Source organism: Lysinibacillus sp. NPDC098008 (genome assembly GCF_044760715.1).
GTDB lineage: Bacteria > Bacillota > Bacilli > Bacillales_A > Planococcaceae > Lysinibacillus.
This window is the reverse complement of the sequence record NZ_JBIWBA010000018.1, coordinates 1-87,909: the sequence shown is the minus strand read 5'-3', so window position 1 is coordinate 87,909 and position 87,909 is coordinate 1. Positions and strand designations below refer to the sequence as shown.

The window sequence follows — 87,909 nt, the reverse complement described above, 5'->3', positions numbered from 1 at the left end:
TTTTTTCATTTTTTTAGTGAAAAAGAGAATCCCACAGGAAAGGCGATAAATCGCCTTTCCTGTGGGATTTTGTATTTGGGTGTGAATAATTAGGGATATTGATTGTTTCAAGCACTGTTTCCACATGGTCTATTTTTTTAATTTCTTGTATTTGATCGTCTGTTAGTTGTGTAGTATCACCGTACACTTGAATTTTTGTTACGGTTTCATTTGAAAGAATTTCATTGCGTAATGATTCCTGTAAGCCAAAGCCAACTGATGCTAAAACAATTAAAAAGGCACAGCCCATTGTTGCAGCTAATATCGTCATAAAAACACGTAATTTATTTTTCTTAATATGTTGCGTCACAAAATCTAATTGATCCTTAAATAACATAATTAAGCCTCCTCCTTTACAAGTTCCCCATCATACATACGGAAGCGGCTATGTGCAATTGTCGCAACCTCTTCATCATGGGTAATAATAATGAAAGTTAGCCCTAATTCTCGATTTAAGCTTTGAATAAGCAGCAAAATATCTTGCTCTGTTTCAGAATCCAGACTTCCTGTTGGCTCATCTGCCAGCAGTATTGGCGGATTTGTAATAAGGGCACGCGCAATACTTACTCGTTGCTGCTGACCTCCTGATAGCTCATTTGGATAATGGTCTGCAACCTCTGTTAAGCCAACCTTGTCCATTAATTTCTTAACCTTTTCTTTCCGTATAGCTTTGCGTAAGCCTTGTAATTTTAATGGAAGCTCGATATTTTCAAAAGCCGTTAAGCCCGGCATCAATTGAAAGTTTTGAAAAATAAAGCCAAATTGGCGTAAGCGAAACGCAGCACTTTCTGTTTCATTAAGATAGGCCGTTTCTTTCCCATTTACTTTAATTGACCCTTGCTCAGCCTTCATAAAGCCAGCTAAAGTTTGTAATAACGTAGATTTCCCAGAGCCGCTTTTCCCTACAATGGCTACAATTTCTCCTTTTTGAACCTCAAAGTTTACACCCTTTAATACAGGAACTTGTTTTTCCTTGCCTTTTTTACCAATTAAAAATGTATGTTGTAAGTTTTCAACTTGAATCATTTGTCAATAACCGCTCCTTTCTTATTTCATTTTCCATTGTAGAAAATAAATCTTAATAAAGAAGGAGGATAAAAATGAAGATATTCTTAAGAATAGTAAGGACATTTTCCTTCCTTTACATTATCTCTACGATTCTACATACAATATCTGTAGCTACAATGCTTATCATCGTTATTTTGTGAACAAGTTATATTACAGAAATGTAAATTTTCATGTCGAATATAAAATTTTTATGTAGAAATCCTAAAGTTTTTGTTATGATAGTAAAGTTTAGAAGCTGATTAACTTTTTATATCCAGGAGGATTCGATTTACATGCTTAACTCAAAAAAACAAGACCCTTTCTTTATTGCGCTGCATAAAATTGCTGAAAATATGAGAGAGGCTGTACATTACGCAAATGATTTTCGTATTAACAGTGTAGCTGACCTAAAAGAGATTAGCATTACAATGAAAAATTACGAAACTGCTGGCGATAAGCTTATTCATGAACTAATCGTAATGCTCAATAAGTCGTTTATGACACCGATTGAGCGTGAAGATATTTTAGAGTTTGCCATTCGTATGGATGACGTGCTAGACGGTACAGAGCATTGTATTGCACACTTTGAAATGTTTTCACTGACAGAAATTGATGAAGCTATGCGTATTTTCTTAGGCTATATTTCTAAAAGTGCTGATGAAATCGTGAAGGCAACAGAGGAGTTAAAGAAGAAAAATTTAGTTGGCATGCGTCCACACGCAATTCTTATTAAAGACTATGAACGTGAATGTGACGAAGTACAACGTTCATCCATTAAACAATTGTTTTTAAATGAAAAAGACCCAATTCGCATTATTAAATTTAAAGATATATACGAACAACTTGAAGATATCGCTGACTATTGTCAAAACGTAGCAAATACGATGGAAACAATTATCATGCGTAACGCATAATTAGGAGATGGGCATTTTACAATGAATACAATTATTATACTAACCGTATTGGTCGTCATCTTTGCCCTAACATTTGACTTTATCAATGGTTTTCATGATACAGCAAATGCTATCGCAACTTCGGTTTCCACAAGAGCACTGCCACCTCGTGTTGCAATCATGATGGCAGCAGTTATGAACTTTATTGGTGCAATTACCTTTGTAGGTGTTGCCAAAGCTCTTACAAAAGACATTGTAGACCCGTTTTCTTTAAATGCCTTTGAAGGAGATACAACAGGCTCGGTTGTTATATTAGCTGCATTGATTTCAGCTATTATTTGGAATTTATTAACATGGTACTTTGGTATTCCATCTAGTTCTTCACATACATTGATTGGTTCGATTGCTGGTGCTGCTATTGCATCTGCTGGCTTCAATGTTTTAAACTATGGCGGCTTTACTAAAATTATTTTGGCATTAGTTCTATCGCCAATACTTGCTATTTGTGCTGGCTTTATTATGATGACACTGTTTAAATTATGGTTTAAAAACTTAAATTTGTATCGTACAAATAAAGGCTTCCGTACATTACAAATCTTTACAGCAGCCATTCAATCATTTACACATGGCACAAATGATGCCCAAAAAGCAATGGGTATTATGACGATGGCATTAATTGCTGGCGGCTTGCATACAGGAGATGAAATTCCTTTCTGGGTACGAGCAGCAGCAGCTACAGCAATGGGGCTAGGAACCTCAATAGGTGGCTACAAAATTATTAAAACAGTGGGCGGCAAAATTATGAAAATCCGCCCTGTTAATGGTGTTGCGGCAGATTTAGCATCCGCAACTGTAATTTTTGGCGCTACATTGATTCATTTACCAGTATCAACAACACATGTTATTTCCTCATCTATTATGGGTGTTGGCTCTGCACAGCGTGTACGTGGTGTCAACTGGGGTATGGCTCGAAAGATTGTTACAACTTGGGTTATTACAATGCCAATTTCAGCCGTTATGGCATCCATTATTTATTTCTTATTATCATTATTCTTCTAACAATAAGACTCCTGTCCAGAAAACGGACGGGAGTCTTTACTTTGTCACACGACAAAATATGACACATCCATTACACTAATTGAAAAGGAGGATGTTGATACAACTATGAAAACTTTTTCAGCTTTTATCACAGCACATGCTAAAGCAATTGTAGTAATCTGGCTTATTATTTTTCTAGCAATGGCTTTTTTTGCTTTACAACTGCCATCTAAACTTCAAGGCGATGGTTTTTTTGTTGAAGCCGATCATACATATGTGACAAATAAGCTAGCAGAAACCTTTGATTTGCCTTCAGATACGATTTTGATTGTCTTTGATCCAGCAGAAGATCAAAAAATAGAGCACACCTTAAAGAAACTCGACAATATAGAAGAAATTCATTCCATCCAGTCACCTTTAGAAGATGCTTCATTGCGTAAAGATGGTATTGCCTATGCAATGGTTCATTTAAAAAATGATAGTGATAACCTTCCTGATATTGTGAAGGAGTTTCGTTCATCTATTGAAGAAGATGGTGTTCATATTACAGGAGGGCCTGTTATTTCTGCCGATATTAATACAGCTAGCCAAAAGGATTTAGCCTCAGCTGAAGCGATTGGGCTACCAATTGCCATTATCGTGCTATTACTAGCTTTCGGTACTGTTATTGCCTCTATTTTACCTATTGTTATTGGCATTGTTACAGTTGTTACTGCCTTTGGTATAATGACATTGCTTAGCGGCAGTATGAATCTATCCATTTTTGTCTTAAATATTGTCCCAATGCTTGGGCTTGCATTAAGCATTGATTTTGCGTTGCTGTTTATCAATCGTTACAGAGAGGAGCGCACGCATACCTCTGTTGTACAAGCCATTGAAATTGCTGTACAGACAGCAGGACGCTCCATTATTTTCTCTGCTGTCTGTGTCATGATTGGGCTTGGTGCGATGATTGTTATTGATGTAGAGATTTTCCATAATATTGCCCTAGGAGGCACAATTGTTGTTTTATTAGCTGTGCTTTCTGGCTTAACACTACTGCCTGCCACAATGATGCTGTTAGGCGACCGCCTGAATAAATGGCGTTTACTACGTGTAAAGCCAGGTGGTGCTAATCGTTGGCGTGGCTTTGCAGGCTTTGTGATGAAGCATCCTGTAGCAATTGTCATTGCAGCCATGCTATTACTTGGTGTTGGCATGCTTCCGTTAAAGGATATTCAACTAACGATCCCACAGGTTGATTCTTTGCCAACTAAATATGATGCACGTGCTGCCTATGATCAATTAGATAAAACATTCGGACTTGGTGACTCCTCTACGCTTTATTTATTAGCTGAGCGTAAAGAAGGCTGGCAGGATGATGAAGCAAGGCAGCTTATTTATGATATCCAAGAAAAACTCTTAAAGGACCCACTTGTCAATGATGTGTCCACCATCTATACGGTCGCCCAGCTTCAAACGCCTGAGGAACTAACTGCAGCATTAGCGACTCCGCAGGCTGCGGCACACTTACAACCGATTATAGATACATTTTCACAGGACATGCAGCTATTTATACCAATTACCATTGATGCAGCAGGCTCCTCCACTACCGCTCAAGATTTTGCTCGCACATGGATGGATAAGGATTTAGGTGTGGAGTTTGCGCTTGGCGGACCAGCTAAATTTAATCAGGAGATATTTGATGAAATTGCCAATAAAATCGTGCTAGCATTAGCCATTATTATCGTATCAACATTCTTTATTTTAATGCTGGCATTCCGTTCTATTTTAATTCCGCTTAAGGCAATCATTATGAACATAATTGGGTTATCCTCTGCCTTCGGAATACTTGTTTATATTTTCCAATATGGACATTTTGGTATTGAGGCAGGTTCAATTGTCTTAATTATTCCGGTAATTGTTTTCTGTCTTGTATTTGGTTTAAGTATGGATTACGAGGTCTTTTTAATTTCTCGTATTCAGGAGGAATATTTAAAGGGTGCTGATAATACACGTGCTACTGTAGATGGATTAACTTCCACAAGCCGTATTATTACATCCGCAGCACTAATTATGATTGTTATTACAGGGGCATTTGCTTTTACAGATGTAATGCCTGTAAAGCAAATTGGCGTTGGTATAGCTATTGCTGTTGCAATTGATGCAACAATTATTCGTCTTATGCTTGTCCCTAGCCTCATGAAGCTCTTTGGCGATTGGAACTGGTGGCTACCTTTTGCAAAGAAAAATAAATGATAGCAAACATATTGACTAAATAGCCTTTACTTTACAGAGAAAGCCTATGAATCTATTGCGAGGAATACCTTCAACTGAAATAATACAAATAAACTCCGCTTCCCTTTGAGAGGAAGCGGAGCTGTTAATTATGCATAAATGCTGTTATACCATTCTTTTGCAGCTTGTACTTCAGGCATTGTTAGCTGATGACCGAAATTGAACCACCTCGTTGTCACAACTGCACCCGCTGACGTTAATAATACTTCTAAATCCTCCGACTCTTGTGCTGTACACATTGGATCGTTTGTACCTGCACCAATAAAAACAGGCGTAGTAGGGAGCTTAGGCAAGTCAATACCACGTCTTGGCACCATTGGATGATGTAAAATTGCCCCCGCTAGTGCATCTGCATAATGGAATAATAGGCTTGCTGCAATATTTGCACCATTTGAGTAGCCTATTGCCACAATTCGATGACGGTCAAAGCCATATTGCTGCGCTGCCTCATCTAAAAACTCATTCAGTTCTTTTGTACGGAAGATTAAATCCTCAATATCAAAAACACCTTCTGCTAATCGACGGAAAAATCTTGGCATACCATGTTCAAGTACATTTCCTCGAACGCTTAACATATTCGCTGTATGATCTATTTCCTGTGCAAGGCCTACTAAACTTTCTTCATTACCACCTGTGCCATGTAACAACAATAAAGTTGGTTTTGTTTCATCTGTACCTTTTTTAAAAATATGTTGCACAAACAGCCCACCTTCCAATTATCTTGAATTCGAGATAATTGTACCTTGTGGCAAAATTAAATTCAAGCTCTTTGACTTATTAATTTCTCGGTTTTCATGATTCGGCTGCTCTTCATGTTTATCATAAAAGTTTTTAATTGTAAAAACGGAAAATAAGCATGCCGCAATAACAATAGCAATAACAATAATGACTAGTTTCTTTCCATTCATTTTATAACGATCCCCCGCATTGTTTATTTCTTCGTACGAAAGCCTTCTTCTAGTAAATATTCCTTTGCCGCATCATATGTACCAAATGCTTCTTCGAGATTATCACCATGATAAATATTCCAAGAGCGTTGCTCAAAGGCTAGCTGTAATTGTACACCATGTCGGTTATGCCAAGTTTCTACAATCAGCTCCTGCTCCTCTTCCGCCTCCGATAAATAGCTAATAGCATCCTCAATAATTTCAAGGAGCTGTTGCTCACTATAATCACGAATATTCACTAAGCCTTTATCGTTTGCTTCATGCTCATAGCGCAATAAATCGCCAACAAAAACAAAGCCGTTGCCATTTGGGTGCAATTTTTCAACCACGATCGTTTTTTCATAGAGGCTGTCCATATAGTGATAATTTAAACGCTTTAATGAAATTTCTTTTTTGGTTAGTTCAGAAAACGATTCAATAATCGCTTGCTTCTGTTCAAATGTTAGCATAGTACAAATGCTCCTTTTCTCTTTTATAAATTGGACTGCTTTAATTATCTCAGTAGTCATTTCTGATATTTTCTACAACCTACCTTACAGTATAACTTATTTTTTCTACTATCACGTTTAGAAATTGTGTTAGCAGATGTCAAATAAATAGGATAAGCCAGCATTGTAGCTTATCCCCTTTATCTTGGTTTGGCAAATTCCTTTTGTATCGAAAGCGAAGGGACAAATCCCTTTTGCGCGAAAGCAAAGCGACAGCAGCAGATATTTTTGCGCGAAAGCAAAGCAACAGCAGCAGATATTTTTGCGCGAAAGCAAAGCAACAGCAGCAGATATAGAAGACCCCTTCCTCTGCTAAGCTAGTATATCCATCATCGTTTAGTGTTAAGCAAATGTGCTTTCCTGAGCAAATTTTATAACTTGTGCAACATAGAGCTCTCGATACGGAACAAACTGTGCTGTACTAACAGGTCTAACAATTTTCACACGTTGACCATCAGGAAAATATTCATAGCCTTCAATATTTAATGTTGTTGTTTCACCTAAAAAGAATGTCTTTGCCTCATCAAGCTTTGCTCTTACAACACCTGATACTTCCTCATACTGTAATGCAAAGGCATCCCAATCATGTTTAAAATGATAGAGATACACATGACAAAATTCATTATCAATCATATTTTCAGAAACAATGCTACAAGAGGTCATGCCCATTTTAACGACTTCATGTACAGCTATATCAAGCCCCAATTCTTCTTTTACTTCACGAATACCTGACTCCACTGTTTCGGTTGCAAGAAGATGACCTGCTGCTGTAATATCAAGTAGCCCTGGATAATCCTTTTTCTGTAAGCTTCGTATTTGAAAATAAATATACTCCTTATTAACAAGCCAGCAATGAAATGTTTCATGCCATAGTCCTTTCGCATGTACCTCTGCTCTTGTAGCTGTGCCTATTTGCTTGTGCTGCTCATTAAACACCTTTACAATTTCTTGTTCCATTTTCTATACTCCTATACTGACTTCGTCGCTTTGGTCTTAATCGCTTTACGTTGATCGTAAAGATTAGATGCAATCACCTTTAACACTGCATAAAATGGCACAGCAATAATAATTCCAACAAAGCCAGCAATATTACCCGCTGCTAAAATAATTGTAATAACTGTTAGTGGATGAATATCAAGAGATTTCCCCATCACATTAGGAGTAATAAAGTTGCTATCTATTTGCTGGGCAACAAGCGTTACAACAGATACCCAAATGACTAAAACAGGGTCTTGAATTATCGCTACAATAAGCGCTGGTGTAAATGCTATCCACGGTCCAATGAACGGAATCATATTCATTAAAAAGGCAAAGAGTACCAATAATAATGAATATTCTAAGCCGATAATCAAATAGCCTACATACATAATAAGCGCTAATAAAAAGCTAATTTGTAGCTGACCTTGAATATAGCTACGCAATACATCGTCAATTTCGCTTAATGTCTTCTTTACCCATGCCTGACGCTCGCCACTAAAGTATTTATAGATAGATGGCGCAAATTTTTCATGATCCTTTAGCATAAAAATAAAGAAAAATGGAATTAAAATAGCGAGCAATGATACAGACACAACGGATTGTAAAAAGGCAACAAGCCCTTTACTCACAGCAATCGCTATATCCTGTATAGAGTTTGCTATATTGTCAATCATATCGTTTAATTGCGGCGGGAGATTATCCTTATTTTGTAGCATATCTGTTATACTTTGAATGCCTGAACTAACACTCGCACTAATCATAGGGGCATTTTTCACGAGCTTATTAACCTGATCTGCTATTGGATTACCAATAATCCAGCCAAAGCTACCAACAATCGCAACTAACCCCACGATAATTGTTAAAATACTTGCCCATCTTGGCCATTTTCGCTTTTCTAAAAACCTTTGAATAGGCTCAGTTACATAATACAAAACACCACCAAGTAGTAACGGCACAAAAATTGCTTTTAAGATAATACCAAGTGGCGAAAAAATCCAATGAATCTCTATAAAATATTTAATAATTAATAGTGTAAGTAATATCCCTACACCAACCTGAAACCAAACCTTCCTCGTCACTTCTATTCACTTCCTTTTATCACAGTTACTGAAAATACTACTGATATATATCTTGTTTCACAAGTATCCTAGTATATATTATGAAAATAAAGTAAGGAACTAAAAAAATTCGCCCACTTCCATAATTTTTATCATGGAAGCATTGCGAATTTTTTCATACATTATAATGATAAATCGTCTACTGAATTTAAGTATGCCTCAATTTCACCAATAACCGATTCAACACAGCCATCCTCAAATGGCGAAATTAAACCTGCCTCTTTCACAAGCTTTGTAAACGACATAGAGCCACCTAAACGGCATAGATGAATATAATCTTTCCAAGCAGCATCAAATTCTTCACGTGAACGTTTCCAAAACTGGAAGGCACAAATTTGTGCTAATGTGTAATCAATATAATAGAACGGGCTTGCATAAATATGAGCTTGACGTTGCCAAATGCCCCCAGCCTCTAAATAGCTATTATGATCGTAGTCGCGATGTGGTAAATATGTTTCCTCAATCTTTTTCCATGCTGCCTTACGTTCAGCCGGTGTCATTGTTGGATTTTCATAAATAACATGCTGGAATTCATCAACGGCAACACCATATGGTAAAAACAATAAGCTACTGCTTAAATGGGTAAATTTATATTTTTCTGTATCCTCTTTAAAGAATAGTTCCATCCATGGCCATGTGAAAAATTCCATACTCATTGAATGAATTTCACAAGATTCATAAGTCGGCCATAAATATTCAGGAATGCCGATATTGCGGCTTGAATAGATTTGGAATGCATGTCCAGCCTCATGTGTTAATACATCAATATCGCCTGACGTACCATTAAAATTCGAGAAAATAAACGGAGAATGATAGTTTTCAATAAATGTACAATAACCACCACTTTCTTTACCTTTCTTCGCCACTAAATCCATTAATTCATGGTCTATCATAAAGTTAAAGAACTCCCCTGTTTCAGGTGATAGCTCCTCATACATTTTTTTACCGTTTGCTACAATCCACTCTGCATTACCTTTTGGCGTCGCATTACCTGATAAAAAGTTAAATGCCTCATCATAAAACTTAAAATCTTCAATACCAATACGCTTTGCCTGACGCTGATATAGCTTAGTCGCTACAGGAACAATTAAATCGCGCACTTGATCACGGAATTTTTTCACCATCTCCGCATTATAATCAATGCGATTCATACGAATATAGCCTAATTCCACATAATTGTTATAGCCTAGTTTTACAGCAATTTCATGGCGTACCTTGACAAGCTCATCATATAAACGGTCAAATTCTTCCTCATGCTCAGCAAAGAAGCCAAAACGTGCCTCTGTTGCTGCTTTACGTGTTGCTCGATCAGTGGACTCTGCAAAGGGACCAAGCTGTGCCAATGTTAACGTTTCACCATTAAATTCGATTTGTGCGGAAGCAACAAGCTTATTATATTCAGAAACAAGCTTGTTCTCCTTTTGCATTAAATCAATAACTTCTGGGGAGAAGCCTTTAATTTGATAGGTTGCTAAATCGAATAGCTGCTGTCCCCATTTTTCTTCGAGCTGCTCACGGAATGGTGAGGTAATTAGTGCTTTATAATATTCTGTTGTTACCTCTTCAAGCTGTGGACCAACCTCATCAAAGTAATCACGTTCCACTTGATAAAATTCATCATTTGTATCAATGGAAGCGCGAATATAGCATAAATTAGCCATTGTTGCAAAATCATTGCTAATCGCATTTAAGCTTGCAATAATATTATTCTGCTCGTCCATCGTTTGTGCCTGTTTAAATTCTTCAATTAATGCTAATTGCTGTTCCTTCATTTCTTCAACATTTGGACGGCTGTATTCATAGTCTTTAAATGTTTTCATAAAGTCCCTTCTTTCTTGTTAATTAACCTGTAATATTTCTATTATATGCCAAAATTTTATCATTTATCAATTATACCTCTGCACAAAACATTTAATATCCTACAATATATGTTTTTAATAAAGCAGCCCTTTCCCTTATCCTTAGCTTAGCTTCTACTGATTTCGGTGTTTTAGCTGCGAGAACATCTCCTTCAAAGCCTAAAGACTCGGCTAGATATTTTGCACGTTTAAGATGGAAGTCATTCGACACAATCGTAATTTTCTTTGTGTCTTTTGGTAGTAATTCCTTGGAAAACTTTAAATTTTCATAGGTGGATGTAGATTTATCCTCCACAATTATTCTAGCTGCATCAATACCATTTCGTTCAAGATATTCCTGCATAATAGATGCCTCTGTACGATCTTCATCTGGCCCTTGCCCTCCTGAAACAACTACCTTTACATGTGGATAGCTCGTTAAATATGGAACTGCCGCCTCTAAACGACTTTTTAATGACAGTGAGGGCACACCACCAGGTTTTACTTTAGCTCCTAATATAATCATATAGTCAGCCGAACCATCTGCATTTGATTCAGCATTTCGCTCAATTTCTTCTCCCAGCCAAATATAGAGTATTGTTCCTGCCCCTGCTAGCAGAATACTCACACCTATTATCCATCTTTTCACAAACTACCCCTCCTTTACCTTTTACTAACGTTTGACAGAAAAAAAGGATGCTTGTACTAAAGCATCCCCATAGTGTCGAAACAAAACTGTCTATGCAATTCTTATCAATATCGTAAGGAGTAGATTTCTATTTCTGACTACTCGCTCGCAATTGTAACAGCAACAACATCCTTAATCTACCATAATACATCTTTTATAATTATATAAGGCTACCTTAGTACAAAACGCTTAATAGATTCTTGAAGCGCTGTTATTTCATCTGTTAAATCATTGGAAGATTCACTAACAAGCTGAATTGCTCGTTGCTGTTCATCTACAGATGCTGTTACTTCCTCAGAGGCTGCAGCATTTTTCTCACTAATCGTTGCAATACTTTCAATCGATTGGAGAATATGATTTTTAGAGCTATTCAAATGTTCAACACCATTTGTCATCTCTCCAATAATAGAAATAATCTTTTCCACTGCCAGCTTAATTTCCTTAAAGGACAACTCTGTAACCTCCACAGAATCATTTTGCTGACGTACAATAGTATGGGTTTTTTGCATTTCATCATTTACTAAGTTTGTTTCTCTTTCAATACCCTTTAATGTAGTGTGAACTAGCTCTGTTGCAGCTGATGTTTGGTCAGCAAGCTTCCTTACCTCCTCTGCTACAACCGCAAACCCTTTACCATGCTCGCCAGCTCGTGCTGCCTCAATGGATGCATTTAATGCAAGCAGATTTGTTTGATCAGAGATTTCCGTAATTGTGCCAACAATGCCTTCTATCTCTCGCACTTTAACAATTAAACTACTAAATACTGATTGAATGCTGTGAATAAGCGTTGAAGATTCCTGTGATTTCTCTTTTAAGCTATCTATATTCATAAGCCCATCTTCATTTGACTTTTGCATATGCTGCGAGGCATCAAGCATTAATTCATTTTTATCATGCAATAATTCAATTTGCTGAGCAAAATCAGTAGCTGTTCGGTTTGTATCTTCTGCATCAGATGCTTGCTTTACTGCACCCTTTGATACTTCATTGATTGCTTTAACAATTTCATCGCCATAGGCATTTGTTTCTTCTGCAACTGCAGTTAAGTTTGCTGATGTAGATTGTATTTCTACAATGGCTTCCTCTACATCTGAAATGAGTGTTTTCAGTTGATTGACCATCTCGTTAAAGCCATCATTTAACTGTCCAATTTCATCGGAACGCTGTAAATGCTCAATTTCCACAGTTAAATTTCCCTTCGCTACTTCACGGACACGTTTTGATAGCTTTAGAACTGGTAATGCCAAATGTCTTGACACTAAAATAACAATAATAGTGCCTATAATAATAGCCCCTACTAATGTCATACCAATAACAAGCAACAAGGAGTTCGCTTCTTCATTAAAGTCTTGCATATACGTGCCTGATGCAACAATCCATCCCCAGTGCGGGTCTTTCATAGAATAAATAATTTTATCTGCTAGCACCTCCTGCCCAGGCAGCTCAAATTCATATTCTGTAAAGCCGCCACCATCAAGTGCCTTTTCCGTTACCTCTCGAATAAAATAGTTACCACTACTATCTTTGTCCTCCCAAAGATTATCCCCTTCACGCGTTGGATGTGTTGTTAATGTCCCCTTATCATCTAACACATAAATATAGCCATACTCGCCTAAATCACCAGGATAATTAATAGGTCGCTTGCCCTCGCTATCTTTAGGGCCAAGAAACGCCTCACGTACTCTCTCCTGCGCCTCCTCTAAAGATATATCGCCCCTTTCAACACCTTCGTTTGCTAGCTCAATTAATTGCACAGCAGATTCAACACTATTACGAATAACCTGCTGCCCAATTTCCTCCATTCCGTTTTTCGCTTTCCCATAACTCACTAAACCAATTATTAAACTCGGTATAATCAATAATGCTAATGAAATAATAATTAGTTTCCCCTGAATTGAACGTAAAAACTTCATATATGTACCTCCCCCTATTTTCTGCGTTCAACAATATATTAATTTCTATTATGTTATGGTTTGAAAGTTTTCTCAATGGGTAAAGCACAAATTATTTTCTTTATTCCCTTAATATGGCTTATTTTCATATATAATGATTCATTACTTTAGTAGTAAATATTACCTTATAAAAGCTTGTTTTTTATAAAAAAAACTATTTCTCCATAAAGTTATCCCTTATAGAGAAATAGTTTTATAATTATGATAATTTGAATGTATTAATTGCTTCAATTACTTCTTTTGATGTTTGATCTAAAATAGCCACCACCTCATTTAATTCAGAAACCATTGTTACTTGTAAATCTGAGGCTGCCGCCACCTCTTTCGTGCCTTGTGCACTTCGCTGTGCAATATTGCTCATCTGCTCCACAGTGGCTAATACTTCTTCAGAGCCAGCTGACATTTCTTCAATTACCGCTGAGTCATCTTGAATTTTATTATTTACCTCAACAACAGATTGCAAGATTTGCTCTAAGCTTTCACCAATATGCTGTACTGCTTCAGTGCCTGCTTGTACATCCTTTGTACTACTAGACATCTCCTGCAATGCCCGTGCTGTAATATTTTTAAAGCTTGCTAACTGCATGTATATCTTATCAGCAGACTCCTTTGACATTTCTGCAAGTTTACGTACCTCGTCTGCTACTACTGCAAAGCCCTTACCTGCTTCCCCAGCCCTTGCTGCTTCAATGGCTGCGTTTAATGCCAATAAATTTGTTTGCTCAGCAATACTTGTAATAATTGTTACCATCTCTTCAATTGAACGGAATTTTTCACCCATTTCCTCTACATGATTAGCCGTTCGGAACACGGAAGACTCTACGCTTTGAATTTGCGATACAACATCTTGGGAATGATTAACGCTTGTTTCCACTAAATCCGTCATCATTGAGGATGATTCTGCAATTTCAGACGTTGTATCTGCTAAACGTTGAATACCGATCGACATTTCATTCATCGTTAATACAACCTCTTGATTGTTGTGCTGCTGCTGCTCACTACCAGCAGCGATTTCCACCATACGGTCTGCAATTTGACTGTTAGAAGCTTCTACATTTTGTGTTGTTGTATCTATTTTATGAATAACATTTTGTAGAGCGACTGTTCTTTGCTGAATTGTTTGGAATGTTGCTTTTAATTTTTCCAATGATTCCTTAAAAGCTTTTGCAAAAACAGTAATTTCATTGTTGCCCTTCAATTGGATATTGTCGACTTCATTTGTTGCCTTTACAATATCTCCTTGTGCAAAGCTTTCAGCTACCGCTCCTAAAGTTGCCAATGGCTTTAACGCTCGGTTTATGTAGCTATACATAATAAACATTACAATACCGATTAAAACTAATATGACTACAATTAATGTAGGCAAAATCGAAGCTAGCACATCACTAGCCACACTACTTACCTCTGTCGCTTCTATATCTACTCCTACAAAGGCAACAACATGACCAGACTCATCCTTTAATGGCACGGTACCTGATATATAATCACCAAAATCACTATGTAAAATTTCACTATAATAACTACCATCATCGATTACTTTTGCAATATCTTTATACGATGTAGAGGATGATTCATCACCTATAGCTCCTGAATTTTCTATATCATCTGCAGGCATACCATCTACTAAAAACCGAACTTTTTGATCATCTCCCGGCACTGCGAAAGTATAAGCATAGAGTACACCGTTCATTTCACGTAATTCATTAAGCTCTTCTCGTAGCTGCCAGTATAATTCCGATTCTATTGGTTCTTCAGAAAGCATAGCATAATCATCTGCATCTAAATATTTTGCAATATTCTCAGCAACTACAACTGCCTGTATACCCATTGTTTTATTCACGGACGACTTTGCTGTATAAACTGTCATTATAATAAAAAAGGCTAATAAAGCGACTAGCATTAATAATGACATTAATACGATTTTATTGCTTAATTTACTTGTCCTCATACTTTCCTCCTCTAGCATATTAATATTTTACAATTCTCTATTGTACTACTTTTCAGGTAATTCGACAAAAAACTATGACTATAGTGTTAATATAGATTGTAAAAAACGCCTTACTGTCCTTTTATCATACACGTTCTAACGAAAAACCAGTAGCCAAATGATAGCTACTGGTTTTCGTTCTTTATTTATTCACCTAAATCAGCATTATGGAAAACGTTTTGTACATCCTCTAAATCTTCTAATGCATCAATTAATTTTTCAAATTTGGCTACATCATCACCTGTTAATGTTACCTCTGTTTGTGGTAGCATTGACAACTCTGCTACTGTAAATTCTTCAACACCCGCAGCCTTTAATGCTTCTTGTGTCGCAAAGAATTGGTCAGGCTCTGCATAAATAATAACTGTTTCCTCTTCTTCTAAAATATCACGAGCATCAATATCTGCTTCCATAAGAATCTCTAGAACTTCATCAGCCGTTTTACCTTCTAAGCCAATAACAGCCGTTGAGTCGAACATATACGCTACAGAGCCACTTACACCCATATTGCCGTTATTTTTACCAAATGCTGCACGAACATCAGATGCTGTACGATTCACATTGTTTGTTAGGGCATCCACAATAATCATTGTACCTGCTGGCCCAAAGCCTTCGTAGCGTAATTCATCGAAGCTTTCATCACCGCCTCCTTTAGCTTTATCAATTGCCTTTTCTATAATATGTTTAGGGACACTGTATGTTTTTGCACGCTCAATCACTACTTTCAGTGCACGGTTTGACTCTGGATCTGGTTCGCCTGATTTAGCTGCCACATAAATTTCACGCCCAAATTTGGCATAAATACGGCTTGTGCTTTGATCTTTAGACGCTTTCTTTTCTTTAATATTATTCCACTTACGACCCATTGTTTCCACTCTCTTTCAAAGAATAAATTTATCAAAATTACAGATATGCAATTGCATATCTGTAAATGGTAATTAAATACTTATCGTATCTTTACTCTGCAAATAATAACACAATGATGCCTGTAAAGCTAGATAGAGCGATGCTTAAGGCAATAAATTCTGAAAAACTAACCTAGCAGCTGTTCTTGTTTAATTTTTGCTAATAATGCCTGACAGCCCTCTAAAACTAGCTCATAGGTTTCTTGAAAATCTCCTGTGTAGTAAGGATCAGGAACGTCCTTACGATGCTCTGTTAAATCTAAAAAGCGAAAAATCTTTGGTGAATCAGGATTGCCTAGCATCGTTCGGATATTGCGAACATTGCTGTCATCCATCCCAATAATATATGTGAACTGCTCAAGATCAATTCTTTGCAATTGTCGCCCTTGCATGCCCTTTGTAGAAATACCAAATTCGCTGAGCTTATCCTGTGTTCCTTTATGAGGAGGCTCACCTATATGCCATGCACTTGTAGCAGCAGAATCCACTTCGATTTTATCCGTCAAATGCTCTTTCTCCACTAAATCACGCATCACTGCCTCTGCCATTGGCGAACGACATATATTACCCAAACATACGAAAAGTACCCGAATCATTACTATTCCTCCTATAACAAAGCACCCAAAATCACGATGATTCTGAGTGCTAGTTTTTTATTTTGCTGCAATACGCTTTTGCAATTCTTCTGTTAAAGCAACCAGTTCGTGCTCAAGGTGCTGTGTAAATTGTTCGCGACCTTCTTTACCTTTACCTGTTACATAAAACGGCTCGCCATAGATTAAATAGCCCTTCCCACGCTTTAACACATCTCCAGCATTACGTGCACCTACATAAGCTGCTGGCACAATTTGAGCCTTTGCTAGTTGTGCAATAGTAATGGCTCCTTGCTTTAAATCCGTTCCTTCTGCATTGCGTGTACCAGAGGGGAAAATCCCTACGATTTTTCCCTCCTTTAATAGCTGTGAGGGTATTTTAATAACGCTTGGACCTGGATTATCACGATCTACTGGAAAGGCGTTTAAATGCTTAACTAACCAGCCAAGACCCTTCATATCAAATAATTGCTTCTTCGCCATAAAGTGCACTTCCCTTGGATACATTGCTACCCCAAGGTTTAAAATATCAACATAGCCTGTATGTGTACAAGCAATAATAAACCCACCATCTTTCGGTAAGTTTTCTTCTCCATATACACGAGCTTTTGAGCCCATTAGTTTTAAAATTACTTTGACAATATTCGCTGCTAATTTATACACCGTTACATTCCTACCTTATTCAATAGTTACTACTATTGTAATCGAAAAGACCAGTATACTGCAATTACAGGTATTGTACCTAAACCCTTCCTAGCAATAAATCTACATCAATTGTAATAGTATTTAACATAATTGCTGCATCACCTTTTTTATGCCAGCCCATCGGTGTCATTTCTAGCAATGCTGGTACAAGCTCCTCCGCAAGTGGCAATGTATAGGTAATCCGTTCTACATAAGCCTCACGAAAACTCTCCTGGAAACGCGCCACAATTTGTTCGTTGGAATACGTTTCCTTGCTGGAATCCGCATATAATTGTGCACGAAGCTCCTGTAAATAGCCGCTTTGTGGCACAACTTTAATGACACAGCCACCAGGGGCAAGAAGTCGTTTAAATTCCTCATAATTAGCAGGTGATAAAATATTTAAAATCGCATCAAAGCTCGCTTGAGCAAAAGGACTTTTCGCTAAATCACCAACACACCAAATTTGCTTAGGATAGTGACGAGCAGCAGCTACAATTCCTTCCTTCGCAATATCAATGCCAACGCCAATACCTGTACTTTTTTCAGCCATAATACGGGCTAAATGTGACCCTTCTCCACAGCCAGTATCAAGAATGGTATTCGCAGACGCAAGAAGTTCAGCAATTTTCGCCTCTATCGCATCATAAATACCACTATCAATGACAGCCTTGCGAGATTCAAATAAATCTTTACTATATTTTGACGTAGCACCATGCGTCAGCATATTGACATAGCCTTGCTTAGCAATATCAAAAGAATGATTAGCAGAGCAAACAAGTCTGCCCTGCTCATAGACATGCATAGCGCTTTGACAAATTGGACAAGCGAAAAGAGCAATATGCTGCTCCATTAATGCTGCTCCTATCGCACGTTTAGAAAGTGCTCCCATATCTACGCCTCCTTCTGTTCATTAGGTGAAACAAGTGCAAAGCGTTCCCATTTACGGCTTTTCCATCTAAAGTATACAAGAATTGCACGTAACCATTCATCTGTTGAGATAGCTAGCCAAATACCTACCAAGCCTAAATCTAGTATAAAAACAAGGACATAGCCAAGTGGAACACTTATACAAAGCATAGATAGAAAGCCAATTTTCACAGGAAACCTTGCATCGCCTGAAGCGCGTAAAGAGTTAATAATAACAATATTCATTGTACGCCCTGTTTCAAGCACAATACTTAAAGCTAACACAGCTGCACCGATTGCGATAACCTCAGGATTATCGGTAAAAATATGCATAAGTTGCTTTCGGAAAAGTGTTACAAGCGTTACCATAATCATTGTAAACACAAACGCTGTACGTACACTTAGCCATAGCTGTCGATAAGCCTCCTCCTTTTGCCCTGCACCAACCGCACGTCCAATAATAATCGCTGTCCCTGTACCAATAGCGATCGCAAATAAATAGGTAAACATAGAAATATTCATTGCATATTGACGAGCTGCTAACGTTTCTGCACCTAAATATGTGGCATAATATAAAAAGATAATTTGACAAAACTGATACAGCACTTGTTCAAATGCAGAGGGTAAACCAATATTTAAAATTTTCCGTACATATTCCTTTGAGTATTCGAAATAATAGCGCAGTTTTATACGTACTTCCATAGCTTGATACAGCAGCCAGAAAAATACCAATACAGCTACCCCACGGCTAATAACAGAGGAGATTGCTGCACCCTCTACACCTAGCTCTGGCAAGCCTAAATTCCCAAAAATAAGGCCATAATTTAATACGACATGCAGGACATTCATGCCTAATGATACATACATCGTTTGTTTCGTCCAACCATGCACACGAATAATTGCTGCAAGTGCATTAATAATCGCCTGTAAAAAAATAAAGCTACCAATAATAACTAAATAGCTTTGTGCATATTGAAGCACCTCTCCCTGCAAGTTCATCATTGTCATTAAACGACTAGAAAATAACAGGAACATCAAGCTCATTAAAAACCCAAGAGCTAAATTCATCGTGATCGCTAAAGCAGAAATTTTTGCGGCTTCATAAAAGCGTCTTGACCCTAAATATTGTGAAACAACAATAGATGCACCATTTCCTACCACCTCAAGAATTAAGATAGCAATATGGATATATTGATTGGCTGCACCAACACCTGATACAGCATTATCTGATAAAGCACTAAGCATAAAAGTATCGGCTAGTCCCATTAACATAAATAAAAAGACCTCTAAAAAAATCGGCCATGTTAAATGAAATAAGCTCAACTTATTCGTTGCTTTCAATGTATTTGCCAATACCTTCACTTCTCCTGTAGTTTGTTAAAAATCTATTGTATCTTATCATAAAATTTCACGCTGTAAAGGGTTTTCTATGCAACAAACAAAAATCCCTCTCACATAGCTAGTGAAAGGGCTTTAACTTAGATTAAGCAGAAAGATTGCAGCTGTACACGCTTAGCAGTTGTTAGTCCAAACTCCTGCTCTAAATAAACTGCCTTTGAGCCATATTGATGTTCCATTGCATCAAATGCGGTCTGTAAATATTCCTCACGTGCAGACATTAATGCATTGAATTGCTGTAATTCTCGGTCATTAGACTGATGTTGAATAACCTGTAACATTTTCTCAACCATTGGACGCAAATAGACATTCGTCGCTAGGTAGTCCTCCATAATCGTTTCCTCAGGAACATCTAAAGCAAGTAAAATAAGGGCGCTACCGATACCTGTTCGATCTTTACCAACCGCACAGTGATGAACAAGACCTAAATCATCAGGATTTTGAATTGTTTGCATGAGCTTCTGAAAGGATGGATTGCCAAAGGGCATTTGTGCATAGAAATCGCGAAACATATCAGCACTTATATCTTTATAAAAATTGCTAGCTCCCGTGTTTGTCGGCATTTCGAATGCCTGCTTGCCCTTTGCAGGTATTTGAATATAATGTGTATGAGGAAAAACAGGATTTGGATTACTTTGTACCTCTTGTGGATCACGATAATCAAAAATTGTTTTAATACCTAACGTTTCAAATAACTCTTTATCTGCTACTGTCATTTTACCGAGTGCTGCTGAACGATAAAATAAACCATTTTTTACTGACCGACCATCCCTTGTTTTATAGCCACCCATATCTCGAAAATTATAGACCGCCTCAAATGGTACAGCCTTTATATCTAACTGTTTCATTTACTATACCTCCCTAAATAATTAAACATGCTTATTTCTATTTTATAGAACAATTGCAATTCATTCCAATGTTCACACTAAAAAATAACGGTAATCGTTATTGATACAGGAATTATTTGCCCATCCCTATCTATATGTTCAACAATTAAAAAATACCATCTCGCTACGGTAAACGGATGGCTGACTTGTATTTCTTTTTATATTGAATTTCCTGCTCTTCATCTATTAATCGATACGCAATCTCCAATAGTTTTGGGTCTTGTAATTCATCATATAAATTTTTAAAAGATACAATAATATCATGGCGGATACGTGTAGGGTGTTTTTCATCTAAGCAAGTTTGAAATCTTTTCGCTAAATACGACACGACTAAATCCCTTTGTACAGGACCTGCCAGACCAATTTTCCAAATAGCCTGCAATGCATGTCTTGCCGTAACCGTCCTATCATCATATGTTACTGCCCAAATTTTTAAAAAGTCCTCTAATACTCTTTCCTCTGGATCACTTTTAGCAGCTAAAGCACATAAAATTTGTGCAGCACGTGCACGAGAATATACATTTCTATATGTAAGAGCTTGAATAAGCTGTTCCCAAACTGCATATGTCCAATCTACAGGTTCTTCCATAATTTTAAGCAATTTCTCGTAGGATTCTTGTTGAGTAGCTTGGTCACGCTCTGTTAGATTACTGAAAAGTTGCAAAATCTCTTTTTCCATAAGTTATCCCTACCTTTATTGTTTCAGAACCTATTACAATTTTATTTATGGTACACTTAACTTAATTTTTGTCGCAAAGAAGGTGAGTTTATGAATAAATTAAATATTAAAAAATGGCTTTTTCGATTACTTGTGATTCTTGCCCTAATCGTAGCTGCTTATTTTATTATCCCTGTATCTATGCCTCTAATACTTGCAGGTATTAGTGCATTTTTCTTAGAGCCTATTGTCATGTTCTTTACAAGGCGTTGGAAAATGTCAAGAAAAATTGCAGTTGCCTTTATTTATATAGTAAGTGTTATCTTAATTTCTATTATTTGCTACTTTTCCATTACACAAATTATGTCGCAAATCATTTTACTATCGAAGCAGGCTCCTTATTATATTTCCAAGCTATCAGATATGTGGCTTCATATGCAAGAAAATATTTCAAAATACACAGAAGACTTTCCACCTGAAGTAAGTGCTTCACTGCAACATACTACAATGGATTTTATCAAGACAATAGAAGTATCCTTTTTAAACTTCTTTAATTATAGCAAAGTTTCAGCCTTCTTTTCTGAGATTCCAAGTCTATTTATCAGTCTTCTCGTTTATATGATTGCCCTATTTCTTTTTATGCTTGATTTGCCGAAACTAAAGCAAATGACCTATAAATATTTAAAGCCTAATACTGCACAAAAAATAAAAGTGATTGTCAATCGCTTAAAGGATGCAACGGTAGGCTATATGAAGGCACATTTATTTGTTAGCTTTATTATTGGAGGCGTCACACTTATTGGTTTACTGCTAATCCAGCCGAAGTATGCTATTACAATGACGATTATTATTTGGCTTATTGATATTATTCCTTTTCTTGGCTCGATTATTATATTGGCTCCTTGGGGGCTATATCACTTGTTGATGGGAAACACAGCGATTTCTGTAAAATTATTCATTCTAGCTGTTATTTTACTTATTATTCGTCGTGTAGTCGAGCCTAAATTAATGGGTGAGCATATTGGTTTATCTACACTACCTACACTTATTGCTATGTTTATCGGTCTAAAGCTATTTGGCATTATCGGCCTTTTAGTCGGACCTTTCGTGATTATTTTCTTTATTGCATTAAAAGAAACAGGTGTTATTAAGCTAAAGTTCAAAATTTAAAAAAGGTCATCTTTGTATGTTAATTCTACAAAGATGACCTTTTTATAATGTTGCTATTTATTAAATACGGCCAAAGCCTACTAAGTATTGATTCCACCAATCAAGTGATTCAATAACAACACCTTTATTTTGTGCGTTGATCATTGTATTGTTGCCTAAGTAAATACCTACGTGTGCTACACCTGAGCCATAGCTAAAGAATACTAAGTCACCAACACGTGCTTCACTTGCCGAAATACGCTGTGTTGCTAAATATTGTTGTGATGCTGTACGTGGTAACGAAACGCCTGCTTGCTTGTAAGACCATTGCACAAGACCTGAGCAGTCAAAGCCTGTTGATGGATTGCTACCACCCCAAACATATGAACGACCTAGGAACTGCTTAGCTGTCGCAATAGCACCGCCTGAAGATGCAGTACCAGCGCCTGAGCCAACAGTAATTTGCGGTGCTGCGTTACCAGCAGCCGTCGCTTGTTGAACAACTGGTGTTGCTGCTTGCAGTGCACGTAGACGAGCTGCTTCTTCCTCAGCTGCTTTACGCTCTGCTTCTAAGCGTTCTTCCTCTTGCTTCGTTGCAATTTGCGCTTTTAATGCAAGTGATTTGGCTTCGTTTTCAGCCTTTTTCACTTCCATTTCGCTTTCCTTTTGCTGAAGCTCTTGGAATTGTTTTTGAAGCTCTTTTTGTTTTTGATCTAACGTAGCTTTTTGTTGCTCTAAGCTAGCTTTATCCGCTTCTTGCTGATCCACTAATTCTTGGTCAGCATCCATTAATGTTTTTACAGCTACAACGCGGTCCATTAAATCTGCAAAGCTTTTCGCTTCAAGTACAACATTTAAATAAACACCTACTGTATTATCTTGTGCTTGGTATGCAGCCATACGCTCGCTTAAAATTTTAGAACGTTGCTCAATACGTTTTTCTGTTTCAACGATATTAGCATCGACTTCTTTAATTTCAGCTTGCACTTGATTAAAAACTTTTACTTTTGCGTCGATCTCTTTTTGTAGTTTCGTTAGTTCTTCTTGTAATTTTTTAACTTCTGCATCTATTTGAGCTTTTTTCTCAATCATTTGTTGGGAAGTTTCTTCTGCATGAACTTCTGTTGGTTGAATTGTATTAAATAATAATCCGCCAGCTAGTGCTAATGTTAGTACCATTGACTTACGCCATTTATTGCGCTTACCCACGTTTCCTTCATTTCCTTTCGTCTATCAATTTCGCTCTTTGTACTTTCTATCATCGCTCGAACGATTTGTAATATTAATGAATTGTTCTTATATTTATCTCAGCCTTATAAAGTTTAGCATTATTAACATAACTTTTATACTATTTCTTCTCTATTTAATACATTAGTAAAACTCGAAATATTTCTGTAACATTCGTATAAATACTTATTTATTCTACAAAATACAACATTATTCTATATACCACCACTTTTTACTTATTCGACAATATACCTAGATGCGACTTTGTAACACTTTTGTAATATTTCATGACGATATGCCAAAGAAAAAAGGTAGGGAAAAAAATTCCTCTACCTATTGCTTCATAGAACGCAATGCTTGTATGGACAATCTTACCAATAAAATGGCGCATAAAAATAAGCCTAAATAAGCTGCTGTATTTAAATAAACCGCATAAGAAGCATGGATAAATTGTGAAATAGCTAAAAGTGCTACCGATATGATACCAAATGTAATTCCAACAAGCAGCAGTACAAAACGAGAAAATAGCTGTGTAATAAAGCGAGCATTATGCTCATCTGAAAACACATCATGATGTAAAATAATTTTTCCACTTTCAACGCGTTGAATAAGCTGGTCGACCCTTCTTGGCATTTTTCTTAATGTTGGAATGAGCATAGATAACTCTTCTTGCAGACGTTCCTTTGTCGCCATCGGTTCCTTAAATGGCTTTAGTAAAGATGCCCGCATATAAGTAGCAGAAAAATCCTTTGCCTCTGTAAAAATATCAAAGTGTGGATCAATCACACGCAATGTGCCATCAAGTGTTACTAACGAGCGAAGTGCCAAGCCTACAGCTGGATAGAAGGCTAAACCAAAATCACGCACAACTGTAAATAAGGCATGAATCAATTCCTCCGTAGGTATACGATCCACATAAGAAATTTTCAGTAAAATTTGATCGATTGCCTGCTCCATCCTTGCACGTTCTGCATGATCTGCATTTTCCACTAATAATGTTAAGCCATCGTACAAAATACTTGAATCATTCAGTTGGATGCCCATTAAAAATAGCTTTAAGCCCTCTTGCTGTGTAGCGCCCAAGCGACCCACTGCCCCAAAATCAAGCAAAACTGGTGTGCCATCTCTTTCATCAATGTAAATATTGCCTGGATGCGGATCTGCATGAAAAATACCTGAAAAAAGCATTTGCTCAAAAAAAGAATAGAGTACTGTTCTAGCAAATTCTCGATGATCAATGGCTAAACGCTTAAATTCAGATGCACCATCCGCCACACTTTTTCCACGAATATACTCCATCACAATAATATTTTCATTGCTATATGCTGTATAAATCTTAGGAATTCGAACTTGATAATCACTTTTCGCAAGCGCATTTTTTACTTGTAATGTATTGCGTACCTCAATATCTAAATGGATTTCCTCACGCAGCCCATCCGCAAATCCAACAGCTAGCTCACGAAAGCCTAATGACTCTGCCCATGTTGATTTTGCTGTGAGCCAATTGGCAAACTCCTCTAAAATTTCGAGGTCATCACGCATAATGCCTTTTACCTCTGGACGCAGTAGCTTGACAACAACCTCATCATAATTTTTCAGTCGTGCCCTATGTACTTGCCCAATAGAAGCTGATGCAATAGGCTCCATTTGAAATTGGCTGAATACTTCATTGGTTGGTTGAGGAAGGGATTCTTCTAAAATTGTTGTTACTTGTTCAGTTGCTAAAGGCTTTACGCGATGCTGTAGCCTCTCTAGCTCTTCGATAAATACGGGCGTAAATAATTCCTTACGTGTAGATAGCACCTGTCCAAATTTAATAAAAATCCCGCCACATTGCTCCAATGTCGCTCGCAGTGCAATAGCAAGCTCTTTTTCATTTTCACGTTGCCTTGCATATTTAATCGTTTGCACAACACCATTGGTTACAGCGATTTTTAGCACCTGACGCAAGCGTTTCTGCTGCCGCCAATAACTACGTAAGCGAAAAAATAAAGATTTTTGACCATTTCGACGATCTCCAGCCGTAATACCACTTGGATCAAACAGCTCAAACACTAAATAAAGCAGCATGGAAATAAGCAGCATACTACCAATCCAAATAAGCGTACTAACCTCTGTAACAGTTTGCATCATTGTTTCTGATAAAAAGTCCGTATGACGCAAATAAGAGTACCAGTAAACAAAAGAGGTTAGTGTCACACTAATTACCACAGATAGCACTCTGCGCACAAAATGAATATTTGAGCCAACTAAACGTCCGCTAACAATATAAATCAATCCTGATACAAAGATAATTTGGAGCAAAAACTTCAAAAAAATCAACAGGGCCACCTCCATTTTTTCCTACCGCTAGTATAGCAAATTTAGGCAGCCACATTCTTTTGCAAAGCCCATCTAAAATTTTTCGTCATTTATATTTGCTATGAGCCACTATAGATTAGAAGAGGTTGTGCGAAAACTCTTTCGCACAACCTCTTCTAACTTGTTCATTAAATAATATCCATCCAAATTTTAATAGCTGTTACTAAAATAAGTCCCGCTAAAATCCATTGTAAAACTTTTGTATTGATTCTTTTACCCACTCTTGCGCCAAGAGGAGCTGCAATAAGGCTCGCTATAATCATAATAAGCGCTGGATAATAAGCAACTTGACCTGTCATCACCTTGCCAATTGACCCTCCAATCGAGGAGATAAATGTAATCGCAAGGCTCGTTGCAATCGTCATCCGCGTTGGAATGCCTAGAATAACAAGCATAATTGGCACTAATAAAAACCCACCTGCTGCTCCTACAACCCCTGAACCAACACCAACAATAAATGCTAATAGCACTGCGAGAAGCTTGTTAAATGTAACCTCCCGCATCGGTTTATCATCTATTTGTTTTTTCGGGATAAACATCATCACAGCGGCAATAATCGCAAGAATGCCATACACAATATTAATGCTAGACCCTGATAAAAATTTCGAGCCGAAGCTACCTACAAAGCTACCCATTAAAACAGCACTACCCATATAAAGAATAAGTGATTTATTTAAATACCCACCTTTACGATATACCCATACACCAGCAAGGGCGGCAAAAAGCACTTGAATCGCACTAATCCCTGACACCTCATGCGCTGAAAAGCCCTCAAAACCTAATAATGGCGGGATATACAACAACATCGGAAAGTTTATAATAGCACCGCCAATACCTAGCATCCCTGATACAAATGAGCCGATAAAACCAAGACAAAATATGGTGATAATCCACACAATATCCATTTAGCTTACCTTCTTTCTGGCAACAATCCATAAAGAGCAAGAAGGGCTGCTCTACTTTCATAGACAACCCTCCACTCGCTCTATACTTTCTGAATTAAAAATGTAATGACACACCCTGAATTTCTCCTATATTTAATGTAGCCATGTTTTTTTTATTTTCATAATAGGCATTTCCTTTTGCAACTAATTGGAACTTCCTTCAGCCTAGCAAAATGGATTTTCAAGGTTGTACCCACCAAACTTACAAGCTCTATGACTCGTTGTGCCTTCACATATTTTAGCGTACAGCACAGCGATTTGGTCCAATCTCCATTGCTGTTTGCTCGTCTAACGTTGGATTTATTTTCCCCATATTCACTTGACGAATTTCCTGATACGCATTTGGCTGTGGCGGTAATTCATTTGTCACTACACGTTTAAACTCTTCTTCATCTTGAATATTTAAGCCATGGTTTTGTGCAAATAAATCACCTAGTCGTTTGGCAACCGTACCATCCTCATTCAGCTCTTCAATAATCATAAAATGCGCTGGTAAGACAATAAGCTCATCTGACAATTCACGATAACGCTTATAAAGCGTAGCTCGTAAATCCCCCACCCAATCTTCAGCAAGCCCTGCTAAATCTGGACGTCCAATCGAATCAATAAATAAAATATCCCCTGTTAATAAATATTTGTTATCAACTACAAATGATGTAGAACCAATTGTATGACCAGGTGAATAGATTGCTCCTACAGCTATTTTCGATGCTCCAATTTTAATAGTCATACCATCTATTAGCGGTGTATAACTAAATACAACCTCTTCTGCATCCTTCGGTGGTAAATAATAGGTTGCACCAGTTGCCGCTGCGATATGGCGTCCACCTGAAATATGGTCAGCATGTAAATGTGTATCAAAAACATATTTAATGTTAACGCCCTGTTTTTCTGCAAAGCTTGTAAATACATCTGTAAAACGAACTGCATCAATAATTGCTGCCTCTCCCTCAGAAATAACCATATATGATAGACAGCCCTTCCCTAAACGGACAAATTGGTAAAGCTCGCCACCACCTGTTAAATCACCAACTTTAATGGGCTCTAAATATTCACTCCAAGATTTCATCCCCCCTGCCAAATAAGCAGCGTCACGACCAGCTTCTGATAACATCTCAGCAACCATCACGGATGATCCTTCTTTTGCACAAACTACTAAAACTTCTTTATCAGTTGGAATTTTAGGTAAAATCCCCTCAACTCCATCTAATAATTCAAAATAAGGTATATTCAGATATTCAAACTGATGACCATCAATTTTCCAATCCTCAAATGCATCTGCATTACGAACATCTAAAATAAACAGCTTTTCATTGTTAATAACCCTTTTAGCAACTTGTGATGCGTTCCATTTCTGTATTGACATACACTTTACCTCCATAGGTATAAATTTAATGCTTTTTATAGCTTCTCTGCGCCTTCAAGTCCCCATCCCTAGAATGATAATGACGGTGCGGCATCCTTCGCAAATTCAAGAAATGTTACAGCTCCACCACTCTCTATTCCATCAATAAAATCAGCAGTCGTTAAACCCATTACATCCATTGTCATTTGACAAGCAATAAACTTTACACCTAATTCCTGCGCCATTTCCACCAGTTGAGGAATAGCTGGCACATTTGCCTTTGCAAAACCCTCCGCATAACGTTCCGCTCCTGCAGGCATTGGTAGTGCATGCATACCCTGCTTATGAATAAAGTTCAGTCCTTCAAATGTAAAAAAGATTGCTACCTCTTTGTTAGAAGCTGCCGCTGCTGTCGCAATATTAAATACCTTATATGCATCAAATAACCCACCATTACTCGCAATAACCGCTACTTTGTTTGACATAATCCATTCCCCCAATTAAATATTTTTTAGTAAATCACCTGTCCAGGAGGTCATTCCTGGCAAGACGTTAAATACCTTTGTAAATCCATGTGCTGCTAGCCTTTGAGCAGCTAGATCACTGCGTACACCCGTGCGGCAGATCACATAAATCTCCTGCTCCTTATCAAGCTCAGAGAGTCGTGCCTCCAGCTCACCTATTGGGATAGATTTCGCTTTTGCAATATGCCCAAAAGCAAATTCCGCTTCCTCACGTACATCTAGGATAAGCCCCTTTCGTTGAGTAATCTGCTCTAAATCAATTGTTTGTTCAAATGTCATTTCCTCTGTAAGCTCACTAGCACATTTACGAATATAGTGCTTCAGAACACCATCCGTTTCTAGCGTACCAATATATTGATGACCAACCGTTTCAGCCCATGCCGCAATATCAGCCTTTGATCCTCGATCTGTTGCACACACTTCTAAAACTTGCCCATCCGCTATATCAGCCATCGCCTTTTTTGTTTTTACAATTGGCATTGGGCAAGAAAGCCCTTTAGCATCTAACTGAGCATCTGCCTTCATACTTATCAAAACCTCCATATACCTCAAAGGGTATTATTTTTAACAAAAAAATATAGGACTACTATAGCTACAATCCTCCCCCCTTAATAGGCGCTCATACCACCACGAACATTTATCACACGCTCAAAGCCCTGCTTTTTTAATTGTTTACATGCCTGATTACTGCGCATACCACTTTGGCAAATCACAACAATTTCTTTATCCCTTGGTAATTGGTCAAAGTTGGAACCTAGTGGCATATTTTTAAATTGTGGGATATTGCGCCCCTTATACTCAGCTGGTGTGCGCACATCAATAAACACCTTATCTTTATCATGCAACACCGTCTTTAATTGTGTTGTTGAAATAGATTGAACTCCTTTCGCTGGCAGAAGTCGCCATATAAAAAACACTGCGATTATTGCAATAATAACCCACGCTTCCAAGCTAATGATTCACCACCCTCTATACACTAATATGGAATTTATAATATACCCCATGAGGTATATTGTCAACGTATAATTTGTATGCTATCCGTCAAAATGCTGGCGCCATCCGTCACATTATTCGTTCTATCCGTCACCCACAAAAAAATCCCTGCTACAAGCATTTACTTATAGCAGGGAAATCCATTATTTTATTAAGCTAGTTGCATAGCTGGTCCGAAAAATTCATAGTGAATTTTTTCGTCCTTCACGCCAATTTCCTGTAAATTTTTAATAACAGCCTCCATAAAGCCTACAGGACCGCATACATAAACATCAGCATTATCAGCGATTTTTTCTGCTAATAATTCTTTTGTAATAAGCTCGTCCTTATCAGAATATAACGCTGTGTACGATGCATTTGGTAATGCATTTACTTTTTCTTGAATATCATCGCTAAATGCTACTACCTTCTCATTGCGAGCACATTGGATAAAGTTAACCTCATTCATTGCATCTGTGCTTAATGATTGCAGCATGCTATTTAACGGTGTTACACCAATACCACCACTTACAAATGTAATTGGCGCAGTTGTTTCCTCTAACACGAATAATCCTGCTGGCGCACTCACATCTACTAAATCTCCAACCTGCAAGTGATCATGAATAAAGTTTGATACTTTGCCGTTTGGTGTTTGGTCATTTTCACGTTTCACAGAAATACGATAGCCATCCTCTGCACTTGCTTGTGAAAGTGTATATTGACGATTCATTAAATATTCTTCACCCGGTATTGTCAAACGAACACTAATATATTGACCAGGCTCGTACGTTGGCAGTGGTGAACCATCTTCATTAACAAAGTAAACAGATGTTACTAAATCACTTTCCACTACTTTCTTCGCTACTTTCAATGGTTTAAATAAACGCCATCCACCATTGCTTTCAGCCTTTTGATATAAATCCTCTTCTACTTGAATGAAAACATCTGCGATTACGCCATATGCCTCAGCCCACGCATTAATAATCTCATCTGTTGCCGCGTCACCTAGCACTTCTTTAATTGCTTTTAATAAGTTTTCTCCAACGATTGGGTAGTGCTCTGGTAAAATACCTAAGCTACGATGTTTATGTGCAATAAGCATGACTGCTGGCAAAATTGCTCCTAAATTTTCAATATGAACTGCAGCAGCATAAACTGTATTTGCTAATGCTGTTTGTTGACGACCTTTTTCTTGATTCGCATGATTAAAAATATTTAATAATTCTGGATGAGCTTGAAACATATTTTTGTAAAACGTCTTTGTAATTTCTACACCATGAACCTCTAACACAGGAACTGTTGATTTAATAATTTGTACTGTTTCTTGTTTTAACATATCGCTTACCATCCTTTCGTGATTACAATATAACGCTTTCATCCCTTTAAAGCAATATGTAAAATACATCTTTAACAAAATGGACATAATTAATGTATTTCAAATACATCTTTTAAAAAGGATTGAAAATATTATACTTCAAAGTAAAAATGCTATAATAATTTTGAATTATAGAAAGTAGGGTGTTCCTATGCGCTTAACTTTATACACTGACTATTCTCTTCGAACACTTATCTATTTAGGTGCCAAGGAAGATGGTCAATTATCAACGATTCAAGAGATTTCAGATGCTTATAATATATCGAAAAACCATTTAATGAAGGTGACACATCAGCTTGGATTGTTAGGCTATATCGAAACAATCCGAGGACGTGGCGGTGGTATTCGTCTAGCCATTGATCCAAAAACCTTAACAATTGGTGAAATCGTTCGACATACAGAGGAAGATTTTCATCTTGTAGAATGTTTTGATAAGGAAAATAATTTATGTAAAATAGCGCCAGAATGTCAGCTTAAAGGCGTGCTATATGAAGCTTTACAAGCCTATTTAAGCGTGCTAGACCGCTATACATTAGATGATTTTCTACATTCCAAGGAAAAGCTAATGGCTCTTCTGCTTGGTAAATAAAATGAGGCTGGGACAAAAGAAAAAATGTTAGACCATTTACAAGTTTGGTCTAACATTTTTTTGCGTTATTAGAACACATATACTTTAATAAATCACAAAAATAACATTCATTTTTTGATTTTTCTCAATAAAATGAGCTATGTCCCAGCCTCATTCTTTATAGTAGCTTTGAAAAGAAAATCATATCTAATGCACGAATGCCATTTTCATAAATTGGCTTGGGATAATTGCTGAAGAAGTCCTTTTCGATACTCTCCATGCGAAAGCCAGCTTTTTGATAAAAGGCTATATTATCAATACTTGAATTCGCCGTTCCAACCAGCACCATTTGATAGCCTTGCTGCTGACAAATATCTGTGAGTTGTCGTAATACCTCTTTCCCTATCCCCTTCCCTTGATACTGCGGAACAATGGCAATATTTTTTAACTCGATAGTTGTTTTAGATTTGGGCATCACTAACGCCACGCCTACTAAATGCTCTCCGCATTGAATTTCGTATAAAATACCTTGATATAAATAGCTCTGAACTGCCTCCTCGCTTTCATCCGCCAATAAAAGCTGTGGTAAAAAGGCTTCTCTTGCCCCTTCTACTTTTTTAAGAGATATACGATAGCGCACAAAATCCTCTCGTTCAAAAACATTTAACACACATGGTTGTTTTTCCTTGACCTCTAACCATGCATGCTCCTCCGGATACTCCTTTTCCACCCCTAATCGAATAAAAGGTAGCTTTTCCTGTGCTTTTTGCGAACGAATATTGACCTTTCTAGCTCCTGCAAATACATGTAGCAAGCCAAGCTCAAAAAACGCAATATCTAAAATAGCCTCTTTTGCCTCAAAATTATAGCCCTTTCCCCAAAACTCATAGCCTAGCCAAGACCCAATATGGCAGCTCATCTTATGACGATCAATAAACATTAGTGATGTCACACCAATTACTTGCCCCTCCTCATCTAAAATCACGCGAGGAACTGTTTTTCCTTCTTCTTCATCTATACGTTCACGCTTAATAAAATTAATAGTGTCTTCTACCTTGCCAGCAGGTAAACCAAGAGCATCCCGAACCTGTGGCATAGAAGACAACGCATGGATAGCTTCAGCATACTTTAAATCATGCTTTACTAAAGTTACCGCCATCTTCTATTCCCCTTTATTTGTCGTTACTTTCCATTCGATATTACTCCCCAACCTTATCAATTATACGTTAATTGCCAGGAAACACCAAATCGATCTTGAATCCATGCAAATCGTTCAGAAAAGCCATGATTATCAAGCGGCATTAATGCCTTGCCTCCCTTTAGCATATGTGCAACTAAATGATTAATTTCATTTAACGATTCACATTCTACAAAAATAGAGATTGATGGTGTAAATGTGAAGTGATGTTGTATATTACTATCATTCACCATTATCTTTAAACCCTTTAAATTCAAAACAGCCATCGCTACTTGCTGTGAATTATCCATATACATTAAGCTTTCGACTGTTAAATCCGGGAACCACTGTTGATATTGCTGGATTGCCTCATTAGCCTGTCCTTGAAACATTAAAAATATCGTTGCATTCTTCATTTATTTTTCGCTCCTTTATATCATAACTTAAAGTAAAATATATAGGATACTATTTTACAAAGTTTTCATATATGTTTATCAGTATAGCCGAATATAGAAAAGCCTTATAACAATAAAATAATAAAAATCCACTTCATCTTCTCGTTTGAAGTTAAGTGAATTTTTATCTACATACTTATTATTTTATTTTAGAGCTTATTATCAGCCCTTTAATAATCGGAATAAATACTCCTAGCAATACTACTGGCAGGAACCACCAGCCTAGTGATGTTGCCTCACCAAGTCCGATTTGTACCATTTGAAAGGAGATAAATGCAAATAAAATAAGACAAAGATTTTTCACCTCATTTAGTATTTTTCTGCTATTTATATAAAATGCTTTTACATTCTTTTCATTTAAGCGTGCTGGATAATTATGCATATGTGGCACTTTTTCTAATAATGTCATAAACAACCATAAAGCTCCACCAATACATGGAAGAATCAATAGCTCCAGCTTTGAGCCCCAGCGATCAACCTCACCTAGCCCATTAAAGTGACCAGGAATTTTATCGGGTAATTTAGTCCATACAACCATAATATAAAAGATCGATAAAATAAAGAAAACTCCGCCAATATAGTCCCATACCTTTTCAGATTTGGTTTTCGGTATTTTTACAATTGGTCTATACATATCGCCCCACCCTTCTGCTTTTCTTCTAACTATATGTACGTTAAGACTACTATTTAAGTTCCAAAATTCATGATAATAGGCTTATTTTTTTTCACCTCCTATCAATTATCAGTATTAAAAATGTATTTTTACTGATAAATATAGTTTTTTTATTATGCTAGTTCTAACTTATTTTACTTTTAAAACTATTACAGAAAGTAAAAATACTCATAATACTTTGTAAAACGTTGATAATCTGATATAAATGTTATAGATACATATTTCATGATTTTGTAACATTTATACTAACTACTGAGAAAGGATATTGCATCTATGCGTTTTACTATCTACAAGAAATTACTGCTCGGTTTTTTGATAGTCATTTTAGTTCTCGTTACAACAATTGGTTTAAATATTCAACAGCTTGACTCTGTAAACAAAACATATCGTACATTACTGGAGGAACAAATCACCACATCTAATAGTATTCAGGAGCTACATGTACTAGCAAAACAAGAAATTGTTAGTATGAGGGGTTACCTACTGCTTGGCGATAAGCAAAACCTGCAAAGTAGTGAGGAAGCACGTAAACAATTCAAGCTTAAATCTGAGGAATTAATGGCAACCTTTAATTCTAAAAAATCCATTGAATTACTAGAAGCTATTATTAAAAGTGAGCAAAGCGTTCAACAGTTTGCAGATCGTATGTTTACACTAAAGGCTGAAGGCGAAACAGAAAAATATGAAAAGCTTGATAGCACGCAAGGACGCTTAATTATAAAGCAATTTGATGAACGTGTTGAAAATTTATCTGCTTATCAAAAGGAAGTTATAGATCATAAAATTGCCGCCACATCAAAGGAAATTCAACATATTAAACTGCAAATGACTTTTCTAGGGGGATTTGCTGTTGTCATTAGTCTGATAATTGCCATTGTAGTTGGTAATCTTATGTCCCGCCCTATCAATGGCATGGCAAAGGCTGCTCAAAAAATAGCAGCTGGCGACTTAACATCTGAGCAAATTCGTGTTAAAAATCGTGATGAAGTTGGTGATTTAGCACTAGCATTTAATCAAATGGCTGTTAATCTAAAAGACTTAATTACAAATGTCCGTCATAACACTACACAAGTTAGTAGCTCGGCTGCCGAATTAACAGCAAGTGCAGATCAAACAATCCAGGCTACTGAGCATATTACTTCCTCCATTCAAGAGGTCGCAAGTGGCTCTGAAACACAGGGGAAAAATGCTACAGAAAGCTCGGAAGCTATGAAAAATATGACAAAAGGTATACAACAGCTAGCCTCTACTACAGCAGCGGTTTCAGAGCTAGCAATGGAAACAAATTCGGAAGCTAAACATGGCAATGAATCATTACAGCGCGTGATTACACAAATGCAGACGATTAATACCGCTGTAGCAGAATCTGCTAGTGTTGTGAAAAATTTAGATAAACATTCCATTGAAATCGGAAATATTATTAGTATTATTACAGAAATTGCCGAACAGACAAATTTATTAGCACTTAATGCTGCAATCGAGGCAGCTCGTGCGGGCGACCATGGACGTGGCTTTGCTGTAGTGGCAGACGAAGTAAAAAAATTAGCCGAGCAATCCAAGCAGTCTGCTGAGCAAATTGCAACCTTGATTTCCGAAATTCAGCAAAATACAAATCATGCTGTCACAGCAATGAATGCAGGTACACAAGAAGTACAAACAGGTATGCAAGTTGTGAAAGTTGCTGAAGAAGGCTTTGCTAAAATTGTAAAACTTATTGAGCAAGTATCCATGCAAATCCAAGAAGCAACAACAGTTTCAGAGGAGATGTCATCGAGTGCAGAGCAAATTTATGCAGCCTTTGATGAAATAGCAACTATCGCTCAAATGTCTTCTAATAATTTGCAAAATGTAGCCTCTGCATCAGAGGAGCAGCTAGCAACAATTGAAGAAGTAGCAGCCTCAGCAGCAACACTCTCCACTATGGCTGAGGAACTACAAACACAAGTATCTCGCTTTAAATTAGAATAAACATAAAAAATATTACCTTTGCAAGTACAGAATAAAAATAATTTTTAGAAAATTGTTGACAGAACACTAATATCCAATGTATTATTGCTTTCAACAACACATTACAGGCCAAGATTGGAAATAGTAAAAGTGATTGTGTACTTATAGAGAGCCGGTGGTTGGTGTAAATCGGTAGACACACATTTTGAACTCGTCCATGAGCTACTCCCTGAACCTCAATTAGTAAGGGATGTCGGTTTCCTCCGTTAACAGGATAGACAGTGATGGCTGTCGATAAGAGGACTTTTTCTGCAAAGAAAGGTCAATTAGAGTGGTACCGCGAGCAAAAACTCGTCTCTATTTTTAAAAATAGAGGCGGGTTTTTTTATGTTTATGTATGGCCTACGTGTAACTTTTTAGATACTACCAACAACAAAAGGAGTGTTTTGATAATGGGAAGAAAAATTTGGGTGTTTGATACAACTTTACGTGATGGCGAGCAAGTACCTGGTGCAAAGCTGAATTTATATGAAAAAGTAGAGATTGCACAACAACTTAAAAAATTAGGTGTAGATATTATCGAGGCTGGTTTCCCTGCTTCATCACAAGGCGATTTTGATGCTGTGAAAGCTGTAGCCGAAAAGGTTGGTAATACAAATGACATTATGATTACAGCATTAGCACGTGCTGTAAAAGCTGATATTGATTCTGTTTATAATGCTGTAAAATATGCTGAAAACCCTATGATTCATATGGTACTTGGAACATCCGATATTCATGTGGAGAAAAAATTCAGCAAATCCAAGGACCAAATTTTACAAATTGGTGTAGATGCTGTGAAATATGCTAAAACATTACTACCACAGGTACAATATTCTACAGAGGATGCATCTCGTTCGGACTTTGAATATCTTTGGAAAACGATTGAAGCTGTGATGAAGGCTGGTGCAACGATGATTAACGTTCCTGATACAGTTGGTTTTGCAGAGCCAGAGGAATTTGGAGCAATGATCTATAAATTAAATGATCGTATGAAAAACTTAGACGATAGCGTTCTTCTTAGTGTTCACTGTCACAATGACCTTGGTATGGCAACAGCTAATACACTTGCTGCTATTAAAAATGGTGCAGATAAAGTGGAATGTACAATTAACGGTATTGGCGAACGTGCAGGAAATGCTGCATTAGAAGAAGTTGTAATGGCACTAAAAACTCGTAGCTCTGTCTACAATGCGGAAACACGTATTAATACAAAGGAAATTATGAATACTTCTCGTCTTGTTTCTAGCTTTATGGGCTTAGATGTTCAAGTAAATAAAGCTATTACAGGGGACAATGCTTTTGCCCATTCATCTGGTATCCATCAGGATGGCTTACTAAAATCCCGTGATGCTTATGAAATCGTGCATCCAGAAGATGTAGGTCTTGATGATATGGAGCTAGTGCTAACAGCTCGTTCTGGGCGTCATGCTGTAAAAAATGCTCTCGAAAAATTAGGCTTCACAAACCTTTCTACAGAAGAATTTGAAGGTATTTTTGATGGCTTCTTAAAGCTAGCCGATGCGAAGAAGGAAGTATACGATCACGACCTATATGTTATTGTTGAAAGCTATTATGAAAAGCATGACGCTAATAATAAAAATGCTACACATTATAGTGATCAATTCTTTGATTTCGATGACCTACAAGTCGTCAGCAATGCAAGCTTCCCTTCTGCAAGTGTAAAAATTCGTAAGGGTGGCGAAACATTTAAAGCAAGTGCTGTAGGCTCAGGTCCAATTGATGCCCTATATTCAGCAATTGCAGAAATTACAAATATTGATGTTAAACTAGTTGAATATAATATTAATAGTGTGTCACGTGGCAAGGAAGCGCTTGGTAAAGTAAAAATTACCATTGAGCATGAGGGCGAGAAATATATCGCAAAAGCAGCCGATACAGATATTCTAAAAGCAAGTGCTCTAGCTTACATTAATGCTATCAACAGTGTAATTGTCGCAAAACTAGCACCTGTTATGAATTAAATAAAGTAAAGCAGTATGGATATGTATGTGCCATACTGCTTTTTTAATATTGGACATTAAGTTTATTTATTTTGTCAATAAAGCTGAAAAATTGGGCGATAAATCTAAATTTTTGGGCGATAGACCTTTTCATCTAGCTGTATCTTTAATAATTCTGTTAAATCACCGATTACAATATCGGCCTTTTCCAGCTCTTTATCTTGTGCAAAGTCAAAGCGAACGCCTATAGAAAGGAATTGATTGTCGCGTGCGGCTTGAATATCTGAGGCACGATCCCCTACTACTGCCCCATACTGTATGTCATTTTCTTCAATCACTCGTTTAACCAAGTCTGATTTATGGCCGCTCGCAATAGATTGAATACTATATACTCCCTTAATAAAACGCTCTAGCTCATAGGTTTCCACAATAGCTTGTAAATATTCAACCTGTCCATTGCTCGCTATGTATAAAGGATAGTCTTGTGCCAATGCTGCAAGAGTTTGCTCAGCGCATGGATACAATGCACCATTATGATTACGGATTTGCTCAATCAACTTTGTATGAAATAACCCGTTGCTTTTCTCACGTATGTCTAATGAATGCATCGGACATAATGTTTCCCAAACAACTGGCAATGGAACACCCATAATTTCTCGATATTGTTCAATTGGTGTAGCTCCCTGCCATAAACCTTTCGCACGTAATACATCGAATGTAGCAGCAAGGGCTGGCTCTAAAATAAGATTTGTTTGAAATAACGTGCCATCCATATCAAAGATAAAAGCTTTCTTCATCGATTCACTCCTTAATGACCCACAGTCTATTGACCTTCAAATAGGCTATGTAATTTCCCTTTCTACTTCTATTTATGTTTATAGCTAAATTTTCAAAATTTGTCAATCACAATAAGCATGTATCTCCTTCCTTAGCGCATAGAATAAGCAAGACCATTAATTGCGAGGAGATGTTGAAGTGCCGAAAATTACTTCTATCAGTACATATCAGCCACCTTACACATTACAACAAGCAAATGCAGAGGAATTAACAAAGGAGCTTTTTTATGCAAAAATGCCTAAATTAGAGCGCTATTTAAAGGTTTTTGAAAATGGTGGTATTGAAACACGCCATTTTTGTGTTCCACCAGAATGGCATCGTACAAATCACTCCTTTGAAGAACGTAATAATCTATATATTGAACTCGCTACACAGTATAGTGTGAATGTTATTCAAGCTTGTTTACAAAATAAAGCTTTTTTAGCTTCATCAATTTCGCCTCAAGATATTGATGCCATTATTTTTGTTAGTAGTACAGGAATTGCCACACCTAGCATTGATGCACGTATTATGAACAAACTCGCCTTTTCTGATCGGCTTAAACGCATCCCACTATGGGGTCTTGGGTGTGCTGGAGGCGCAGCCGGTGTAAGTAGAGCCTATGATTTTTGTCAGGCACATCCTACTGCAAAGGTTCTTGTTGTTTGTGTCGAGTTATGTAGCCTCACTTTTCAGCCAAATGATATTTCAAAAAGCAATTTGATTGGTGCTTCACTTTTTGCAGATGGTGCTGCCTGTATACTTGTTTGTGGAGATAATGCAACTATCAATACGATAAAGCCAACACCAGCTATTCTTGCTACAGGCTCTAAATGGATGCCAGATTCGGAAAATGTGATGGGCTGGCATATTAAAAATAGCGGGCTACATGTTATCTTTCAGAAAAGTATTCCTACTATTATTACGAATTGGCTTGGGCCATTTGTTGAGCAATTTTTATTGGAGCAGGAGCTTTATAGCGAGCAACTTACCCATTTTATCGCACACCCTGGTGGAAAGAAGGTGTTAAAAGCCTATGAAGACACGCTTTATCTTTCTTCCCAAAAAACCGACATTTCTCGGGAAATATTACGTCATCATGGGAATATGTCATCCCCAACAGTGTTGTATGTATTAGAGCAATTTATGTTACATGAAGGAAAAGTGGATGATACAGGCTTACTTGTTGCTCTTGGCCCTGGTTTTTGTGCAGAAGCTGTATTACTAAAATGGAGGGAGTAGCATGGTATTCTATTTGATTTTAATATTTGTTATTCTACAAAGATTGACAGAGATTGTCATTGCCAAACGTAATGAAAGGTGGATGCTGTCACAGGGAGCCTACGAAGTAGGAGCCTCCCATTATCCTTATATGGTGACAATGCATATTAGCTTTTTCTTATTTTTAATGGTTGAAGTGATGACGAATAATAATGGTATATCGCCCTTATTTCCATTATTTTTTATTTTATTTTTAGCTGTGCAAGCATTACGAGTTTGGTGTATACGTTCATTAGGTTCTTTTTGGAATACAAAGATCCTTATATTACCTGATACACAAGTTGTGCGTAAAGGGCCCTATGCCTATATGCGCCATCCAAATTATGCTGTTGTTTGCTTAGAAATCCTGCTGTTGCCTCTTATGTTTCAGGCTTATTTTACAGCATTTTGCTTTACACTCTTAAATATTACAATGCTGTCTGTGCGCATACCTATCGAGGAACAGGCATTGCGAGATGCAACAAATTATAATCATGTATTTCAAAAGAAGATTTCGGAATCCTAACCGAAATCTTTTTAGTATCCAGAAGAATAAGCTTGACAATTTAGCAAGAAAAATATATATTTTAAATCGTAATAATTACTATTTAAAACAGGAGGTTTTATGATGCGTGTACAAGTAACGTTAGCCTGCACTGAAACAGGTGATAAAAACTATATAACAACAAAAAATAAACGTACAAATCCAGAAAGGTTAGAGTTAAAAAAATATTCCCCTCGTTTAAAGCGAGTAACACTACATCGAGAAACAAAATAGCTTAAGCAAGAATTCGTTTATTCCTTTTGGCGTGAAAAAATAACTGTTTCAAAGCCTTCTAACAAGCCTTTGAAACAGTTTATTTTCATTCCACTATAGCTGCTCTCTATTAATTTCTAAAGCTAACTCGTTCAACTTATGATCTAGTTCATCAAGCATCCGTAATCGCTGATCGATTTGCTGATCAAAACTTATAATTTGTACACCAGTAGCTGGCTGTTGACCATCAGCCACTTTATTGGATAAGCGTTCGATTTCTTCGTTTTTCAGCGCTAATTCTTCTATTAAATGCTGATAGAGGCTATCCGAATGAGCTTGTTCCATATAGGACTTTTCAATTGCCTGCATAATGCCCTCTATTTGCCTGCCTGTTGCTATTGTAAAATCGCTTATTTTTTTATCTAGCCCCTCCATTACGACCTTATAGCTAGCTGCTTGCTTTAGTGTTAATAGCTTTGCATTCGCCTCTTTTATATTTTCTTTTAAAACTTTATTTTCCGCCCTCAATTCCGTTAATTCCTTTAAGAGTGACTCTATTGATGCAATTTGTTTTTTTCGCTGCAATTCTCGTCTTTCCATTTCTTCATTGTATAGCTGTAATTCTTTTTCATAGTTTCTTTTTAATTTTAATAGCTCCATAGACAGGTCTTTTTTGCTTTTTGTTAAATATACATTTTCTCGCTCAAGTCGTAGTATCAATTCATAATAATCACTATCTCTAAGCCGCTTCACCTCATTTTTATATTTGGCTAATTCGGCTCTTAAAAAAATAATCATTTGTTGGAGCTGTATAGGATCATTGTTTTTAACAACTTCACTATCCACCCTTGCACCTCCTAGCCTGAATAGCTTTTCAATAAATGAATCACTTCTTCAAACTGTGCTTTACTATCCTCTATTAGTTCATCAAGCTGCTGTATTAGCTTTGCCTCTTCTATAGGCTCACTGCTATTATTTTCTCCTGAAAGCAAATAGGCAATTAATAGATTTAATGTATTTTTTTCAAGAAATGCAAAGCTATTATCTTGCCCATTGCGGCGATTTAACTGCTCCGTTATCAATTGCTGAATGGCATGCTTTTGGACATCACTCATTGTCACCCTCCTGTATTTGACTAATTCCATTGAGATTAATAGGATTTAAAACAGCTGCACCATCTGTTAACTGATCGCAATATGTAAAGCCCATAATAGTGCCCGAATAGGATAAATTATGGGACCATTTAATTTGGAAATTGGTAAATGAAATAGTTTCATTTTGCTCAATAATTGTTTTTCCTACTGGTCTTAGCCAATACTCCTCTGTGCTTGATTTATCATTGAAGCGCTCCCACTGGTATTGCCCCTGTGTTTTTAAATTCGGAGTAAAATTTTCATGTACATATCGCCCTGAAAAATAAAATGGTGAATCCTTCGGCAGTTGAATACATACATATGGGTTTGTAACGGGTTCACTACCGATATTACGAATATGATAGGAACCTAAACATAAACTCTCTTGCTCTGAATCATAAGAAATATTAAATGAGGAAGTAAAATAGCTAATTAGACTGACGCTGTTTGGTATCCTTAGCCCTTCTACCAGTTGCTTCATTTCATGCAGATAGGCGTTTGTTTGGTCTTTTAAAGCTTGTATCTTCTCTTCAATACGATTTTCCACTGAATACCCCCTTGTTGTCATCAAAAAAAGAGAGGATTACCCTCTCTTCAGCATATGACTTTCCTTGGTATGTTAGCACCATTAACCGCCATTTGGGAAAATAACGGAACATTGCTTCGGACGAACCGCAGTCGGACATGAGAATGGTAAGTCTGCTCGTGGTTCGCAGAAAGTTGCTAAAAATTCTACAGTCACTGGGAATGTAGATTGAATACTTTGACAAACAGCAACAGTGATTGTTAACGCAGAAAACGTAATTGTACCTGTTCCAGCTGCAAGTGTTCCAGTTGTACATACGAAGCAATCTAAATCTGTATATAAAATTTCTACATCTGTACCTTTAGGAGCACATAATGTTACTTGCTCACAGCGAGAAACTGGAATTTCTGCACTTGTGAAAACGGTACCGTTTGGTAAAGTAACGATAATCGTTAGGATGAAGTTCTTTTGAATATTTAAGTGTTGCAGACAAACTGTTGACCCATCAATGGAGAATTGGCGATTCTCACGATTCAGGATCACGATTGGATTTGTAGCAGCTGGCGTCACTCGACATGTAACAACCGCACCTGTTAAATCAGTACCTGCTACTACACCTGGAAACGTAATATCTCCAGTTGGCGAAATATCAAATGACATTTCCTTTACAATCCAGTCATATACCTTATCAACATTTATACAAATTAATTCCTGCGCCTGGGATGGCATATTCTCCTGCATCCTTTTGACACCTCCATAAAATTTTTATCTTTCGTTTGTAGCATATGTTTTTTCGCTATAAGTGCATGGGCTAATAAATAGTTACACCTGATTTTTATTACACGTATTTGTTTTAGCAAGAAGCGCTGAAATATGTGAAAAGGCAGGTATATTTGTAACAGAAAGGCAATATTTTTAATAAGATAATAGTGGACTGAAAGGAGTGACATGCCATGAAAGATTCAAAATTGTACTCCATACAAGAGCTTGAGGACTTAAAGCAGCGGATTGAAGCCTATAGGGAAGCATTAACCTCGCTAAAAGCAGGCACTTCCATTGAAGATTATTTATATATGAAAGATGAATTCGATGGACTAAAAGCACAAATATTACATTTAGAGAGCTTAACAGAAACAATAGATGATAAACAAAATTCACAGATTAAGGGCTATGAGGAGCAAATTCAGTTACTTACCTCACAAGTTACATCATTAAATCAAACCATTGAAGAAATGAATCGTGACATCTTAACAATGCTAAAGAAATTACTGACACCTGAAACAACTGAAGCACAAAAAATACCGAATAACAATCAATCTTTCTCTACAATTCCTAATCTACTGCCAAGAAAGACGATGGTTACACAAACAACAAATCAAGCTGCTACCCAGCCTAAATCCAATCAACCTTCTTATAAAATGCTACAAAGTTTAGCAGGAAAAGCGATCAATACCCAAAGTTTCACTAATTACCCTTCTACTAACCAGCATGAGCAACCTATGCATAGACCTGAAGAACGCCATTTTCATCAACAATACCTTCAATCCATTAATACGCATCCGAGTCAAATTTATAATGGGCTTTATCGGAACACTACTGTAGAACCTACATTCCATTTCCGAAACGCTACTGAGGCACAAGAAATTCCCGTTCAGGATGTTATCCCCCCTAGCACTGCAATACCCGCATCTGTTAAACCTACTTCAATTGATAAAGCACCGGCTAAAGAGGAAGCAGAAAACCTTCTTGAATCTGTAAACCTTGAGCATACTGAAGAGATAGACAACCACATAGAATCTTCTTCTATTACAATAGAGGAGCCTGAAGTTATTGAACAGCCTCAAGAAATAAACGAACAGCCAGAGCCTATAGATGCTCCCATTAAGGAAGACGCAAAGAAAGAAAAACATTCATTTCTCCATTTCTTAAAAAAGTGGAGCTAATATGTCTTATTTAGAACTGTCCAGTATGTATAACATGCATATTGGATTTTTTTATTTTATATAGAAGACAAGACCATATTAGATAATTGCCCTTAACCCTTCATCGAATCTGAATAGAATAATGAAGAAAGGGGGTGTAACAATGTGTTTAAATAATTCTATGTGTGGCTGTTCAGGAAATGGTCATGGCAACGGTGAATGCAGTGCAATGGGACCATTTGTAGCAATTGATGCTGCATGTATTACTCCACCTCAAGCAACTGGCTCAATTATTCCTTTCTCTTCTGGTATCACACCTGTTGTTTTAGCATCATTAGCAACTGGTTTAATTGATACACCTAGTCTGATTGGATTTGGTACAGCAGTTCCTGGTGTTACAGTTTTAGGAAATACAATTGATTTATCAGGTGTTGTAACAGAAGCTTTCTCTGTTCCTCGTCCTGGTAGTATTACAGCAATTTCTGCATCATTCTCTGCAACAGTTGCTATTGCATTACTTGGTACAACAACAGTAACTGCAACAGTATATCGTGCTCCTGCTGGTAGCACTGTATTCACTGCAACAGCTGCAACAGTAAGCCTTGCTCCATCCTTTACAGGGGCTATCGCATTAGGTCAAACAGCATTCGCTTCCGCAAACGTACCACCAGTACCAGTTGTAACAGGTGACCGCTTATTAATGGTTTACTCCATTACAACTTCTGGTGTTGCTGTTGCTCAAGTATTAACAGGAACAGCAAGCGCAGGTATTACAATTGCATAATTCCTTAGAAAAATAAATAAAATAGGCGACTTTTTTCAAGAAGTCGCCTATTTCATATTTTACCGTGCTAAAGCGTTTTGAATATGTGCTAAATGATGTTTACCATGCCATGCATATAGTCCAATCGCATGCTCTAATGTTGTTAGCCCTGAATCTGGATGTTGAAATGCTCTTTGCAGTTGTTCCTCAGTTAAGCTTGTTAGTAAATAGACCCAGCGTTCATGTAAGCTTTCAATTAGTTTAAACGAGGTTGCTACTGCCATTTCGGAATCTGGTAACTGTGCCCATTCCGCTTCATTGTACGGCTTAATCGTTGGCACATCCTCTGTTAATGCTAGTTTAAAACGGATATAGCTGTTCATATGACTATCAGCAATATGATGGACAAGCTGTGTAACCGTCCAGCCATGCTCACGATAAGATTTTGCTAGCGCCTGCTCACTTGCTCCGCTTAATGCCTCTGCAAGCTGTCTTGGTAAAAGCCGGATATCCTCAATCCATTTTTGAACTTGCTGTGAAGTTACCTCTTCTGGTAACTGGAATTGCCCAATTGGATATCGTAAATCTATCATAGCACTCGCCTCCATTTTATTTTTATAGTATCAATTTAAGAATTTCCCCGCTACTATTTTGATAGCTATTTCCCTACTCAATAGCAGGTGCAACAAAAAGCTAACATGTAATGGGCATATCGCTAAAATGTCTAAGCTTTATATTGTATCAATAAAGGCAACACGATATTCAACATGGTTGCCATATGTATGTATTATTTACTTAAATCCATCGCTATGCTTTTGCCTTCAATATAAAGATTTATGAACAGCCTGTGCTAATGCTTGTAATGGATGAGGAATAGTTAGCATTGACGATTTTTCAAATTGCTGTGCTGCATCTACCATTGAAAGCTGAGCAACTGAAATTGGCATTTGCTTAGATGATAAATGCTGCAAAGTTTGTATAATAGCATGATTATAGGATGTCTGATCATCTTTCATAATCAGCTCAAAGGCATGCTCAATAACATGTGCTAGCGCGTGTACGGCTTTGCCATGCAATTTAGCATATTGAGCAAGCCTTGTCATAGTGCCCTCAACGGTTGCAGGATTTGTAAAAAGCAGCACCTGGGGTCTTGGTTCCCTGCATATTATTTCAAAGTATGGCTCATCAATCTTTATAATAGGTATTGAGAAATTATTATCCTCTAACAGTGCAATATAATTGGTACATGTGATTAAAATAGCATCAACACCACAGCTAGCTATCCATTCAATCTGGTTTCTAGACTTCTGCGCTAATCCATCCTCTCCTTGTGATATATGATGGATTAGTCCAGGGTCAACAAAATGAACAAGCTCTATATCCTTTATGCCTTGTTCAATATACGCAATATTAGAATGATGTGCATGTAAGCAGCCAAGCTTTTTCTTCAAATAAACGCCCCCTGTAATAGTTAAAGTTATATCGTTACAACATACCCTAGTAAACACGATATTTCAATACTTCTTAAAACATAAAAAAACCGTATTAGTTATAAAAAGTTAATACGGTTAATGTTTATTTTTAGCTTTTGTTTCCTTTTCAATATGCTTTCTTGCTATTTTCAAACGCTGAATATCCTTCTTTTTAACAGGAATAATTTCGTTCTTCATCATTTTGATAAAAGCTACCATTAATAATAGTAAAATTACTGTAAATGGTAAGGCAGCAATTAACGATGCTGTTTGCAGCGCCTCAAGCCCTCCCGTATACAGCAACACACCTGAAATAGCTGCCATCAATACACCCCAAATCAGCTTTGACAAGACACTTGGATTTAAGGAACCTTTTGTTGTCATACTCGCCATAATAAATGTTGCTGAATCAGCAGATGTAATTAAAAATATAAGAATAAGCAAAATACCAAGGGCTGATGCAATCGTCGAAAGTGGCAAATGCTCTAGCATCTGAAATAAGGCAACTGTAACATCATTACTAACTGTTTGTGCAATTTGAGCATTTTTGTGCAAATCCAACCACAACGCTGTACCACCGAAAACAGCAATCCAAAAGCAAGCAATTAAAGGCGGGATAATTAAGACACCTACAATAAATTCTCGAATAGTCCTACCCTTCGATACACGAGCGATAAAAGAACCAACAAAGGGTGACCAAGCAATCGCCCATGCCCAATAAAAGATTGTCCAATCCTTAACCCATGTACCTCCTACATATGGCTGCATTCGAAGACTATATTGAATAAAGTTTGAAATATAATCTCCTATTGCTAATGTAAATGTTTCCAGTATAAAAACAGTTGGACCTGCAATAAATACAAATAGTAATAGAATAATCGCTAGAGCCATATTAACATTGCTTAAGATTTTCATTCCCTTTTGAAGACCTGTAGTGGCAGATAACATATAGCCAATAAACATAATCCCTATAATCGCTACTTGTATAAGAAATGTATTAGGTAAACCGAAAACAAAATTTAGACCTCCATTTGTTTGCAGAACACCAAGACCTATAGAGGTTGCTACGCCCATAATCGTTGCAATGACAGCTAAAATGTCTACGACGCCTTTCACAGTTCGATTTGTGCCCGCTATTGGTTCGATAGCTGTAGAAATTAATAGATCCCGCTTCTTATTAAATTGCACATACGCCATCACAAGCCCAAGTATGGCATAGACAGACCACTGACTGATGCCCCAATGAAAGAATGCATAACCCATTGCAAGCCTTGCAGCATCAGCCGTTAAAGATTCTGTTGTACTAAAGGGCGGTGAAAAATAATGGCTCATTGGCTCAGCTACACCCCAAAAGACTAATCCTACTCCAAGCCCAGCCGAAAAAAGCATAGAAATCCATGTTAGAAAGCTAAATTCAGGACGACCTTCCTGCGACCCTAATCGAATCGTACCGTATTTGCTAATAGCTAAACCAAATAAAAAAATCACAATACTAAATACAGCTAGTAAATAAAACCAGCTAAAAAAGTCAGTCGTCATATGATATACGCTATTTGCTACATTCTTAAATTGCTCTGGCTTCACTGCTCCAATAACTACCAACAGTAAAATAAGACCACTAGCAATAATAAATACCGGATTTTTAAAAAGTTTATTGTGCATACAGCGCCTCCATTAATTCCAGACATAACAATTACCAATTTTCCTTTATTATGTGTAGTATTGAGGTAATATATGTACAATAAAAAAGAAGGCGGCTCCTTTTATTGTGAGCAATGGTTTTTAGCGAATAATGATTGCTAGAAGCTAGGCTGCCCAAAAATGTACTATTTTTTGGACAGCCCTTACTTATTATGTTGATTGATGCATAAAACGTATAGCTCTGCTCATAACAGTTGGTACAACAGAGGCATGGTTTTCATCTAAAGCCTTGTAAAAGCCAACATCCATTATATCCCTCAGCATACGCATCATTTGTCGTGCATCATCCACCATTGTATTTTCAAGCTCTCCAGCACTTATAAATAATGTTTCCTGTATTTTTTCATACTTTGTTAAACATTTTGAGGCATATTGGAATAATTCATGTTCATTCCACCAGATAGAAGGACTGATCGCCAAATAACTGTGAAAGCTAGATGGATGATGAAATAACTGCCATAGTGAAAAATAGCCTGCTAGTGAATGCCCAAATAAAGCTTGTCGCTCTCTATTTATAGGGTACTGCTCTTCCATTGCTGGCTTAAGCTCCTCCTCTAAAAAACGACTAAAGTTGGCTGCTCCACCAAGCTTGTCATGACCTTTACCTTTAAATCGTTCAGGATAAATATATGTTGCTGCTGGTGCTGTAAAATCATAAAATCGCCTTTCACGCATATCTGCACCATGCCCAATACCAACCACAATTGATGGGGCAACATTTGTTTTTAGTGCATTACCACTTTGTAAGCGCACAGCTTCCTTCACAAGCCCAAAATAAGAAGAACCGTCTAATACATAGAGAATAGGAAAGCCCTCTTCTGGTGCTTCATTATTTGGTATATAAATATTAATTGTATAGGTGTAATCCGTATATTTCGAAGTTATTTGCTTTGTAATATAATCTATTTCAGCTACCTTCATTTGTTAGCCTCCTTTAAAATATCATAACTATAACAGACAGGTGTATTTGTTACAGGGTCTTCCATAATACGTGCATCAATACTAAATACTTGACGCATTACCTCTGCACATAATATTTCCTGCGGTGTGCCCGTTTGTATTACGACGCCATTACGCATTGCAATAAGATGATCTGAATATCTCGCAGCATGGTTAATATCGTGTAAAACCATCACGATTGTACAAACATGCTGTTCATTCAAACTTTTTACAATATCTAACACTTCTAGCTGGTGTGCCATATCTAAATAAGTAGTCGGCTCGTCTAGCAATAAAATATTTGTTTCCTGTGCTAAAGCCATTGCTAGCCAAACGCGCTGACGTTGACCTCCAGAAAGCTGTGCTAGCTCACGGTTCCGATATTCTCTTGTATTTGTCACAGTTAAAGCCCATTCAATCATTTCCTTATCCTTATTTGTTAAACGATTAACATTATTGCGATGAGGATACCGACCATAGGCAATTAGCTCTTCTACCTTTAATTGACCCGGTGCAACAGGTGTTTGGGATAATATTGCTAGCTTTTTAGCAATATCTTTTGTTGATAAATTTTGCATATTTTGCTCCTGCAAATAAACCGTTCCCTGCTGCTTCTTTAAAATACGTCCAATTGTTTTTAAAAGCGTTGACTTGCCACAGCCATTTGGTCCAATAATTGTTGTTACCTTGCCCTCCTCTATTGTTAAATTTAAACCTTCAAAGACACGAACCTGCTCATAGCCTGATGCTAAATTTTCCATTCTAAATGCAGTTTGCACACCATTTCCTCCTATGCCTTAGATTTCACCAGTAAATATAAGAAATACGGAATTCCAATAATCGAAACAACAATACCAACAGCCAACTCAGATGGTGCAAATATGGTTTTGCCAATAAAATCAGCTAAGATTAACAGACCAGCACCAATTAGCGCACTTACTGGCATAACATAACGATGTTGAATACCAACAAGCTGCTTGGCAATATGTGGCGCCATTAAACCGATAAAGCCAATGCTTCCTGATACGGATACACAGGCACTTACAAGACCCACGCTAGCTAATAGCAGCTTTATTTTCTCTTTCTCAACAGCAATTCCTAAACTTGTAATGTTATCCTCTTCAAGCTGAAAATAATCAAATAAATACGATTTTCTATGCACATAAATTCCTAAGATCAGGAGCCAAGGTAACATTGTCAGTGCAAAAATCCAATTGGCATTGTAAATGGAGCCTGCCATCCAAATAGCAGCAGATTCAAAATCCTGCGCACTCATTTTTAAGGATAAAAACAAAGATAATGCGCCAAAGCCACTATTAATGGCAATCCCTGTTAAAATTAAACGCTGCATATCTAAATGACCATTTTTCATAGCAAATGAAAAAATCAATATAGCCGCAACTGTTCCACCGATAAAGCCGAACAATGGCATCATTAAAATGGACATCCAGCTACTCATATCTGCACTCACTAGCTTTAATTGAAAGAAAAACATAAAAATAACGACGGCTGCCCCAGCTCCAGCATTAATTCCTAAAATACCTGGGTCTGCTAATCCATTACGTGTTATCCCTTGTAAAACAACACCAGCCATCCCTAAGCCAACACCTACAAATGCTGCAATTACAATGCGAGGTAGGCGAAACTCAAAGATAACAAGGTCAAAGTTTGAATTTGACTCAATACGCAGCAATGTTTTCATAATATCCATCACAGACATATCAAAAACACCATTTGTAATATGTAAATAGCTCGCACCCAAAATCAATAGCATCAGCATCGTCATTAGAAATACACTTGAGGCTTTATTACGCACGCTTTTCACCTCCGTGCTTACGAACTAAATATAAGAAGAATGGCACACCGACCAAGGCTGTTAAAACACCAATTGGCGTTTCAAATGGATAATTCACATAGCGGCTAAGAACATCGCAAAGCGCTAAGAAAAAGGCCCCAATTACAGCAGCGCAAGGGATAATAAAGCGATAATCCACACCAACAAGAAAGCGTGTAATATGTGGTATAACTAACCCAACAAAGGCGATCTTTCCAACCAGTGCTACAGCTGTACCTGTTAAACAGACTACTGCCAGCATACTAATGATTCTGACAGCTTTTGTTTTTTGTCCAAGTCCCATGGCAATATCTTCACCTAGCGAAGTAATGGTAATCGCTTTTGCAGATAGTAAAGCCAAGATCAATCCAGTTAGACCAAATGGAATCGAAAGGATAAGCATATCCATATCTACCATATGTACCTTTGTGTTATACCAAGCACTTACTGTTTGCGATACTTGAAAATACATTGCAATTGCTGTAGCAACACTGCTTAAAAATGTGCCAATAACCGTACCAATAATCGCTAGCCTTACTGGTGATAGGCCATTGCGAATTAATGAGCCAAAGCCAAAAACAATTCCTGCTCCTAATGCCGAGCCTAGCATTGATAATAAAATCATTTGATAGTTTGGCAAGCCCGGGAAAAAGACAATCGTCAATGTAATAACAAAAGCTGAGCCATCATTAACACCCATTAAGGAAGGTGATGCTAAATAATTTCGTGTAATCCCCTGCATCACTGCACCAGCAACCGCCAAAAAAGCTCCGACTAGCAAGACCGCAGCTACTCTAGGAATGCGACCTGTCCGTATAATTTGATGATCAACATTTGAAGCATCAAACGCAGTGATTGCCTGCCACACCGTAATCGCACTAATATCTTTTGTGCCATACACAATAGAAATGAGTGCCACAAGCGCTATAAGAATAGGAGATAACACTAATATTGAAAACGGCATTATATTTGTTCTTTTCAACTTTCACACCTTTTTCTTTATATATTTCTACTGAGCAAAAGGCTGGTAATAGTCCGGTGACATCACCAAATCTACTACCAGCCTGTTTATACTATTGCAGTAACTTTTCAGCAGCAATATCTAAAAATTTCACCTTAGACCAAGCAGTACCACCTTGTGCTAATGGCTCAATTGTATTGACGAAAACCTGATTATTTTGAGCTGCCCTTAAGCTTGTGAAAATTGGGTTCTTTTGTAGTTCTTCTAATGCCTTTGGCGAATCTGTATTTTCAGATTCCTCAAATTGTAGGAAAATAATATCTGGGTTTACTTCAGCCAATGCTTCCAGTGATAATTCATCCTGTGCCTTAGCTGCTTGTACAATAGCTGGAATTGGTGCGCCTAAATCTTCATACAATACAGGATTTAAATAGACACCTGCAGGATAGATGTACATCATGCCACCACGCACACGTATTATTAATATTTGCTTATCAGCTAGTTGTTCTTTAGATTTTACTTGTGCCTCTGCCACTTTTGCTTCATAGTCAGCAATAATTTTTTTAGCATCCTCTTCTTTACCAGCAAGCTGTGCCAGCACTGTTAAATTATCCTTCCAGTCTGTTGAAATATGTGAGTAAGGAATCATCGTTTGAATTTTATTAAGCTTTGCAGTTGTTTCTTCAGGGAATTTTGAAGTACCTACGATAACATCTGGATCAAGCTTCAGAATAGCCTCTGCATTTGGCTCCATTTTATTGCCTATAAGTGTAGCACCGTCAAATGCTGATGCTAAATATGCAGGAACTTTACCACCAACTTCAAGTACACCTACAGGCTGAATACCAAGCATTGCAGCATCTTCCATTGACTCTAAACTTGCAGCAACGATATTATGCACTTCTGCAGGAAGCTCATATTTTTCACCTAAGTATGTAATTGTCTGTGTTGCAGCATGCTCTCCCTGTGATTCTACTGTACTTGTTTCTGGCGATGTAGATGCAGGCTCCTGTGCCTTATCTGTGCCACATGCAGCCAGTGATAATACTAAAAGTGCAGGGGCACACATTTTAAAATATTTATTCATAGATATTCTCTCCTAACAAATCATGTTTATATTGATAATGATAATCATTTTCATACTTATGTCAATATATAATTGATATTCATTATCATTTACAGATGCTATCTTAACAAAGTGAAAAAAGATTGTGAATGGACGATTTTGAAAACGACATGGATTTTTGCCGATTTCTATAATAAAAAAACTGCTTCTTTTTTAAAGAAACAGCTTTTATATATAGTTCGTTTCCTCCATTTTTACCTTTCGATAAGCTGAAGGTGATAAGCCTGTGCATTTTTTAAATACTCTACTAAAGTAAAAACAATCTGCATATCCAACAGCTTCTGCAATTTCGCTTATAGGAATCACACCATATTCCAATAAATCTTTGGCGCGTCGTATACGGTACTCCGTTATATAAGTGCTTGGATTCATGCCTGTATGCTGCTCAAATAAATGCGCAAAACGGCGTCGTTCAATACCAAACTCATGTGCAATATTTGACACGGAGAGCTGCTCTGTATAATGTTCATGGATATACTGCAATGTCCGCTCCATCAATTCGCTAGCGCTATCAAGCACCTGCATTTTTGCCGCTATAAGAATATGCTCCAGCAAGTTCATAAATAATGTTTTAGACTTCAGTATAGCCATATTACTCGGTAATAGATAGCTTTCTATTAATTGCTGGACATCATTAATAATTTGTGGATTATAGCCTGTACGAATTAAAAAATGCTGTTCTGCTAACGGAAAAAGAACCGCTTCTGCTATAGGCAAATTATAATGAATTACTGCATACTCCCAAATTTTATGACCAGTCGCCTTCACCTCTATTAACATTTGAGGGCCTGCATGGACAATCATTCCCGGCTCTAGCTCATAAGATGTGCCATTAAAGCTAAATATAGCACTACCTGCAAGCGGCACAACCAACCCACACTTTTCTGGCGCTGTTGTTCTACCTATATCAACCTCACCTGGCTCCATTCTTTTTATAAAAACATCTGTAAACTTTACTGACGCATGTGCAAAGTAATCAATAATGTATTTGATATCCATATGCTAACCCCTATACATGTATCACATTCTGAACTTGTGAGAAGTGGTGCAAATCATGATTAACTAACCCTATGAAGTAAGCAATTACAGTTATCTCTGACTGCCCAACTGTAAATAACTGCTGCCATTGTTCATCAGAAAATGATTGAACAGCTTGTAACAATTGACTTCTTGTAGCAATAAAATTTTTAATTGTTTCCTCCATGGATTGTTCGCGGCTTTTCTTCGCTGCTATCGTATTCATCCATGCAACATCCGGCCCTTTCGGTAAACATTTTTTAACAAAGAAAAAGGGAATACGGTGATTTAACACAAATTCATCCCATGGAGAAAGATGCCCTATTACCTCCGCAACTGACCACTTCCCCGGTTCAATAGGCATACGCCATTGAACCTCCGAAATATCACTCAAGCTCTTTATCCAGTAAAGTGATAGTTCATAGTGCTGAATGATTTGCTTGTTGTTTTCTGGAAACATAATCTTTGCTTTATTAAAATCATGTATATTCGTCACTTGTTGGTATTTGATAACTATACCTCCCATCTACAATAATACTATCATTCTTCTGTAGCTTTTTGCTTTCACAGTTCACCTATGACACCTATAATGAAAAGAAACCTAAAATTAGGAGGAAGGCAATGCTAGCTACTATTGAAAAGCAAACTAATCACTATGTCGCAACGTTTGAACGCCCACTTCCCTATTCCGTAGACGCTGTGTGGGCAGCTATTACGAAAAATGAAAACCTTCAAAAATGGATGGGCAATTTAGAAATTATTGCCCTTCATAAAGATGGAAAAATTCATTTTAATATGAATGATGGAACAGATGCCTATGAGGAAATTACGATTACAGACTATATTGAAAAAGAGGTGCTTGAATTTGATTGGGCTACTGATACAGTAAGATTTGAGCTATCTTCTACAGCAAATGGCTCATTATTACTACTAATAGAAACCATTCAAGAATTAACAGACCACACGCCAAAGGATTTGGCTGGCTGGCATATATGCCTTGATCTATTAGCTAATGTCTTGAATGGTATTGAGCACCAGCATTTCCCAATGGAAAATTGGCAGCAGCACTTTGTTGAATATCAGAAGCTTACAGAGGCAGTAAAGCTTTCTTAGCTTGGGAATGTTTATTCTTGCTTCGTGGGTATTTACTTCGATTCCGCGGGTAATCTCCTTAACTTCGCGAGTATTCACCTTGGCTCCGCGAGTATTCATCGCTATCCCCCTTTAACCATAATAAAATCCTAGAGCTTCAACTGCTCTAGGATTTTTTATTGATAAAAGGCTGTAGCAATTTCTAATGCTTGTAAAGGGTCTTTTATCATATCGAGTGTGTAAACAAGCTGTTCATCCTGCCAAACAATTAAATTGCCTGATTGATAAACATCTAGCTGTGCCATACCATACTGCTTTGGAATAGGGAGCATATGGCTTTCTAAATATTCAACTGCCTGCTTTGCAAGCTGTGTACCTGCCTCTGGGTTATCTGTCCGCGTATGTGTAGCAAGTGCCCAGCGTCCCTCGTTCCAGCCTGTCCATAATGATCCCGCTCCTGCATCCTGATAGCCTGTGATATTGTAGCCAAGGTCCACTTCTTGCCCTCCATTTTGGCTAAAATTATCAAAAGCCACTTGTGTGCTTGCTCCTTCCATACTTTGATATTGCTTCACTAACAGCCTGCAAATTACTGTTGCTGAATTTTTTAGTCGAATATCATTAATAGGTAAATCTTCTTTACTTTCATAAAAAATAATCTCCACCTGATTTTCTTCAACCTTTGTTGTTGCTGTTAAAAACGCACCTTCTGCCACTGGTAATGTTGTTGGCATGTTAAGGGGTATAGCTGAATGTAGCTCCTCTTTTATATACTGAAGAACTTCAATAGGTGTTTTACTATTTTCATTACTAGGCTGTGTTGTAGATATCTGATCTGAACTCTCGTCTATTTGATGCTGTTGTTCATTAGTAGAACAGGCACTTACAATACCAATACTTAATATAAACATAATAAATATTGTTCTTTTCATTATGCTAACCTCCATCTTTTTACTATTTTCCCCTGATGAAGGTTAGCTTAAACATTAGACTACTTTAGTGCATTGATTTGCTTTGTTAAGTCATTAAACTTTTGATCAAGCATGGCATAATCCTTATCTTTCGCCGTTAAAAAGCTTAGTTTACCCAATATCTCTTGTCGCTCTGTTTCAAGCTTTAGGCGTAGAGCTTCTTGATCATCAGCCTGCTTTGGTGTAGTAGCCATCCACTTTTTCTCTACACGTTGATCGCGAAGCTCCCATACGTCATTTGTTACCTTCTCTAAAAAATAGCGATCATGTGACACAACAAATAATGTGCCATTATACTGTGCAAGTGTATGCTCTAACTGTTCACGTGAAGGTAGATCAAGGTGATTGGTTGGTTCATCTAAAATAAGAACATTTTTATCTTCTAAAATATAAGCCATTAGTTTACATTTCACGCGCTCTCCCATACTCATATCACCAATCGCAGATGTCCAATGTGTAGCTGTAAACCCTAGATTTTTCATAAGATTTCGAACCTTACCTTGCTCCTCAAATGTTGCTTTATAGAAATATTGCGCTGGTGTTTGGTCAAGTGGTAAATCAAAGACCTCCTGTGTCAAATAGCCAATATTTGCAGCAGGAGAAAGCCATATTTCGCCATCAGCCTCTAACTGACCTAAAATCACCTTTAAAAAGCTTGTTTTTCCACTACCATTCTTACCTGTAATTGCAATTTTATCACCATATTGGGCTGTAATCGTAACATCTTTAAATAATGCGCGTTCACCAAAGCTCAACGACAAATGCTTTGTTTCCAACAGGCGCTTGCCAACACGCTGATTTGTACCTAAGGAAAAACGAACCTCTGCCTCTGGTGCTACAGCCTCAACCTTTGCCTTTTCAAGCTCTGCCTCCAAGCGTTTTTTCTTTGATTTCACCTGTGAATCCAGGCGCTTCGCCTTCACACGATGATATTCTTTAAAGCCTTCTAGCTTCGTTGATTGTGCATGACCCTTTTGCGACCAAGCTGTTAGCTCCTGCATTTGTGCCTCAATACGCGCAATATTTTTTTGTTGCTTGTCATAGGCTCGCTGCTGTGTTAATCTTCGATGCTCCCGTTCAGCCATATAGCTTGTATAGTTACCACTATGCTCAATTAACGTTTTCTCCTCAATCGACCAAATTTTTGTGGCAACCTTATCTAAAAAATAACGATCATGTGATACAAGAATAATCGTTCCCTTATAATGCTGTATTTGTTCAATTAAAAAAGCGGTACTTTGTTCATCTAAATGGTTCGTGGGTTCATCTAATAATAGCAATTGAGCATTCTGTGAAAAACCTTCTGCAAGGCGCATTTTCAGCTTTTCTCCACCACTTAATGCTGAAAATGCTATATTTGGAACCTGCCATTTTGCCAGCAAATCTGCTTCCTCTGTTGAAATATCCAGCCTCTCAAAATAAGCGAGCTCCTGCTCAACATAGGCAATCTTTGTCGTTCCCAGCCCTTGAATCTCTCCTGCTGTTGGCAATAATGCTCCCTGAAGCAACTGCAATAATGTAGATTTTCCAGCACCATTTCTACCAATAATGCCAATAATCTCTCCTTGCTTCACTGTTCCTGTCACATGCTCAAATAATAATGTATCCTTTATGTCATAACGAACATTCTGTAATTTTAAAAGCTCTTTCATCATATCCATCCTCTCAAGCTGGAGGAACAAAAAAATCCCTCCAAGTATTTTGGAAGGATTAGTCGCGACAATATCATACGTCATTCATAACTCCAATACGAAAAATACTGTGCTTTCTACTTTGTATATCAAAGAGAGAACAGGCAGTTTTTAGGTATTGAAGCTGCTATATATAGAAAATGGGCGGACTAATCCTATTTTTGTTGTTTGTGAAATATAAAATTTCATATGCAAAAAATAAGATTAGTTATTCATTAGCCACCCATCGTCCCTTCATCTTTTGTTACCATCATTGTAACACCATTTTTGGAAAAATCAATGCTAGCACTTTATTGAAAACATTCATAGGAACGAATTTGATTTCTTATAATTGTACGGAAATGCCAGCCATATCTACGACTCCAACGGAACCCTACTATAAACTCTCTCCCTATAGCAGTTGGATAAAACCAAAAGCTTCTACCATTGTTCATCCAAATATACGTATTTCTAAATAAACAGGCTCGGATTCCACTTGATCCTACTCGCCATGCAGGAATTGGCGGCGAAAAGCCTGGCGGTGTACTCATTGGCATTTGCCCTGCTGGCGGTGACCCAAAATGGGACGGTCCAAAGGATGTTGTTTCAAAATCATCATAGTCATCCCAGCCACTTCTTATAAAATTGCCATCTCTAAATGGATTATTATACACATAAACCCTCCTTTTACATTACTCAATATATGTAAAAGGGCACTTAACCATTGAGCCATTGCCTAAACACATATTCGGGATGTTTTACATTGAATATCCAACCTTACCTCATGGGTAGACTAGAGGAAATTTTATTTGAGGTGATTAGCTTGACCATATCAAAAATAGATGAAGAAAAAAATCATCATCATGAAAACCGCACTCACTATAAGCAACGCAATATGTGGACGGGTATATTATTTGGACTTGGAGCAGTGGCTTTTATCGATGAAGCTCTTTTCCATCAATTATTGCATTGGCATCATTTCTATGATAAATCTACAACAAATATTGGCTTAGTATCAGATGGCTTATTTCATGTATTTAGCTTTTTTGCTACGATTGGCTCAGCTTTTTTACTCGCTGATCTTCATCGAAAGCATGCATTTTGGTTGAAAAGATGGCTTGGGGGTATTTTTCTTGGGGCTGGTATATTCCAGCTATATGATGGAATTATTCAGCATAAGCTGATGAGGCTTCATCAAATTCGCTACAATGTCAATATTCTTCCCTATGATGTTGTTTGGAATGTAGTAGCGGCTATTTTAATCGTTATTGGCATTATTCTATTAGTCCAAACTAATCAAAAAGGACATTAGGGGGTAGTTACTCATGCATGCTCACACTCAAAATTTCCCTATTATTGTGCAGCTCATACTGGCTGTGCCATTTCTTATTGCCCTTATTGCCTATATTGTAGCTGTTATTCTTTCCAATCAACATAAAAAGCAATGGCCTTATTTCCACACCATATGCTGGATTTTCGGCAATTTATGTGCCATCTCCACTGTTATTGGTCCATTGGCATCGCTAATGCATCATCATTTTGTAGCACATATGATAGGGCATCTACTGTTTGGTATGCTTGCACCACTTCTGATGGCATTAGCAGCACCCATTACGCTCCTATTAAGGACTTTACCAGTAAATATGGCACGTGCACTTTCTCGTACAATGAAAAATCGTTATTGTCGTTTTATTCGTAATCCAATTATTGCCTCAATATTAAATGTAGGCGGCTTATGGCTGCTTTATACAACGCCACTCTTTGACCTTATGCATAGCAGCTTACTGTTATATGTATTGATTCATATTCATATTTTTCTAGCAGGCTATGTGTTTACAATTGCCTTTATTTATATTGATCCAACTCCACATCCATACTCGTATATTTTTCGCTCACTAATATTATTAATAGCATTAGCAACCCACTCTATCTTATCAAAATATATTTATGCATTTCCCCCTTGGCAGGTACCAGCTGAGCAGGCAGAGCTAGGCGCCATAATAATGTATTACGGTGGTGACACCATTGAAATCATACTTATTGTCATTCTCTTTTATCAATGGTTTAAAAGCACAAGAAAATCTATCCGACTAAATCGCATTCCTGTTTAGTCAGATAGATAGGATTGGATAATTCGCCAATCCTCTAATTTCTCAGCAAAGGATTTAATATTTTTTCCTGGTATCGGACTCGTTGATGGCATTTTTTGATAGGTTCTCCCCTCTAAAAGCTCTAAGCCAAGATGCTTTTTAAAAACCTCAAATGCCTTCGCCCCATTAAAAAGCACCAATTGAATATTAGGGTAATTTTCAAAAAGTGTATGAAAATCATTTGGCTTTTCATTACGAATTGCTGCATCTAGACTTCCTTTCCGCTCACACATTTCAATAGTATCCCAAAGACCAATCGCATTGCTTTTTAATAATGCGATTCTCTCGTCATACTCCTCAGGGATAGCTGTTCCTAATAGTTCGCCGATGATAGGCCAAAAGTGATTGCGTGGGTTACCATAGTATTGTTGCTTTTCTAATGATTGCTTCCCCGGCATTGAGCCAACAATTAACACCTTTGTCGATGCATCTACAACTGGCAATAAGACATTTTTTATTGCTTGTGACATTACCATCACCTCTTCCCTTATTGTAAATAAATATTGTGCCTCTTACCATTTTTAAGCCCTTTCTTGAATTTATGTTAGACTTATTATTAAACAATCATCTATACAGAGGTGAAATATGAAAAAATGGATTCAATCTCTTACAGCTAAAATGATTTTTTTAATTAGCATTCTCATTCTTTTTATATGTGGGATATTTGTCTATCTTTTGCAGACACATATTCGTGATATAACGGAGGAGCAAATGGGTATAGAAGCCTTACATATTGCTAAAACAGTTGCTTCCATGGAGGAGATTATTGCTGCTTTTAATGAGGACAATCCAAGTGAAGTGATTCAACCAATTGCAGAATCGATACGTACTGATATTGATGCAGCATTCATTGTTGTAGGCAATGCTGAAGGTATTCGTTATTCACACCCTATTACAGATAAAATTGGCAGTACAATGGTTGGTGGCGATAATGATGCTGTATTAATTGATAGACAAGCATATATATCAAAAACAATGGGATCATTAGGTGAATCAATTAGAGGCAAAGCACCAATTATACAGGATGATAAAATCATTGGTGTTGTTTCTGTTGGCTTTTTAACAAACAATATTAAGGCAATTATTGATAGCTATATGCATAAATGGAGCACATATATCATTATTATTCTTTTAGTGGGTATACTTGGTGCTATTGCTATATCCATTTATATTCGAAGATTATTATTTAATATGGAGCCTAATCAAATCGCTAAATTATACCAGCAAAACAAGGTAATATTAGAAACAACCGAAGAGGGAATCATTGCAGTTGATCAATGGCATCAAATTACAACGATTAATAAAAGTGCCTATGAGATACTTGACTCCACGCATCATAAATCATTACCAGAGTGGATGGGTACAAAAATTGAGCATATTTTCACACCAAAAATTGTTGAAGAGGAAGTTATTCATAATTTAGAGCTTCCCCTTGAAAAGCATATTATTATTTTAAATAAAGCTCCTTTAGTTGATAAAAAAAGGAAAATTGGTTCATTATATACCTTTAGAAAAAAGGTGGATATTCAAAAAATTATTGATGAATTAAAGCAAATTAAGCAATATGCAAATGTCCAACGAGCATACACGCATGAATTTGCCAATAAGCTGCATATTATTTTAGGCTTGCTTGTCCATAAGCATTACAACGAAGCCATCGAGTTTATTAAAGAAGAGCAAAATATCCAGCTTAAAAATCAAGCCTTTTTAAATAGTAATATTACATCGCCGCTTTTATTGGCTTTAATACAAGGAAAAATTGCAGAAGCTGCCGAACTTGGCATTAAACTGGAGCTTCAAGATATTCCTTCAACAATACAATTATCGAAGCAACAAGAAAATGCTCTCTTAACGGCACTTGGCAATGTGCTACAAAATGCAATTGAAGCTTTAAAAAATGTCACGCTTCCTGATAAACGAATTCAGCTATCTATTAATGATTATAAAAATCATTACTTATTGGAAATTCAAGATAATGGACCAGGCATTAACAATGATGTGTATGATCACATCTTTATAAAGGGTACTTCTACAAAAAAGGGCATGGATCGTGGACATGGTCTTGCTATTAGTAAGCAAGCCCTTCAAGAAATCAATGGCGATATTGTATTAGATACAGGTGATTTACCTGGAGCATGCTTTTTAATTTTCATTCCGAAAGGAGGCAATGAGCATGACACCGTTACAACACGTATGGATTGTTGAGGATGATTTTAGAGTAGCTAAAATTCATGCAGACTATGTCCATGCTATTAAAGGATTTAGTGTCACTGAAAATTTGCGTACAGGTCAAGAAACAATTGATAAGCTAAAGACTGCAGCTCACTTACCAGCAGTTATATTAACAGATTTATATATTCCTGATGTTGAAGGTAGCTCATTAATCGCTCATATACGTCATCTCTACCCTTCTATTAAAATTATCGTAATATCAGCAGCAACTGAAATAAAACTAATTAAAGAAGTGATTAATTTAGGCATTTTGGATTATTTAATCAAGCCTTTTGAACAGCAGCGGCTTCAGCAGGCATTCAATAAGTATTTGCAGGAGCTTTATTTATTTCAAAAAAGCACAAATGTTACACAGCAGGATATTGATTCGCTATTTTATTATGAATCGACCGCTAAGCTGGCAGCTGAAGACACATTTGTGAAAGGCATTGATTTGCATACACTGCAGGCTGTTAAAAGCATTTTTGAAGAATCAAAAACAGAGGAGCTTACAGCCTCACAATTAAGCGAGCTGATTGGCTCTAGCCGTTCGACAGCTCGCCGTTATTTAGAATATTTAGTAAGCGAGCAGTTTTTACAGACAAAGCTTATTTATGGTTCTGTTGGAAGACCTGAACGAAAATATGTATACTGTGAAACTTATGAACAAAATTAATCATATGTTCTTTATTTAACATATGATTATATTATTCTCCTCTCCTTTACACTATGTTATTTTTTTAAATAATCTGAAATAGTTGTTATTATAAGGGAGGAGATATTTTGAGTTTAAGTATAATTGGTTTTTTAACCATTATTATTATTGTTTCACTACTAATTAGCGGTCGTGTATCACCACTTGTTGCAATGGTTATTCCGCCTATTATTGCCGCATTAATTGCTGGCTTTAGTTTTGATGAAATAGGAGAATTCTTTACTTCTGGATTAACCTCTGTGATGAGTGTCGCTGTAATGTTTATCTTTGCGATTATTTTCTTTGGCATTATGCAGGATACTGGTTTATTCGAACCATTAATTAATAAAATGATTGCGCTTTCAAGAGGGAATATTATTACTGTAGCAGTGATTACAGTGCTTATCTCTGTCGTTGCACAGCTTGATGGTTCTGGAGCCTCTACATTTTTAATTACAATCCCAGCCTTATTACCTTTATATTTACGATTACGCATGAATCCATATTTATTACTGTTGTTAATTGCTGGGTCTGCTGCAGTGGTCAATATGATTCCTTGGGGTGGACCATTAGGTCGTGTGGCATCTGTATTAGAAACAGATGTTACTGAATTATGGTATCCGTTGATTATTATTCAAGTAATTGGTATTGTGTTAATGTTAATTTTAGCTGTCTTTCTTGGTATTAGAGAGAAGAAACGTATTCTTAAGCAATATGGTACACTTGAAATTGCTGCTGAGGATCAAGTAGTAGGTCAAGGTATCATTGCAACAGAGGTAGATACAAGCTTACAACGCCCAAAATTAATATGGGTGAATGCCATTATTGCTATTGTTGTCCTTAGCATTTTAGTGGCAGGTATTTTACCAGCAGGACTAGCCTTTTTACTTGGTGTAGCCATTGCGCTACCAATTAACTATCGTTCACCTAAAGAGCAAATGGCACGTGTACAAGCACACGCTCCAAATGCCTTAACAATGGCATCTATTATTATTGCAGCAGGGTTATTTTTAGGAATTCTTAATGGCACAGGTATGTTAGTAGCCATCGCTAATGATGCTGTAAATATTTTACCAGCGTTTTTATTATCTTATTTACATATCATTATTGGTGTACTTGGTGTACCATTTGATTTGTTATTAAGTACAGATGCGTATTACTTTGCATTATTCCCTGTAGTGGAACAAATCGGATTATCTTTTGATATTGATTCTCTTTCAACTGCCTATGCCATGATTATTGGTAATATTGTTGGTACATTTGTATCACCACTTGCACCAGCAGTTTGGCTAGCGCTAGGTTTATCTGGCTTAGAAATGGGCAAGCATTTAAGATATTCCTTCTTCTGGATGTGGGGATTAAGTATCCTTCTATTATTTATCGCTGTAGGACTAGGCATTATTACTATTTAATAATTGATCAAAAACCAGCTACTATCTGCAATGGTAGCTGGTTTTATAATGGAAAATCTGAGCCTATAAGTATATCCTGTGAAGACATTAGCAAAAGATTTTGTAAGGAATGCTTTTTAATATACGATTGCACAATCGCATAGCCAATACAGTAACCAATCCATGGGGGAAGCTTGCCGCCATATAAAAATTCAATATGGTTTTCTAACCCTTCAAGATGAATATTCGCTAAAAAATCTTTCTTCCATAGAGCAAGCATATGATCAAATGTATAATTATTTAACCAAGGTGCTAGCCATTTCTCACCATAGAGCTCCTTTACTGCACTTTCTGCTAAACCCTCCAAAATAAGCGAATCCAATAATGTCATGTCCTGTAAAGACTTATTCAAATAGTGCATACGGCAAACATGATGATATTCATGTGCCAATAATGCCTGAAGCTCCTGCTTCTCAAGCTTAGCAATCAATAGAAACAGTGCATTTGGATAAGCAATGCCGTTTTTATTTGTTATTGTTTGCTTAGCTGTTAAAGGAAAAATATAAATAGGTATGCTAGGCCCGCTCCACTTTTCTTTTAATTTTCTATACTCCTTTTGCACAACTTGCCAACTATTTTGTTCTTGCAAGCTCTGGATATCAATTATTTCATCAGGTTGGAATAATCCCTGCTGTAATAGCTCAAATTGTATTTCCTCCAATGAGCCATGATAAAAAACTTCTAGTAAATGACGACAAAGTATAGTGCGCTGTAACATTTCCCCATTCGCCAAGCCACTTGCCTGTTGTTGTATGACAAAGTTATGCAGCCATATATCTGTTGGCTGAACAGTCATTCTTCTCTCCCCCCTTTATAGCTTATGCCTTATTAGACAATCGGCTAATGATAAATGCATGAATTTGCATATATTAGCTTGTAACAGTGTAGAAAGGAGGGATCGTTGTGAGTCCAGCTGATGCTTATAATCTTTGCTGTCAATATCATGGTAAGCGTGTTAGAATTACGGATTCATCTGGTAAAGTACACGTTGGAGAAATTACAAAAGTAGATAGAAGACAAGTATGGATTCTACCGGATAGAAGATATCGCGGTTACGGCTTAGGCTTTTGGGGATTCGGAGGATCAGGCTTTGGCTATGGCATTGCACTAGGGGCTATTTTAGGTATTGCCCTTGCACCCATTATCTTCTTCTAAATATAGCCAACGCTTTTCATATGAAAGGGCGTGTCTAACAATACTTGATCAGACACGCCCTTTCACTTACTGGACTTGCTCTTGCTGCTGTTTACTTTTAATCAACTCGGATACTGTGACAAATGTATAGCCTTGCTTTTTTAAAGCAGGGATTATTTCTTCAAGTGCCTTAATCGTTTGTGTACGATCTCCACCACCATCATGAAATAAAATAACGTCCCCAGGCTTTGTCCCCTTCATCACCTTTTGAATGATTTTCTTTACGCCTGGCTGCTTCCAATCCTGTGTATCTTGATGCCAAGACCACATAACAACCTGATAGCCATCCTTTACAGCAGCATTAATCATCGCATCTGTATAGTTTCCACCAACAGGACGGAATAAAACTGGGGAAAATCCAGTAATACTATAAATCGTATTATTTGTTTGTCGAAGCTCTTCTCGCAGTTTATTGATGGAAGCCTTAAATGGGTGTGTATACGTATGATTTGCTAATTCATGCCCCTCTGTATAAGAACGTAAAACAAGGTCTGGATATTTTTCAGCATTTTTGCCAATCATAAAAAAGGTCGCTTTTGCATCATATTTTGCCAATAAATCCAGCACTGCCGCAGTGTATTCAGGATGCGGTCCATCATCAAAGGTAAGCGCAATAATTTTATCTTGTGTGCGAATATCCCACACAACCTCACCTGTTTCCTCATAATAATGTCGACCTTTATCAGCATGGCTTTTCTGCCCTACAAAAATGCCCGAGATGATTAACAAGCAAATCGTCAATACCAATACATATAAACGTGTCATAGCATCACCTCCCAAGTTCAAATTCACAGAACTCCGTCAACTTACTATTTGCGAATTGCAGTGAATTATACTTGTGAAGGTTTAGCCGCCCTGCTATTGTATAATGGTTTTGGGAGGGAGTGGCATGAATAAATTATTAGTAGTTTTTTATTTCATTAGCATTATTATAACCGCTATCATTTTTGCTTTAATCAATGTTTTGACGGGTCCTGTTTTGCTAGAGCGATCTTCCATTAGCAATGGCAATCCAGGGCTTTTCCCCCTTATCTTTTTAACGCCCTTTTTGATAATTTCAATAATAGGAACCTTTAAGCTTGCTATTATGTTAGCTAGAAAAATGTTCAAGACTGTACAATTTTATTTAATGATGATTTGCTTATTAGTTTTTTCAAGTGTGATTTATTGGCTTACGTTTAAAGAAGCCCAAGCATTACGATTATTTATTTTCCAACATAATCATTCCGTTACGGAGATTGCTGAAATTCCTCTGCTAAACACCTATTCAAATGCTATTTTTTTCAATGGCTGGACATTGCTTGCACTCCTATTTACAGCGAGTGGCATCGCTTATATATGGACATTTATTCAACATCGACAGTAATCTTTTAATTTTTTAAGAAAATGTTGAACACCTTACTTGTCACTTCCATATGTATATAAAGAAAGGGAGTGATTTTGATGGTGATTATTGAGCCTATTATGATTAAAGGTCATTTTTTCACTGCAGTAACTGTTCAATTACCTAAAACAACACTACTAACCATTTCGAATAATACAGGCTACATTATGTGTGGAGCACTTGATGTTGGCTTATTAAATAGCCGCTTAGTTGATCGGAAAATCATTGCTGGTCGCGCAGTAGGAGTAAAAACAATTGATGAGTTGTTAACAGCTCCATTAGAATCGGTTACTTATGAAGCAGAGCAGCTTGGAATTACAGAGGGCATGGCAGGTGTGGAAGCATTACTAAAAATGATTTAAATAGGTTATTACAAAAGCGTCGGTGTGGACTAGACGCTTTTCTTTTCGTCGCTGAATAAGCCTATTAGCCCTTTCCCATACTAAGGATAAAGGGAGCGTGCCAGCATGAATCATCATAAACAATTACAAATACATGTCACTCTACTTATTATTGTGTTACTGGTTTTTATTTGGTCTGTTATTCAACCATCTTCCTACCTTGATTGGCTTGCTGAAGTCAGCCCTGGCATAATTGCAATCATTATAGTAGTTGCCCTCTATCGTAAATTCCGCTTCACCACATTGTCTTATTTTATTATTGCTTTATTAGCTATTCTTACTTTTATTGGTGGACATTATACGTATTCAGAAGTTCCACTTTTTAATTGGATAAAGGATGAATTTCATTTACAGCGCAATCATTATGATCGCTTCGGCCATTTTTTAAAAGGTTTATTAGCAATTGTTATCAGGGAAATATTAATTCGTAAGACACCTCTTACAAAAGGTGCTTGGTTAACAGGTATCACAATTAGTATTGTGCTCGCTATTGCTGCCCTTTATGAAATCATTGAATGGCTAAGCACAAGAATTTCTAAGGGCAGCAAGGGAGCGAAGGATTTTTTAGGGATGCAGGGTGATCGTTGGGATGCACAATGGGACATGTTTTTAGCCCTGTTGGGAACTATTTTAGCATTGCTTGTCCTAACAAAGCTTCATAATAAATTATTAACAAGGCTAAACAAATAACAAGCTTTCGCATAGCATGAATAATGATCTTATAAAAGGAGGGATTCTATGTACTATGTACAAACTCAGCAGCCATCACGGGTAATTACTGTCACTGGCAATGGACAGGTAATGGCTGCTCCAACTTCTTCCCAGCTACAAATTGAAGTCCAGACACGGGGAAAAAATGTTCAGCAGCCTCAACAAGATAATGCCACAATAATGAGGCAAGTTATTCAAGCATTAGTAGCGCTAGGTGTTCCAAGGGAAGATATTCAAACAGCTACATATACAATTACACCGCTGTACAACTATGAGGATGGTCAACAGATTTTTAATGGCTATGAAGTTATAAATGCAATTATTGTGAACACTTCCGATTTAGATAATATTGGCTTCATTATTGATACAGCTATCGAAAATGGTGCTAACCGTATTGCCAATATCCAATTCAACGTGAATCAGATGGATGCTTATTATCAGCAAGCGTTAACCTTAGCTCTTCATGATGCACAAATCAAAGCAAAAACCATTGCGGATACTATGCGTATCGCATTGCCACCACTTCCCATTGAAATTACAGAGGAGCAGGCTAATACGCCTATTCTTTATCGTTCCATGGCTGATTCCTCAGGATTTACACCTATAGAACAGGGACAAATTCCTGTTCATGCTACCGTTCGTGTCAAATTTCAATACTAAGAAAAATTTATTAATGTATTTTTTCAATATAAGGATTATCATCCGCTGCTTTGATTACAATATCGAAATACTGGCAATACAGATGTATAAACAATTCATACTGAATACGTCGTTCATTATGTGACTGCCTTAAATAATTGATATCTGTCCCTCTTTCCATAACATCTCGACTTGATCTTCTCTTTAGCTCTGTAGCTTCATCTGTATAAGATAACTTTTTAAATCAAACAACAATGGGTCGATAAATGCTATACTCATACCTGCTACGATCGTTAGTGGTTTTTTGGATGAAATAACAGCACCTTTTAAATAATGTGTATCAATTGTTAATCAATTACGCTCCAGCGTAATTGCGTTCGGATTTTTTCGAGTTCACTTGAAAAGCTCCCCCACTACATTCATGAAATTACATGGCAAGTCATATATTGAAACATCATAAATTGCTTTCACAAGGAGGATTCAATGCAACCTAAAAAATTGCGCTTACGGAACATACAGCGTCTTGCTTATGAAATTACGGACGAGATGCATAAAGACAGGTATCGAACTGACATGCATAAACTGATTCCAATCATTGATAATTTAGCTCGAGCCATTAGTGATTTAACGGATTCTACTGGACAATACTCATTAGATTATGTAGAGGAAAAAGTGAAAAATGCTCATGCACTTTTATTTAGCAAAGAAAAGGTAGATATGTATTCATAAGAATAAGGGAAAAGGGTAACCATATAACTGGCTACCCTTTTATGCATTAATGCGTTTCAGGTTCAAATGTTTTACAGTCTGTTTCCTCACTATTGGAAGCTTGTTTTCCCTTTTGGCTAACAACATAAATTTTTTCTGCTGTACATTTGTTACCAGCGTCCCAAAATGTGCAGTTATTGACCTCACAAAGAATTTCTTGTGTCATCATTTCACACCTCCTCTTTGTTAGCTTTAACAAATTAGAGGCAATCAATACGTTTTATCTATTCTTTTGATTTACTAACATTTCCTTTTTATTCAATCATGCTAATTATTACTTTTTCATATCTTTCAACATTCGTGGTAACTATATAAATTAGTTGTCGAGTGGTATCAATTCTTCTTATCCACTTCATAAAATATAAAGAAAAAAGATAAGATAAATATTATGAAAAACCATATTATTCGTGATGTTGAAATGATATTCCCAAATGACTCTTTATCTAGTTTATAGAACAAAAAAGTTGCTATAGTGCTTCCTCCAACTGCAAACATTGAAATGATGATTGCGGAAATAGCAGAAACAAATATTCGTTTAACAGTGATAGAAATACTCATCACACCTCCCTCTATAATTAGATTTCAAGTGTCAGTAGAGCCGCCAGAGTGGCAAGCATAAACTTTGGTGTTGAGCCTAGTAATATTTAGAGGTAATTCAATTTCTAGTCCCTTATTTTATTCATTATTTTGAAGATTCTTTTTTATGATATTAACAGCAACACTTTATTCCATCTGAAAATCTAAATTAGCTGGGTGTTTTGGCAAAGATGTTTGCGTTAGCATATTTGTCGATGGCACTTTCTCGTCAACCTCCTCCAAACGAAAACCATCTGCCCAAACTTTACCAGAGCCAATTAACAAGACACCAAAATAAATGGAATCACTTTCTTCAGGCACATCTAACACGATTGAATAATGATTCCAGTCAGTAGTCCCTGTAACAGCACGTTGATCCATATTATCAAATTGAATTGTATCTCCCATACTGTTATCAATCCGCATCCACGCACCACATTTGGCTGCATCTACCGTCTTTAAGTAGCAGGACATTTTCAGTCGCTTCCCCTTATAGCCTGCTGCAAGAAAGCCTTGCATCATTGTAGCAAATTGCCCGTTATTTGCATTTGCGGTTGTGGAATATAATACACCTGACCGCTTTCCTGAATGAAATACTTGATCATCTGTATGGAATTGATATAATTCTGGATTTGCACCACTCAACGTCCACCCCTTAACTTGTTCACTTGATTCCACCAACTTTTCCTCCTCCATCATATTTAATGATTGCATCAATTTCCGATATTTTCCTGGCGGCAAAGCATAAACCTCTTTAAAGGCTCTTGTAAATGCTTCTTGTGATTGAAATTGAAGTGTAACAGCGATCGTTACGATTGATGCATTGGAGTACAGCAAATAACTTGCAGCCATAGCAAGTCGACGCATTCTTATATATTCACCAATCGTCATCCCTGTTTCTTGCTTAAAAATACGGCTAAGATGGTATTTTGAATAGCCCGCATTGCCTGGCAGACAGTCAAATGAAATTTCCTCCAATAATTGTTCTTCAATATAAGCAATAGTTCGCTGTGTTGCTTGACTATACTCCATATCACTCACCTCATCTTTATCATAACGGAGAAGGAATCAAATTATTTGATAGCGATTGCTAAATTTAGCATTTTGTTTACGTAAGAATTCACTATTTTAAATGGTTTCAGCCTATAGCTTGACCTTTAATAAAATGCCACAGCTTCCTTTTATACATCTAAGAAGGTATGGTCAAAATAAGCTTTAAAATTAGGATAAAGATATTTTAACGATGCTTGGATATCGATATCTTCATCAAATAACATTTCATGATCAATCTCATAAATAGCACAGCCTTCTTCATCCTCTAAATGATTTACATCTATACAAAAAATACAACCGTATTCTGCATCCCAGCAAAACGGTAAGTAGCCTAGCTGACATAATGTAGGATTATACATATCTCGAATACTATCCAAAGGATTATGTACGCCTTGTTCAGGTATATGATCAAAATAATGATGGTATGTTGAAATAAATGCTTTATACCACTGCGGAAATTTCAAGTCAAATTCTTTTTCTAAGCCTTGAATATCTTGCTCTGTTACTTGAGAAGAAATTAATTTCCAAACTGACCATTCCCCATCAATATCCATTACCTTCATTTCCTCAGGCACATTTGGGCGCATCCATCTACAAAAGCCCTCATCAGAAATATGAGAATATCGGTCGTAATAAGCCTGAAAACCGCTTTCAATATATTGACGAATATTTATCATACAGCTCGCCTCCCTTTATCAAAACACCTAAAACCATTATGGCACATAAGATAAGATATCAGTTATAGGATAGGAGGAATTGCTTTGTATTACAATTCTTATCCGTATTTTCTTTATGCCTATCAGTATCCAGCCTACCAGCTTGCTATTAATCCGTTCCCACCTGTTGATACACATAAATTTAAAAATTCAGCTACACAAATAAAGGCAATCATGCAGCAAGCACAATTACTAACAGATAAAATTAATAGCTCCCAGCAATTTGCTCATGATTTAATGAATGCAGCGCAGCTTTCCAATAAAGCAAAGGTTGAACAATTAATTACATCCACAGGTATTACAATGAAATTTGAAACAAACTATACACCAGATAGCTTCCAAATACGCCTTATCAATAGTGGTTGCTGTGGGATCACATTAAATATGAATTGGTAAAATATTATCCTTGTATTCCTATCGAAGTTGTAAACAATAAAAATATATGTTAGAGTATTGATAATCATTATATCTGAAAATTCTTATATTACTTTTCTTATCAAGAGAATTAGAGGGAGCTGGAAAAGCAAGCTTCTTTATTTACCACTACATACAGAAAGCAGGGAACTAGATGTCAAACGAACTTTTACAAGCATTACAATTATTAAAATCTAAGCAATGGGTCGATTTAACACATACATTTGGTCCTAATTCACCGCATTTTTTTATGTTTGAGGATGCAAAATTTGAAACATTATTTTCTCATGATGATGGCTTTTTCGCCCAACAATTCACATTCCCAGGTCAATATGGTACACATATTGATCCACCCATTCATTTTGTGCGTGACACACGCTATTTAGAGGAATTAGAGTTAAAAGAGCTTGTTCTTCCCCTTATTGTCATTGATAAATCACAGGAAGCAGCGAACAATCACGATTTTACCTTAACAGTTCAGGACATTGTTGATTTTGAAGCACAGCATGGAGAGATTGAAGCAGGGGCATTTGTGGCACTGCGCACAGATTGGAGTAAACGTTGGCCTGATAAGGAAGCCTTTAATAATGCGGATGAAAATGGACATAATCATATTCCAGGCTGGGGCTTAGAGGCTTTACACTTTTTATTCAAGGAGCGCAAAGTGAGTGCCATTGGGCATGAAACATTCGATACCGATTCTGCTGTTGATTTTCGTAAAAATGGACAGCTTGCTGGTGAATATTTTGTACTTGAGCAAGACACCTATCAAATTGAGCTTATGACCAATTTAGATAAGCTCCCTACAAGAGGCGCGATTATCTTTAATATCGTACCAAAGCCAGAAAAAGCATCTGGATTCCCTGTACGCTCATTTGCAATTTTGCCATAATATAAAGCTGGTATGATTCTTGTCTTGAATCATACCAGCTTTAATATTTTCTCCAACTTTATGAGTATTCGCTCTAGCTTCACGGTTATTCACCCTGACTTCGCGAGTATTTCTTCTAGCTCCGCGGGTATTCACTCTCCTTTCGCAAGCATTCGCTTCAATCTCAAACGCTCTCCCTTATTTGTAGTTCATTTTCACTAAATCACAATAAACTCTCTATAATGTCCTTTTAAATTTTTGTACATATTTCGACAAACTTTTCTCAAACTATGTAACTTGCTTTAGCAACACCGATAAATACTGTTACAAGCATATTGCCAATAATAATTAACTAATGGCATCAGAATTATTTTTATTTTAATAATTCTAAAGGAGTATACCAAAGCACACAGAATTGTTAAAATAAAAGATAAGAAATTAAATACATTGAACGATAAATTTATTCGTATAAATAGAACAAAAGAAATAAAATCCTACGGCATGCAAAAGGAGTTGATTCTTATGGCATTTAACATTTATTACTATGAAAGTAATGTGGATTGTAAATGTTGCAAAAAGCGTTTTACAACCTATAAGGTGCGTCCTAATCGATATAAAATTATCGAGGAGCAATCTGATTTTATGCCTGTTTATGAAGGCCTTAATCCTTTGCTGTACGAAGTTGCCGTATGTCCACATTGCGGTTATGCCTACCATAAATCAATGACTCGAACATATGGACCCTTTATGTTGCTAATTGAGGAATTATATATTAAAGAGCTTCAAAAGCCGATGAACATCTGTCAGGAGCGCACTATTGATGATGCTATCACTAGCTTTAAGCTCGCTTATTTAGTGGCTCGTGCAGCCATGGAGGAAGCACTGCTAATGGCTAATTTCGCCTTAAAAATTGCGTGGCTGTATCGTTTAAAAAATGATCAGGAGTCCGAAAAACGTTATCTTTTTGCGGCTAGAGATTTTTACAGTAAATCCTTTGCATCCAATCAGGAGGGCGGGGAAAGAATTCAGTTTTTACATGCCGAATTAAGCCTTCGACTTGGTGATATTACTGAGGCAAAAAGAGGATTTTCACGCTTAATTGCCGATAAGCATGTGTCGCCAAAGTATCGTAAACTTGCACGTAATCGCTGGGAAAATTATAGATATGATGAACAGTCTGCAGCAGTTAATGAATGTGAGGAGGAGAGGGATAGTTATGTTGCTATTTCAAAAAAGAATTGATGTAAGAGAAGAAGATATATTTTCAGAGTTACATCATTTTTTATTAAGAAAAAATAATCGCTATTTAACAAATGATGAAGTTGTCGCTTTAACAGGTGTATCATCTGAGCTGCTATATAAATGGGTGAAATCTGGAAAATTAAAAACAGCCATCTTTCCTAACTTAGGTGCACCTTGTGAAAGATGTGGGCAAATTACACAAGCAAAAATTTGCATAAGCTGCTCCTCCTCAATTATTGGAACATTACAGCAAGAGGAAAAAGATCGTGCATGGTTTAATCAAATTCAACGCAACGCTAGAACAAGCACCTATCATTATAAATAAATAGAAGAGCATCTCCTGTTGAATTAGCATGGAGATGCTCTTCTATTTATGTGTCCATTGATATTGTATCCCATTGTTCATTGCGATAACCAATTAACCAAAATAAGCCTCTACGCCTTTCCATTACAACACTTTCATTTAAAGCTGCTGGCGCTGTTTGACCATTAATACGACTATTTACACAGGCCCAATGTAATCGGTAGATTTTATCAGCCTCATCCAAAATTTCTTCCTTACTACGCATAGCTGTTTGGGCATAAAATTGCTCGAATGTTTCATGGCGAGAAACAGCCTGGATCGCATATTCACAATTACATATATCATCTGGAAATGCTAATGTTTCTACAAGACCCAATGCCCAAATAAGTGTCCAATAGGCTTCATATTGCCATGTAATATTTACTGCCTCTTGTGCATCTGGATATTGTGCCTGCAGAAAGCTCTTTTCATTGTCCGTTAAAAATTGCTGTACATTATACTTATGCAGCATATTTAGAAAGAACTCTCTTGAATCCTCAATATTTCCGTTTTGTGCTACATCACAGGCAAATTGAATAGCAATTAATAAAGCTACTGCCCTTTTAGCAATATCCTCCTGACTTTTAAAAGCACAGTCCTCTACTGGCGGCAGCTGTGGCAATGATGCTACATAAGGTATCTCTTTCTCTGCTAAGAATGCAATCGTGTTATTTTTTCGTGCTTCTCCTTGTGCTGATGTTACCTCTTGGGCATTTATCATTTTTGTACAGGCATGGGGTCTAAAGTTCGAAGGCCCTGATTGTCCATTAGAATAAACAATAACCGAGCCATTTTGATCAAGCAAAGTACCCTCTGGTAAAAAGCCAACACCACCTATACTTGATAATAATTTTATTAATAGCTGCATATGGTCATCTGTTATTTCTTTATCCATCTCAACTGCAATCACTGTGTTGAACACAGATATTTGAATCATCACAAGTTCCTTTAGTTGTTCATCTTCAAAAGGAATATTGTTATAAAAGCCCATCATTCCAGGAATATTTTTGGCGAAATAATCAGGGTCTATCTCATCAGTAATCACATGAATAGTACCTCGATGCTTTTTAAACAGCCCCCTCGATTTCAATAAATAGCTACTAGCATTTTTTTCAACTGTCAAGTCTTGCGCCAATGTTTCTAAAATTTTATCCTCAATATCGTGTGTATCATTTTTAGAAGCAAATATTGTAAAATGATTCAAGTTATCTCCCCCTATTGTTTCAATACCCAGCTATCCAAGCTATTTAAAGCATGGCTAAATAGTTGTTTATTTTTTCGTAGTACCTCATGCTCTGCCCAAAATGCTAATAACGACTGCCACTTTTCTGCTTCTACATCAGTTGTTGGCACAATTCCTTGACGCATCATATAATCAATGGCTCGGATAGCAGTAAGCCTCTCTACTTCGTGACCGTTTAACCATTCAAGTAATAGCTCTGCGCTTGGCTGTGATTGCGCTAACAATGTATCCCACCCATCGATTGGAAAGGCGAGATAGTCTTTCATCCAATCGATAACACTTGGATGATGGAAATGGCGTAGACGATGTAAGGCTGTATAGCTAGTAATCCTATCCTTTTCAATATCCTGAAGAACTAAAGCTAGCCCCTCTTCTATTGGCAAGCAATAGACTGTTAAATAATCACGCAGGGACTCTGCTATGTCGCTATTCCCTTGCCATAGCTCCCTCACCCACTGCTCAGCCTTATTTGCACATACCTTTACTAGCACATCGCTCCATGCTTGCTGATGCCATAAGGATGAATCTTGCTCAAGCTTTTGACGCAATGCTTGATATACTTGTTCTTTATTGAATAATGAAAAAGCCTCCTGCACCTCGGGATCTTTTACACCATGCATAGAAACATAGAAAAGCAAGGATTCTAAGCTAGCTTTAGCCTGCTGTAAGCTTGACGTTCTGTATTGCTCAAACCACTGTAACCAAATTTGTGAGATGGCTGAATGTGGATTTAAGCCCGCAGCATCACAAAACTGGCGATGCTGCCCGCAATCCACCCCGATACAGCCTAAAGTCGTTACATGATCGACATAAGCATGGAAGCTTGGTGCAAGAAAATCGAATTCATCCTCCTCATGGCTCCAATACCAAATTGATTCATCCCTCAGCTTAATTAGCACAGCATCTCCATTATGCGCTGTGTAAAATTGTAAGTATTGCTGTTCATCTGGCTCCTCCTCGCCACCAAAGTCAGGAAAATATAAATCTGCCAAGCTCCATCCAAAATCACCTGAAGGCTTCTCTGTCAATTGAGTAGGAAGAATTGCTGTATCAGGTAAAGGCCAGTAGAGATTCACTTGCTGAGCATATTTTTGTAATATTTGACGAAACTCAGTAGGAATTGGGATGCCAAGCTGCTCCTCAGCCTGCTGTAGCTCTTGCTCCGTCGCTACAGGCTGAATATCAATAGGATGCACAGAGGCTCCTTGCTGCTTTAATTGTTCGATTAAGCTATGCCAACGCTCCATCCACATAAAGCTTCACCGTCCTTATCCATTACGCCCCAGCGCAATTACCGCTGACGCTTCACTTTCGATACAAAAAGAATTTGCTGAACCAAAATAAATTCACTTCTATATCGTCAAAAACTGCTTCCAAATTAGAAGAAATAGAAAAATATGAATATTTTACTGACATCTAAAAGACAACCTACGATAAAGGGCTCACTTATAGGCGCTTATTGAATCTTTTGTACTTCCATCATAATTTTGGTGACATACTCTTCTTCGCGATCCTTCATGACAGCATCATAAATATATTCCTCATAAACATACTGACCTAATTGATAGCCTTGCTCATGCATAACCTTAAATAATCGGCTATATGTTTCGCCAAGCCTTTTAGAGGGGCCTATATGGTAGCCAATAATAACCTGCCCCTCTATTGCTTTAAAATAAGGATGCCCTTCTCTTGGATGTGGCTGCTCTATATATAAGTAACTATAATTATCATAATTACCCGCTAGCACTTGCTCTCTTGTTGTCATGCCCCCTATTGGATAGCCCGTATCTAACTGGGAGCGGTCTAACTCCTCAATAAAATCAGCTACAGCCTTGACAAACTGCTCCTCCGTAGAATTCTCGATATTTTTACTTAAATACAATGTTGCCTCTGGAAAATATTCAATGGTGATGTCATCAAAGTGAAGATGTAACGCTTCCTCTGTTGTTTTCATTTTGACATCAATAATACCCTCAATGATTTCTAGCTCTCGGCGCTTTTTTGCAACAATCTCCTTTTGCTGATGCATTAATTCTAAAAAATTTTCAGGTGATTTTTCTGCCATATACTGTTGAATATCTTTCAAGGACATGCCTACTGCTTTTAATAATTCAATGACACTAAAAAAATCATATTGTGCAAGGGAATAATAGCGATAACCTTTACTGTCCTTAATAGTAGGTGATAATAAGCCAATTTGATCATAATAAATTAATGTTTGTTTATTAACCTTACATATTTTGGCAAATTCCCCTGTTGTAAAATATTTTACATTTTTATTAAGCATTTTTGAGTTTCCTCCCTTGACTATATAGTAACTATATACTTTAGATTGTACCTATTCACATTAAAAATAGAAAGGTTTTGACATTTATGTTCACGGAGATTCGTGACATTACAGCTTTCAACAAACAGGAAATTTTAGCTTTATGTATCGCTGACAATCAACAGCATTTTATCGAAACAACGAGCCAATGTTTAGCAGAGGCAGAGAGGGATCGACATTTCACACCTTTAGGCTTGTACAAGGATAACACTGCTGTAGGCTTTGCTATGTATGGGGTATTCCCACATGACGACCACAGTCAACGTATTTGGCTTGATCGCTATTTAATTGATGAGCGTTATCAAAAGCAGGGTTTAGGTAAATACTTTTTACAACAGCTTATTCATTATTTAACAGTACAATTTAACTGTCAGCATATCTATTTAAGCGTTTACGACAACAACGCTGTAGCAATTCGACTTTATCAACAATTTGGATTTATCTTTAATGGTGAGCTAGATGATAAAGGAGAAAAAGTAATGGTGTTGGAGGTGCATAGACATGACAACCATTAATCCAATTGAAACAAGACCATTGAAGCCGTTGTTTTTATCATATTTATTCCCAGCCATGGTTGGTATGTTCTTAATGTCCGTTAATATTTTAGTCGATGGTATTTTCGTGAGCCATGGCGTGGGACCTACAGCCTTAGCAGGAGTCAATATTGCCGTTCCTATTTTCTCTATTCTGCTTTCTATTTCTCTATGGATTGGTATGGGCGGTGCTACGCTTTTCTCGATTTCTCTTGGCGAGGGCAATAAACAGCGAGCGCATCAGCTTTTTACATTGGCATTTCTAACAATGCTTGTTATTGTGCTCACTATTATTGGGCTACTATTGTTCAATCTAAAAGATATTTCCTATATATTTGGTGCAAGTGATGATACGTATCCATATGTACAGCAATATTTATATGTTATTTTGCTATTTGGTGTATTTTATACAATCGAAAATCTTTTAAGTATTTTTATCCGAAACGATGGTAATCCAAAGCTGGCAATGCTTGGTTTAATAACAACATCTGTCTTAAATATTATCTTAAACTATATCTTTATTTTTATGCTTGATTATGGTGTCACAGGCTGCGCCTTAGCAACAGCCATTGCTACAATTATCGGTATGTCTGTGCTTTGTCTTCATTTTTTCCGACCGCAATCTGAGCTAAAGTTTGTTACTTCATTTTTTAAGCTAGCAGACCTAAGGAAAATTTTTGCGATTGGACTGCCAAGCTTTATCGTTGAAGCTTCTGTAGCTGTAATTGTTATTTTATATAATGTAACCTTTTTACACTATTTAGGCGCAAAGGGTGTCACAGCCTATGCCATGGTCAATTATATTCATACAGTGCTGTTAATGATTTTTCTTGGGGTTGGTATGGCTCTGCAACCATTAGTTAGCTACCATCATGGTGCAAAATTAATGAAGCGGTTAACAGCCTTATTAAAAATTGGCGTGGCGACTGCCCTTATACTAGGGCTATTAATATCGATTATAGCAATGCTTATTCCTTCTCAGTTAATGGCTCTATTTGGCGACAGCACATTTGCAATTCGCAGTATGGCAGCGCAAGGCTTTGCTTATTTTGCGATCGGCTATATCTTTTTAGGCATCAATATGGTGTTTGCGGAATTTTTCCAATCCATTGAGAAAATTCGTCTTGCTACAATGATTATGCTATTACGAAGCTTTATTCTATTTATTCCAGCGCTATTTATCCTACCAAAGTTATTTGGCGCTCAAGCTATTTGGTGGACCTTCCCTGTAGTAGAGGGAGTAACGGCATTACTGATTTATTGCTATATTAAGAAAAAACCGCAAATTATTGCCCCCTTATAAAATAAAAGGAATCATCTCTTTATTGTAGATGATTCCTTTTTATAATGGCTTATCATTTGTCCTCTTGTATTGGTATAGGCTGCTGCTCCAGAGGCTCTGAGGAGTTAACACCTAGCACATCCAGCAGGAAGATAAATAGTGGAATACCAATGATTAGTCCCCATACACCAAGGAAGTGCTCTGAGAAAAGAATAACCATAAATGTATAGAAAATCGGTAAATCCGTCTTTGCGGACATAAGCTTTGGATTTAAAAAATACGCTTCAATCGCATGCAACACTGTTACCATCACTAAAATATAAACAATATACATTAAGCCACCAATGCTATAAGCAATAATACTCATTGGAATTAATGAAATAATAACACCTGCTACTGGCACTAACCCTAAAATAAAAATCATAATACCAAGAGCAATTAAATGTGGGAAGCCCATTATATAAAGCATAATCACTGATAGTACACAGTTAACAGCAGCAATAATAAACTGTGCCTCAATTACTTTTCCAAATGAGCGAATAAATACTTTTGAAAAATAGTGAAGCTCATCATATAAAGGTCCAACCTTACTATCCTTAAACTTTGCTGTAAATTCAATAATTCGTTTCTTCTCTAGTAGGATAAATAAGCTTAATATTAATGAAATCAAGATTTGCATAATGATTTTACCAATATTCGTAATATTTTTAAGAGTTATATCTACACCCTGCTCTAAATATTTACCAAGCTCAATTTTCTCAAAGGTTGGTGCTAAATATCTGGCAATCTCATTATCATCTGGATTAACATTAAAGCTTGCTATAAGATCAAAAAGCTGTGTGATTTGCTGTGTTACAACCGGCAAATACTTATAAATAACTGCTACAATTGCACCAGCAAGTAATAAGTATAAGGTTACCGTAACTGCTTTTTCATTTAACGGTACATATCTCTTCATACTCTTTGTTGTTTTCGTAGCAAGCTGATTCATTAAATAGGTGATAATAAATGTCAGCAAAATAATATTGATCATACTACGCATTAAATATAATGCAACCGCAATGCCAAGTAAAAGCATAAAACGTTTAAAGCCATGGCTTCGGAAAAAATTATTCATTGATTCACTCCTTTTACAAAATGGCCTCGCTGCCTCTGCTACCTAGGGCTACACGCTCAAAATTGATTTACAACAATACGCATCATTCTTATGTAAAAATTTCCTCTTTATTAAGTATAGCCATATATCTTTAAGATAAGACGAAATTCATATTTCTTTAAAATTATTGTTTGAAGCTATAGATGGAAGTGAATTGTATGTTTTGTCAAATTAAAAAGTCTATATTTTATCCTTGTGAAAGCTTTATCAGCGTATAAGCCAACTCTATAAATCTATTATAACCCTTTAAATCAACATATCCAATTTGAAAGTTCTTTTATAATGGTATTTCTATAGAATTTTTACTAAACATTATTCTATGAAAATTGTAACAAACCTAACTTAAAGATTGATATTGAGGTAGAGGCTTATCAAAAGCTCCGCCATACCATTTTATTCTAATTGATATAGAAATATGTAATTTTTAGTTACTTCTAAAAACAAAGGAGCTGTTAGGGACATCAGCTTCTACTGACTTTCCCAACAGCTCCCATTATTTAAGCAGTTACTATTATGGTCGTTCTATCGCAAAAACCTCACCCATTTTTGCATAGTTTGATCCTGCAAGCCTGCTAACTGCTTGTAATTTGCTTGGATCAATATAACCTTCATGATAAATTGTTTCATCTATATGAAATTGGACAACTTCTCCAATCAATAAATCGCCAGTCTGCTCCTTACCATTCATCAATGGAATTGTTTGTACTAAGCGACATTCCATGCGCACCTTTGCCTCTTGAATACCGGGAACAGTTATTTGCTGACTATCCACTAATGTAAAGCTTGTACGTTCAATCTCACTTTCTGTAACAGGCAAGGATGCTGCTGTTTCATTTACCTGCTCCACGTTATCCTCATCTACAATATGCACAACAAATTGCTGACGATGATGGATATGTCGAGTTGTATCTTTTAAGCGTCCATTTGGTCCTTGAATCGCTAAAGAAATCATAGGCGGATTAGATGACACGATATTAAAATAACTAAATGGCGCTCCATTTACAACACCCTGCTCTGATTTTGTTGTAACAAAAGCAATTGGTCTTGGAATAATACTTCCAATGAGTAATTTATAGTTTTTGCGCTCTGAATTATTCTTAGGATCAATCGAAATCAAGCTCGCGCACTTTAATTGGAATTAATGTTCTTTCTAATTGTTCACGATGCTGCTCGTACTGAGGTGGTAGCATTAATTGACTTCCCATCGTTTCAGATGTTTCGTCATAAGCAAATCCAGGAGGGTCTGTAGCGATTTCAAATAAAATCTCGCCAGGCTCACGGAAATAAATCGCATTAAAATAATTACGATCCTTCACTTCCGTTACATGTTGCCCATGATTCATCACATATTTTTGCCACTCTAAATGATCTACATTATCCTCGGCTCTCCATGCAATATGATGAACCGTTCCTACGCCCATTTGACCATGTAAACCTGTTATCATTTTTACATCAACCGTATTGCCAATATCTGCATTTGATTTGAAACGAATATAGTCGCCTTCTGCCGCTACTTGCTCAAGACCCATTACCTCTGTTAAAACCTTTGCTGTTTCTTCAGGATGACTTGAATATAAAGTAGCTCCGGCAAAGCCTTTAATTGCAACTTTAGGTGTTACCTCGCCAAATGTCCATTCATTTACTGCGCCTGCAGCACGTGCAACGAGTTCAATATGCAAGCCATGTGGATCATCGAATTGAATAACTTGTTCACCAAAACGTTCTGCTTTGTGGAAAGGTATCGCAAACTTTGCTAAGCGGTTAATCCAAAAAGGCAGTGCTCCTTCTGGTACAACATACGTTGTCACACCGACCTGACCATCACCAATACGCCCTTGATACGCATTAGCCCAAGGGAAGAAGGTCATAATTGTACCTGGTTTCCCACCTTGATCGCCAAAATACAAATGATATGTGCCAGGATCATCGAAGTTTACTGTTTGTTTTACTAAGCGTAAACCTAACACGCCTGCATAGAAATCAATATTCTCTTGTGGATGCCCTACAATAGCTGTGATATGGTGAATACCCGCTGTATGCTTTTTCATGTTAACAAGCCCTTTCATCATGACTATTTTTTCCCACTTGTGTCTAGCGAATTGTATATAATGCTTTAGACCATGGAATTAATTGATCTAGCATCTGGTTTACTGAATCTGCTTGTACAGCTTTTGGTTTAAAGTCTGTACCATTTTCAAAATCTGTGAATAATGATAGTGCTGGGTGAACACGTACATCTGCGATTAACAGCTCGCCCATAATGCCACGTAAATGTTCTGCTGCACGAGCACCACCAACAGAGCCATAAGATACAATACCCGCAGCTTTGTTATTCCATTCTTCACGTAAGTAATCTAGTGCATTTTTTAAAGCGCCTGTAATAGAATGATTGTATTCTTGCACAATGAAGACAAAGCCATCTTGTTTAGCAATAATTTCTGACCAAGCTTGTGCACCTGATGCATCTTGTCCTGGTTCGCCTAATAATGGCAATTTATAATCAGCAATATCAATCACTGTATAATTTGCGTCACCACGTTGATCTGCAATTTCCTTTACCCATTGCGCTACCTGAGGACTTACTCGACCTTCACGAGTTGATCCGATAATAATACCAATATTTAATTCTGCCATTGTTTGTTCCTCCTCTTTTTTTGAACTAAAAAATTTATTAAAAAAACCCATCATTGTACCTCCTGACGAAAGCTAAAGGTTCGAATTCATTTATCCTAATTTTATTTATCTTGAATTCGAGATAATAATAACATGTCACTCTAATAAACGTCAACATCTTTGTTTTTTTATTTTAAGAGTGTACTATCCGTTGATTTAAATGTTTTATCCATCACTTTTGGCGCTCTATCCGTCACTTCAAACATTCTATCCATCTTATGAGCAATATCTACAATAAATTTCTTGCTCAGTTCCTCTTTCATCTGATTTTCAGCATCCACCATCACTTGCTCAATAAGGCAATCATTATGGTTAGAAGAACAGCTAAATAATGAGGTTTGCCCTTCAATCGCATAGATCACATCTAAAAAGGAAATTTCCTGAGAACGCTTAGCAATCCGATAGCCACCATTCACACCCGGATTCGATTCAATTAAGCCTGCCTTTACAAGCTTTGTTAAAATTTTAGAAAGATACGTTGGGGATAGATTTTGCATTTCTGCTAAAGACTCTACGCTCATTGATTTTTCTTTAGCGGTTAGTGTCAAAGTAACCATTGTATGTAACGCATAATTTGTTGCTTTTGAATATTTCATTCTTTATCACCCTCCATTAAAGAGCTTTATTATCTACAATATATCAAGAAAAAAAGCATGTTTGTATCAAAACACGCTTTCTTTTATTTTTTATGCTCTTTGCCCATAGCCCGCTTCTTCAGCAATAGCATCCGCCTTGGTTCTATGAATTGTTCCAGCTGGATGATTAGGCGGTGCATAAATTGTGTAAAGCTTTAGTGGCTTATTTCCTGTATTTGTCACGTTATGCCAAGTTCCTGCTGGTACCATTATCGCTGTATCTTCTGAAATATTTCTTTGGAAGTTTAAATAATCTCTTCTAGGTCCCATTTGAGTCACACCATGCCCCTCTTCAATACAAATAAACTGATCGACATGTGGATGAACCTCTAAGCCAATATCTTCTCCTACCTCAAGACTCATTACAGTTACTTGCAAATGTGATCCAGTCCATAATGCTGTACGGTAATTTTTATTGTGCTTTGTAGTTTCTTCAATATCCACAACAAATGGCTCAGGTCCATAATCCTGCCGCATATGATGGTTCGTCCTTTGCGCTACTTGATTTGGATAAGCCCAATAAACAGGCTGTTGATAACCATAATGGTACATCGAGTAATTACCATAATAAGGTTGATACATTTCCTTCAATCCTCCCGTCCATTCTCAACTTATAGTATGCAAATGATGAAAAGAATGTACTTACAGTGCATGAGCAAAGTTGTTCTTTAACTTAGGTTAGACATTGGTTATTATTAAAAATAAAGGAGGTAGTTGCCATGTATGATAGATTGGCTGAAAAACTAGCACATACGACAGCAATTAAATGGTTTCTTGGGCATAGCGCTGAAGATAATTGGATTATAGAGGCTGAACAAGAGCTAGGATTTACCTTCCCCCCTCTTATTGCTGGTGGTTAAAAAATTATGGCAATGCACAGCTTAATGGAGGGAATATTTTAACATTATCCCTACCAGCTTATCGAGATATAAATGACAGCGATCTTCTCTATATTCATCGGCTAAATTTGGCTGATGAGGATTGGTGCAGACAATATCCAAATAGATTAGATATATTTGTTCCAGATTCAGATGAACTATATTTCTTTGATACTTCGTCTAAAGATGAGCAAGGGGATTTTCCGGTTATGTGCTATGACTTAATGAATGCTATGATTTATGAGTATGCCCCTACCTTCGCTAATTTTTTGGAACATTTAATTGATGAACATTCATAAGCTATGATAAAAATCCGCCGTACGTTTTGTAGAGAAAATCACAAAAATTTAAGTGGATTTTCACCGTCTATTATTGAGATAATTCTTTTTTTAGACGTATACGAAATTGATCATCTGTTAGAAATTTTAATTGAAAGCTATTTATACTATTTGAGAGCTTAATTTGCTCCATTGTTGTTAAATTATTAGTAAAGAAGGCTATTTCCGTTTGGTTGCCTTCCTTATCCTCTGCATAAGCTGCCATTGCCAAAATAAAGGCAGTAGACCCTCCCTTTTGCCCTGCATGTGTTAGCCATTGTTGATTTGCAGGATTCTCCATTAGTTGTTCCATCACAGGATCTAAATACTTATATACATCCTCACTAAAGTATTTTTTACGATTTAATTTTTCTAAAATAGCAATGTAATCATTTGTGGGAGCTTTGACTAAACGATCAGACCATACTTTTTGAAAATCCATGCTTAGCAATTTTAACGCCTTTTCTTTCTCCTCATTTGTCAAAGGATGTTTGATCCATTGATTATGAATAGATAATGCCCTCCTGTGATATTCAGATTTATCCATATCTTGTAAAACTATTAATGCCTCTTTTGGCGTTAGCTCTTGTTCTTCCATTAGTTGCATAGGAATATAAAGGGCGCTTGTCATTGGATATAATGGTTCATGCTTCACTACATCCAGTTGCACTACAACATCATTAATAGCCTGAAGACCTAGTATATGCATTAAATATTCTGTATTCGCATTTGAGCTATAGGCAATCATTCCTTTTGCTACCTCACTTAACGGTACACTATCTCTGCCATCAAGATTTAATTGTGCTAGCCATGCTTTATGTGCACCACCATCTGTTCTAGGCAAGTAAAATGTTTCTAAATCCTTTAAAGAAATTTGCTGCTGAGGATTTATACGTCCATCTGCTGCCTGTTGAGCATAGGCAATCGCTACAATTATTTTCACCGTACTTGCTAAAACAAGAGGCTTTTCTGTATTTAGCTCTATCCATGGCTGCTGATTGTGCTGAATAGCTAATGAGATGTTTCCACCCTCTTGATTGTCCTTTATAAATTGCACAATATATTCAGGATCGGCTGTCGTCATATTTTTTTGCACCTTCCAAAATACAATACCTATCGCTAATCCAACACAAACACAAATACCGCTAATGATCCAATATATTATTTTCACATAAGTACCTCCTGTTTATTCTGCTGCTTCTTCCAGCCATTGCTGGAAAGCTGGTGAGGAAGGATCGTTTAATCGAAGTGCTATTTGTGTATTAATTGCTTCTGGTGGCATAATCTCCACAACAATGCATATAGAATCCCTTGGCTGATTGAGGGAGAATAACTCCTCATTAGCAAGCTTTTTCAGGGCTAGTTCCATTGCCTTTAAGCGCAGTAGCAATTCTTCTTGCCATTCGTCCTCTTCAAGCGTCCACATATATGGTCGCTGCGCAAAGCATTTATACACAGCTGTAAAATTTTCTTCGCCAAAGCAACAATAGGGAGAATCTGCATAGGACCACTTCAGAAGATTAGCCATTTCACATGGTGATCTATTGCTACGGCTTGCCTGTTTAACAGCCTCTCGCTCTAATGCCTCCCACGACCAAGCCGAAATGCTCGGCGCATGCCCTTCGCCAGTAGTATATAATGTGCAATAATAAAACCGTTCACCACTTTTAAAAAGCTCCAAAAAGGACTTTCTTGCCGCATTTGCTATCTCCACTGCTAGAATCTCAATGTCATCATTCATTGCCATAGCCATGCCTCCTTTAAAATAATTCGTTGGTCGTTCCTTAAAAATTAGCAGCTTCCATTTCCCCTGTTCTCATAATTATTATAGCAAATCCCTATTTTCCAAAATATAGTTATCGCAATAAGTACAAAATTTAAAATAATGTATTGTGATTCGTTTAGGCTTCTTGCACAAAAAGGTGCGATTCTATTAGAAGAATCGCACCTCAGACTGTAGACAAAAGCCATCGAGAGGTTCACTCTCGATGGCTTTTGTCATTTTTCTTCCTATTTCTTTTATAGATTTGGTTATATACAACCA

Annotated in this window: 96 protein-coding genes, 1 pseudogene and 1 other annotated feature; of the genes and pseudogenes, 32 read left to right on the top strand and 65 right to left on the bottom strand. The window is 37.0% G+C overall.

All coding sequences use genetic code 11. The annotated features are described in order from the left end of the window. Positions 1-13 precede the first annotated feature (13 nt). Both ACIQVU_RS14935 and ACIQVU_RS14930 read right to left on the bottom strand, forming a co-directional pair. The gene (locus ACIQVU_RS14935) at positions 14-376 is read right to left on the bottom strand and encodes an ABC transporter permease (protein WP_402896165.1); all 363 of its coding nucleotides are present in this window, start codon (positions 374-376) and stop codon (positions 14-16) included. Positions 377-378: 2 nt separating this feature from the next. Further along, complete coding sequence (locus tag ACIQVU_RS14930; RefSeq protein ID WP_340807995.1) at positions 379-1,065, bottom strand: ABC transporter ATP-binding protein; 687 nt, start codon at positions 1,063-1,065, stop codon at positions 379-381. Positions 1,066-1,379: 314 nt separating this feature from the next. Between ACIQVU_RS14930 and ACIQVU_RS14925 the strand changes: the two genes are divergently transcribed. From ACIQVU_RS14925 to ACIQVU_RS14915, 3 genes are all read left to right on the top strand, one after another. Then, the gene (locus ACIQVU_RS14925; RefSeq protein WP_340807996.1) at positions 1,380-2,000 is read left to right on the top strand and encodes a DUF47 domain-containing protein; all 621 of its coding nucleotides are present in this window, start codon (positions 1,380-1,382) and stop codon (positions 1,998-2,000) included. Between the two features lie 21 nt (positions 2,001-2,021). Next, positions 2,022-3,038 carry an inorganic phosphate transporter gene (locus ACIQVU_RS14920; protein WP_340807997.1) on the top strand — a complete coding sequence of 339 codons (1,017 nt, stop codon included), beginning with the start codon at positions 2,022-2,024 and terminating at the stop codon, positions 3,036-3,038. A gap of 105 nt (positions 3,039-3,143) precedes the next feature. Next, positions 3,144-5,255: an MMPL family transporter gene (locus tag ACIQVU_RS14915; RefSeq protein WP_340807999.1), complete on the top strand. Its 2,112-nt coding sequence runs from the start codon at positions 3,144-3,146 to the stop codon at positions 5,253-5,255. Between the two features lie 128 nt (positions 5,256-5,383). Here ACIQVU_RS14915 and ACIQVU_RS14910 read toward each other — a convergent pair whose 3' ends face one another. The 16 genes from ACIQVU_RS14910 to ACIQVU_RS14835 form a co-directional block, all read right to left on the bottom strand. Further along, positions 5,384-5,992 carry an alpha/beta hydrolase gene (locus ACIQVU_RS14910; protein ID WP_340808000.1) on the bottom strand — a complete coding sequence of 203 codons (609 nt, stop codon included), beginning with the start codon at positions 5,990-5,992 and terminating at the stop codon, positions 5,384-5,386. A gap of 18 nt (positions 5,993-6,010) precedes the next feature. Then, a complete protein-coding gene (locus ACIQVU_RS14905; RefSeq protein WP_340808001.1) occupies positions 6,011-6,202 on the bottom strand; it encodes a hypothetical protein in 192 nt (63 codons plus the stop codon). Positions 6,203-6,225: 23 nt separating this feature from the next. After that, entirely contained in the window at positions 6,226-6,690 is a 465-nt protein-coding gene (locus ACIQVU_RS14900) for a hypothetical protein (RefSeq protein ID WP_340808002.1), read from the bottom strand. Positions 6,691-7,071: 381 nt separating this feature from the next. Then, positions 7,072-7,686: an NUDIX hydrolase gene (locus tag ACIQVU_RS14895; protein WP_340808004.1), complete on the bottom strand. Its 615-nt coding sequence runs from the start codon at positions 7,684-7,686 to the stop codon at positions 7,072-7,074. 11 nt (positions 7,687-7,697) lie between these two features. Continuing rightward, on the bottom strand, positions 7,698-8,786 hold the full coding sequence (locus ACIQVU_RS14890) for an AI-2E family transporter (protein ID WP_340808005.1): 1,089 nt from the start codon (positions 8,784-8,786) through the stop codon (positions 7,698-7,700). Positions 8,787-8,947: 161 nt separating this feature from the next. Further along, positions 8,948-10,645: a M3 family oligoendopeptidase gene (locus ACIQVU_RS14885; protein WP_340808007.1), complete on the bottom strand. Its 1,698-nt coding sequence runs from the start codon at positions 10,643-10,645 to the stop codon at positions 8,948-8,950. Positions 10,646-10,736: 91 nt separating this feature from the next. Next, entirely contained in the window at positions 10,737-11,312 is a 576-nt protein-coding gene (locus tag ACIQVU_RS14880; RefSeq protein WP_340808009.1) for a YdcF family protein, read from the bottom strand. Positions 11,313-11,521: 209 nt separating this feature from the next. Continuing rightward, a complete protein-coding gene (locus ACIQVU_RS14875) occupies positions 11,522-13,264 on the bottom strand; it encodes a methyl-accepting chemotaxis protein (protein WP_340808010.1) in 1,743 nt (580 codons plus the stop codon). 238 nt (positions 13,265-13,502) lie between these two features. Continuing rightward, a complete protein-coding gene (locus ACIQVU_RS14870) occupies positions 13,503-15,251 on the bottom strand; it encodes a methyl-accepting chemotaxis protein (protein WP_340808012.1) in 1,749 nt (582 codons plus the stop codon). A gap of 185 nt (positions 15,252-15,436) precedes the next feature. Then, on the bottom strand, positions 15,437-16,156 hold the full coding sequence (locus ACIQVU_RS14865) for a YebC/PmpR family DNA-binding transcriptional regulator (RefSeq protein ID WP_402896159.1): 720 nt from the start codon (positions 16,154-16,156) through the stop codon (positions 15,437-15,439). A gap of 167 nt (positions 16,157-16,323) precedes the next feature. Further along, positions 16,324-16,791: a low molecular weight protein-tyrosine-phosphatase gene (locus tag ACIQVU_RS14860; RefSeq protein WP_340808015.1), complete on the bottom strand. Its 468-nt coding sequence runs from the start codon at positions 16,789-16,791 to the stop codon at positions 16,324-16,326. Between the two features lie 57 nt (positions 16,792-16,848). Next, positions 16,849-17,451 (bottom strand): lysophospholipid acyltransferase family protein, encoded by a 603-nt coding sequence (locus ACIQVU_RS14855; RefSeq protein ID WP_340808017.1) that lies wholly within the window; start codon positions 17,449-17,451, stop codon positions 16,849-16,851. A gap of 79 nt (positions 17,452-17,530) precedes the next feature. Beyond that, complete coding sequence (locus ACIQVU_RS14850; protein ID WP_340808019.1) at positions 17,531-18,364, bottom strand: putative RNA methyltransferase; 834 nt, start codon at positions 18,362-18,364, stop codon at positions 17,531-17,533. Between the two features lie 2 nt (positions 18,365-18,366). Then, complete coding sequence (locus ACIQVU_RS14845) at positions 18,367-19,734, bottom strand: MATE family efflux transporter (RefSeq protein ID WP_340808020.1); 1,368 nt, start codon at positions 19,732-19,734, stop codon at positions 18,367-18,369. A gap of 125 nt (positions 19,735-19,859) precedes the next feature. Beyond that, positions 19,860-20,627, bottom strand: coding sequence for a tyrosine-protein phosphatase (locus tag ACIQVU_RS14840; RefSeq protein ID WP_340808022.1), 768 nt, complete (start codon positions 20,625-20,627; stop codon positions 19,860-19,862). Positions 20,628-20,790: 163 nt separating this feature from the next. Then, a complete protein-coding gene (locus ACIQVU_RS14835; protein WP_340808023.1) occupies positions 20,791-21,345 on the bottom strand; it encodes a hypothetical protein in 555 nt (184 codons plus the stop codon). Positions 21,346-21,435: 90 nt separating this feature from the next. Between ACIQVU_RS14835 and ytvI the strand changes: the two genes are divergently transcribed. Further along, positions 21,436-22,494 (top strand): sporulation integral membrane protein YtvI, encoded by a 1,059-nt coding sequence (gene ytvI, locus ACIQVU_RS14830; RefSeq protein ID WP_340808024.1) that lies wholly within the window; start codon positions 21,436-21,438, stop codon positions 22,492-22,494. A 60-nt stretch (positions 22,495-22,554) separates the two neighbouring features. On the opposite strand, the gene ACIQVU_RS14825 is transcribed toward ytvI, so the two are convergent. The 8 genes from ACIQVU_RS14825 to hmpA all read right to left on the bottom strand — a co-directional run bounded on the left by ACIQVU_RS14825 (position 22,555) and on the right by hmpA (position 31,182). Beyond that, positions 22,555-23,682: a C40 family peptidase gene (locus ACIQVU_RS14825; protein WP_340808026.1), complete on the bottom strand. Its 1,128-nt coding sequence runs from the start codon at positions 23,680-23,682 to the stop codon at positions 22,555-22,557. A gap of 351 nt (positions 23,683-24,033) precedes the next feature. Beyond that, positions 24,034-26,022: an ABC1 kinase family protein gene (locus ACIQVU_RS14820; RefSeq protein WP_340808027.1), complete on the bottom strand. Its 1,989-nt coding sequence runs from the start codon at positions 26,020-26,022 to the stop codon at positions 24,034-24,036. A gap of 167 nt (positions 26,023-26,189) precedes the next feature. Continuing rightward, positions 26,190-26,966 carry a sulfite exporter TauE/SafE family protein gene (locus tag ACIQVU_RS14815; protein ID WP_340808029.1) on the bottom strand — a complete coding sequence of 259 codons (777 nt, stop codon included), beginning with the start codon at positions 26,964-26,966 and terminating at the stop codon, positions 26,190-26,192. 277 nt (positions 26,967-27,243) lie between these two features. Beyond that, positions 27,244-28,371 carry an MBL fold metallo-hydrolase gene (locus ACIQVU_RS14810; protein WP_340808030.1) on the bottom strand — a complete coding sequence of 376 codons (1,128 nt, stop codon included), beginning with the start codon at positions 28,369-28,371 and terminating at the stop codon, positions 27,244-27,246. Between the two features lie 68 nt (positions 28,372-28,439). After that, a complete protein-coding gene (locus ACIQVU_RS14805) occupies positions 28,440-28,835 on the bottom strand; it encodes a DsrE/DsrF/DrsH-like family protein (protein ID WP_340808032.1) in 396 nt (131 codons plus the stop codon). A gap of 15 nt (positions 28,836-28,850) precedes the next feature. After that, the gene (locus ACIQVU_RS14800) at positions 28,851-29,399 is read right to left on the bottom strand and encodes a sulfurtransferase TusA family protein (RefSeq protein WP_340808034.1); all 549 of its coding nucleotides are present in this window, start codon (positions 29,397-29,399) and stop codon (positions 28,851-28,853) included. Positions 29,400-29,482: 83 nt separating this feature from the next. After that, on the bottom strand, positions 29,483-29,824 hold the full coding sequence (locus ACIQVU_RS14795) for a rhodanese-like domain-containing protein (protein WP_340808035.1): 342 nt from the start codon (positions 29,822-29,824) through the stop codon (positions 29,483-29,485). A 194-nt stretch (positions 29,825-30,018) separates the two neighbouring features. Then, the gene (hmpA, locus tag ACIQVU_RS14790; RefSeq protein WP_402896152.1) at positions 30,019-31,182 is read right to left on the bottom strand and encodes an NO-inducible flavohemoprotein; all 1,164 of its coding nucleotides are present in this window, start codon (positions 31,180-31,182) and stop codon (positions 30,019-30,021) included. Positions 31,183-31,372: 190 nt separating this feature from the next. Here hmpA and ACIQVU_RS14785 point away from each other — a divergent pair, with 190 nt between their 5' ends. Then, entirely contained in the window at positions 31,373-31,810 is a 438-nt protein-coding gene (locus ACIQVU_RS14785) for an Rrf2 family transcriptional regulator (protein WP_402896150.1), read from the top strand. Positions 31,811-31,967: 157 nt separating this feature from the next. Here the strand turns inward: ACIQVU_RS14785 and ACIQVU_RS14780 are convergent, their stop codons facing one another. The 3 genes from ACIQVU_RS14780 to ACIQVU_RS14770 all read right to left on the bottom strand — a co-directional run bounded on the left by ACIQVU_RS14780 (position 31,968) and on the right by ACIQVU_RS14770 (position 34,055). Beyond that, positions 31,968-32,948 (bottom strand): GNAT family N-acetyltransferase, encoded by a 981-nt coding sequence (locus tag ACIQVU_RS14780; RefSeq protein ID WP_340808039.1) that lies wholly within the window; start codon positions 32,946-32,948, stop codon positions 31,968-31,970. A gap of 56 nt (positions 32,949-33,004) precedes the next feature. Continuing rightward, entirely contained in the window at positions 33,005-33,382 is a 378-nt protein-coding gene (locus ACIQVU_RS14775) for a VOC family protein (protein WP_402896148.1), read from the bottom strand. A gap of 178 nt (positions 33,383-33,560) precedes the next feature. Further along, positions 33,561-34,055: a DUF1648 domain-containing protein gene (locus ACIQVU_RS14770; protein ID WP_340808041.1), complete on the bottom strand. Its 495-nt coding sequence runs from the start codon at positions 34,053-34,055 to the stop codon at positions 33,561-33,563. Between the two features lie 312 nt (positions 34,056-34,367). Between ACIQVU_RS14770 and ACIQVU_RS14765 the strand changes: the two genes are divergently transcribed. Then, positions 34,368-36,062: a methyl-accepting chemotaxis protein gene (locus ACIQVU_RS14765; protein WP_402896147.1), complete on the top strand. Its 1,695-nt coding sequence runs from the start codon at positions 34,368-34,370 to the stop codon at positions 36,060-36,062. Between the two features lie 101 nt (positions 36,063-36,163). After that, positions 36,164-36,403: a binding site (T-box leader), on the top strand. 90 nt (positions 36,404-36,493) lie between these two features. Then, the gene (locus ACIQVU_RS14760) at positions 36,494-38,065 is read left to right on the top strand and encodes a 2-isopropylmalate synthase (protein ID WP_340808045.1); all 1,572 of its coding nucleotides are present in this window, start codon (positions 36,494-36,496) and stop codon (positions 38,063-38,065) included. Positions 38,066-38,169: 104 nt separating this feature from the next. Here the strand turns inward: ACIQVU_RS14760 and ACIQVU_RS14755 are convergent, their stop codons facing one another. Continuing rightward, on the bottom strand, positions 38,170-38,841 hold the full coding sequence (locus tag ACIQVU_RS14755) for an HAD family hydrolase (RefSeq protein WP_340808047.1): 672 nt from the start codon (positions 38,839-38,841) through the stop codon (positions 38,170-38,172). Between the two features lie 178 nt (positions 38,842-39,019). Between ACIQVU_RS14755 and ACIQVU_RS14750 the strand changes: the two genes are divergently transcribed. The 3 genes from ACIQVU_RS14750 to rpmG all read left to right on the top strand — a co-directional run bounded on the left by ACIQVU_RS14750 (position 39,020) and on the right by rpmG (position 40,898). Beyond that, a complete protein-coding gene (locus tag ACIQVU_RS14750) occupies positions 39,020-40,102 on the top strand; it encodes a type III polyketide synthase (protein ID WP_402896144.1) in 1,083 nt (360 codons plus the stop codon). 1 nt (position 40,103) lies between these two features. Beyond that, positions 40,104-40,646 (top strand): isoprenylcysteine carboxyl methyltransferase family protein, encoded by a 543-nt coding sequence (locus ACIQVU_RS14745; RefSeq protein WP_340808049.1) that lies wholly within the window; start codon positions 40,104-40,106, stop codon positions 40,644-40,646. 102 nt (positions 40,647-40,748) lie between these two features. Then, positions 40,749-40,898: a 50S ribosomal protein L33 gene (gene rpmG, locus ACIQVU_RS14740; protein WP_053481849.1), complete on the top strand. Its 150-nt coding sequence runs from the start codon at positions 40,749-40,751 to the stop codon at positions 40,896-40,898. Positions 40,899-40,991: 93 nt separating this feature from the next. Here the strand turns inward: rpmG and ACIQVU_RS14735 are convergent, their stop codons facing one another. The 4 genes from ACIQVU_RS14735 to ACIQVU_RS14720 form a co-directional block, all read right to left on the bottom strand. Beyond that, positions 40,992-41,723 carry a hypothetical protein gene (locus ACIQVU_RS14735; RefSeq protein ID WP_340808051.1) on the bottom strand — a complete coding sequence of 244 codons (732 nt, stop codon included), beginning with the start codon at positions 41,721-41,723 and terminating at the stop codon, positions 40,992-40,994. An 11-nt stretch (positions 41,724-41,734) separates the two neighbouring features. Then, positions 41,735-41,992: a hypothetical protein gene (locus tag ACIQVU_RS14730; RefSeq protein WP_340808052.1), complete on the bottom strand. Its 258-nt coding sequence runs from the start codon at positions 41,990-41,992 to the stop codon at positions 41,735-41,737. Next, positions 41,985-42,557 (bottom strand): hypothetical protein, encoded by a 573-nt coding sequence (locus ACIQVU_RS14725; protein ID WP_340808053.1) that lies wholly within the window; start codon positions 42,555-42,557, stop codon positions 41,985-41,987. Before ACIQVU_RS14725 ends, ACIQVU_RS14730 begins: the two co-directional genes overlap by 8 nt. A gap of 81 nt (positions 42,558-42,638) precedes the next feature. After that, positions 42,639-43,277, bottom strand: coding sequence for a BMQ_0737 family morphogenetic spore coat protein (locus ACIQVU_RS14720; protein ID WP_340808055.1), 639 nt, complete (start codon positions 43,275-43,277; stop codon positions 42,639-42,641). 212 nt (positions 43,278-43,489) lie between these two features. On the opposite strand from ACIQVU_RS14720, the gene ACIQVU_RS14715 reads away from it, so the two are divergent. Both ACIQVU_RS14715 and ACIQVU_RS14710 read left to right on the top strand, forming a co-directional pair. Further along, positions 43,490-44,479 (top strand): hypothetical protein, encoded by a 990-nt coding sequence (locus ACIQVU_RS14715; RefSeq protein ID WP_402896141.1) that lies wholly within the window; start codon positions 43,490-43,492, stop codon positions 44,477-44,479. 142 nt (positions 44,480-44,621) lie between these two features. After that, positions 44,622-45,242 (top strand): exosporium glycoprotein BclB-related protein, encoded by a 621-nt coding sequence (locus ACIQVU_RS14710; RefSeq protein ID WP_340808058.1) that lies wholly within the window; start codon positions 44,622-44,624, stop codon positions 45,240-45,242. A 59-nt stretch (positions 45,243-45,301) separates the two neighbouring features. On the opposite strand, the gene ACIQVU_RS14705 is transcribed toward ACIQVU_RS14710, so the two are convergent. The 10 genes from ACIQVU_RS14705 to ACIQVU_RS14660 all read right to left on the bottom strand — a co-directional run bounded on the left by ACIQVU_RS14705 (position 45,302) and on the right by ACIQVU_RS14660 (position 54,731). Further along, the gene (locus tag ACIQVU_RS14705; protein ID WP_340808060.1) at positions 45,302-45,814 is read right to left on the bottom strand and encodes a YfiT family bacillithiol transferase; all 513 of its coding nucleotides are present in this window, start codon (positions 45,812-45,814) and stop codon (positions 45,302-45,304) included. Between the two features lie 228 nt (positions 45,815-46,042). Next, positions 46,043-46,672, bottom strand: a complete 630-nt coding sequence (locus tag ACIQVU_RS14700; RefSeq protein WP_340808062.1) for a hypothetical protein — start codon at positions 46,670-46,672, stop codon at positions 46,043-46,045. Between the two features lie 117 nt (positions 46,673-46,789). Further along, the gene (locus tag ACIQVU_RS14695) at positions 46,790-48,355 is read right to left on the bottom strand and encodes a BCCT family transporter (RefSeq protein WP_340808063.1); all 1,566 of its coding nucleotides are present in this window, start codon (positions 48,353-48,355) and stop codon (positions 46,790-46,792) included. Between the two features lie 189 nt (positions 48,356-48,544). Next, a complete protein-coding gene (locus ACIQVU_RS14690) occupies positions 48,545-49,315 on the bottom strand; it encodes an alpha/beta hydrolase (protein ID WP_402896139.1) in 771 nt (256 codons plus the stop codon). Further along, positions 49,312-50,094, bottom strand: coding sequence for an ABC transporter ATP-binding protein (locus tag ACIQVU_RS14685; RefSeq protein ID WP_340808640.1), 783 nt, complete (start codon positions 50,092-50,094; stop codon positions 49,312-49,314). Before ACIQVU_RS14685 ends, ACIQVU_RS14690 begins: the two co-directional genes overlap by 4 nt. A 29-nt stretch (positions 50,095-50,123) precedes the next feature. Continuing rightward, positions 50,124-51,119 carry a FecCD family ABC transporter permease gene (locus ACIQVU_RS14680; protein WP_402896171.1) on the bottom strand — a complete coding sequence of 332 codons (996 nt, stop codon included), beginning with the start codon at positions 51,117-51,119 and terminating at the stop codon, positions 50,124-50,126. A gap of 22 nt (positions 51,120-51,141) precedes the next feature. Further along, a complete protein-coding gene (locus tag ACIQVU_RS14675; RefSeq protein ID WP_340808067.1) occupies positions 51,142-52,149 on the bottom strand; it encodes a FecCD family ABC transporter permease in 1,008 nt (335 codons plus the stop codon). A gap of 91 nt (positions 52,150-52,240) precedes the next feature. Further along, entirely contained in the window at positions 52,241-53,215 is a 975-nt protein-coding gene (locus tag ACIQVU_RS14670; protein WP_402896136.1) for an ABC transporter substrate-binding protein, read from the bottom strand. Positions 53,216-53,422: 207 nt separating this feature from the next. Further along, positions 53,423-54,253 (bottom strand): helix-turn-helix domain-containing protein, encoded by an 831-nt coding sequence (locus ACIQVU_RS14665; RefSeq protein ID WP_340808069.1) that lies wholly within the window; start codon positions 54,251-54,253, stop codon positions 53,423-53,425. A gap of 10 nt (positions 54,254-54,263) precedes the next feature. Beyond that, positions 54,264-54,731: a DinB family protein gene (locus ACIQVU_RS14660; protein ID WP_402896169.1), complete on the bottom strand. Its 468-nt coding sequence runs from the start codon at positions 54,729-54,731 to the stop codon at positions 54,264-54,266. A gap of 161 nt (positions 54,732-54,892) precedes the next feature. On the opposite strand from ACIQVU_RS14660, the gene ACIQVU_RS14655 reads away from it, so the two are divergent. Then, entirely contained in the window at positions 54,893-55,384 is a 492-nt protein-coding gene (locus ACIQVU_RS14655; protein ID WP_340808072.1) for an SRPBCC family protein, read from the top strand. A 155-nt stretch (positions 55,385-55,539) separates the two neighbouring features. Here ACIQVU_RS14655 and ACIQVU_RS14650 read toward each other — a convergent pair whose 3' ends face one another. From ACIQVU_RS14650 to ACIQVU_RS14640, 3 genes are all read right to left on the bottom strand, one after another. After that, positions 55,540-56,295 carry a hypothetical protein gene (locus ACIQVU_RS14650; RefSeq protein WP_340808074.1) on the bottom strand — a complete coding sequence of 252 codons (756 nt, stop codon included), beginning with the start codon at positions 56,293-56,295 and terminating at the stop codon, positions 55,540-55,542. A 59-nt stretch (positions 56,296-56,354) separates the two neighbouring features. Next, positions 56,355-57,986 (bottom strand): ribosomal protection-like ABC-F family protein, encoded by a 1,632-nt coding sequence (gene abc-f, locus ACIQVU_RS14645; RefSeq protein ID WP_340808642.1) that lies wholly within the window; start codon positions 57,984-57,986, stop codon positions 56,355-56,357. 329 nt (positions 57,987-58,315) lie between these two features. Continuing rightward, entirely contained in the window at positions 58,316-58,678 is a 363-nt protein-coding gene (locus ACIQVU_RS14640) for a hypothetical protein (RefSeq protein WP_340808076.1), read from the bottom strand. A gap of 221 nt (positions 58,679-58,899) precedes the next feature. Between ACIQVU_RS14640 and ACIQVU_RS14635 the strand changes: the two genes are divergently transcribed. Beyond that, positions 58,900-59,316 (top strand): DUF2243 domain-containing protein, encoded by a 417-nt coding sequence (locus tag ACIQVU_RS14635; protein ID WP_402896167.1) that lies wholly within the window; start codon positions 58,900-58,902, stop codon positions 59,314-59,316. A 13-nt stretch (positions 59,317-59,329) separates the two neighbouring features. Then, a complete protein-coding gene (locus tag ACIQVU_RS14630) occupies positions 59,330-60,115 on the top strand; it encodes a cytochrome c oxidase assembly protein (RefSeq protein WP_402896132.1) in 786 nt (261 codons plus the stop codon). On the opposite strand, the gene ACIQVU_RS14625 is transcribed toward ACIQVU_RS14630, so the two are convergent. Further along, positions 60,112-60,624, bottom strand: a complete 513-nt coding sequence (locus ACIQVU_RS14625; RefSeq protein WP_340808081.1) for a DNA-deoxyinosine glycosylase — start codon at positions 60,622-60,624, stop codon at positions 60,112-60,114. The genes ACIQVU_RS14630 and ACIQVU_RS14625 overlap by 4 nt on opposite strands. A gap of 115 nt (positions 60,625-60,739) precedes the next feature. Between ACIQVU_RS14625 and ACIQVU_RS14620 the strand changes: the two genes are divergently transcribed. The 3 genes from ACIQVU_RS14620 to ACIQVU_RS14610 all read left to right on the top strand — a co-directional run bounded on the left by ACIQVU_RS14620 (position 60,740) and on the right by ACIQVU_RS14610 (position 64,471). Then, positions 60,740-62,359: an ATP-binding protein gene (locus ACIQVU_RS14620; RefSeq protein ID WP_340808083.1), complete on the top strand. Its 1,620-nt coding sequence runs from the start codon at positions 60,740-60,742 to the stop codon at positions 62,357-62,359. Continuing rightward, the gene (locus ACIQVU_RS14615) at positions 62,328-63,041 is read left to right on the top strand and encodes a response regulator (protein ID WP_340808084.1); all 714 of its coding nucleotides are present in this window, start codon (positions 62,328-62,330) and stop codon (positions 63,039-63,041) included. The genes ACIQVU_RS14620 and ACIQVU_RS14615 overlap by 32 nt, the downstream gene beginning before the upstream one ends. Positions 63,042-63,148: 107 nt before the next feature. Next, positions 63,149-64,471, top strand: a complete 1,323-nt coding sequence (locus ACIQVU_RS14610; RefSeq protein WP_340808086.1) for a CitMHS family transporter — start codon at positions 63,149-63,151, stop codon at positions 64,469-64,471. Between the two features lie 43 nt (positions 64,472-64,514). Here the strand turns inward: ACIQVU_RS14610 and ACIQVU_RS14605 are convergent, their stop codons facing one another. Then, the gene (locus ACIQVU_RS14605; protein ID WP_340808088.1) at positions 64,515-65,306 is read right to left on the bottom strand and encodes a DUF2268 domain-containing putative Zn-dependent protease; all 792 of its coding nucleotides are present in this window, start codon (positions 65,304-65,306) and stop codon (positions 64,515-64,517) included. A 107-nt stretch (positions 65,307-65,413) separates the two neighbouring features. Between ACIQVU_RS14605 and ACIQVU_RS14600 the strand changes: the two genes are divergently transcribed. Further along, positions 65,414-65,665, top strand: coding sequence for a hypothetical protein (locus ACIQVU_RS14600; RefSeq protein WP_340808090.1), 252 nt, complete (start codon positions 65,414-65,416; stop codon positions 65,663-65,665). Between the two features lie 66 nt (positions 65,666-65,731). Here the strand turns inward: ACIQVU_RS14600 and ACIQVU_RS14595 are convergent, their stop codons facing one another. Further along, on the bottom strand, positions 65,732-66,469 hold the full coding sequence (locus ACIQVU_RS14595; protein ID WP_340808091.1) for a polysaccharide deacetylase family protein: 738 nt from the start codon (positions 66,467-66,469) through the stop codon (positions 65,732-65,734). 124 nt (positions 66,470-66,593) lie between these two features. Here ACIQVU_RS14595 and ACIQVU_RS14590 point away from each other — a divergent pair, with 124 nt between their 5' ends. From ACIQVU_RS14590 to ACIQVU_RS14575, 4 genes are all read left to right on the top strand, one after another. After that, on the top strand, positions 66,594-67,070 hold the full coding sequence (locus tag ACIQVU_RS14590; protein WP_340808092.1) for a hypothetical protein: 477 nt from the start codon (positions 66,594-66,596) through the stop codon (positions 67,068-67,070). A 77-nt stretch (positions 67,071-67,147) separates the two neighbouring features. Beyond that, positions 67,148-67,450, top strand: a complete 303-nt coding sequence (locus ACIQVU_RS14585) for a YunC family protein (protein ID WP_340808094.1) — start codon at positions 67,148-67,150, stop codon at positions 67,448-67,450. A gap of 105 nt (positions 67,451-67,555) precedes the next feature. Continuing rightward, positions 67,556-68,179 carry a DUF2238 domain-containing protein gene (locus ACIQVU_RS14580; protein WP_340808096.1) on the top strand — a complete coding sequence of 208 codons (624 nt, stop codon included), beginning with the start codon at positions 67,556-67,558 and terminating at the stop codon, positions 68,177-68,179. 48 nt (positions 68,180-68,227) lie between these two features. Then, positions 68,228-68,860: an SIMPL domain-containing protein gene (locus ACIQVU_RS14575; protein WP_340808098.1), complete on the top strand. Its 633-nt coding sequence runs from the start codon at positions 68,228-68,230 to the stop codon at positions 68,858-68,860. Between the two features lie 10 nt (positions 68,861-68,870). On the opposite strand, the pseudogene ACIQVU_RS14570 reads toward ACIQVU_RS14575, so the two are convergent. Further along, positions 68,871-69,187, bottom strand: a pseudogene (locus ACIQVU_RS14570) (phosphoribulokinase); the annotation flags it as partial. Between the two features lie 135 nt (positions 69,188-69,322). Between ACIQVU_RS14570 and ACIQVU_RS14565 the strand changes: the two are divergent. Then, entirely contained in the window at positions 69,323-69,568 is a 246-nt protein-coding gene (locus ACIQVU_RS14565; protein WP_340808100.1) for a group-specific protein, read from the top strand. Between the two features lie 46 nt (positions 69,569-69,614). Here the strand turns inward: ACIQVU_RS14565 and ACIQVU_RS14560 are convergent, their stop codons facing one another. The 3 genes from ACIQVU_RS14560 to ACIQVU_RS14550 all read right to left on the bottom strand — a co-directional run bounded on the left by ACIQVU_RS14560 (position 69,615) and on the right by ACIQVU_RS14550 (position 71,913). Then, complete coding sequence (locus tag ACIQVU_RS14560; protein WP_340808643.1) at positions 69,615-69,773, bottom strand: DUF1540 domain-containing protein; 159 nt, start codon at positions 69,771-69,773, stop codon at positions 69,615-69,617. A gap of 557 nt (positions 69,774-70,330) precedes the next feature. Continuing rightward, positions 70,331-71,215 (bottom strand): helix-turn-helix transcriptional regulator, encoded by an 885-nt coding sequence (locus tag ACIQVU_RS14555; protein ID WP_340808101.1) that lies wholly within the window; start codon positions 71,213-71,215, stop codon positions 70,331-70,333. A 149-nt stretch (positions 71,216-71,364) separates the two neighbouring features. Further along, positions 71,365-71,913, bottom strand: a complete 549-nt coding sequence (locus ACIQVU_RS14550) for an SMI1/KNR4 family protein (RefSeq protein ID WP_340808103.1) — start codon at positions 71,911-71,913, stop codon at positions 71,365-71,367. Positions 71,914-71,997: 84 nt separating this feature from the next. On the opposite strand from ACIQVU_RS14550, the gene ACIQVU_RS14545 reads away from it, so the two are divergent. From ACIQVU_RS14545 to ACIQVU_RS14530, 4 genes are all read left to right on the top strand, one after another. Continuing rightward, a complete protein-coding gene (locus ACIQVU_RS14545; protein WP_340808105.1) occupies positions 71,998-72,348 on the top strand; it encodes a YuzC family spore coat inner layer protein in 351 nt (116 codons plus the stop codon). Between the two features lie 172 nt (positions 72,349-72,520). Next, complete coding sequence (locus ACIQVU_RS14540; RefSeq protein WP_340808106.1) at positions 72,521-73,258, top strand: cyclase family protein; 738 nt, start codon at positions 72,521-72,523, stop codon at positions 73,256-73,258. Positions 73,259-73,759: 501 nt separating this feature from the next. Beyond that, on the top strand, positions 73,760-74,479 hold the full coding sequence (locus ACIQVU_RS14535; protein WP_340808107.1) for a DUF2225 domain-containing protein: 720 nt from the start codon (positions 73,760-73,762) through the stop codon (positions 74,477-74,479). Continuing rightward, a complete protein-coding gene (locus tag ACIQVU_RS14530) occupies positions 74,454-74,804 on the top strand; it encodes a hypothetical protein (protein ID WP_340808108.1) in 351 nt (116 codons plus the stop codon). The genes ACIQVU_RS14535 and ACIQVU_RS14530 overlap by 26 nt, the downstream gene beginning before the upstream one ends. A 46-nt stretch (positions 74,805-74,850) precedes the next feature. On the opposite strand, the gene ACIQVU_RS14525 is transcribed toward ACIQVU_RS14530, so the two are convergent. From ACIQVU_RS14525 to ACIQVU_RS14515, 3 genes are all read right to left on the bottom strand, one after another. Further along, positions 74,851-76,026, bottom strand: coding sequence for a DUF4272 domain-containing protein (locus ACIQVU_RS14525; RefSeq protein ID WP_340808110.1), 1,176 nt, complete (start codon positions 76,024-76,026; stop codon positions 74,851-74,853). A gap of 11 nt (positions 76,027-76,037) precedes the next feature. Beyond that, positions 76,038-77,318 carry an SMI1/KNR4 family protein gene (locus ACIQVU_RS14520; RefSeq protein WP_402896126.1) on the bottom strand — a complete coding sequence of 427 codons (1,281 nt, stop codon included), beginning with the start codon at positions 77,316-77,318 and terminating at the stop codon, positions 76,038-76,040. A gap of 203 nt (positions 77,319-77,521) precedes the next feature. Continuing rightward, positions 77,522-78,352 (bottom strand): MerR family transcriptional regulator, encoded by an 831-nt coding sequence (locus ACIQVU_RS14515; RefSeq protein WP_340808113.1) that lies wholly within the window; start codon positions 78,350-78,352, stop codon positions 77,522-77,524. Positions 78,353-78,438: 86 nt separating this feature from the next. Between ACIQVU_RS14515 and ACIQVU_RS14510 the strand changes: the two genes are divergently transcribed. Both ACIQVU_RS14510 and ACIQVU_RS14505 read left to right on the top strand, forming a co-directional pair. Beyond that, on the top strand, positions 78,439-78,906 hold the full coding sequence (locus ACIQVU_RS14510) for a GNAT family N-acetyltransferase (RefSeq protein WP_340808114.1): 468 nt from the start codon (positions 78,439-78,441) through the stop codon (positions 78,904-78,906). Beyond that, positions 78,893-80,227, top strand: coding sequence for an MATE family efflux transporter (locus tag ACIQVU_RS14505; protein ID WP_340808115.1), 1,335 nt, complete (start codon positions 78,893-78,895; stop codon positions 80,225-80,227). Before ACIQVU_RS14510 ends, ACIQVU_RS14505 begins: the two co-directional genes overlap by 14 nt. A 52-nt stretch (positions 80,228-80,279) precedes the next feature. Here ACIQVU_RS14505 and ACIQVU_RS14500 read toward each other — a convergent pair whose 3' ends face one another. The 6 genes from ACIQVU_RS14500 to ACIQVU_RS14475 form a co-directional block, all read right to left on the bottom strand. Then, positions 80,280-81,323 (bottom strand): AI-2E family transporter, encoded by a 1,044-nt coding sequence (locus ACIQVU_RS14500; RefSeq protein ID WP_340808117.1) that lies wholly within the window; start codon positions 81,321-81,323, stop codon positions 80,280-80,282. Between the two features lie 550 nt (positions 81,324-81,873). Then, on the bottom strand, positions 81,874-82,479 hold the full coding sequence (locus ACIQVU_RS14495; RefSeq protein WP_340808118.1) for a flavin reductase family protein: 606 nt from the start codon (positions 82,477-82,479) through the stop codon (positions 81,874-81,876). Beyond that, entirely contained in the window at positions 82,466-83,410 is a 945-nt protein-coding gene (locus ACIQVU_RS14490) for a ring-cleaving dioxygenase (RefSeq protein WP_340808119.1), read from the bottom strand. The genes ACIQVU_RS14495 and ACIQVU_RS14490 overlap by 14 nt, the downstream gene beginning before the upstream one ends. A 43-nt stretch (positions 83,411-83,453) precedes the next feature. Continuing rightward, complete coding sequence (locus ACIQVU_RS14485) at positions 83,454-84,047, bottom strand: NADPH-dependent FMN reductase (RefSeq protein ID WP_340808644.1); 594 nt, start codon at positions 84,045-84,047, stop codon at positions 83,454-83,456. Positions 84,048-84,163: 116 nt separating this feature from the next. Beyond that, the gene (locus ACIQVU_RS14480) at positions 84,164-84,631 is read right to left on the bottom strand and encodes an RrF2 family transcriptional regulator (protein ID WP_340808120.1); all 468 of its coding nucleotides are present in this window, start codon (positions 84,629-84,631) and stop codon (positions 84,164-84,166) included. Positions 84,632-84,721: 90 nt separating this feature from the next. Further along, positions 84,722-85,252 (bottom strand): cupin domain-containing protein, encoded by a 531-nt coding sequence (locus tag ACIQVU_RS14475; RefSeq protein WP_340808121.1) that lies wholly within the window; start codon positions 85,250-85,252, stop codon positions 84,722-84,724. Positions 85,253-85,389: 137 nt separating this feature from the next. Here ACIQVU_RS14475 and ACIQVU_RS14470 point away from each other — a divergent pair, with 137 nt between their 5' ends. Continuing rightward, positions 85,390-85,530 (top strand): sugar kinase, encoded by a 141-nt coding sequence (locus ACIQVU_RS14470; RefSeq protein ID WP_340808122.1) that lies wholly within the window; start codon positions 85,390-85,392, stop codon positions 85,528-85,530. Then, entirely contained in the window at positions 85,497-85,847 is a 351-nt protein-coding gene (locus ACIQVU_RS14465) for an SMI1/KNR4 family protein (protein ID WP_340808645.1), read from the top strand. Before ACIQVU_RS14470 ends, ACIQVU_RS14465 begins: the two co-directional genes overlap by 34 nt. A gap of 70 nt (positions 85,848-85,917) precedes the next feature. On the opposite strand, the gene ACIQVU_RS14460 is transcribed toward ACIQVU_RS14465, so the two are convergent. Continuing rightward, positions 85,918-87,036, bottom strand: a complete 1,119-nt coding sequence (locus tag ACIQVU_RS14460; protein WP_340808123.1) for a serine hydrolase — start codon at positions 87,034-87,036, stop codon at positions 85,918-85,920. 15 nt (positions 87,037-87,051) lie between these two features. Next, on the bottom strand, positions 87,052-87,612 hold the full coding sequence (locus ACIQVU_RS14455; protein WP_402896121.1) for a DUF4303 domain-containing protein: 561 nt from the start codon (positions 87,610-87,612) through the stop codon (positions 87,052-87,054). Positions 87,613-87,909: the final 297 nt, after the last annotated feature.

Bases quoted from the DNA above. Each gene is read 5' to 3' on its own strand.
- ACIQVU_RS14935 (WP_402896165.1), bottom strand. From the start codon at position 376: ATGTTATTTAAGGATCAATTAGATTTTGTGACGCAACATATTAAGAAA.
- ACIQVU_RS14930 (WP_340807995.1), bottom strand. From the start codon at position 1,065: ATGATTCAAGTTGAAAACTTACAACATACATTTTTAATTGGTAAAAAA.
- ACIQVU_RS14925 (WP_340807996.1), top strand. From the start codon at position 1,380: ATGCTTAACTCAAAAAAACAAGACCCTTTCTTTATTGCGCTGCATAAA.
- ACIQVU_RS14920 (WP_340807997.1), top strand. From the start codon at position 2,022: ATGAATACAATTATTATACTAACCGTATTGGTCGTCATCTTTGCCCTA.
- ACIQVU_RS14915 (WP_340807999.1), top strand. From the start codon at position 3,144: ATGAAAACTTTTTCAGCTTTTATCACAGCACATGCTAAAGCAATTGTA.
- ACIQVU_RS14905 (WP_340808001.1), bottom strand. From the start codon at position 6,202: ATGAATGGAAAGAAACTAGTCATTATTGTTATTGCTATTGTTATTGCG.
- ACIQVU_RS14900 (WP_340808002.1), bottom strand. From the start codon at position 6,690: ATGCTAACATTTGAACAGAAGCAAGCGATTATTGAATCGTTTTCTGAA.
- ACIQVU_RS14895 (WP_340808004.1), bottom strand. From the start codon at position 7,686: ATGGAACAAGAAATTGTAAAGGTGTTTAATGAGCAGCACAAGCAAATA.
- ACIQVU_RS14885 (WP_340808007.1), bottom strand. From the start codon at position 10,645: ATGAAAACATTTAAAGACTATGAATACAGCCGTCCAAATGTTGAAGAA.
- ACIQVU_RS14875 (WP_340808010.1), bottom strand. From the start codon at position 13,264: ATGAAGTTTTTACGTTCAATTCAGGGGAAACTAATTATTATTTCATTA.
- ACIQVU_RS14870 (WP_340808012.1), bottom strand. From the start codon at position 15,251: ATGAGGACAAGTAAATTAAGCAATAAAATCGTATTAATGTCATTATTA.
- ACIQVU_RS14865 (WP_402896159.1), bottom strand. From the start codon at position 16,156: ATGGGTCGTAAGTGGAATAATATTAAAGAAAAGAAAGCGTCTAAAGAT.
- ACIQVU_RS14860 (WP_340808015.1), bottom strand. From the start codon at position 16,791: ATGATTCGGGTACTTTTCGTATGTTTGGGTAATATATGTCGTTCGCCA.
- ACIQVU_RS14850 (WP_340808019.1), bottom strand. From the start codon at position 18,364: ATGGGAGCACTTTCTAAACGTGCGATAGGAGCAGCATTAATGGAGCAG.
- ACIQVU_RS14840 (WP_340808022.1), bottom strand. From the start codon at position 20,627: ATGAAACAGTTAGATATAAAGGCTGTACCATTTGAGGCGGTCTATAAT.
- ACIQVU_RS14835 (WP_340808023.1), bottom strand. From the start codon at position 21,345: ATGGAAAAAGAGATTTTGCAACTTTTCAGTAATCTAACAGAGCGTGAC.
- ytvI (WP_340808024.1), top strand. From the start codon at position 21,436: ATGAATAAATTAAATATTAAAAAATGGCTTTTTCGATTACTTGTGATT.
- ACIQVU_RS14815 (WP_340808029.1), bottom strand. From the start codon at position 26,966: ATGGATATTGTGTGGATTATCACCATATTTTGTCTTGGTTTTATCGGC.
- ACIQVU_RS14810 (WP_340808030.1), bottom strand. From the start codon at position 28,371: ATGTCAATACAGAAATGGAACGCATCACAAGTTGCTAAAAGGGTTATT.
- ACIQVU_RS14805 (WP_340808032.1), bottom strand. From the start codon at position 28,835: ATGTCAAACAAAGTAGCGGTTATTGCGAGTAATGGTGGGTTATTTGAT.
- ACIQVU_RS14800 (WP_340808034.1), bottom strand. From the start codon at position 29,399: ATGAAGGCAGATGCTCAGTTAGATGCTAAAGGGCTTTCTTGCCCAATG.
- hmpA (WP_402896152.1), bottom strand. From the start codon at position 31,182: ATGTTAAAACAAGAAACAGTACAAATTATTAAATCAACAGTTCCTGTG.
- ACIQVU_RS14785 (WP_402896150.1), top strand. From the start codon at position 31,373: ATGCGCTTAACTTTATACACTGACTATTCTCTTCGAACACTTATCTAT.
- ACIQVU_RS14780 (WP_340808039.1), bottom strand. From the start codon at position 32,948: ATGGCGGTAACTTTAGTAAAGCATGATTTAAAGTATGCTGAAGCTATC.
- ACIQVU_RS14775 (WP_402896148.1), bottom strand. From the start codon at position 33,382: ATGAAGAATGCAACGATATTTTTAATGTTTCAAGGACAGGCTAATGAG.
- ACIQVU_RS14770 (WP_340808041.1), bottom strand. From the start codon at position 34,055: ATGTATAGACCAATTGTAAAAATACCGAAAACCAAATCTGAAAAGGTA.
- ACIQVU_RS14765 (WP_402896147.1), top strand. From the start codon at position 34,368: ATGCGTTTTACTATCTACAAGAAATTACTGCTCGGTTTTTTGATAGTC.
- ACIQVU_RS14760 (WP_340808045.1), top strand. From the start codon at position 36,494: ATGGGAAGAAAAATTTGGGTGTTTGATACAACTTTACGTGATGGCGAG.
- ACIQVU_RS14755 (WP_340808047.1), bottom strand. From the start codon at position 38,841: ATGAAGAAAGCTTTTATCTTTGATATGGATGGCACGTTATTTCAAACA.
- ACIQVU_RS14745 (WP_340808049.1), top strand. From the start codon at position 40,104: ATGGTATTCTATTTGATTTTAATATTTGTTATTCTACAAAGATTGACA.
- rpmG (WP_053481849.1), top strand. From the start codon at position 40,749: ATGCGTGTACAAGTAACGTTAGCCTGCACTGAAACAGGTGATAAAAAC.
- ACIQVU_RS14730 (WP_340808052.1), bottom strand. From the start codon at position 41,992: ATGAGTGATGTCCAAAAGCATGCCATTCAGCAATTGATAACGGAGCAG.
- ACIQVU_RS14720 (WP_340808055.1), bottom strand. From the start codon at position 43,277: ATGCAGGAGAATATGCCATCCCAGGCGCAGGAATTAATTTGTATAAAT.
- ACIQVU_RS14715 (WP_402896141.1), top strand. From the start codon at position 43,490: ATGAAAGATTCAAAATTGTACTCCATACAAGAGCTTGAGGACTTAAAG.
- ACIQVU_RS14710 (WP_340808058.1), top strand. From the start codon at position 44,622: ATGTGTTTAAATAATTCTATGTGTGGCTGTTCAGGAAATGGTCATGGC.
- ACIQVU_RS14705 (WP_340808060.1), bottom strand. From the start codon at position 45,814: ATGATAGATTTACGATATCCAATTGGGCAATTCCAGTTACCAGAAGAG.
- ACIQVU_RS14695 (WP_340808063.1), bottom strand. From the start codon at position 48,355: ATGCACAATAAACTTTTTAAAAATCCGGTATTTATTATTGCTAGTGGT.
- ACIQVU_RS14690 (WP_402896139.1), bottom strand. From the start codon at position 49,315: ATGAAGGTAGCTGAAATAGATTATATTACAAAGCAAATAACTTCGAAA.
- ACIQVU_RS14685 (WP_340808640.1), bottom strand. From the start codon at position 50,094: ATGGAAAATTTAGCATCAGGCTATGAGCAGGTTCGTGTCTTTGAAGGT.
- ACIQVU_RS14680 (WP_402896171.1), bottom strand. From the start codon at position 51,119: ATGACGATGCTGATGCTATTGATTTTGGGTGCGAGCTATTTACATATT.
- ACIQVU_RS14670 (WP_402896136.1), bottom strand. From the start codon at position 53,215: ATGAATAAATATTTTAAAATGTGTGCCCCTGCACTTTTAGTATTATCA.
- ACIQVU_RS14665 (WP_340808069.1), bottom strand. From the start codon at position 54,253: ATGGATATCAAATACATTATTGATTACTTTGCACATGCGTCAGTAAAG.
- ACIQVU_RS14660 (WP_402896169.1), bottom strand. From the start codon at position 54,731: ATGTTTCCAGAAAACAACAAGCAAATCATTCAGCACTATGAACTATCA.
- ACIQVU_RS14655 (WP_340808072.1), top strand. From the start codon at position 54,893: ATGCTAGCTACTATTGAAAAGCAAACTAATCACTATGTCGCAACGTTT.
- ACIQVU_RS14650 (WP_340808074.1), bottom strand. From the start codon at position 56,295: ATGAAAAGAACAATATTTATTATGTTTATATTAAGTATTGGTATTGTA.
- abc-f (WP_340808642.1), bottom strand. From the start codon at position 57,986: ATGAAAGAGCTTTTAAAATTACAGAATGTTCGTTATGACATAAAGGAT.
- ACIQVU_RS14635 (WP_402896167.1), top strand. From the start codon at position 58,900: ATGTGGACGGGTATATTATTTGGACTTGGAGCAGTGGCTTTTATCGAT.
- ACIQVU_RS14630 (WP_402896132.1), top strand. From the start codon at position 59,330: ATGCATGCTCACACTCAAAATTTCCCTATTATTGTGCAGCTCATACTG.
- ACIQVU_RS14625 (WP_340808081.1), bottom strand. From the start codon at position 60,624: ATGTCACAAGCAATAAAAAATGTCTTATTGCCAGTTGTAGATGCATCG.
- ACIQVU_RS14620 (WP_340808083.1), top strand. From the start codon at position 60,740: ATGAAAAAATGGATTCAATCTCTTACAGCTAAAATGATTTTTTTAATT.
- ACIQVU_RS14615 (WP_340808084.1), top strand. From the start codon at position 62,328: ATGACACCGTTACAACACGTATGGATTGTTGAGGATGATTTTAGAGTA.
- ACIQVU_RS14605 (WP_340808088.1), bottom strand. From the start codon at position 65,306: ATGACTGTTCAGCCAACAGATATATGGCTGCATAACTTTGTCATACAA.
- ACIQVU_RS14595 (WP_340808091.1), bottom strand. From the start codon at position 66,469: ATGACACGTTTATATGTATTGGTATTGACGATTTGCTTGTTAATCATC.
- ACIQVU_RS14590 (WP_340808092.1), top strand. From the start codon at position 66,594: ATGAATAAATTATTAGTAGTTTTTTATTTCATTAGCATTATTATAACC.
- ACIQVU_RS14585 (WP_340808094.1), top strand. From the start codon at position 67,148: ATGGTGATTATTGAGCCTATTATGATTAAAGGTCATTTTTTCACTGCA.
- ACIQVU_RS14580 (WP_340808096.1), top strand. From the start codon at position 67,556: ATGAATCATCATAAACAATTACAAATACATGTCACTCTACTTATTATT.
- ACIQVU_RS14575 (WP_340808098.1), top strand. From the start codon at position 68,228: ATGTACTATGTACAAACTCAGCAGCCATCACGGGTAATTACTGTCACT.
- ACIQVU_RS14565 (WP_340808100.1), top strand. From the start codon at position 69,323: ATGCAACCTAAAAAATTGCGCTTACGGAACATACAGCGTCTTGCTTAT.
- ACIQVU_RS14560 (WP_340808643.1), bottom strand. From the start codon at position 69,773: ATGACACAAGAAATTCTTTGTGAGGTCAATAACTGCACATTTTGGGAC.
- ACIQVU_RS14555 (WP_340808101.1), bottom strand. From the start codon at position 71,215: ATGGAGTATAGTCAAGCAACACAGCGAACTATTGCTTATATTGAAGAA.
- ACIQVU_RS14550 (WP_340808103.1), bottom strand. From the start codon at position 71,913: ATGATAAATATTCGTCAATATATTGAAAGCGGTTTTCAGGCTTATTAC.
- ACIQVU_RS14540 (WP_340808106.1), top strand. From the start codon at position 72,521: ATGTCAAACGAACTTTTACAAGCATTACAATTATTAAAATCTAAGCAA.
- ACIQVU_RS14535 (WP_340808107.1), top strand. From the start codon at position 73,760: ATGGCATTTAACATTTATTACTATGAAAGTAATGTGGATTGTAAATGT.
- ACIQVU_RS14530 (WP_340808108.1), top strand. From the start codon at position 74,454: ATGTTGCTATTTCAAAAAAGAATTGATGTAAGAGAAGAAGATATATTT.
- ACIQVU_RS14520 (WP_402896126.1), bottom strand. From the start codon at position 77,318: ATGTGGATGGAGCGTTGGCATAGCTTAATCGAACAATTAAAGCAGCAA.
- ACIQVU_RS14515 (WP_340808113.1), bottom strand. From the start codon at position 78,352: ATGCTTAATAAAAATGTAAAATATTTTACAACAGGGGAATTTGCCAAA.
- ACIQVU_RS14510 (WP_340808114.1), top strand. From the start codon at position 78,439: ATGTTCACGGAGATTCGTGACATTACAGCTTTCAACAAACAGGAAATT.
- ACIQVU_RS14505 (WP_340808115.1), top strand. From the start codon at position 78,893: ATGACAACCATTAATCCAATTGAAACAAGACCATTGAAGCCGTTGTTT.
- ACIQVU_RS14500 (WP_340808117.1), bottom strand. From the start codon at position 81,323: ATGAATAATTTTTTCCGAAGCCATGGCTTTAAACGTTTTATGCTTTTA.
- ACIQVU_RS14490 (WP_340808119.1), bottom strand. From the start codon at position 83,410: ATGAAAAAGCATACAGCGGGTATTCACCATATCACAGCTATTGTAGGG.
- ACIQVU_RS14485 (WP_340808644.1), bottom strand. From the start codon at position 84,047: ATGGGTTTTTTTAATAAATTTTTTAGTTCAAAAAAAGAGGAGGAACAA.
- ACIQVU_RS14480 (WP_340808120.1), bottom strand. From the start codon at position 84,631: ATGAAATATTCAAAAGCAACAAATTATGCGTTACATACAATGGTTACT.
- ACIQVU_RS14475 (WP_340808121.1), bottom strand. From the start codon at position 85,252: ATGTATCAACCTTATTATGGTAATTACTCGATGTACCATTATGGTTAT.
- ACIQVU_RS14470 (WP_340808122.1), top strand. From the start codon at position 85,390: ATGTATGATAGATTGGCTGAAAAACTAGCACATACGACAGCAATTAAA.
- ACIQVU_RS14455 (WP_402896121.1), bottom strand. From the start codon at position 87,612: ATGGCAATGAATGATGACATTGAGATTCTAGCAGTGGAGATAGCAAAT.